Origin of the sequence: Bradyrhizobium sp. CCBAU 53340, from assembly GCF_015291645.1 — a bacterium.
In the GTDB taxonomy this organism is placed as follows: domain Bacteria; phylum Pseudomonadota; class Alphaproteobacteria; order Rhizobiales; family Xanthobacteraceae; genus Bradyrhizobium.
Map to the genome: position 1 here is coordinate 7,152,501 of NZ_CP030055.1, position 112,228 is coordinate 7,264,728.

Genomic DNA, 112,228 nt, shown 5'->3' on the forward strand with positions numbered 1-112,228 from the left:
CCCCCTAGCCCATCCAGTGCTCTACCCCCTGAGGTATTCATCCGAGGCGATACCTAAATATCTTTCGCGGAGAACCAGCTATTTCCCAGTTTGATTGGCCTTTCACCCCTAACCACAAGTCATCGGAGCCTTTTTCAACAGGCACCCGTTCGGTCCTCCAGTGAGTGTTACCTCACCTTCAACCTGCTCATGGCTAGATCACTAGGTTTCGGGTCTAATACAACGAACTTGGCGCCCTATTCAGACTCGCTTTCGCTACGCCTTCGCCTATCGGCTTAAGCTTGCTCGTTAAATTAAGTCGCTGGCCCATAATACAAAAGGTACGATGTCACCCAGAACGAATCTTGGGCTCCATCTGTTTGTAGGTGTCCGGTTTCAGGTCTATTTCACTCCCCTCGTCGGGGTGCTTTTCACCTTTCCCTCACGGTACTGGTTCGCTATCGGTCGCTGAGGAGTACTTAGGCTTGGAGGGTGGTCCCCCCGTGTTCAGACAGGATTGCACGTGTCCCGCCTTACTCGTGGATACATCATCGCATTACTCGTACGGGGCTATCACCCTCTGAGGCCCGGCTTTCCTGACCGGTTCCGATTGTCTTTGATGTATCACTGGCCTGGTCCGCGTTCGCTCGCCACTACTAACGGAGTCTCTGTTGATGTCCTTTCCTCCAGGTACTTAGATGTTTCAGTTCCCTGGGTTTGCTTGAAACCTCCTATGTATTCAGAAGTCTCATACCTTCTCTTGATAACCGGAAATCCAAAACCTTAGCGGTCATGGTCCCGATCATTTCTGGTCGAACACCAAGACACAAGGTCTTGGAGTTCCGGCTATCGAAGGTGGGTTTCCCCATTCGGAAATCCGCGGATCAAAGCTTCTTCGCAGCTCCCCACGGCTTATCGCAGCGTAGCACGTCCTTCATCGCCTCTCAGCGCCAAGGCATCCACCGAACACCCTTAAGGCACTTGATTGCTCTCATTATCAATGTCCACACACTCGGCAGAATGTTGTCTGCGCAACTGCCATTAAAGGCACGTACCCTCGAAGATACGATTGTCGCAGCCGGACATTGACTAGAAAGACCAGCTTGCTTCGTAAGATCGTTCCGATAGCGAGGCGGTCAAGCTTCGCTAAAAGGATCATTTTACAACTCGCAGCCAACCTTGCGGTCAGCGTCGAGCGCCGAAAATGATCCGGAGATAATGGAGGGCCCGCGCAGCAATCTGCTACACGACCCAACTCGGATCGATCTCCTCTTTACGATGTCAGAAAACACGCAACTTGCTGTCTATCCAGACTAGCAGGATGCGAAGTGATGTTTCGCGGACGACGGTGCACGATCAGTCGATGATCAAACCATCTGGTGGAGCCAGACGGGATCGAACCGACGACCTCATGCTTGCAAAGCACGCGCTCTCCCAGCTGAGCTATGGCCCCGTAACCAGAAGACGAATGCTCACTCGATGAAAGTGGTGGGCCTGGGAAGACTTGAACTTCCGACCTCACGCTTATCAAGCGCGCGCTCTAACCAACTGAGCTACAAGCCCCTAACGCATATCCCGTCAGGGACCGTGGGATCCTGCCGTTGCAGGCCCAGCGCGTGTTCGTCCGCGAAGAAAGAGAAACGTAGACGGCGAAATCCCGCCAATGCAGCTCAACGATCTGGCGATCTGTTGGCCGCTGATGTTTCTAAAACAGCTCGATAGAAGCAAGCTTCTGAAGAGCCATCCTTAGAAAGGAGGTGATCCAGCCGCAGGTTCCCCTACGGCTACCTTGTTACGACTTCACCCCAGTCGCTGACCCTACCGTGGCCGGCTGCCTCCTTGCGGTTAGCGCACCGTCTTCAGGTAAAACCAACTCCCATGGTGTGACGGGCGGTGTGTACAAGGCCCGGGAACGTATTCACCGTGGCGTGCTGATCCACGATTACTAGCGATTCCAACTTCATGGGCTCGAGTTGCAGAGCCCAATCCGAACTGAGACGGCTTTTTGAGATTTGCGAAGGGTCGCCCCTTAGCATCCCATTGTCACCGCCATTGTAGCACGTGTGTAGCCCAGCCCGTAAGGGCCATGAGGACTTGACGTCATCCCCACCTTCCTCGCGGCTTATCACCGGCAGTCTCCTTAGAGTGCTCAACTAAATGGTAGCAACTAAGGACGGGGGTTGCGCTCGTTGCGGGACTTAACCCAACATCTCACGACACGAGCTGACGACAGCCATGCAGCACCTGTGTTCCAGGCTCCGAAGAGAGGGTCACATCTCTGCGACCGGTCCTGGACATGTCAAGGGCTGGTAAGGTTCTGCGCGTTGCGTCGAATTAAACCACATGCTCCACCGCTTGTGCGGGCCCCCGTCAATTCCTTTGAGTTTTAATCTTGCGACCGTACTCCCCAGGCGGAATGCTTAAAGCGTTAGCTGCGCCACTAGTGAGTAAACCCACTAACGGCTGGCATTCATCGTTTACGGCGTGGACTACCAGGGTATCTAATCCTGTTTGCTCCCCACGCTTTCGTGCCTCAGCGTCAGTACCGGGCCAGTGAGCCGCCTTCGCCACTGGTGTTCTTGCGAATATCTACGAATTTCACCTCTACACTCGCAGTTCCACTCACCTCTCCCGGACTCAAGATCTTCAGTATCAAAGGCAGTTCTGGAGTTGAGCTCCAGGATTTCACCCCTGACTTAAAAACCCGCCTACGCACCCTTTACGCCCAGTGATTCCGAGCAACGCTAGCCCCCTTCGTATTACCGCGGCTGCTGGCACGAAGTTAGCCGGGGCTTATTCTTGCGGTACCGTCATTATCTTCCCGCACAAAAGAGCTTTACAACCCTAGGGCCTTCATCACTCACGCGGCATGGCTGGATCAGGGTTGCCCCCATTGTCCAATATTCCCCACTGCTGCCTCCCGTAGGAGTTTGGGCCGTGTCTCAGTCCCAATGTGGCTGATCATCCTCTCAGACCAGCTACTGATCGTCGCCTTGGTAGGCCATTACCCTACCAACTAGCTAATCAGACGCGGGCCGATCTTTCGGCGATAAATCTTTCCCCGTAAGGGCTTATCCGGTATTAGCACAAGTTTCCCTGTGTTGTTCCGAACCAAAAGGTACGTTCCCACGCGTTACTCACCCGTCTGCCGCTGACGTATTGCTACGCCCGCTCGACTTGCATGTGTTAAGCCTGCCGCCAGCGTTCGCTCTGAGCCAGGATCAAACTCTCAAGTTGGACTTGAACTTTGAACCGGCTGATCACAACGTTTGACGAGGTCCCACCATTGTCGACCGAAATCGACTTGCTGTCTGCGATTCACATCGCGGACAACGATGGTGTTTCCTTTGAAACGTGTACCGCCGAAGTCTTTCGTCCTCTCTCAGTACTCAAAAGCCGAAGCTCTCAAGTGATCCGAGAGGCGCAAGGACTCCGCCGTCCACGTTTCTCTTTCTTCATCTTCACTTGTCAAACAGCCCGGGACCGTGGAGGCCCCAACCTTCCGGAGTGGAAGGGTTCCGACACCCTTACCGACGTCGAATGACTCCAACCGATTGTGTCGGCTGTTGTGTCACTCAACAAGGTGAGGAGCATCAGTGGCGCGTTCGCTCGCCTTGGTCAGTGACCCGGCGGCGCCGCGCTCAGTGGTTGGGGTTATAGGCCCCACCTTCCGGGCTGTCAACGCCAATCGTCAACAAATCGTCGCACAGCGGATTGTCGTAAAAAATATAGTGATTACAGACGATTAGAGAGCCGTGGAGTCGGCCGGGCCGGGTCGCCCGGCAAAAAATCTGAAAAAAAGTTTGGGCCCAAGGGGGCTCCGGAGGGGCTCTCGATGGGCTCCTGGGAGGTGCCCCGGGGTGGCCCTGGACGCCCCCGGCTTAAGGCCCCGGCGCCGGGCCGTTCAGGAAACTTTTTCCCTATTAGGCGCCGTACTAGAGCCACAATCCCGCGGCGTTCTGGTATGAGACAAGCTTGAATCGCGGGGGTGCCAGTGGGGGCTACCGGCGATTTTCATGGGGTTCAGAGAAGGCGATCTGACGATGACGCGGCCTTCTTCGGACATTCGAAAGACATCGAGAGACCTTCACCTGCCTAGCTGTTCGTAATTTCGGCCGGGCCTCATCCGGGGCCTACTGAGTGCGAGCATCTATGCGACAAGGCTTTTTCCGAGATGCCCCTGCAAGAGGGCGACCGGGATGAGGCTTGAAGCGAAGGTTTCGGGTCGTTGATTGGGGGACTTGGGTTGAACCAGAGGACGTCACGCGGCGCTTACGGGCGTGAGACCGGGATCATCGATCTCGGCCACGAGCCGCCGCTGTCCGTCGATGGTTCGGAAGCCGCCGTCATCGATCGCCGTCGCGTCTCGGTGCAATGGTTCAGCGGCACAATTCTGACCGGACTCTGCGGCGCAGCCCTGATCGGCGGCGCCGTTTTCGCATCTCTCGACGGCGAAATGACCTTTGCCAAAGTGCCGGAGCGGGTTGAAGGCGCGCTGCGCGGCGCCTTCGGCACCGCCGATCGCACCGCCACGCTGCACAAGAGCGACCGCCTGCCGCCGCCGAACGACTCGACCGCCTCGCGCAACATCGTGCGCGTCTCGACGGTTGCCCGCGTCGGCAACCGCGACGTGATGCGGGTGCGTCCCTTCATCCGGATCGCCGGCAATCTGTCGATGACGACGAGCGATTTGTCGGCGAAGATTCCGCCGTTCAACGCGCAGCGCATGCTCACCGACGTCGGCTCCGATTCGAAGACCGCGACCGACGACCCGAACAACCCCGAGGCTGTCGAACCCGACGCCGAGGTCTCCTTCGTCACCAAGGACCTCTCGCCGGTGTTGCCGAAGGCCAAGATTTCCGCGGTGGTGGCGCTCGACGACATCCTGATGCGGGTCCGCGATGCCGCCAATTGGCGCGGCAATGGCGGAGTGCGCTACGCTTCGCTCGCCAATGCCACCGCCGACGTTTCCGGCGTGGGCGGCCCGTCGGACATGAAGATGGCCTACGCCACCGAGGCCTCATCGTCCGATCCCTATGCTGGTTTCGAGACCCGGGTGGTGCCGGAAAACGTGACGCTGCTGCCGAAGACCAAGGAGCAGATCACCGGCGGCAATCCCACCGGCGAACGCGTGCACCTGGTCAAGAAAGGCGACAGCGTCGCCTCCGTGCTGCGCGATCTCGGCGCCACGCCTGACGAGATCAAGGCGATCGCCGCGACGCTTGGCCCGCGCGGCCGCGACGGCGGCCTGAAGGAAGGCGAAAAGCTCCGCATCCTGATGGCGCCCGCAAGCCCCGGCGCCCGGCTGCAGCCCTATCGCGTCGTCGTCGCCAACGACACGGTTGTCGAGGCGATCGCGGCGCTGTCCGATCTCGGCAAATACGTCGCGGTCGACGTCTCCAGCATGAACACCGTTGCCGATGCCACGACCAGCACCAGCAGCGAAGACGATGACGATGATGACGGCAGCGGCGTGCGGCTCTACCAGAGCATCTACGAGACCGCGATGCGCAACAAAGTGCCGATGCCCGTCATCGACGACATGATCAAGATCTACTCCTACGACGTCGATTTCCAGCGCAAGGTGCAGCCGGGCGATTCGTTCGACGTGTTCTACGCCGGCGAAGACGAGGGCTCGGCAGCGGTCGACAAGAGCGAAGTGCTGTTCGCCTCGCTCACCGTCGGCGGCGAAACCAAGAAATATTATCGCTACCAGAGCCCCGACGACGGCGTCGTCGACTACTATGACGAGACCGGAAAGAGCGCGAAGAAGTTCCTGGTCCGCAAGCCCGTCAACAGCGCCATCATGCGCTCGGGCTTCGGCGGCCGCCGCCATCCGATCCTCGGCTATGTGAAGATGCACACCGGAGTCGACTGGGCCACGGCCTACGGCACGCCGATCTTCGCTGCCGGCAACGGCGTGATCGAGAAGGCGCAGCTCGAAGGCGGCTACGGCAAATACGTCCGCATCAAGCACAACAACGGCTACGAGACCGCCTACGGCCATATGTCGGCTTTCGCCAAGGGCATGGAGCCCGGCAAGAAGGTGCGGCAGGGCCAGGTCATCGGCTTCGTCGGCTCGACTGGCCAGTCGACCGGCCCGCACGTCCACTACGAAATCCTCGTCAACGGCCGCTTCGTCGACCCGATGCGCGTGAAACTGCCGCGCGGCCGTTCGCTGGAAGGTCCGATGCTGGCAAGCTTCGAGAAGGAACGCGACCGGCTCGACGGCATGATGAGTGGCCGCGGCGGCGCCATCGCCCGCATGTCGGACGCCACCGGCGGCCCGCTCCAGGTCACCAACCGGTAGTTGCAGCCGGCCGAGATCGGCCAGACATGTCTGCAATACGTGGTCGCGGTCCAGCGTTCATATCACCCCCACCACAATTCCAAGTTTCGTTTGCCAAAGCGGCGTGAGCGGCGAATACTTTCCGAAAAATCGGGAGGTCTCGCCATGACGAACAGGCTCGCCTGCGCAGCGTTCGCTGTTGCGATTTTCTCAACCACAGGCGTATTTGCCGAGAGCTGGGAGGTCACCAGGCTAGTCCCGGGCTCGGCCTTCCATGGCGTGCACGGGCTTGGAATCGACAAGGACGGCCATCTGTTTGCAGGCAGCGTCGCAGGGGCGGCACTCTACGAAGTCGACATCGCAGGCGGCACCGCCAAGGTTGTGATCCCCGCTCCTGTCGGCATGGCGGACGACATCGCGTTCGCGGCCGACGGCACCATGACCTGGACCGGTTTCCTCACCGGCGATCTGTATTCGCGCAAGGGCGACGGCCCGATCAAGAAGCTGGCCAGCGGCCTTCCGGGCATCAATTCGCTCGCCTACCGAAAGGACGGCCGGCTCTATGCCACGACTGTCTTCCTCGGTGACACGCTCTATGAAATCGACGTCGAGGGCGTCAAAGCGCCGCGTCAGATCATGGAGAAAATGGGCGGTCTCAACGGCTTCGAGTTCGGTCCCGACGACAAGCTCTACGGTCCGCTCTGGTTCAAGGGACAGGTCGCCAAGGTCGACGTCGACAAGGCCGAGCTGACCGTCGTCGCCGACGGCTTCAAGGTCCCGGCTGCGGTGAACTTCGATTCCAAGGGCAATCTCTGGGTGGTCGACTCCGCGCTCGGCCAGCTCGTCCGGGTCGATCCAAAGTCCGGCACCAAGACCATGGTCGCGCAACTGAAGCCGTCGCTGGACAATCTCGCGATCGACGACAAGGACCGCATCTACGTCTCCAACATGGCCGATAACGGCATCCAGGAGGTCGATCCGGCGACCGGCCAGGCGAAGCAGATCATCATCGGCAAGCTCGCGCTGCCCGGCGGCATCGGCGTCACCTCCGAGAACGGCAAGGATACGATCCATATCGCCGACGTGTTCGCCTATCGCACCGTGGACGGGACGACCGGCGAGGTCACCGAGAAGGCGCGCATGCATGCCGACGGCGTCACGCTCGAATATCCGATGAGCGCAACGGCCAAGGGCAACGACGTGATTCTGTCGAGCTGGTTCACCGGGACCGTGCAGGTGATCGACGGCAAGACCGGCGCCACGCGTGACATGCTGCACGACTTCAAGGCCCCGCATGATGCGATCCTGCTCGGAGACGGCAGTATCCTGGTGGCCGAGCTCGGCACCAAATCGCTGGTCCGCGTCAGCGGCGAGCATGGCAAGGACCGCACCACGATGATCGGTGGTCTCGAGGGCCCGATCGGGCTCGTCGCCGGATCGGGCGACGAGGTCTACGTCACCGAAGCCTTCGCCGGTCTCGTATCCAGGATCGAGAAGAACGGCGAGAAGACCGTGATCGCCAAGGACCTGAAAATGCCCGAAGGCCTGGCGCGCGGCAGCGACGGCAAGCTGGTCGTGGCGGAAGTCGGCGCCAAACGGCTGATCGAGATCGCGCCGGAGAACGGAGAGATCACCGAGATCGCGGCCAATCTTCCGATCGGCCTCGTCGGCGCGCCGAACGGGCTGCCGACCCACATCCCGACCGGCGTCGCGGTCGGCAGCTCCGGCGCCATCTATTTCAGCTCGGACATCGAGAATGCGCTCTACAAGGTGGTGAAGAAATAGGGTCCTGCTTGCACGGGACCGGGGACGGAACCGCCAGGCCCGTTCCCGGTTAGACGCAGACGGAAAGCCGACCAGCAGGAGGATCGCCTCATGACGCGCCTCTCACGCGACGATGTCGTCAAGACCGTGGACGGGGCCGACGACGTCACCATCGCCCAGATCATCGGAACCGGGGCGACTGTCGAGGAACTCGCCGAGGCCCAGGCGTGGCTCGCCAATGACGAGCCCATGATCAATGATCTGCGGCCGCTCGCGCAGGGCCGCGTGCGCGAGCTGGTGGATATTCTCTCGGAGCTCGAAGAGGACAGTGACGAGGAAGGTCCGGGCGAGACGGGCTCCGCGTCCACGATCAGCTAGAGTTGCATTTTCGCAAAGCAAGACGCCCCGGAGAGGCGAACCTCTCCGGGGCGTCTCCTTTTCATTCTGATCGCGACGCTCAGTTCAGCTTGCGCTTCGTGACCGGCGCCTCGAACTGGGTGATCTCGGCGGTCTGCGGCGCCTTGCCGTTGAAGGTCAGCACATTGCCTTCGGACGAGATCGCGACGCTGTCGCCATCCCTGACGTCGCCGGCCAGGATCATCTCGGCAAGCGGATCCTGCAGGTAGCGCTGGATCACCCGCTTGAGCGGCCGGGCGCCGTAGGCGGGATCCCAACCCTTGGCAGCGAGCCAATCTCGGCCGGCAGCATCGAGCGTCAGCACGATCTTGCGATCAGTCAGGAGCTTCTGCAGCCGCGCGAACTGGATCTCGACGATCCGGCCCATCTCGCTCCGCTGCAGGCGGTGGAACAGAATGATCTCGTCGACGCGGTTCAGGAACTCGGGGCGGAAATGTCCCCGCACCATGCCCATCACCTGATCACGCACGGCCGAGGTGTCTTCGCCCTCGGGTTGATTGACCAGATACTCCGAACCGAGATTCGAGGTCATGATGATCAGCGTGTTGCGGAAATCGACGGTGCGGCCCTGACCATCGGTCAGGCGGCCGTCGTCGAGCACCTGCAACAGGACGTTGAAGACATCAGGATGCGCTTTCTCGATCTCGTCGAACAGCACCACCTGATAGGGCCGGCGCCGCACCGCTTCGGTGAGCGCACCGCCCTCGTCATAGCCGACATAGCCCGGAGGCGCGCCGATCAGCCGCGAGACCGAGTGCTTCTCCATGTACTCGGACATGTCGAGGCGGACCATCGCCGTCTCGTCGTTGAAGAGGTACTCGGCGAGCGCTTTCGTCAGCTCGGTCTTGCCGACGCCGGTCGGCCCTAAGAACATGAACGAGCCGGTGGGGCGGTTCGGATCCTGCAGGCCCGCGCGCGAGCGGCGCACGGCGGTCGCGACCGCACGGACGGCTTCGCTCTGGCCGACCACGCGCTGTCCGAGCTGCTCCTCCATCTTCAGGAGCTTCTCCTTCTCGCCTTCCAGCATCTTGTCGACCGGCACGCCGGTCCAGCGCGAGACCACCTGGGCGATGTGGTTGGCGGTGACAGCCTCCTCCATCATCTCGCCGGAGTTCTCCTTGGCCTCGATCTCGGCAAGCTGCTTCTCGAGCTGCGGGATGCGGCCATAGGCCAGCTCGCCGGCTTTCTGGAATTCGCCGCGCCGCTGCGCGTTGGCGAGCTCGACACGCAAGCCGTCGAGCTCGGCCTTCAGCTTCTGGGCGTCGGAGAGCTTGTTCTTCTCCGCGCTCCAGCGCGCCGTCAGCGCAGCCGACTTCTCCTCGAGCTCGGCCAAGTCCTTCTCCAGCGTCTGGAGCCGGGACTTGGAGCCGACATCGCTCTCCTTCTTCAGGGCCTCCTGCTCGATCTTGAGCCGGATGATCTCGCGGTCGAGCGAATCCAGCTCTTCCGGCTTGGAATCGACCTGCATCTTCAGCCGCGCTGCGGCCTCATCCATGAGGTCGATCGCCTTGTCGGGCAGGAAGCGGTCGGTGATGTAGCGGTTGGACAGGGTCGTCGCCGCAACGAGCGCGGAATCGGTGATCCGCACGCCGTGATGCTGCTCGTACTTGTCCTTCAGGCCGCGCAGGATCGAGATGGTGTCCTCGACCGAGGGCTCGCTGACGAAGATCGGCTGGAAGCGCCGCGCCAGCGCGGCGTCCTTCTCGACATGCTTCTGATACTCGTCGAGCGTGGTCGCGCCGATGCAATGCAGTTCGCCGCGGGCGAGCGCGGGCTTGAGCAGGTTGGAGGCGTCCATCGCGCCGTCGCCCTTGCCGGCGCCGATCAGCGTGTGCATCTCGTCGATGAACAGGATGAAGGTGCCCTCGCTCCCGGTCACCTCCTGGAGCACGGCCTTCAGCCGCTCCTCGAACTCGCCGCGGTATTTTGCGCCCGCAATCAATGCGCCGAGATCGAGCGACAGCAGCTTCTTGTCCTTCAGGCTCTCCGGCACGTCGCCGTTGACGATGCGCAGCGCAAGGCCCTCGGCGATGGCGGTCTTGCCGACGCCGGGCTCGCCGATCAGGACAGGATTGTTCTTGGTCCGGCGCGAGAGCACCTGGATGGTGCGGCGGATCTCCTCGTCGCGGCCGATGACCGGATCGAGCTTGCCGTCGCGGGCTGCCTGGGTCAGGTCACGGGCATATTTCTTCAGCGCGTCATAAGCGTTCTCGGCGGTCGCGCTGTCAGCCGTGCGACCCTTGCGCAGCGCTTCGATTGCCGCGTTGAGGTTTTGCGGGGTGACCCCGCCCTTGTTCAGGATGGTGCCGGCCTCGCTGGTCTTCTCCAGCGTGAGCCCGAGCAGAAGCCGCTCGACGGTGACGAAGCTGTCGCCGGCCTTCTCGCCGGCCTTTTCGGCGGCGTCGAAGGTGCGGGCGAGTTCGGGCGCCAGATAGATCTGTCCGGCACCGCCGCCACTGACCTTCGGCACCTTGTTGAGGGCGTCCTCGGTCGCCTTCAGAATTGCACGGGAATTACCGCCGGCGCGGTCGATCAGACCGGACGCCAGCCCCTCATTGTCGTCCAGCAGCACCTTCAGGACGTGCAGGGTGGAAAACTGCTGATGCCCCTCGCGCATCGCGAGCGACTGCGCGGACTGGATGAAGCCCCTGGAGCGTTCGGTATACTTCTCGATATTCATAGCTTTTCTATCCCTCGGCCTGCCCCTGGAGCCCTCTCAGGCACTCCAAACGGCATCTTCATTGGGTTTCCGCTTGCCGCGTTGACATTCCTCAACCGGCAACGGTCGTTATCAGCCGACGCTGGCGCCGGCCTGACCCAGATGTGGGAAGCGCGCCGCCCGACTTGAAGAGGCGACTTCACAATTTCGTGCGCTGATCGGCCGACTTGGCGGGCGCGGGTCGAATCCCCTAAGTAGCGGCATGACAGCCAGCCAGACCGCCGAAATCACCGCCCTTTACCGCTACCCGATCAAAGGCCTCACCCCGGAAGCACTGCCCCGGGTCCCGTTACGGACCGGCCAGACTCTCCCGGCCGACCGCCGCTACGCCATCGAGAACGGCCCGAGCGGGTTTGACCCCGAGGCGCCGGAGTGGAAGCCAAAGATCCAGTTTCTGATGCTGGCCCGCAACGAGCGGCTGGCGTCGCTCGACAGCCGTTTCGAGGATGCGACCAACCGCCTGACCATCCGCAAGGACGGCCAGATCGTCGCCAGCGGCGATCTCGAGACCGCCGCCGGACGCGCTGCGATCGAGGACTATTTCACGAAGAATTTTCAGCCGGAGCTGAAGGGCCCGCCGAAGGTGCTGTCCGGCCGCGACCACAGCTTTTCCGACGTCGCGCGCAAGGTCGTGTCCATCATCAATCTCGACAGCGTCCGCGCCATCGAGACCATGCTCGGCGGCGTTGCCGTCAATCCGCTGCGCTTCCGCGCCAATCTCTACGTGAAGGGCTGGCCGGCCTGGTCCGAGCTCGATCTCGTCGACCAGACGCTCGCGATCGGGCAGGCGCGCCTGAAAGTGGTCAAGCGCATCAAGCGATGCCCGGCCACCAATGTCGATCCTGACACCGCCGTGCGCGATCTCGACATTCCGCCAACGCTCTCGCGCCATCTCGGCCACATGGATTGCGGCATCTATGCCGAGGTGACCGCCGACGGCGAGATCGGCGTGGGGGATGCGGTCGCGGTGGAGCAGCCGAAGCTGGTGTGATGGCACGCAGCTTCAACACACACCGTCATTGCGAGCGCAGCGAAGCAATCCAGACTATTTCCGCGGAGGGGTGAGCCTCCCCTAAATCGGTGGACACCTATAGCTTAGGCAGCGAGAGGTGTCAGATGGCGAAACGGCGGCGTCGGTCCTATTCGGACGAGTACAAGCGGCAGGCAGTTGATCTGGTTTTGTCGAGCGGCCGCTCGGCGAAGTCGGTATCGAAGGAGCTCGGGCTTGACGGCTCCGTGCTCAGCCGATGGGTGAAGGAGCGGAGCACGGTGGTAGCCGGCGGCAGCGCTGCGGCGCCCACGTCGCAAGCGGCGGTGCCGTCGGCGGACCAGGCTGACGTGATCGCACGGTTGCAGCGGGAAAACGAACAGTTGCGCATGGAGCGCGACATTTTAAAAAAGTCGATCGCGATCTTTGCTGGACCCCGGACATGAGGTTCCGCTTCATCGAAGATCGCCGTGCGGACTATCCGGTCCAGATCATGTGCCGTGTGCTCGGCGTCTCGCCCGCGGGCTACTATGCCTGGCGGTCGCGGCCGGAAAGCCCCCGGGCCGCTGCCAATCGAGAGTTGTTGGAGGACATCAAGCGGGTTCATCGCGACAGCCATGGCCGCTATGGCAGCCCGCGCATCCATGCCGAACTCAAAGCCCAGGGCCATCGTGCAAGCCGTGGCCGGATCGAGCGGCAGATGCGCCACCACGCTGTTCGGGCCGTCTCGGCCGGGCCGCGACGATGCCGCACCACCGACAGTGGGCATGGCTTCCCGATCGCGCCGAACCTGCTCGGCCGGAACTTCTCGGCCGCCATGCGCAATCAGATTTGGCTCGCCGACATCACTTATGTCTGGACCGGCCAGGGATGGTTGTACCTGGCCGCCATCATGGATTTGCACAGCCGCCGTATCGTGGGGTGGGCGATGGACGAACATCTGCGCGCCGAACTACCGCTTGCCGCATTGCGGATGGCGATCAAGGGACAAAAGCCCAGCGCCGGTTTGATCCATCACTCCGATCGCGGCACTCAATATGCTTCAACCGAGTACCGCCAGGCGCTGCAAGCCGCCGGCTTCCGGCCGTCGATGAGTCGCAGAGCCGATTGCTACGACAATGCCCCGATGGAAAGCTTCTTCCACACGCTGAAGACCGAGCTGATCCATCACTGCCAATATGCAACCCGCAATGACGCAGAGCGCGACATCTTCACTTACATCGAGGGCTTCTACAACAATCACCGCAGACACTCGGCCATCGGCTATATCAGCCCAGCCGAGATGGAGCTAAAATCGGCTTGATCCCTGTCCACTTTTTTGGGGGAAGATCAGGGTTCTGGATTGCTTCGTCGCTTCGCTCCTCGCAATGACGAGAGTGGTGAAGCCTCAATTCGGCATCACATAGGCATAGATCCGGCCGCGCGAGATCGGTGCCTCGCGGACACGGTTGCCGTTGTTGCCGGAGATCATGATCGGATTGCCCCGCGCGTCGATGCCGGTGATGATACCGACGTGACCGCCCCGGCCGCCGCGCGACATCACCGCGATGGCGCCGACCTGCGGACCGGAGACGCGCGTGCCGTAACGTGCGAACGAGCTCGCCATGTCGGAGCCGGTGCCGCGATGGCCGGTCTTCTCCAGCACCATATTCATGAAGCGCGCGCACCACAGGCTGACGCGCCCCGTGGGATTGCCGCCGAGATAACGGCGCGCCTCGGACACGAGGCCGGAGCCACCACCGAAGCCACTGCTCATGCTCGCGCCGGCATTGGCGTTCGGCTCATAGCTGGCCTGCGTGTTGGCGAACCCTCCCGCCTGCAACGCAGCCGCGCTGCGCTCGAAGCGCGAGCTGCGGGCCGAGTGCCGGTAGTGATGATGTCTGCTGGCGTGGTGCACGTAAGCGTGCCGCTCTGCGCTATGACGATGATGCGGCCGCGCTGAGGCCGGAGAAACGAACACGGCGAACGCCGCGAAGAAGAACGCCAGCGCGACAAAACAACGCGACAGGCGCGATGCAAACAACTCGAACATTCTTCATCCTTCGTTGACACCCCCATTCCCGTCGGCCCGTGCGGTGGCCGACATCCGTGGGGCCGTTAAGCCGCCCGATGTGGCGAGAAAAAGACGAGGTGCCCGCGAATAGCTGCGATGATTTTGCGTCAATGCTGGTGTGAAGCCGCCTCATTGCGAACATCAACATTAACTGCAATCCTGAAGGTGCGGCTTGAAGAGAGGGAAACAGTTAATGCCCCACGCCACGACCACGGACGACGTCCGCATTTATTTCGAAGAGGCGGGCCAGGGAACGCCGATCATTTTTCTTCACGAATTCGCGGCCGACTACACCAATTGGGAGCCGCAGATGCGCTACTTCTCGCGCGGCCATCGCTGCATCACCTATTCCGCACGCGGCTACACGCCGTCCGACGTGCCTGCTGGCGAGGTCTACACCTACAAGCATTTCTACACCGACGCACTCGCCGTGCTCGATCACCTCGGAATCGCGCGCGCGCATCTCGTCGGCCTGTCGATGGGCGCATACTCGTCGCTTCAGATCGGATTGAACGCGCCACAGCGTGCGCTGTCGATGACGCTCGCCGGCGTCGGCTCCGGCTCGGAGCTCGAGAATTTGGAGGCGTGGCGCAAGCAGTGCCGCGCCAATGCCGAGCAGTTCGAGACGCTGGGTTCTGCCGAAGTCGCAAAGGCCACGCGCGAGGCGCCGAGCCGGATTCCCTTCCTGGTGAAAGACCCGCGCGGTCATGCCGATTTCTACGCCGCGCTGGCGCGGCACAACGCCAAGGGATCGGCCAACACGATGCGGGGCTTCCAGGGCGGCCGCCCCTCGATCTACACGCTGACGGATGCGATCCAGAAGGTGGCAACGCCCGCGCTGATCATCTGCGGTGACGAGGACGATCCGTGCATCGGCGCCAGCCTGTTCCTGAAGAAGCATTTGCCGGCGGCAGGCCTCGCGATGTTTCCGAAGTCCGGCCATGTGCTCAACCTCGAAGAGCCAGCGTTGTTCAATGAGACAGTGGAGCGGTTCATCAGGCTGGCCGAAGCCGGGCGATGGCCGGTGCGGGATCCGCGGTTGGTGGCGGCGGGCTAGGCTGAGCTCTCGCACCAGACTCCGCTGTCATTCCCCGCGAAGGCGGGGAATCCAGTACGCCGTGGCCTCTCGATTCAATCACGACCGTCTCGGAGTACTGGATCGCCCGGTCAAGCCGGGCGATGACAGTTGAATGTGTGGCGCACATCTGCCTCATACTCCGTCATTGCGAGCGTAGCGAAGCAATCCAGACTGTCTCCGCGGAAAGATCCTGATTGCTTCGTCGCAAGGGCTCCTCGCAATGACGGCCTTGATACAGTCGCGTAGCCCGGATGGAGCGAAAGCAAAATCCCGGATTCTTGAATGCTGCACGATTGCACCGGATTGCGCTGCGCACTATCCGGGCTGTGGGCTAAATCTCTTCGACTCGTAGCGGCACAACTGTCTCGGCTTCATGATTTCTTCCGGACCAGTTGCCCCATACGACTTTGGCGTCGAAACGCCTGCCGCGACAGAGAACACTTATCACGTCGCCCACAACCGGCGCAGCATCTTGAGAATAATTTTCATCGCGACTAAGTTCTTTCTCAGTCACGAGCTCTCCTGACTTGAGAAGAATGCGTTTGACCCAATACGCCACACTCAATCCTCTTGCTCATCCACCAGTCGCTTAGCCCTTATGGAGCGAAAGCGAATCCGGGCTACAACTGCTTTCTCCGTCATTGCGAGCAGCGAAGCAATCCAGACTGTCTCCGCCGAGGGATCCTGGATTGTTTCGCTGCGCTCGCAATGACGGCGGCCTCATCTCCCCCCGCCCCGGCTCAGCAGAAACACCCCCTGCTCACCGAACAGATTCCACACCCACCAGGGCAGCCGCAGCCGCAGCGGACGGCCATAGAGGTCGAGCGCCTCGGCGCGCTCCATCTTGACGTGGATTTCGTCGCAGAGCTCGACGAAATCCTTGATGGTGCAGAAATGGATGTTGGCGGTGTCGTACCAGCTCGCCGGCAGGTTCTCCGTGCGCGGCATGTGGCCGCCGATCAGGAGCTGGAGGCGCATCCGCCAGAAGCCGAAATTGGGAAATGTGACGATGGCGCGGCGGCCGATGCGCAGCAGATTTTCCAGCACGACCTTGGGCTGGCGCGTCGCCTGCAGCGTCTGCGACAGGATCACGTAATCGAAGGCGTCGTCGGGATAGTTGACGAGGTCGGTGTCCGCATCGCCCTGCACCACCGCGAGCCCCTTTGCCACGCAGCGATTGACGCCCTCGCGCGACAATTCGATGCCGCGGCCGTCGATGCCGCGGGTCTCCAAGAGCTGAAGCAGATCGCCCTCGCCGCAGCCGACGTCGAGCACCTTTGAGCCCGGCTTGACCATCTCGGCCACCAGCAGATGGTCGGCGCGATAGTTTCCCGATTGCGTGGTCACGATGCCGTTGAACGGCAGCACTTCTTGCGCGGACATGTCAGCCGTCCTTGTTCGTGAGCCCGCGCGCCTTGCCGGCCGATTGCAGGAAGGCGCGCGAGATGTCGAAGAATTCGGGCACGTCGAGCAGGAAGGCATCATGGCCGCGATCGGTCTCGATCTCGGCGAACGACACCCGCGCGCTCGACGCATTCAGCGCATGCACCAGCGCGCGCGATTCCGAGGTCGGGAACAGCCAGTCGCTGGTGAAGGAGACCACGCAGAAGCGCGTCTCGATCCCCGCGAACGCCTTCGCCAGCACGCCGCCATGGTCGGCGGCGATGTCGAAATAGTCCATCGCGCGGGTCAGATAGAGATAGGAGTTGGCATCGAACCGCTCGACGAAGGACGAGCCCTGATAACGCAGATAGGACTCGACCTGGAAATCGGCGTCGAACGAGAAGGTCGGGAGCTCGCGATCCTGCATGCGCCGGCCGAACTTGCGATGCAGCGCCGCGTCCGAGAGATAGGTGATGTGCGCGGCCATGCGCGCGACCGCGAGGCCACGGTGCGGATGGATGCCCTGGTCGGCATAGGCGCCATTGTGCCAGTCGGGATCGGCCATCACGGCCTGGCGGCCGAGCTCGTGGAAGGCGATGTTCTGCGCCGAGTGCCGCGTCGAACAGGCGATCGCCAGCGCGGAGTAGACGCGCGCAGGGTACGCCGCGGTCCATTGCAGCACTTGCATGCCGCCCATCGAGCCGCCGACGACGGCGAACAGCGTGTCGATGCCGAGGCGGTCGATCAGCATCGCCTGCGCGCGCACCATGTCGGGGATGGTGATGACAGGAAAATCCAGGCCCCACACCTTGCCGGTGGCGGGATTGATCGAGGCCGGACCGGTCGAGCCCATGCAGCCGCCGATCACGTTGGAGCAGATGATGAAGTACCTGGCGGGATCGAGCGGCCGGCCCGGGCCAACCAGCGTCTCCCACCAGCCGGACTTGCCGGTGACCGGATGCACATTGGCGACGTGCTGATCGCCGGTCAGCGCATGGCAGATCAGCACCGCGTTGGAGCGATCGGCATTGAGCTCGCCATAGGTCTTGTAGGCGATCTGGAACGGGGTGAGGTCGATGCCGCAATCGAGCCGCAGCGGCTGGTCGGCGCCGAACCGCGCGACTTCCGAACTCGGATGATCGACCTCATGCGACCGATCGTCGGCACTGATCGCAGGACTGGGTACGGACTTGACGCCAACCATCTCTGACCATCGACCTCGTTTGCGATCGGACTTTCCGATCGCGACTGACATCAGGCCATGAAAAACCCGGCCTGAACAATAGGTTCGGCCGGGATCGGAAGCGTCCCCGGCCTGTTTAGCGAGTTTTTTAACGTGGCTGCAAGCCGGCCGGCTCAAATGACCACGGAACGGGCAAAAACCTACTGGTTTGGGCTGATTTCGTCAAGTCACGGTCCGGATTAACCAAATTGGCCCTTCAGTTGGCAACCCTGAGGGACGTCATTTCTCTTTGCTTTCGCCGCCATGACTGCCTAATCAGGACATTCCCCGCAGCTCTCAGCAGCCTGTCAGATATGTCCCAACGTCCGCCCGCGCCACCATCGCTCCAGGAATTGCGCAAGGAGATCGACGCGATCGACGAGGCCATGCATCGCCTGTTGATGCAGCGCGGCGACATCATCGACCGCCTGATCCAGGTGAAGCAGACCCAGGAGGTCGGCTCGGCGTTCCGGCCCGCGCGCGAGGCCTCGATGATGCGCGAGATCGTGCAGCGTCATCGCGGCATCCTGCCGCTCGACACGGTCGAGAGCATCTGGCGCGTCATCATCTCGACCTTCACCTATGTCCAGGCGCCGTTCTCCGTGCATGCCGACATCTCGGCGAGCGAGCCGGCGATGCGCGATTCCGTACGTTTCCATTTCGGCTTCACGGTGCCTTACGTCGCGCATTTCAGTGCGCAGGCGGCCGTCGAGGCCGTGGCGAAATCCAAGGGTGACCTCGCGCTGGTCTCGGCGACCTCGAGCCGCACACCATGGTGGCTCGAGCTGGAAGCGGTAGGAGCGCCGAAGATCATCGCGCGCATGCCCTTCGTCGAGCGCGCCGACCATCCGGCGTCGCTGCCGGTGTTCGCGATCTCGCGCGTCGCCGACAGCGCCGTGGTGACGGAGGTCGAGACCTTCAGCGTGCGCGTGTCGGGATGGAATGCCGAGGTCGCGCGGGCGCTGTCGCCGCTCGCCGACATCGTGGCTGTGCCCGATACCGCCTTCGACGGGGCCGCGCTGCTGGTCTCGGTTACATCAGACACCAGCATCGACAAGATCAAGGCTGCCCTGATCGAAGCGGGGGCCTCGGTACGCTCCACGGCCCTCGTCGGCAGCCACGCAACGCGCTATACGGTGCCCCCGACAGGGCCGAAATCGTAAATCGCGTTCCGCCTAAAGCTACTTCCGGAGTTGAAGATGTCCCGCCCCGTGCCGAATCCCGGCATTCTCGATATTGCGCCCTACACGCCCGGCAAGAGTCCGGTCGCGGAGCCCGGCCGCAAGGTGTTCAAGCTCTCGGCCAACGAGACGCCGTTCGGACCCTCGCCCAAGGCGATCGAGGCCTTCAAGCACGTCGCGGATCATCTGGAGGACTATCCTGAGGGAACCTCGCGCGTGCTGCGCGAGGCGATCGGCCGCTCCTTCGGCCTCGATCCCAATCGCATCATCTGCGGCGCCGGCTCGGACGAGATCCTCAATCTGCTCGCCCACACCTATCTCAGCCACGGCGACGAGGCGATCTCGACCACGCACGGCTTCCTGGTCTACCCGATCGCCACCATGGCCGTCGGCGCCAAGAACGTGGTCGCGGCGGAGAAGAACCTGACCTGCGACGTCGACGCCATTCTCAAGGCGGTGACGCCGAAGACGAAGCTGGTCTGGCTCGCCAACCCCAACAACCCGACCGGCACCTATATCCCGTTCGATGAGGTCAAGCGCCTGCGCGCCGGCCTGCCCTCGCACGTGCTGCTGGTGCTGGATGCCGCCTATTGCGACTACGTCTCGCGCAACGATTACGAGATGGGGATCGAGCTCGTCGCCACCACCGAAAATACGGTGGTGACGCACACCTTCTCCAAGATCCACGGTCTGGCAGCGCTGCGCGTCGGCTGGATGTTCGGCCCCGAGCACATCATCGACGCCGTCAATCGCATCCGCGGTCCTTTCAACGTGTCGACGCCGGCGATGTACGCCGCGGTTGCGGCGATCGAGGACACCGCGCACCAGGCGATGTCGAAGCAGTTCACCGAGACCTGGCGCAACTGGCTCACCGAGGAGATCACCAAGCTCGGGCTGAAGGTGACGCCCGGCGTCGCCAATTTCGTGCTGATCCATTTCCCGGAAAGCGGCAAGACCTCGGATGCGGCCGACGCCTATCTCACCAAGCGCGGCCTCGTGCTGCGCGCGCTGAAGAACTACGGCCTGCACCATCACCTGCGCATGACCATCGGCACCGAGGAGGCCAACCGCCTCGTCGTCGAGGCCCTGCGCGACTTCATGGCCGGCAAATGAGCGTGGACCCGCACTTCCAGCGCGTCGCCCTGATCGGCTTCGGCCTGATCGGCGGCTCGATCGCGCGTGCTGCGAAGCTTCAAGGCTTGGCGGGCGAGATCGTCACCACCGCGCGCTCGGAGAAGACGCGCGCGCGCGTGCTCGAGCTCGGCATTGTCGACAAGGTCGTGGCGACCAATGCGGAAGCGGTGAAGGATGCCGATCTCGTCATCCTCTGCATTCCCGTCGGCGCCTGCGGGCCTGTGGCGCAGGAGATTGCCGCTCATCTGAAGCCCGGCGCGATCATCTCTGACGTCGGCTCGGTCAAGGGCGCTGTGGTCAGGGACATGGCGCCGCATCTGCCGAATACCGTTCATTTCGTGCCGGCGCACCCCGTCGCGGGCACCGAGCATTCGGGACCGGATTCCGGTTTCGCCGAGCTCTTCATCAACCGCTGGTGCATCCTGACCCCGCCCGAAGGCACCGACACTAATGCCACCGCGCATCTGCGCGCCTTCTGGGCGGCGATGGGCGCCAAGGTCGAGGTGATGACGCCGGATCATCATGATCTCGTGCTCGCCATCACCAGCCATCTGCCGCATCTGATCGCCTACACCATCGTCGGCACCGCCGACGAGCTGGCGCAGGTGACGGAGTCCGAGGTCATCAAGTTCTCCGCCGGCGGTTTCCGCGATTTCACCCGCATCGCGGCCTCCGACCCGACGATGTGGCGCGACGTCTTCCTTGCCAACAAGGAAGCGGTGCTGGAAATGCTCGGCACCTTCACCGAGGATCTGGCAAAACTCACCCGCGCGATCCGCCGCGGTGATGGCGAAGCACTGTTCGACCATTTCACCCGCACCCGCGCCATCCGCCGCGGCATCGTCGAGATCGGGCAGGATTCGGCTGCAGCGGATTTCGGCCGTCAGCACGGACAGCTCGACAAGAAACCCGGCTAAGTGCGGTCCTTGAGTTGCACGATGCGGCGGCGACCGGCAAGGCCGGCGCCGATCTGCATGCACACGCCGAGCATCCAGGTGGCGCCGAACAGGAGATTGCCGGCAGGATCGGACGTCTCGTCGAACACGAAAGCATAGAGCGCGAGCAGGCCCGCTCCGGCCGCGAGAAACGTGCCGGTCGCGCTGGCGAGACCGATAAGGGGCGATCGATGCACCGGCCCGCCCTGAAGCAGCGGCCAGCGCGGGATGTCGATCCCAAGATAGGCGCCGATCATTCCGAGCACGATCAATAGAGCGGTGACTTCGACGGTATCGAACCAGGGCAGCTCGGCCCGCATCAGCAAGGCGGCGACGAAGGTCGCGCCGACCGCGCCCGTCATCGCCAGGCCAAGCCGGGCGACGACGTGCGCGAGCCGAAGGATCAGAAGACCGTCGGACAATTGCCACTCACAATAGATCAGAACGGATAGTACCGGATCTGCGTCATGACGATGTTGTCGTCGGTCTTGGGCGCACCGCCGACACCGGCGAAGGCAAAGCGTTGCGTGTAGGAATACTGCACGCCGGCTTTGAGCGTGCCGTAATTGCCCTGGTAAACGGTGTCGTAGACGCCGGCGGTGACCTGCCGGACTTCCTTGGTGTTGCCGTTACACGTCGCCGCCGGCGTGTTCTCGGTGAAGCAACCGGTGTTGTTGTAGAGCGGATTGCCGTAACCGAACGGTACGGTGCCCACATTGGCGAAATTCGCCTTGGCTTTTTCGAGGCCGGCATAGCTGTAGACATCGAGTTCAGGCGTTGCGTGCCAGATCAGGCCGGCCGCGGCCGCCGTGATGGTCAGCGGCAGCACCGTGCCGTCCTGCGCCAGTGCGGCATCGGGGAACGGCGTCGCCGTGAAGCGTCCGAGCACGCCATGCGCGCCGTAGAGCTGAAGATCGAGGGTCTTCGGAATCAGCTCGGCAAAGACATGGCCGCCGAAGCTGCCGGTGTCGTAGGTGTGGTTGGCGCCGTTGAAGCGGTCGAACAGCTGGCGGTAGAGCGCCCACGCCTCGACATGCAGCTTGTAGGGCCCGAGGCGCGGGTCCCACGCCGCCTTGACCGTGAAGTCAGGCACCTGGTTCAAGCTGACATTGTTGAGGTTGTTGAAGAAGCTGCCGCCCGGCCCGGTCAGATTGACCTGAAGGTTGGGATTGAGCACGCCTTGCGGACCGACCGCGGGCGTACCGACCGCCGGCGTATTGCCGCCGAAGAACGCGGTCTGCGGATTCTCGACGGAGGCCGCGAGCTTGAACTCAGGCCCGATGTCCTTCCAGACGCGCAGACCAGGTTGGCGTGCCGCCAGAAGTCCCGGAACGGATTCGAAGTCGATCACACCCGGCGCGTCGATGCCGCGAGGATCGATGCCCGCCCTGGTCGGCGCATTCAGCGACCAGGATTGGCCGGCCAGGAAGTGCAGACCGAGATCGGTTCGATCGACCTCGAGGCTGAGCTGGCGCATGCGCGGGTTGAAGGAGTTGGTGGCCACCGAGCTCGCCGTCTGCGCCGCGCCCTCGAAGTCGATTTCGCCATAGCCCGCGAGATGCGTGTCGGCGTCGGCGTTGCCTTCGGCCAGGACCGAGAATCTGCTCTGGCGCGCGGAGAACCGCGTCTCCGGGACAAAGAAATTGTGGGCCTGCGGATAAGGGATGAAATTGTAGACCGAGCCGGTGTCGGAGGCGATGTTGCGCGAGCGGTAGATGCCGGTGAGGTCGACCCAGCCGCCGAATGTCAGCGTGATGCCCTTGTAGCAGACCTTTCCGCCCGCACACGCCTCGACGGGAAGCGCCTTGTAGGTCCCCGGCATCGGCAAGGCTCTGGCCTGCACCGCCTCGACCTGACGCGTCTTACGCGCCTCCGAATCCACCTTCTGCTGCAGCTCCTTCAGCTTGGCCTTCAGCGCCTGAATTTCGGTTGCGACATTGTCGTCGGCACGCGCCTGCCCCGAACAGGCAGCGAGTAGTCCCAGCATCAGTCCGCGAGTAATGATCCGCACGTAAGCCTCCCTCCACTTGGGAAGCAGGTCCTGATGGTTGCGCCCCCGGCGCGTGCTTGCTTCCCTGGTGTGGAGTGATTTGAATGAGGCTGCGGTTATTCGCTGGCCCGCGCATCTTCTGCATCACGTTTTTCTGACGATCCTGTTCGGAATATTTTCATCGCCCGGCCGATCCGCACGCGCGCGATATCAGCACATCTGATGCCGTGCGCATTGGACCCGACCGGGACATGGCCGGGCCCAACTCCGCGACGCTACGTCTCAAGGGGGATGGCGGTTACTTGCCCTTGGTCGCGCGGATCACCGTGGGGCGCGGTGATTTCGCAGAATTCACGTAAGCCATCGAACCGCGCGTGACGGGGCTCGACAGGTTACGGTCGCCGTTCGGATATTGGGCTGCGAAGGAGGCTGGCTCCTGCGACTGCCACTGTGCGAATGCGGGCGTGGCCAGTGCGGTCGAGATGGCGATGGCGGCAACGAACAGCTTGGACGTGGTCATGAGTCTCTCCTGCCTGAGCGGTCCGCCTCATCGTGCGGCCGACATGGAGAGAGAGCGGCGATCGGGGCTCCGCATTCCCGATGCGAAGCCGTCTCGTCATCACATTGGCGCGAAAGCGCCGTGACCGCAGATCAATACAGCGGCGGAATCTCGCCGACCTTGACCGGGCCAAGCAGCACGGCGCCGTCGACGAACTTCAGCGGGAAGCTGCGCGCCTTCTTGCCCTCGAGCGTGCTCTCGGTGCCGATCGAGTTGATACCGGCGGCGACGCCGGCATTGGCGTTCTGCTTGATGACTTTGCCGAGGCCGGGAACGGCCCGGTCAAGCGCCCCGAACAGATTGTTGAGGTCCTGGGATTTCACGCCAGGCGCGACCCGATCGAGCGTTGCCTGCGGCACGCCCTCTTCCAGCATCTTCTCGATGCCGAGCGCCGGGATGACGCGCTCGAGACCGGTCACGGTCATCTGCAATTCGCCGTCCAGTCTGCCATTGGCCGAAAGGCCCAGCGTGCCGGCCGCGACCGCAATCATCTCGCCCTGCTGGATCCGTGATTGCACGATCTCGATGTGACCGCCGGCGGCCTGGATTTCGCGGAAACGTTGCGGCCAGGGCTTTGGCGCGAGGTCGGAAAGCCCGGTGATCTTCGCGCGCGTGTCTGCTTCGAACGGCTCGGCGAGCAGGGGATGAACGCCCTGGATGCTGCCTTGCGCGACGTGGAGCACGGTCTCGATCACGGGATGATCGGACGACGATCCATCGGCGAGGCGCCCGTGCAGCTCAATCTGCTTGGCCCGCGCGAGCGGCACCTGCACACTGCCGTCCATCCTGGTGATGCTCGGATCGTCGAACACGATCGAGGCGCGCTCCGGCACGGCCGGCAGGCCGACCACGCTGCTGCGGCCCTTGCTCCAGTTCACCACGAAGGTGTTCTGTGTGACCCCGTCGACGAGCGTTGCAGGCGCGGAGAATTCGGCGATGACAAGCTTGGGATCATAGACCTGGGCCACGACCAGGATGTTGTCGAGCTTGGCCGTGAACGGCGTCTTGCTCGCATTCTGCGAGACCAGGGCGACGCTGGCGCCGGAGCACTGCACCTCGAAGCGGAAGGGGAAACCCGCGATCGAACGCTTGGCGCAGTCATAGATGCGGCCGGCTTTGGCCTCCTGCGCGCGCCATGCATCGGCCGCAACTTCGGCCTGTGACGCCGCATAGAACCAGAAGCCGCTCCAGGCAGCAGCAAGGATCAGGAGAAGGACAGGAGCAATGAAAAGCCCCCAACGGGAGCGCCGACCTGCGGCAATGGTCATATCGGACATGCGGCGACCCTTTGGCCCCAGATTTTGTCAAATGTAAGCGAGGCAGACCCCGGACGAAAGGTGGAGAATTCGCTTCGCTTGGGGGGCCGGTTCTGGTAGCCGTGCCCGAAATGTCGGAAATCATCCTCCCCTCCGTCACGTCTGCCAAGGGCGACCTCTGGGTGTTCGGTTACGGTTCGCTGATGTGGCGGCCGGGCTTCGCATTCGAGGAACGCGTCCCGGCGCGGCTGGTCGGCGAACATCGCGCACTCTGCGTCTATTCCTTCGTGCATCGCGGCACGCCGGAACAGCCGGGCCTGGTGCTGGGGCTCGACCGCGGCGGCGCCTGCCGCGGCATCGCCTTCCGCGTCGCTGAGAAGAACCGCGCCGACGTCGTCGCCTATTTGCGGGCGCGCGAGCAGGTGACGTCGGTCTATCGCGAGGTGATGCGTTCGGTGTGGCTCGAGAACGAAGCGCGTGAGCGCGTCTCCGCACTCGCCTATGTCGTCGACCGCGGCCATGTGCAATATGCCGGTCGCCTCTCGCTCGCCGAGCAGCATCGCCACGTGCTCCAGGGCCATGGCCAATCCGGCGCCAACCGCGACTATGTCACGGCGACCGTGAAAGCGATCGAGGCCGAAGGCTTTCGCGATACGCAATTGCATCAGCTCGCCATGATGCTGCACGGTGAGGCGCATTCGCCGCATGCACAGGCTCCGGACGACAACAGGGACAGCCGCTAGCTTTCCGAAGGCGCATAGCTCGGCGCGCTGCCGATCAGCTGCTCCTGCTCTCTCCGTCCCGCCTCGACGATACGGCTGGTCGCGTCTTCGATCGCCGTCTGCACGCGCGTGAGAAACTCATCTTTGGGCAGGCCCGGCGGCAGCGGATCGAGGAACTCCACCACCAGCGTGCCGGGGTAGCGCATGAAGGTCCGCCGCGGCCAGAACAGGCCGGAATTGAGCGCGATCGGCAGGCACTGCACGCCGCAGGACGAATAGATCTGCGCAAAGCCGGTCTTGTAGTCCGGCGGCGCTCCCGGCGCGCGACGCGTGCCTTCGGGGAAGATGACGAGCTGGCCGCCGGCGCGCACCGCCTCGCGCGCGCGGCGGGTCATGTCGAGCAGCGCCTTGACGCCGGCATTGCGGTCGATCGCGATCATCCCGGTCTTGACCAGGAACTGGCCGAACACCGGGATCTGCATGAGCTGGCGCTTGAGGATGAAGATCGGCCTGACGAAGAAGCCCGGCAGCACGAAGGTCTCCCAGAACGACTGGTGCTTTGCCACGATCACCAGCGGTCCCGCCGGGATCTTCTCGACACCGCGAAATTCCACCTTGATGTTGCAGACCACGCGCATCAGGACCAGCGTCGCCTTCGCCCACCACGCGGCGACCGTCAGCATCGCGCGCGGCGGCAATGCGAAGGTCGGCAGCGCCACGATCGCGAGGCAGACCAGCACCGCGTAGAACAGCACGTTGAACACGAGCGAGCGCAGGAAAATCAGGAACATCAAAAATCCGATCAATTGGCCTGCGCGGTGGCAGGCCGCCTGGATTGCAGGCCCGCAGGCTGCTCCGACATCTCGGGGGAAAGGTCAATCCCGAAATCTTCCAGCCGCACCCTCACTTCAGCCGCGATGTACTTGACATATTCGGACATGAGCAGCCGCAGTGTCGAGGCCGAGGTCCACCACGGCTCCTCGCGCCATTTGTCGCCGACCACGGCGAACGGGATCAACGCCGTCTCGGGCATCGCGTGCGAGAATTCCACCAGCGCGCGGGGCATGTGGTAGTTCGACGTGACCACGATCAGCGATTTGAAGCCGCGCCCGTCGGCCCAGCGCCGCGCTTCCGCCGCGTTGCCGCGGGTCGTGAGCGCGGTGCGGTCGAGATCGACACAGCAGGTCATGAAGGACTGGTTCTCCGGCAGTGTCCGGGAGATGTCGCTCGCCGTCGAGGTCGGGTGCACGCCCGAGATCAGCAGCCGCTTGCCATAACCGGCGGCCAGCAGCTCCATCGCATCGGACACCCGCGAGGAGCCGCCGGTCAGCACCACGATGCCGTCGGCCTTGCGGTCCGGCGCGATCTCGGCGCCGCGCAATTGCGACAGGAACGCGACGAAGCCCGCCGCCGCGCCGACAAAGGCGAACGCGATCGTCGACACGACGGTCGCGCGGAGCCAGCCGCGCGGCAGTTTCGGCGATCGATCGTCGGTCGGCGAGGTCATATGATGTCAGTGATCCCTTCCCCGGATGATTTTAAGACGTTTTGAGGCGAAGTGGAGTCCGGTTTATCGCACTCAATCCACGTCATTCAGCGTCGCGAACAGGGTCTGGCGCGAGGCGACGGCGGTGATGGCGCCGATCAGCACGGCCTGCACCGCGAGCACCACATAGCCTGAAGGCCGCAACGAGAAAGTGCCGAGCAGCGCCGCGAACTGGTCGCCGACAGGGGTGCCGGAAAACCAGCCGGCGATGGACTCGGAGAAGCCGAACAGCAGCATGGCGATGCCGCCGCCGATGAGGCCGCCTTCGAGGCCGAGCCTGAGAAAATGGCGCAGAAAGTGATTGGCGATGTAGCGGTCGCCGGCGCCGACGAAATGCAGGACCTCGACGATCGGGCGGTTCGCCGCCATCGCGCCGCGCGTTGCGAACGAGACCGAGATGATGGTTGCGACGATGACAAGCGCGAGGATGCCGATGCCGGCAAGCACGGTAGCGTTGGTCATCGAGCGCATCCGTTCGATCCAGGCGCGGTGATCGTCGACGCTGGCGCTCGGCGCCACCTGCATCACCCGGGCGCGCAAGGCGCCGAGATCGAGCGTCGTGCCCGGCTGCACGCGCGCGATGATCATGCGCGGCACCGGCAGATCATCCATCGACAGACCGGTGCCGAGCCAGGGCTCGAGCAGCTTGCCGCTCTCCTCCTTGGTGAACGGCTTGACCTCGACGATGCCGGCCTGCGCGCGCATCGCCTCGGTGACGGCAGCGGTGTCGCGCTCGATGTCGCGTCCGGATTGCGGACGCACCTGGATGGTGATCTCGCTGGCGACATCCGACTGCCACTCCGCGGCGGAGGCGCTCACCAGCAGCACCGCGCCCGTCGTCATCGAGGCGAGGAAGGTCATGATGGCGACGACGGCGACCAGCGCGCGGCCGTGGATCGAGGCGCGCGGCACGATCGGCGACAAATTGCGCGCCTTGGCCGGCAGCGGCGGACGCTCCTGTCCGAGATCGACCAACACGCCGCGCTCGTCGGTCCTACTCATAGACGTGCAGCCGTCCCTGATGCAGCACGAAGCGGCGCGCTTCGTACTGGTCCATCAGCGCGATGTCGTGGGTTGCGATGATCACGGCGGTGCCAGACTTGTTGAGCTCGATGAAGAGCCGAAGCAAGCGCCGTCCGAGCGTCGGGTCGACGCTGCCGGTCGGCTCGTCCGCGAGCAAGAGCTGCGGCCGCGAGATCACCGCGCGCGCGATCGCCGCGCGCTGCTTCTCGCCGCCGGACAGGATCGGCGGCAGCGCATCCATGCGGTCACCGAGGCCGACCCAGCGCAGGAGGTCGATGACCTCCTTGCGATAGCTCGATTCGCTACGGCCCATGACGCGGAACGGCAGCGCCACGTTCTCGTAGGTCGTCATGTGGTCGAGCAGCCGGAAATCCTGCAGCACGATGCCGATGCGCTTGCGCAGATCGGCGATCTCATCCTTGCCGAGCTGAGAAACATCGTGGCCGAACAGATTGACGAGGCCGCGCGTCGGCCGGTGCGATAGGAACAACAGGCGCAGCAGTGACGTCTTGCCGGCGCCCGACGGGCCGGTGAGGAACTGGAAGGAATGCGCCGGAATCTGGAAACTGAGGTCGCGCAGGATCTCCGGCCCCAGGCCGTATCGCAATCCGACATTTTCGAACCGAACCAAGCTCAGCTCCGTTCGAGAGGGGACGTAGACCGCACCGCCAGCGAGGCTCCGCCGCATGCGATCAGGGGGTTGTGCGACCGTTATGGTTTCCGGTTCGTTAACGGTCGCCCTGTAGCATCCCCGGCAGCATCCTTAGAAGTACCCTTCTCGGAGTACCTTTCTCAGGAATATCCTTTGGCGCCCGGTTCCGCGCGACAAGGTCATCGTCGAGGCCGTCCATGCATATCGTCTGCCCGCATTGTACGACATCCTACGCCATCAAGCTTGCGAGCCTTGGGGCCAACGGGCGAACAGTCCGCTGCTCCCGCTGCAAGGAAACCTGGATCGCGCATCCCGAGGATGCCATCGAGGAGGCGGCCGTGCCGGCCATGGCCGCAGCCCGCCAGGCCGAGGACCAATCGGACCTCGCCGCGCAGTGGAACTCCTACGCCAAGGACGATGGCGCCGCCGACACACCGGTGGTCGACAGCCCCTCAATCGCCAGCGACTGGCCGACCGAGGATGCCACGGAGACCGAGGATGAGTGGTCAGCGGCGGCCCAGGCCGCCGAAGAGGAAGTCGTCGGTGCACAGCACCAATCCTGGTTCCGCAACCTGTTCAGCCGCCGCGGGGCCAAGGTCAGCCGGCCGGCCCCGGCCGTGGCCCGGCGGAAATCTCATTTCGGCCTGCCGACCGCCTGCGCCGCCATGGGCGCGCTGGTGCTGGCGCTGGTGATCTGGCGCGGCGACATGGTCCGCCTGCTGCCGCAGACGGCGGCCTTCTACAAGCTGGTCGGCCTGGAGGTGAACCTGCGCGGCCTGTCCTTCAAGGACGTCAAGCTCTCGACCGAGACCGTGGACGGTAAGCAGGTGCTGGTGATCGAGGGTGTGATCGTCGGCCAGGGCAAGAAGCCGCTCGATATTCCGCGCCTGCGCTTTGCCGTGCGCGACGCGCAAGGCGCGGAAATCTATGCCTGGAATTCGGTGCTGGAGCAGACCGTGCTGCAGCCGGGCGAGCGCGCCTTCTTCCGCTCGCGCCTGGCCTCGCCGCCGCCGGAAGGCCGCAATATCGACGTTCGCTTCTTCAACCGGCGCGACATTGCCGGCGGCAGCGTATAATCACGTTCTGTGGCGTCCGCCCGGGAGGTGGTCTCAAGGTTAGTGTCATGCCCAAAGTGTTGATCGCCGATGACGAGGATTCGATGCGCCAGCTGGTGGCGCGCGCCATTGCCATGGATGGCCACGAGACCGTTACCGCGCAGGACGGCGCCGAGGCGCTGGAGATTCTGACCCGTGAGGACGGCGCGTTCGATCTGTTGCTCACCGACATCCAGATGCCCGTCATGGACGGCATCGCGCTGGCGCTCTCCGCCGCGCGCGACTTTCCACAATTGACCATTTTGCTGATGACGGGTTTTGCCGACCAGCGCGAACGCGCGTCGAATTTGAACGCGCTGGTCCATGACGTCGTGACCAAGCCGTTCTCGGTGGCGGATATCCGCACGGCGGTGGCCGACGCGCTCGCGGCGAAGAAAACCTGAAGCCTGAGCTTAACCGCACCAGACCCGTCATCCTGAGGTGCGAAGCGTGCGATGCAACGCATCGCACGCTGAGCCTCGAAGGATGTGCGGCCGAGATGCAGGCGGGCCGTCGCCCTTCGAGGCTCGCCGAAGAGGCGAGCACCTCAGGGTGACGGTGATGGATTGGTGCACAATGGAGGAGGATCTAGCGAGAGCGTAGCCCTCAAAAATCCTTCAGCAGCCGCTCGATATAGTCGAGCTCGATCTGCGGACGCGAGGGGTCGCCGAGGCGGCGGCGGAGTTCTTCAAGGATGCGGCGAACGCGCTGCACGTCGATTTCGCCGGGAATCTTGACTGTATAATCGTCGCCGAATTCGCGGCCATGCAGCGGGCGGCCGAGCGGGTCGGTCTGATTGCCGCCGCTCTGCTGGCGCCCTGCGCGATTGCCAGGACCATCGCCCTGGCCGTCGCCGTCACCCTGCTGCATCGCCTCGGCCATTTTCTGCGCACCCTTGCGCATGGCATCCAGTGCCTTGCCCTGGGAGTCCACGGCACCGTCGGCATTGCCCTCGCCGAGCTTGGAGCCTGCATCGCCCATGGCGCTGTCGGCCGAATCAAGCCCGCCGTCGTCATCACCCTGGTCCGCGTCCTGATCGCCGTCCTGGCCGGACTGCCCCTGATCGCCCTTCTGTCCCTCTTGGCCCTTCTGTCCCGGTTGGCCTTTCTGGCCCTTCTGCGAGAGGCCGCGCTTGGCCATTTCGTCCTGAAGCTTCTTCAAGCGGTCGCGCAGCGCCTGCTGGTCCTGCTGCAGATCCGACATCGACTGGTCGCCCGGCTGCTGCTTGCCGCGCATGCGGTCGCGCCGGGAATCCTGACCCTGCTTATAGGTCTTGTCGCGCAATTGCTGCTGCTTGCGGATCATGTCGCCGAGCTCGTTGAGCGCCTGCTCCATGTCGCTCTCGCCGGATTGTCCCGGCTGCGCCATCTGCAGGCCCTCCAGCATCTGCTGGAGCTGATCGAGCAGTTGCTTGGCCGCGTCCTTGTCGCCGGAGCGCGACAGGCGCTCCATGCGGTCGATCATGTTCTGGAGATCCTGCTGGCGCAGGATCTTGGTGTTCGGATCGAGCGGCCGCGCGAGATTTTGCGCATCCTTGTTGTTGCGGAACTGCTCGGCGAGCTGGCGCATGAAATTGTCCAGCGCCGCGCGCAAATCCTGCGTGAGCTTCTTGATCTCCTCGTCGCTGGCACCGCGCTCCAGCGCCTGCTTCAGCGCATCCTGCGCTGCGCGGAGCGCCTTCTCGACGTCGGAGATGTTGCCGTCCTCGATCGTCACCGCGAGCGCCCACAGGCTCGCCACGACCTCGCGCAGCGCATCGTCGGTGCGCGCCGCCTCGAGCTGGCGCGCAACGCTGTAGAGGCCGAGATACTGCCCCATCTCCTGCGTGAACAGTTCGGGCGCGATCATCAGCGCGGCGAGCGCGGTGTAGACGTCGGAATTCTTGTTGGCGTCGAGCGCGAGGATGCGGCGCTGCTCGATCAGCGCGCGCGCGAGCGGCTTGGTGAAGAGACGCTCGGGCAGGCGCATGTTGAACGGTTCGCTTCTGGCCTCGTTGCCGGCCTCGTCCTTGGCGGTCAGCGTCAGCGTGACATCGGCGCCGGCATAGGGATCCTCGCTGAGGTCCTTGACCGTCTGGCCGACACCGTTGCGGGTGCGCGCATTCGGAAGCACCAGCGGAAACTGCGGCGGCTGGAACAGCGGCCGCGCCGCGGTCTTGTTGTCGCCTTCCTTGCCGGTATCGGCGGTCCGTGGAGCGACCTGCGCCTCGGCGCCCGTGACGCCGTAATCATCCTCGATCTTGTAGACGAGCTGAAGCGCGCCGCGCGCCTGGCGCTCCGGATCCTTGGCGAGCGCAATCGTCGGCGGGCGATCCGGCGTCGCAGCAAAGGCCCATTGCGGCTGCCCCGAGGGCGCGCGGACATGCGCGGTGCCGTCGCCGGTGATGGTGAAGTGCTTTTCGTTGGTGCCCTTGGGCGCAGCTTCCTTCGGCTCGGCTTCCTTGAGGCCGCCGGAGACCACGACATCCAGACTGCCGCCGGACGAGCGCACGATCAGGGTCGAGCCGGCGGGAACGGCGAGCGGGCCTGAGGCCGGCAGTGCTGCGGCCTCCTTGTTGGCGGCCGACAGGATCACCGGCGGCTTGCCGGTGTAGAGCGGCGGCGTGACCCAGGCATCGACGCGGATATTGGTCGGCGCCAGCACCCCATTCCAGTCGAAGGCAGCGCCAAGACGCATCGCGCGCTCGTCGCCGGCGGCAAAGAAGGTCGCGACCAGCATCACCATGACCAGCGCGCGCAGCGCCCAGGGATCATGGATGGCGAGGCGCGGGCGCGGCAAACCGGCGCGGATACGCTTGAGCGAGGCCAGCGTGCGCTCGCGCTGCGCCTGCCAGAGCGCCAGCGCAACAGGATCCTGCGAGGTCAGCGTGTCCGTGAGCGTGGTGGCGGGGCGATGGCGGACACCCGAACCGCGGTCAAGCCGGGCCAGGGCCTCTTCGCGGCGTGGCCAGCGAAACCGAATCAGCGGGAACAGGGCGCCGGCCGCAAGGCCAGCGAAGATGACAAGGCCGATGGCGCGGGCGACGGAGGGCAGCGCCAGCCAGAGACCGGCCCAGGACACCGCCAGAAACAGGCCGACAACAGTGAGAAGACGAGCCAAGCCGGGCCAAGCACGCTCCCACGCGATGGCATAAGTGGACCGCTCGAGGGCCTGCGCCAGCTTCAACCGCGACAGAGCGTCGCCATCGCGGATCGGGTCTGACGGGTCGGGGGTGACGCCGTTCAATCAACTCTCCAGGTTGCCCGGTAGAGAAGCGTAGCACAACGGCAGCACTGAGGCATCCGTTCCTGTACGGGAGACACCCCTTTTCCCGCATAACACGAGGACGTGACTGGCCCGGCGCAACCCCGTAATTTCCGCGCGGCCATCCCAAAGGAAACGCGAGAGAATTAGAGGAAACGTCATGGACAAGAAGATGCACGACAAGGGCCTTGAGGTCCGCAAAGCGGTACTGGGTGAAGCCTATGTCAATAACGCGTTGAAGAATGTCGACGACTTCAACCGCCCGTTCCAGGAGATGCTCAACGAATATTGCTGGGGCACGGTGTGGGGCCGCGAGGAGCTGCCGCGCAAGACCCGCAGCATGCTCAACATCGCCATGATCGCGATCCTCAACCGCCAGCACGAATTCCGCGCCCATCTGAAAGGCGCGCTGACCAACGGCGTCACCCGCGACGAGATCCGCGAGATCCTGATGCAGGTCGCGATCTATGGCGGCATGCCGGCGGCCGTCGACAGCTTCCGCATCGCGCGCGAGGTGTTCGCGGAGATCGATGGGAAGGCGTGAGGCCTCTTTCTCCGACGTCGTCCCGGGGCGCGCGAAGCGCGAACGCGGGACCCATAACCACAGGCCGATGTGGTTGCGGGGACTCGGAGTGACCGCTTTCGCGCAAACAACTTCTCCCTGTGGTGATGGGTCCCGGGCTCATCGCTTCGCGATGCCCCGGGACGACGAGCGAAAAATGTGACTTTGCTCTCGCGCACAACAACAAACACAAGGAAACACCATGGACATCGGATTCATCGGCCTCGGAAACATGGGTTTCCCGATGGCGCGGCGGCTGATCGAGGCCGGCCACAAGCTCGTCGTGTTCGACACCCGCCAGGAGGCCGTCGAGAAGCTGGTTGCGCGCGGCGCGGCCGCTGCGACGTCGCCAAAGGATGTCGCCGACCAGGTCGAGACTGTGATGGCGAGCCTGCCGTCGCTGCAGGCTTCGCTTGACGTCGCCACCGGCGCGAATGGCGTGATCGAGGGCAAGCGCGCGAAACGCTTCATCGATCTCTCCACCGTCGGCTCGGCGATGGCTGCCAAGATTCACGGCCTGCTTGCAAAACGCAACATCGTGCAGATCGACTGCCCGGTCTCGGGCGGCGTCGGCGGCGCCGAGAAGGGCACGCTGGCGGTGATGGTGTCGGGGCCGAAGGCGGAGTTCGAACTGCTCAAGGGCGCGCTCGACGTGATCGGAAAGGTGTTCTTCATCGGCGAGAAGCCGGGCGCGGCGCAGACCATGAAGCTCGCCAACAACTTCCTCTCGGCCACCGCCATGGTGGCGACGTCGGAAGCCGTGGTGATGGGCGTGAAAGCCGGGCTCGATCCCGCCGTGATGATCGACGTGATCAATGCCGGCTCGGGCATGAACACCGCGAGCCGCGACAAGTTTCCGCGCTCGGTGCTGCCGCGCAGCTTCGACTTCGGCTTTGCCACCGGGCTGATGGTGAAGGATGTGCGGCTTGCGCTGGAGGAGATGAAGCAGCTCGGCCTGTCGATGGATGTCGCGGACGCGGTCGGACGTCTCTGGGAGACCGTGATCGCTGCGGAAGGCGCCAATTCCGACTTCACCGCGGCGATCAAGCCGATCGAGAAGAAGGCCGGCGTCGTGGTGGGCGGCAAGGCGGGCGGACTTGCGGGGAAGTAGTGCCTGTCCTCCGCCGTCGTCCCGGCGCAGGCCCGGCCCCATAACCACCGAATTGAATTTGGCGAAGGCTGGTCATAACCACTTCGCACTACGACTTCTGCTGCGGAGTATGGGTCCCGGCCTGCGCCGGGACGACGCTGTAGTTGTTGAGCGAGCGCCGCCTCACAGCCACGGCGCTGGCGTGTCCATCGCAATGAGCTGCTCGACCTCGATGCGCGGGCGCACGACCGCGTATTGATCGCCCTTGACCAACACCTCCGGCACCAGCGGCCGCGTGTTGTAGGTACCGGCCTGAACGGCGCCATAGGCACCCGATGTCATGACCGCGATGAGATCGCCCGGCTTCGGCGTCGGCAGCGTGCGATCCAATGCGAGATAGTCCCCGGTCTCGCAGACCGGACCGACGACATCGGCCACGATCGTGGCCGCGCCCTTGGCCGGCTGCATCACCGGCAGAATATCGTGGTGCGCCTCATACAGCGTCGGTCGAATGAGGTCGTTCATGGCGGCATCGATGATGACGAAGTTCTTGCCGTCGCCGTGCTTCACATAGATCACCTTGGCGACGAGGATGCCGGCATTGCCGACGATCATGCGGCCCGGCTCGAACATCAGCGTGCAGCCGAGATTGTGGCTGACGCGCTTGACCATCGCGGCATAGGCATCCGGCGCGGGCGGCGCCTCGCGATCCATGTAATAGGGAATGCCGAGCCCGCCGCCGAAATCGACGTGGCTGATGGTGTGGCCGTCGCCGCGCAGCGTCTGCACGAATTCGGAGAGGATGCGGAACGCCGTCTCCATCTTGGAGAGATCGGTGATCTGGCTGCCGATATGCACGTCGGTCCCGGTGACCTCGATGCCCGGCAGCTTTGCGGCGCGCGCATAGACCTCGCGGGCATGCACGATCGGGATGCCGAACTTGTTCTCGGACTTGCCGGTCGAGATCTTGGCATGCGTGCCGGCATCGACATCAGGATTGACGCGGATGGAGATGCGCGCGGTCTTGCCCATCTCGGTTGCAAGCCGTGACAGCAGCTCGAGCTCGGGCTCGGATTCGACGTTGAGGCAGAGGATGTCGGCGGCCAGCGCGGCGCGCAGTTCGGCCTCGGTCTTGCCGACGCCGGAGAATACGATCTTGCTGGCGGGAATGCCGGCCGCGAGCGCGCGCTTCAGCTCGCCGCCCGAGACCACGTCAGCGCCGGCGCCAAGTTTCGCCAGCGTACGCAGCACCGACTGGTTGGAGTTCGCCTTCATGGCGTAGCAGACCAGCACCTTCTCGCCGGCAAAGGCATCGGCGAAGACGCGGTAATGCCGCTCCAATGTCGCGGTCGAATAGCAATAGAACGGCGTGCCGACGGTCGCGGCCAGCTCGGACAGGTTCACCGCCTCGGCGTGCAGCACGCCGTTGCGGTAGTCGAAATGGTTCATGGCGTTGGCTCAGTTATCCCGGCTCATTTCTTGCCGGGAGGTTCGTCCAGGAGCGGGTCGAGGATAAACGGTTTTTTCCTGCCCTTGGTCGCCGCCGGCGCGGCGTCCGCGCCGTAGGTCGGATTGAACACGCTCGGCGTCTTCTGGGCTTCGGTCTCGGTGTCGCCAGGCGCGGCAACATTGGCCGTGGAGGCGCTGGAGGCGGTCGGCGGGAGGTCGAGCGGGCCCTTGCGGCCGCAACCGGCAAGCGCGAGCGCGCTCATGCTCAAGACAATGATGGCCCACCCCGAACCGGCCGGGCGAAACTTTGACGTCACGACGAAATCCCCACTACGCGGCGCGCACCATACAGAGATTGGCACGCTCTGGCGAGAGCCGGATGACCATGAAACATCAGCGAAATTTTGCCTTCAGCCCAATTTTCGCTCTTTTTCCAGCCGCTTCGCCCAGGCCTTGGCCTGTGACGTCACGTTCTTCGGCGCGGTGCCGCCGAAGCTGGTACGGCTTTTCACCGACGATTCGACCGAGAGCACGCCGAGCACGTCCTTGGTAATCTTGGGCTCGATCGTCTGCATCTCCTTCAGCGGCAGTTCGTGCAGCGCCACGCCGCCCTCGGCGGCCTTGGCGACGATGCGGCCGGTGACGTGATGGGCCTCGCGGAACGGCATCTTCAGCGTCCGCACCAGCCAGTCGGCGAGATCGGTCGCGGTGGCATAACCCTCGCCTGCCGCAAGCTTCATCTTGGCTTCATCGGGCACGAGGTCGCGGACCATGCCGGTCATGGCGCGGATCGCCAGCGACAGCGCCGCGAAACCTTCCATGGCGCCCTGCTTGTCCTCCTGCATGTCCTTTTGATAGGCGAGCGGCAGGCCCTTCATCACGATCAAGAGACCGTTGAGCGCGCCGATGACGCGGCCGGTCTTGGCGCGCACGAGCTCAGCGGCATCAGGGTTGCGCTTCTGCGGCATGATCGACGAGCCGGTGGTGAACTTGTCGCTGAGCCGGATGAGACCCACCAGCGGCGAGGTCCAGATCACGATCTCCTCGGCAAAGCGCGACATGTGCACGGCGCAGATCGATGCGGCCGACAAGGTCTCCAGCACGAAGTCGCGATCGGACACCGCGTCCAGCGAATTGGCCATCGGACGGTCGAAGGCCAGCGCCTTCGCGGTGGCGTGCCGGTCGATCGGGAACGAAGTGCCGGCGAGCGCCGCAGCGCCGAGCGGGGATTCATTGAGCCGCTTGCGCGCATCCTGGAAACGGCCGCGGTCGCGCGCGGCCATTTCGACATAGGCGAGCAGATGATGGCCGAAGGTGACCGGCTGGGCTGTCTGCAGATGCGTGAAGCCGGGCATGACGGTACCGGCATGCTCCAGCGCACGCTCCACCAGCGCCCGCTGGAACGCGGCGAGCGCTGCATCGGTCTCGTCGACGATGTCGCGGACATAGAGACGGAAGTCGGTCGCGACCTGGTCGTTGCGCGAGCGCGCGGTGTGCAGGCGGCCGGCGGCGGGCCCGATCAGCTCCGACAGGCGGCTCTCGACATTCATGTGAATGTCCTCGAGCGCGCGCTTGAACTCGAAGCCGCCCTTGCCGATCTCTGACAAAATCGTGTCTAGACCCTTGCCGATATTTTTCGCATCAGAGCCCGTAATGATGCCGTTCGCGGCAAGCATCGCAGCGTGGGCCTTGGATGCGGCAATGTCCTGGGCAAAGAGGTGACGATCGACGTCGATGGAGACGTTGATCTCTTCCATGATCTCGTCGGGACGTTCCGAGAACCGGCCGCCCCACATCTTGTTGCTCATGATCCCCTGCTCACGCCTTGCTTTGCCGCATGTTTGCTGGCCAAGACCAGCCGTATTATGAGGCCCCTGATAGCCATATCTGCGACCGGATGACAAACGATATGCTCGACCAAAAGCCCTCCGCCACGCGCCGGATCCCCATCGTCATCGCCACCGTGGTGGTCGGCGGCCTGGCCGGCTTCGCCGCGCTGTACGGGCTCGGCCTGAACCGGGCGCCCTCGGGCGATCCGACCTGCAAGCCGGCGGTGGCCACGGCCCAGAAGATCGCCCCGCTCGCCCATGGCGAGGTGGCCGCGCTGACCATGGCCAGCGCCCCCCTGAAACTGCCCGACCTCGCCTTCGAGGACGCGGACGGCAAGCCGAGAAGACTGTCGGATTTCCGCGGCAAGACGCTGCTGGTGAACCTCTGGGCCACCTGGTGCGTGCCGTGCCGCAAGGAAATGCCGGCGCTGGACCAGCTCCAAGCCAAGCTGGCAGGCCCGAATTTCGAGGTGGTGGCGATCAATATCGATACTCGCGACCCGGAGAAGCCGAAAAACTTCCTGAAAGAGGCCAATCTGACCCGGCTCGCCTACTTCAATGACCAGAAAGCCAAGGTTTTCCAGGATCTTAAGGCAATAGGCCGGGCCCTGGGCATGCCGACCTCGGTGCTGGTGGACCCGCAGGGCTGCGAGATTGCGACGATCGCGGGACCGGCTGAATGGGCGAGCGACGACGCGCTCAAGCTGCTTCGGGCGGCTTTAGGCCCGGCTGCCGCATCGCTCTAGCGATCTTCAGGCGGTAACGTTCAGATTGCCGCCGACGCCGGGGCCGACATTGGCAAGGGAAGGCTGACCGGCGCCCAGCAGCGTCAGGACGGTGGACTTCTCCATGTCCATGTTCTGCTTCGTCAGCGTCGCCGCGATATTCGACTGTAGCGCGCCTTGCTGAGCGGCCAGCATGGTGCTGACCATCGCCATCATGTCCATTACGCGAACCCTCGTACTGGGCGCACCCTAGGCGCGAGGGGTTAACGCGACATGAATCGTCAAACGGCGGGATGGGTGTGGTCCGTGTCCCGGACGCGGCGCGGCATGTAATGACGCATCGCAGAGCCGGGACCCATGCTTCAGTATGCGCGTGGCCCCTTGGGCCCCGGCTCTGCAGCGCATCGCTGACGCGCTCCGCGGCGTCCAGGGCACGGGACCGCCTCAGCGCGTCGGAACCGGCTTGGCGCCGCGGTAGTCGTAGAAGCCGCGCTGGGTTTTGCGACCGAGCCAGCCGGCCTCAACGTATTTCACCAGCAGCGGGCACGGGCGGTACTTGGAGTCAGCGAGCCCCTCGTGCAGCACCTGCATGATCGACAGGCAGGTATCGAGGCCGATGAAATCGGCAAGCTCGAGCGGGCCCATCGGATGGTGGGCGCCGAGCTTCATCGCCGCGTCGATCGCCTCGACGTTGCCGACGCCTTCGTACAGCGTGTAAATCGCCTCGTTGATCATCGGCAGCAGGATGCGGTTGACGATGAAGGCCGGGAAATCCTCGGAGACGGCGACCTGCTTGCCGAGCCTGGCGACGAATTCCTTGGACGCCTCGAAGGTGGAATCGTCGGTGGCGATGCCGCGGATCAGCTCGACCAGCTCCATCAGCGGCACCGGATTCATGAAGTGAATGCCGATGAAGCGCTCGGGCCGGTCGGTCGCTGCCGCAAGGCGGGTGATCGAGATCGAGGACGTGTCGGAGGCAACGATCGCTTCGGGCTTCAGCACCGCGCAGAGCTCGTGGAAGATCTTGCGCTTGACCTCTTCCTTCTCGACCGCGGTCTCGATCACGAGATCGCAATCGGCGAGGTCGTCGAGCTTCTCGGCCAGCGAGATGCGGGCCATCGCCTTGGCCTTGTCGTCCTCGGTGACGGCCTTCTTGGAGACCTGGCGCGCCAGATTGCCGTTGATGGTGGCCATGCCTGACTTGAGGCGGTCAGCCGAGACATCGTTGAGCACCACGTCGAAGCCGGCCAGGGCCGCGACATGCGCGATGCCATTGCCCATCTGACCCGCGCCGATCACGCCGACCTTCTTGATCACTGCCGCCATAATGTCATCCACCGGAACGGCGCGCATATCGCGCCCTGCCACATCCCCTGAGCCGGGAGGACCAATCTAACCAGAAACTCGATTAGATCAGAATCCTGGCTCGAAACCTAGATTGGATCGCTTCGAAGGCGCGCCCCGCGCCAAAGAAAACGCCTCAGAAATGAAACACCGGCCGGAGTTTATACCTCCGGCCGGTGTTTTTAAGCGTTTTACTTGCCGAGCTTGCCGAGTTCGGTCGTCAGCTCCGGAACCGCCTGGTAGAGGTCGGCGACCAGGCCGTAATCGGCCACCTGGAAGATCGGCGCGTCCTCGTCCTTGTTGATCGCGACGATCACCTTGGAGTCCTTCATGCCGGCCAGATGCTGGATCGCGCCGGAAATGCCCACCGCGACGTAAAGCTCAGGGGCCACGACCTTGCCGGTCTGGCCGACCTGCCAGTCGTTCGGCGCATAGCCGGCGTCGACCGCCGCGCGCGAGGCACCGACACCGGCGCCCAGCTTGTCGGCGAGCGGCTCGATGTACTTGGCAAAGTTCTCGCGGCTCTGCATGGCGCGGCCACCGGAGACGATGATCTTGGCCGAGGTCAGCTCGGGACGGTCGCTCTTGGCGACTTCCTCGCCGAGGAAGCTCGACAGGCCAGGATCGGCCACTGCTGCGACGCTCTCGACAGGTGCGCTGCCACCGGCACCGGCAGCGGCGAACGTCGAGGTCCGGACCGTAATGACCTTCTTGGCGTCCTTCGACTTCACGGTCTGGATGGCGTTGCCGGCATAGATCGGACGCTCATAGGTGTCGGGGGCGACGACCTTGATGATTTCCGAGACCTGCATGACGTCGAGCAGGGCGGCCGCGCGCGGCATCACGTTCTTGAAGCGCGAGGTCGCGGGCGCGACGATCGCGTCATAGGACGGCGCCAGAGAAACGATCAGCGCAGCCAGCGGCTCGGCCAGATCATGCGCGTAGGCCTCGCCTTCGGCGACCAGCACCTTGGCGACACCAGCGAGCTTCGAGGCCGCCTCGGCCGCAGCCTTGGTGCCCTGCCCGCCACCGGCGACCAGCACATGGACGTCGCCGCCGAGCTGGGATGCCGCGGTCAGCGCCTTGTTGGTGGAGTCCTTGAGGACCTCGTGTTCGTGTTCAGCAATCAGCAACGTGGTCATCAGAGCACCCCGGCTTCGTTCTTGAGCTTCGACACCAGCTCGGCGACGTCCTTCACCTTGACGCCGGCCTTGCGGCCCGCGGGCTCAGTCGTCTTCAGAACTTCGAGGCGCGCGGTGACGTCGACGCCGTAATCGGCGACGGCCTTGTCCGCGATCGGCTTCTTCTTGGCCTTCATGATGTTGGGCAGCGAAGCATAGCGCGGCTCGTTGAGACGGAGGTCGGTGGTGACGATCGCCGGTCCCTTGAGCTTGACGGTCTGCAGGCCGCCATCGACTTCGCGGGTCACCTTGAAGTCAGAACCTTCGACCTCGAGCTTCGAAGCGAAGGTCGCCTGCGACCAGCCGAGCAGCGCGGCCAGCATCTGGCCGGTCTGATTGCTATCGTCGTCGATTGCCTGCTTGCCGAGGATGATGAGGCCGGGCTGCTCTTCTTCAGCAACCTTCTTCAGGATCTTGGCGACGGCGAGCGGCTCGACGGTGCCTTCGGCCTTGACCAGGATGCCGCGGTCGGCGCCCATCGCAAGACCGGTGCGGATCGTCTCCGACGCCTGCGCAGGCCCGATGGAGACCACCACGACTTCGGTCGCCTTGCCGGCTTCCTTCAGACGCAGCGCTTCCTCGACGGCGATTTCGTCGAACGGATTCATCGACATCTTGACGTTGGCGAGTTCAACGCCCGATCCATCGCCCTTGACGCGGACCTTGACGTTGTAATCGACCACCCGCTTTACCGGCACTAAGACCTTCATCGATCCTCTTTCACTCAATTTGGGAGGGGGGTTATTCAACTGGCGCGGAACCTAAAGGCCTGATCCGGCCCGGTCAACGCGCGAAGGGCCTAATTTTAGCCCCCTGAAATGCTGATCTCAATGGTCAGCGATCTTGGGGTCAGCGATTCTGGCCCGGAACCCAGAGCACGTCGCCGGCGCCGTCATGGTTGGCGGCCCGGCTTGCCACGAACAGGAAGTCCGATAGGCGATTCATATATTGGATGCCAGCGGCACTGACGGGTTCGCCGGGCTGGGCCGCCAGTTCCACCATCACGCGTTCCGCCCTGCGGCAAATCGTGCGGACGACATGGAGGTAGGCGGCGGCCGGCGTGCCGCCCGGGAGCACGAAGGAGGTCAGCGGCGCGAGCTTGTCGTTGAGCGCGTCGATGTCGTGCTCGAGCCGCTCGACCTGGCTCGCCACCACCCGCAGCCGTTCCGCCTTGCCTTCGCGTTCGGGTACCGCAAGATCAGCGCCGAGATCGAACAGATCGTTCTGGATGCGGCCGAGCATCGCATCCAGCTCCGGGGCATCCTTGGTGTGAAGGCGCACCACGCCGATCGCGGCATTGGTCTCGTCGACCGTGCCGTAAGCCTCGATGCGCAGATCGTATTTCGGACGGCGCTCACCGGTTCCAAGCGCTGTCGTGCCGTCGTCACCGGTCTTCGTATAAATGCGATTGAGCACGACCATGTTCAGCGTCCCATTATCCAGACCGCCACCATGGCGATGACAATCGCGACGAACTGAAGCAGCACGCGCCAGCGCATCAATTTCTGCGAGGTGTTGGGGGAGCCACCACGCATCATGTTGACGAGACCGAGCAGCAGCACCACCGCCACGGCGGCCACAGCGATCGGCAGGATGAAAGTACTCAGGAGAGATGCCATTTGGGGGTGATAACACCGTGTGCGGCGCTCCGCCATCTCCCCCGCCCGTCATTCCGGGGCGATGCGAAGCATCGAGCCCGGAATCCATTCGTCCAGCGACGTTGCAGCCCGATGGATTCCGGGCTCGCTACGCGCCCCGGAATGACGGCGGGACGCTCCGCGATCTGGATTTTGGGCCAGGAATATCAGAAGCTAGCGACATGATTTCCGATTTGCCTCGATCGCCGGCCCTCACCTCACCCTGCCTTCGGGGAGAGCGAGCAGTACTGGGCAAATCGTGAAGGCCATCCGCACCATCTACGTCATCGTGGAAGACGCCTTCTACACGTTCCTGGCCGACGACGGCTGGGCGATCGCGAGCCACATCGCGCTGTCGACGCTGATGGCGCTATTTCCGTTCCTGATCGTGCTGACCTCGCTCGCCGGCTTCTTCGGCTCCAAGGAGCTCGCCGACCAGGCGGCCGGGCTGATGCTCCAGGTCTGGCCGAAGCAAGTGGCCGATTCCCTCTCCGGCGAGATCCACGACGTGCTGACCACCACCCGCACCGGCGTGCTGACGATCGGCGCGGTGCTGTCGGTCTATTTCGCCTCGAACGGCGTCGAGGCGCTCAGGGTGGCGCTCAACCGCGCCTATGCGGTGGTGGAGATGCGGCGCTGGTACTGGCTGCGGCTGGAATCGATCGGCTACACGCTGGTGGCGGCCGTCACCGCACTTGCCATGGCATTCCTGATCGTGCTCGGCCCGCTCTTCATCGAGGCCGCGCGCGCCCACATTCCGCTGTTCGTCGAATCCAACGAGAGCATCCTTACCTGGCTGCGCTACGGCATCACCATCGCCGCGCTGGTGGTGGCGCTGTTCATCCTGCATGCCTGGCTGCCGGCGGGACGTCGGGGCTTCCTCCAGATCCTGCCCGGCATCGTCTTCACCATGGTGGCCTCGCTGATCTCGGGCATCGTGTTCGGACAATATCTGGCGCGCTTCGCCAACAATTACGTCACGATGTATGCGGGGCTCGCCTCGGTGATCATCGCGCTGGTGTTTCTGTATTTCATCGCCGCGATCTTCGTCTACGGCGGCGAGCTCAACGCCGCGATCATCAAGTCGCGACTTCCTCACGGCGTGTCGCTTCAAGCAGCGCAGTCGCTAAAGCCCGCGGGGACACAGGCTTGACCAGAAAGGCATCGGCGCCGGCCTCGCGCGAGGCTGCCTCGTCCTCGCCGCGTCCGGACACACCGATGATCGGGATCTGAGCCAGCGGCGCCTGCATCGTGCGGATCCGCCTGATCGCCTCGACGCCGTCGATGCCGGGCAGCACCATGTCCATCAGCACTGCGTCGAAGCCGCCTTGCGCGAGCCTGTTCACCGCATCCTCGCCGCGCCCGATGAACTCGGCATGATGGCCGAGCTCAGTCAGGATCGTGTTGAGCACGACGCGGCCGAATGGATTGTCCTCAACGCTGAGCACGCGGAGCGCCGCCAGCGGCTCCGCCTCGCCGCCCTCAGTCTTGCGCGCCTTGGCCGGCCCGGCCGCATCGAATGTGACCGTCAGGGTGAAGGTGGCGCCGCCGCCGCGGCGCGGCGCGACCGTGATGTCGCCGCCCATCGCGCGCGCCAGTTGCTTCACCGAGGACAGACCGAGCCCGGCGCCGCCGAAGCGCGAGGCGATGGTGACATTGGCCTGCGTGAATGGACGGAACAGCCGCTTGATCTCGGACATGGTCAGGCCGATGCCGCTGTCGGAAATCGAGAAGGCGACACCGACCCGGCGCTTGTCCTTGTCCCTGGTCTTGCCGCTTGCTTTGCCTTTGGCGGGACGCCAGGCCGCGGCCGAGAACGCCACAGTGCCATGCTCGGTGAACTTGACCGCGTTGTCGATCAGGTTCTCGAGTGCGGCGCGGAGGCGAACGGGATCGCCGACCACGAGGCCCGGCAGCTTGTCGGAGATCTCGACTTCGGCCTGGAGACCCTTGGCCGCGGCGCGGCCGGCGAGCGAATCGCCGGTGCTGCGGGCGAGCACCCGCAAATCGAACAAATCCTGCCGCAGCGTGCCGCCGCCCTTCTCAGCTCCCTTGCCAGTCTTGGCGGCATCGACGAACAGGGTGGCGAGGTTCGCCAGATGCTCGGCACCGGCCTTGATGGTGTCGGCCCAGCGCCGTTCCCGCTCCCCCAGGTCGGAGGTCGAAAGCAGGTCGCTGATCGCAAGAATGCCGGTCAGGGGCGTGCGGACCTCGTGAGCAAAGGCCGCGAGCGCCGCCTGGATCACGTCAGGCGCGACCGCCTTGACGTTGCGCTTGCGCACCCTTGCGGCCGCCTCGGACCGCTTCCGGGGTCGTCGCCTGGACGTCCGCGTGGTGCGCGCTACGCGCGTTTTCGCCGCCATAGATCCCCTTCGAAGTATCCTCTTCGAACCCCGGGTTTGGAGGCAAGCATGGCACGGCGGAACCCCTGGAGTCACGGCGGTGTTGGGCTAACCCCCAGAGAAACTTAATCTAATCCCACCAACCGGCGGACGCTGGCGGCTGTAGCCCCATTGTCGCGCAACTCCCGCAGGCCGGTCGAGCGGTCCGATTTTGACAGCTTCCGGCCGTCGCCACCGCGAATCAGGGCGTGGTGTCGGTAAACGGGCCTGGTCACGCCGAGCAGGGCCTGGAGCAGGCGGTGGACCGAGGTGGCGTGAAACAGGTCCTGACCGCGCACAACCTCGCTCACGCCCTGGAGCGCGTCATCGACCACCACGGACAGATGGTAGCTGGTCGGGGTCTCCTTGCGGGCCAGGATCACGTCGCCCCAGGCCTCGGGCCGCGCGGCGACCACGCCGCGCTCGTCATCGGGGCCCTCGCCCAGCTCATTCCAGGTCAGACCGGGGATTTGCCGGCAGGCTTCCGCCATGTCGAGGCGCAGCGCGTAAGGCGCGCCGGTATCGATCAGACGCGACCGCACGCTGGCGGCCAGCGATTTCGCATCGCCAGGATAGAGCGGCGCACCGTCTGGATCGCGCGGCCACGGCCCAGCGGCTTCGCGCCTAGCCACCAGCCTCGATATCTCGGCGCGGCTCTCAAAAGCGGGATAGACCAGCCCGAGCGCGGAGAGCTTCTCCAGCGCAGCGCGATAGTCATCGAGATGCTCGGATTGCCGCCGTACCGGCCTCTCCCAGGCAATTCCGAGCCAGGCGAGGTCTTCGTAGATCGCGGACTCATATTCCGGCCGGCAGCGCGTCGCGTCGATGTCCTCGATGCGCAGCAACAGTCGCCCACCGGTTTCCTGCGCGCGGTCGAAATTGAGCAGCGCGGAATAGGCGTGGCCGAGATGCAGGTGGCCATTCGGGCTGGGGGCAAATCGGAAAACGGGTGGCGCCATCAGATGAATCTCGTCATGGCCGGGTCCGTCCCGGCCATTCACGTTCTTCGGTATCACAGACCGATCGTGTCAACGTCATGGATGAACACGATGACCACGGCTCATGCTAGATAACGTAGGGGTTGGAAGGACGTGGGATGGCCGGGTCAAGCCCGGCCATGACGCGGAGAGAATTTTGCCGAGCCATCAATGACAATCCATCTCGAAACCCAGTCCGATCTCGAAGAGGCCGTCCATGCGCTGGTCAAGCGCGATCCGCGCCTCAGGCCCGTGCTCGAGATCGCGGGCATGCCGGCCTTGCGGCGACGCGAGCCGGGCTTTGCGGGGCTTGCGCATATCGTTTGCGGGCAGCAGCTTTCGACCGCGAGCGCCGCGGCGATCTGGGGCCGGCTATCGGCCGCTTTCGATCCATTCGACCATGAGGCGGTGCGCCGCGCTCGCACCGATCGGCTGGGGCGGCTCGGCCTGTCAGCGGCCAAGATCAAGACGCTAAAGCATCTGGCGCGCGAAATCATCGCGGACCGGCTGAGCCTCGACGTGCTCGCCGAAGAAGATGCCGATGCCGCGCATCACACGCTGGTCTCGCTGCCCGGCATCGGGCCGTGGACCGCCGACGTCTATCTGCTGTTCTGCCTCGGCCATGGCGATGCCTGGCCCGCCGGCGACCTCGCGGTGCAGGAGGGCATGCGTGTCGGGCTCGGCCTGAAGGCGCGGCCGACGGAAAAGCAGATGGCGCCGCTCGCCGAGCCCTGGCGTCCGTTGCGCGGTGCCGCCGCGCATCTGTGGTGGAGCTATTATCGCGCCGTGAAGAACCGCGAGGGCGTCATCGCCGGCGAAGCGAACGCCGTTTCAAACAATGTTGCTGTTGCAAAGCGCACAGCCGTCAAGGAGAAGATGCCGGCACGAAGAAAGCCGGGACCTTCACCATGACATCGATCGACTTCGTCGTCGCACGCAACGATCTCGAGCAATGCAAGTTGATCGAGACCATCCTGCCGGATGCCGCCGGGCTGCCCGCGGATGCGCTGCTGGTGAAGGTCGAGCGCTTTGCGTTCACAGCCAACAACATCACCTATGCCGTGATGGGTGACGAGCTGAAATATTGGCAGATCTTTCCGGCGCCGCAGGGCTTTGGCAACATTCCGGTCTGGGGTTTCGGCGAGGTGATCGCCTCGAAACATCCTGATATCGCCGTGGGCGAACGGCTGTTCGGCTATTTTCCGATGGCGACGCATCTCGTCATCGAAGCCGCTGATGTCAGCAAGCGCGCACTTCGCGACGGCGCCAAGCATCGCAAGCCGGTCGCGCCGGTCTACAATCTTTATTCCCGCGTCACCGGCGATCCCGCCTTTGCCGGACATCAGGGCGACCTTCAGGCGCTGCTGCGGCCGCTGTTCATGCTGTCGTTCCTGGTCGACGATTTTCTGGCCGAGAATGACGATTTCGGCGCGCGTAGCGTGCTGCTGTCGAGTGCGTCGAGCAAGACAGCCTTCGGACTTGCCCATCTCCTGCACAGCCGCGGCCGCAAGGTGATCGGGCTGACCTCGGCGGGCAATGCCGGCTTCGTCGGCTCGTTGCCCTGCTACGACGAGGTCGTCACCTATGACCGCGTCGGTTCGCTTCCGACGGACAAGCCGGTCGCCCTCGTCGACATGGCCGGCAGCAGCGCGTTGCGGGCCGCGCTGCATCACCATTTCGGCGAGCAGATGAAGTGCTCGGTGCGCGTCGGCTTGACCCATCGCGCCACCGATGCCGACGAAGGCGCCTTGCCCGGCGCCAAGCCGCGCTGGTTCTTCGCGCCCGACCACATTCGCAAGCGCGCGAAGGAGTGGGGACCCGGCGGCATCGAGCAGCGTTTTGCCGCAGCATGGTCCAGCTTCGCACCGCTGCTGGAGAAATGCCTGGAGGTCGTCGAGAGCCGCGGGCCGGAGGCCGTGCAGCGCATTTATCTCGACACGCTGCAAGGGCGCATTCCGCCTGAGCAGGGCCATATGCTTTCCCTGCTCGGGTAAAGCGCTTTTGACACCCGACGAACCGGTATAGCGTCAACCTCAGGGAAACGCCGCGAAGACGGCCACGAGGTCGCGCATGCTGGATCGCACGAAGGATATGGCGGCGTCCGCGCAAGCCTGGCTCGATGAATTCGAGCGCGTGCTGAGCGAGCCCGATCGCGCTGCGCTGGAGCGTCTCTTCGTCGCCGACTGCTTTTGGCGCGACGTGCTGGCGCTGAGCTGGAACCTGCAGACGCTTGCGGGCCGCGATGTCGTTGCACCGGCGCTGGCAGCGCTTGCGCCGAAGGCGGCACCGACAAATTTCAAGATCGCGCCAAACCGCGCAGCGCCGCGCTGGGTGACGCGCGCCGGCATCAACACGATCGAAGCCATCTTCGGTTTCGAGACCGCGCGCGGGCGCGGCAGCGGCATCGTGCGTCTCGTGCCAGACCCGGCCGACGGCGACCGGCTAAAGGCGTGGACGCTGCTCACCGCGCTCGAAGAGCTCAAAGGCTTCGAGGAACAGCTCGGCACCTCACGGCCGCGGGGACAGGCCTATTCGCGCGACTTCCGGGGACCGAACTGGCTCGATTTGCGCTGTGCCTCGCGCGACTATGCCGATCGCGATCCCATCGTGCTGGTGGTCGGCGGCGGCCAGGCCGGGCTCGCGATCACGGCCCGCCTGAAGCAGTTGCAGATCGACACGCTGATCGTCGATCGGGGGAAACGGATCGGCGACGTCTGGAGGAAGCGCTATCACGCGCTGACCCTGCACAACCAGGTGCAGGTCAATCACATGCCCTACATGCCGTTCCCGCCGAGCTGGCCGACCTACATCCCCAAGGACAAGCTCGCCAACTGGTTCGAAGCTTACGTCGACGCGATGGAGCTCAATTTCTGGACCGGCACCGAGTTCGAGGGCGGGGTCTATGACGACGCCGGCGGCCGCTGGACGGTAACGCTACGCCGCGCCGACGGCAGCCAGCGCACCATGCATCCCCGCCATGTGATCATGGCCACCGGTGTCAGCGGCATCGCCAACGTCCCTGATATTCCGACGCTCGACCGTTTCAAGGGCACGCTGCTGCATTCCAGCCGCTACGAGGACGGCGAAGTCTGGACCGGCAAGCGCGCCGTCGTCATCGGCACCGGCAACAGCGGCCACGATATCGCGCAGGATCTTTATTCCAGCGGCGCCGAGGTGACGCTGATACAGCGGTCGCCCACACTCGTCACCAATATCGAACCGTCGGCGCAGCTCGCTTATGCGATCTATAACGAGGGCACGCTCGAGGATAACGATCTGATCGCGGCCTCGATGCCGACGCCGCTGGCGAAGAAGACCCATGTGATGCTGACCGAGCAGTCGAAGGGGCTCGACAGGGAGTTGCTCGACGGCCTTCGCCGCGTCGGCTTCAAGCTCGACTTCGGCGAGGCCGGCACCGGCTGGCAGTTCAAATACCTCACCCGCGGCGGCGGCTATTATTTCAACGTCGGCTGCTCCAACCTGATCGTCGAGGGCGCTATCAAGCTAAAGCAGTTCGAGGACATCGAGAGTTTTACGCCCGACGGCGCGCGGATGAGGGACGGCACGACGATTGCAGCCGATCTCATCGTGCTTGCCACCGGCTACAAGCCGCAGGAATACCTTGTGCGAAAGCTGTTCGGCGAGGCCATCGCCGCCCGCGTCGGCCCGATCTGGGGCTTCGGCGACGGCTTCGAGCTGCGCAACATGTACGTTCGGACGAAGCAGCCCGGCCTGTGGTTCATCGCAGGCAGCCTGGCGCAATGCCGGATTAACTCGAAATTCCTCGCGCTGCAGATCAAGGCGATCGAGGAAGGGATTTTGTCACGTGAGGTGGGCACCGCTTAGGCTCACGTCATTGCGAGCGCAGCGAAGCAATCCAGCATCTTTCCGCGGAAACAGTCTGGATTGCTTCGCTGCGCTCGCAATGACGATGTGGATGCAGACAAGCGCAACAGAGACAACTGAAGGAAGGGCCACCCATGTCCGCCATCCTCGGCACCGGCGAGCATCGCTACCGCGTCGTCGAAAATTTCGCGAAACTTCCCGACGGCTGGCAGCTGACCGACGTCGCCTCGGTCGCGGTCGACAGCAAGGACCAGGTCTATGTCTTCAACCGCGGCGAACATCCGATGGTGGTGCTGGACCGCGAGGGAAATTTCCTCCGGAGTTGGGGCGAAGGCCTGTTCTCCCGGGCGCACGGCCTGCATATCGACGCCGATGACAATCTCTACTGCACCGACGACGGCGACCACACCGTGCGCAAATGCAGCACCGACGGCAAGGTGCTGCTGACGATCGGCATCCCCAAGAAGCCCGCGCCATTCATGAGCGGCGAGCCGTTCCATCGCTGCACCCACACCGCGCTATCGCCGAAGGGCGATATCTACGTCTCCGACGGCTATGGCAATGCGCGCGTGCACAAATACACGCCGGACGGCAGGTTGATCAAAAGCTGGGGCGAGCCCGGGACCGATCCCGGCCAGTTCAACATCGTGCACAATATCGCCACCGACGCCGATGGCTGGGTCTATGTCGCCGACCGCGAGAACCATCGCGTGCAGGTGTTCGACGGCGAGGGCAAATACGAGACACAGTGGAACAATCTGCACCGCCCCTGTGCGCTGTGCTGCTGTGGCGGAGCCAGGAGCCCGACCTTCGTGATCGGCGAGCTCGGACCCGGCATGGCGGTCAACCGCAAGGTCCCCAATCTCGGCCCCCGCCTGTCGATCGTGGACGCTGCGGGAAAACGCATCGCGCGACTCGGCGGCGAGGAAGGTCCGGGTGTCGCCAGCAGAAAATTTCTGGCGCCCCACGGCATTGCGCTGGATTCGAAGGGCGACATCTATGTCGGCGAAGTCGGCGTCACCGACTGGAAGACCAGCTTTCCCGACGACGAGATGCCGGCCGTCGTGCGCGCGACGCGGTGCCTTCAGAAGCTTGAGCGGGTACGGGAGTAGCTGTCACGGCATAGCCACGACACGCTGGCGAAGACAGTTCCGCACCAGCCCCCTTCCAAATCGCGGCGTTTTTGCGCGCCTTTGCCACCCCGCCGCCGCATTGCTTCTGCCTGAATAAGTCGCTCAACGGGCTTCACAATCCCGTCACGCTGCATGTAGTATGTCAGTACATGCTGCTTCGCAGCGTATATTGGAGGCCGGGAGCGTTACTTGAACGCACATGTCTCGCAAGGCAGTTGGCCGGTGCTGGTCCTCAACGCGGACTTCCGGCCACTGAGTTACTACCCACTGTCTCTGTGGTCGTGGCAGGACGCGATCAAGGCGGTGTTCCTCGACCGCGTCAATATCGTAGCGCATTACGATCAGGCGGTTCACAGCCCCACGCTGCAAATGCAGCTCCCGAGCGTGGTCTCGCTCAAATCCTTCGTCAAGCCGACCACCCATCCCGCCTTCACCCGGTTCAACGTCTTCCTGCGCGATCGCTTCGCCTGCCAATATTGCGGCTCGCCCGAAGACCTCACCTTCGATCACATCATCCCGCGCAGCAAGGGTGGCCAGACCACCTGGGAGAACGTGGTCGCGGCGTGCTCGCCCTGTAACCTGCGCAAGGGCAATCTCACGCCCGCGCAAGCCAAGATGTTTCCGCGCCAGACGGCCTTCGCGCCGACCGTGCACCAGCTCCACCGCAACGGCCGCCTGTTTCCGCCGAACTATCTGCACGACAGCTGGCTGGACTATCTCTACTGGGATACGGAGCTGGATCCGTAAGACGGCGGCAATGGCTGCGATCGTCGTTGCCCTCGATTGTTCGTCAAGGCTGCCGTCAGCGGCGGCAAATCATTATCGTTTCGTTACCGGACCTTAAGATTCGGTCCGCAATCTCGCCGCGGGGAATTGGCCAGCCGTGCCGCCCTCTAGAGATTGGCGAACCAATGCTCACCGCTACATTGGAGCAGGTCCAGGCCTCGCCGCGGAAGCGGACGATCTATGTCTGCGTCATCCTTACGCTGCTGGCCGCGATCCTGGGCTTCAAGACATTCCGTTTCTTCGAAGGCGGGCTCTGGTACGGCGGCCAGACCGCCGACTTCGCCGCCTTCCACATCGTGGCGCAGCGGATCTGGCTCGGTGATGTCGATCTGACCTACCAATTCGCCTCGTTCACGAAAATGCAGATGGCCGCGGCCGGAGGCACGACCGGCGTCATGCCCTGGACCTACCCGCCTCAATTCGATCTGCTGCTTGCACCTCTTGCATTCCTGCCGGGCTGGGCCGCCTATTTGCTTTTCACGACGCTCACGCTGGCGGCCTATCTGATGACGCTGCGCGCCATCGCGGGAAGCAACTTCGCACCCGCGCTCGTCGTCTTCTTTCCGGCCATCGCAATCACGATCGGTGTCGGCCAGAATGGCCTCCTGACCGGCGCGCTGATCGGGCTGGTCTGCATCAACGCGGAACGACGGCCGGTGCTGTCAGGCATCGCGCTCGGCGTCATGGTCATCAAGCCGCATCTGGCCGTTGCAGCCGGCATCTACATGCTGTTGACGCGCAACTGGCGGGCGGTGCTGACCGGCGCCATCGTGGTGGTCGCAAGCTCGCTCGCCTGCACGCTCGCCTTCGGTCCGCAAATCTGGCTCGCGTGGCTCGGCAGCATCCGCGAAGCTGCCGGTTATCTGGAGGACGGCCGCTATCAGCTGTTCCGGATGATCTCGTCCTATGCGGCCTTGTATAATGCCGGCCTTCCCCCGGCCGGAGCGTTCTGGGGGCAGATGGCGATGGCAGCCTTGGCACTTGTCACCGTCGCACTCGCGATTGCGCGTGGACCGTCGTCCCGCTTCGCGCTCGGCGTCGTCGCGGTCGCTTCCGTGATGATCAGCCCCTACGCCTACGACTATGATCTGCCGATCGTGGGAATCGGCCTTGCCCTGCTTCTTCCCGAGCTTGCCGGCCTGGCGAGCCCACGCGAACGCGGCGCGATCTACGCCCTCCTCCTGCTGGCCAACGTCTACGGGCTGCTGCAATCGGCACGACTGTCCGCCGAGAACGCCCATGCGAGCGGGCTCGAGCGATACATGACGCCAGCCATCGGAGGCTTTGCCCTCATGGCGGTGCTCGCGCTGCTGCTGTGGGTCCTGCTGCGGGAAGCAAGGCCCGCCGCGGTCCGCCTGCACAGCGAGCCCGCCTAGCCTCACCTCCGGCACCCGCGCCAAGGAACGACTGCGCAGCCGGACCATGGCGACCGACGGAACCGGAACGGCCGGCGCCCGTTCAGATCGGAGGCCAGCGGCAAACGCCGCAGCGCAACCGAAGGAGGCTCGCCATGCCCGCAGCCGAGAAGGATCACGTCTACAAGATCCTGGAACTGGTCGGATCGTCCGAGGCGTCGATCGAGGACGCGATCAAGAACGCGATCAGCCGTGCCTCCAAGACCATTCGTGAGATGAAATGGTTCGAGGTGGTGCAGACGCGCGGCCACATCGAGAACGGCGCCGTGCGCCACTATCAGGTGACGCTGCGCGTCGGGTTTACGCTCGAAGGGTGACGCCCCAGAGCCTGGCTAGCATCTGCCGACGAGCGTCGATCAAAATCCAGACAATGCCACCGGTTGAGTACGGTCCCGTGCAATCATCACAGTTGTTGCAATAGGCCGTTAAGGCCAAAGTGAGAGGTTTGCACCGAATTGGAGCAAACCCGATGGTCACGAGCCGCGAACTGGGCAAGACCCATCTTCCGCTCTGGGCGGCGGGATTCGTTGCGCTGATCTGCGTGGCTATTCTGGGTTTGAGCGCCTGGCGCGAATGGGGAACGCGCAATGCCGAGCTCCGGAACGCCGAGATCGACGTCGCCAATCTCGCGCATTCGCTGGTCCAGCACGCAGATGACACGTTCGAGCTCGCCGACACGATCCTGGTCGGACTGGTCCATCGGCTCGAGCTTGATGGAACCGGCCCCGATACGATCAGCAAGCTCCAGACCTATCTGCCGACCCGCAAATCGTCAGATCGCATCCGGGGCATCTTCGTCTATGACGAGACCGGCCGCTGGCTTGCCACCACCGAGCATGTCGACTTTTCCGCCCTGAACAACAGCGACCGCGAATATTTCCGGCAGCACCGCGCCTCTCCCGACAAGGGCACGCTGATCGGCCGCCCCGTCAAGAGCCGCTCCGGCGGCCAGTGGATCATCACGGCATCGCGCCGGATCAACCATCCCGACGGCAGCTTCGCCGGCGTCGTCCTGCTCACGATCGACGTCGCCTATTTCGCAAAATTCTACGAGCGATTCGACTTCGGACCGAATGGATCGGCATCGCTGCTCAACAATGCCGGCATCTTGCTGGCGCGGAGCCATGACGAAAACGGGGCTTTCGTCGGACGGGATCTGTCCAATGCGCCCTTGTTCAGGGAGTGGAAACGCCGTCCCGACGCGGCGGTCTATTATTTCACGTCGCCGCTCGATGGCGTGCGGCGGCTGAGCTACTACCAACGCAGCAACCACTATCCACTGATGGTGCTGGCGAGCAAGTCACAGGACGACGTGCTCGCGCCCTGGCGACAGGCCGCGGCCATGCGCGCGATCTTCGTGCTCGGACTTGTGCTGCTGATCGCGGTGATCGGGTTCTATCTGGTCCGTCAGTTGTTGCAGCGGCAGCGCATTGCGCAGGTCCTCGTCGCCAAGGAAGCCAATTTCCGACTGCTGGCGGAGCAATCCAGCGACATGGTGACCCGGATCGGGCTCGATAACCGGCTGCTCTACGTCTCTCCCTCATGCGTGCGCATTACGGGATGGTCGGCCGAGGAACTGCTTGGCACGTCGGCCCTGGCCGGCATCCACCCCGATGACATGGAACGGGTCGAGCAGGCCATCGTCGCGCTGAAGAACGGCGAAGCCGAGGAGGCGCGGTTCGTCTATCGCCAGCGTCATCGCGACAAGGGTGAGATCTGGGCCGAGGCGGCACTGCACGTGACTCTGGCGGCCGACAGTGGTGAGATCGACGGTGTCGTCGCGGTCATGCGCGACATGACGGAGCAGAAGGATCTTCAGGACAAGCTCGCCTCGCTTGCGACGACCGACGGCCTCACCGGCCTTGCCAACCGCCGCGCATTCGACGATCGCCTCGTCGATGAATGGGCTCGCGCCCGGCGCGACGGCAGCCAGCTCTCGCTGCTGCTGATCGACGTCGATCACTTCAAGAAGTTCAACGACCATTACGGACATCTGGCAGGCGACGGATGCCTGCGCGCGCTGGGCCGAATCCTATCCGCCCATGCCAGGCGTCCAGCCGACCTCGCGGCGCGCTTCGGCGGCGAGGAATTCGCCGTGCTGTTGCCGAACACCGGTCCGGACGGCTGCGCCGAGGTCGGCGAAGCGATTCGCCAGGCGCTGCACGATCTCGCCATGCTGCATGCACAAAATCCGCCTTCACGACTTGTCACTGCAAGCATCGGCGCTGCGACCAGTCTGCCGTCCCAGGCCACGATGGACTGGAGCACGCTGATAGCTGCCGCCGACCGCGCCCTCTACGCAGCCAAGGACAGCGGCCGTGACCGACTGGTGATTTCAGGACAGGTCGTGTCCTGGCCCGCCAAAAGCGCGTGACGGAAGCGATGCTTTACCAGGCAAGCGCACGCTGCCCTTGCCGGTAACCACGGGTTTGTCGCCTGCGCTCTGACCGGATATGACTGCGGGCCCGGTCCGATGTTCGGCCATCCGAGAGTGCTGCCGTGACTGACGACATCAAGCTCGTCCTCTTCGATATGGATAACGTCCTCTGCGACTATGACAGGGGAAAGCGCGTCGCACACCTGGCGGAGCTCGCCGGATCGACCGGCGAATTCGTTCACCAGGCCATCTGGGACAGCGGCTTCGAACTGCTCGGAGACTCCGGCACACTCGATGCCATTGACTATCTGCGGGGCTTCGGCGAACGCATCGGCTATCCGCTGTCGCTCGACGAATGGGTGGAGGCGCGACGCCGTTCGATGCAGGCCGATCTCGCGATGCTGGAGATCGTCGGGCAATTGCGCCGAACCGTCGATGTTGCGATCCTGACCAACAATACCACGCTGGTCGCGGATCACATCGATACGCTGCTGCCCGAACTGCGGCCGCTGTTCGGCCAAAGGATCTACACCTCGGCCCAGTTCAGGACGGCCAAGCCCGACCCGCTCTGCTACCGCCTCTGTGTTTCAGAGCTCCAGGCCAAACCGGAGAACGTGCTCTTTGTCGACGACCTCGCGGCCAATGTCGCGGGGGCACGGCAAGCGGGTCTCCTCGCACATCACTACACGTCCGTGGAGACGTTCAAGCAAACTCTTTCAGATCACGGCCTGCTTCGCGAGCCGTGAACGGGGTCAGACCAGATCGACGCCGCGCCGCTCCGGGATCAGCACGAGCAACGCCACGATGTCGATGAGGTAGAGCAGCGCAAGACCTGCGATCGCGGTTGGAAAGCCGTAGGCGGCGCTGACGATGCCGACGACCAGCGGGCCGAAGCCGGCTACCGCCCGCCCGATATTGAAGAACACGTTCTGCGCGGTGGCGCGCGCAGCGGTGGGATAGAGCTCGCTCATCAGCGCGCCGTAGCCGCCGAGCATGCCGTTGACGAAGAAGCCCATCACGGCTCCGCCGATCAGCAGCGCACCGGCGGTCGTGAGCTGCGAATAGACCACCACCATGATGGCCGCGCCGAGCATGTAGGTCAGGAACGCAGCACGGCGGCCGACACGGTCGGCCGCATGGCCGAACAGGAAGATGCCGAGCGCCATGCCGGCGATGGTGACTGACGTCCACAGCGCCGATTGCGTCAGGCCGTAGCCGAACCGCGTCGAGAGATAGTTCGGCAGCCAGATCATGATGCCGTAATAGCCGAAATTCTGTACCGAGCAGAGAATGATCATGCCGATGCCGGTCCGGGTCGTCTCCGCATCGGCCACGAGCGCACGAAGCGACGAGCCGGCATCCGCCGCCTTCGCCTTGTGCGCGACGAAGACATCAGGCTCGTGCAGCTTGCGCCGGATCACATAGGCGATCACAGCCGGAAATACGCCGAGCGCAAACATCCCGCGCCAGCCGATGATCGGCAGCAGGATCGGCGTCACCAGCGCCGCCGTGAGCACGCCGAACTGCCAGCCCAGCCCGACATAGGACGTTGCCCGCGCACGCTTAGCAGCAGGCCAGGCCTCCGCCACCAGCGCCATGCCGATGCCGAATTCGCCACCGAGACCGATGCCGGCGATGGCCCGGTAGGCCAGCAGGTCCCAATAGCCCTGGGCCAGCGCGCACAGGCCGGTGAATATCGCGAACAGGACGATGCTCCAGGTCAGAACTCGCACGCGGCCAAGCCGGTCCGACAGCATGCCGAAGACAAGACCGCCGACCACCGCGCCGACCAGGGTCCCCGTGACCAGCGAGGCCGCTTGCGGCTGGGTGAGATGAAGGTCCTTCGAAATCGCCGCCAGCATGAAGCCGAGGATGAGAAGGTCGAACCCATCCATGGCGTAGCCGAGCGCCGATCCCCACAACGCCCGTCGTGCTGCCGCGTCGCGATCTGTCGCACCGGCCGCATCGATCGCGCCGAGAGTTACGTCCTGTACCTGGCTCACACGTTCCCCCTACGCCACCCGGCCCTTTGCGATCAGGGCCAGCATGAACCTATGCACCGCGCAACTTCAGGCCAGATGGCACGCCACGAAATGCCCGCCCGCGCCTTCCTTCAGCTCCGGCGCTGCTTCGGCGCAGCGGGGCTGCGCGATCGGGCAACGTGTGTGGAAGTGGCAGCCTGATGGCGGCTTCATCGGGCTCGGCACGTCGCCCTTGAGGCGGATGCGGTTGCGCTTGAGCTTGGGATCAGGAACCGGCACGGCGGACAGCAACGCCTTGGTGTAGGGGTGCTGCGGATTGCGATAGAGGTCGCTCGCCTTCGCCAGCTCGACGATGCGGCCGAGATACATCACCGCAACGCGATCCGAGATGTGCTCGACCACCGAGAGGTCGTGCGCCACGAAGAGATAAGTGAGGTTCAGCTCGGCCTGGAGGTCTTCCAGGAGGTTGATGACCTGCGCCTGGATCGAGACGTCGAGCGCCGATACCGGCTCGTCGCAAACGATCAGCTTCGGCTCGACCGCAAGCGCCCGCGCGATCACGATGCGCTGACGCTGGCCGCCGGAGAATTCGTGCGGGTAGCGGCGCATGTGCTCGGCCTTGAGGCCGACCTTGACCAAGAGGCCCGCGACGCGATCCTCGCGCTCCCTGGCATTGGATGCGAGATTGTGGATGGTGAAGGCTTCGCCGAGGATGGAGCCGACCGTCATGCGCGGATTGAGCGAGGCGAACGGGTCCTGGAATACGAGCTGCATGTTCCGCCGCATCGCGCGCAGATCGTTGCCGCCGAGCTGCCGCACATCCTGGCCGTCAAAGGTGACTTCGCCGTCGGTCGGCTCGATCAGGCGCAGCACGCAGCGCCCCGTCGTCGACTTGCCGCAGCCGGATTCGCCGACGAGACCGAGCGTCTCGCCGCGATCGACCGAGAACGACACGCCGTCGACCGCATAGACGGTGGCGACCTGACGCGACAACAGGCCGCCCAGCACGGGGAAATATTTCTTCAGGCCGCTGACGCGGAGCAAGGGCTCGCTCATGATGCGGCTCCCAGACTGGTATCGCCAAGGTGGCAAGCCATGCGATGACCGGGCGCGATCTCGCGCAGCAGCGGCTCCTTCGCGATGCAGATATCCATGGCGAACTTGCAGCGCGGCGCGAAGCGGCAGCCAACCGGCGGATTGATCAGGATCGGCACCGAGCCGCCGATCGCCTCGAGCCGCGTCTTGTGCTCACTGTCGAGATCGATGCGCGGAATCGAACGGATCAAACCTTGCGTATAGGGATGGCGCGGATCGGAGAAAAGAGCGTCGACGCCAGCCTCCTCCACTACCTTGCCGGCATACATCACGACGACACGCTGTGCCGTTTCGGCGACGACGCCCATGGCATGGGTGATCAGCATCACCGCCATGCCGAAGCGCTCCTTCATGTCCTGGAGCAGGTCGAGGATCTGCGCCTGGATGGTGACGTCGAGCGCGGTGGTCGGCTCGTCGGCGATGATCAGCTTGGGCTTGCAGGCGAGCGCCATCGCGATCATCACGCGCTGGCGCATGCCGCCGGAGAACTGGTGCGGATAGTTATGGACACGGCCTTCGGCGTTCGGGATCTGGACCAGTCTCAGCATCTCGATGGTGCGATCGAGCGCCTGCTTCTTGGTTACGGCCTCGTGCCGGCGCAGGCTCTCGGCGATCTGCTCGCCGACCGTGAGCACAGGGTTGAGCGAAGTCATCGGCTCCTGGAAGATGAAGCCGATCTCCTTGGCGCGGATATCATCGAGCTGGTTGCTCGTCAGCGGCACCAGATCGCGGCCCTCGAAGATGATCTCGCCCGCCGCGATGCGGCCCGGCGGCATCGCGATCAGCTTCAGGATCGACATCGCGGTGACGGTCTTGCCGCAGCCGGACTCGCCGACGACGCAGAGCGTCTCGCCCCGATTGATCGAAATATCGACGCCGTCCACGGCCTGCAAAATGCCGTCGTCGGTGGAGAAGTGGGTTTTCAGCCCCTTGATCTCGAGCAGCGGCGCCATCAGATCACCCGTCGCGCATCGAGCGCGTCACGCAGACCGTCGCCGATGAAGTTGATGGCGACCACCGCGATGAAGATCGCGCCGCCCGGAAACAGGGCCCAGTGCGGGCCGATGTCGAGAAAGTCCTTGGCGTCGAACAGCAACCGACCCCATGTCGGGGTATCAGGGGGGAAACCGAGGCCGAGGAAGGACAGCGTCGATTCCGCGATGATCGCGGCCGCAACGTCGATGGTGCCGGCGATGATCACCGGACCGAGCGCATTTGGCAGGATGTGCTTCACCACCTGCCGCACCGGACTGGCACCGAGCGCACGGGCGGCCTCGACGAACTCCTTCTCGCGGATCGACAGGAACTGCGCGCGGACGAGGCGCGCCACCGGCATCCAGCGCAGGCCGCCGATCACGAGCACGATCAGGATGAAAATGCCGCCTTCGGGGCCGAACACCTGCTTCAGCCCGTCCCGGAACAGATAAATCAGCAGCAGCAGCAGCGGCAATTGCGGCAGCGACAGAAAAAGGTCGGTGAGCCACATCAATCCATGCCCGAGCGCGCCGCGCGACATGCCGGCGAGCGCGCCGATCAGCGTGCCGATGAATACCGACACCAGCATCGCGGCGAGCCCGACCGCGAGCGAGATACGCCCGCCATAGATCATGCGTGCCAGGATGTCCTGGCCGAGATCGTCGGTGCCGAAGGGATGGGTCAGCGACGGCCCCTGAAGGCCCGCGACGATGTCGATGTCGTTGATCTTGACGCGCCAGATGAAGGGGCCGACCACGACCGCCAGGATCAGAACGAGCAGCAGCACGGCGCTGACGACAGCGAGCCGGTGACGGCTGTAGCGCCGCCACGTCTCGCGCCAGGGCGAGTAGACGCCCCGCTCAACGGAGGGAGATGCGAGGGTCAAGCCAGCCATAAAGCACGTCCGCGATAAGATTGAACAGCACCACGAGGCACGCGAAGACGAAGGTGACGGCCATCACCACCGGCGTGTCGTTGGAGAGGATGGAGGAGATCAGGAGCGAGCCGATGCCGGGAATGCGGAAGATCTGCTCGGTGACGATGGCACCGCCGAACACGACCGGCATCTGCAACGCGATCAGCGTGACGACGGGGATCATGGCATTGCGCATCACGTGCTTGACGATGACCTTGGCCTGGCCGAGGCCCTTGGCGCGCGCCGTGGTGACGTAGTCGAGCCTGATGACGTCGAGCATCGCCGAGCGCACGAAGCGCGTCATCGACGCCGCCTGGAACAGGCCGAGCACGGCCACCGGCATGATCGCCTGCCGGATCATTTCGAGCACCCAGTGGATGCCGGTCGCCTTGATGTCGGTGGAGTAGACGAAAGGCAGCCAGTCCAGCGTGACCGAGAAGATCAGGATGAACAGGATGCCGGTGAAGAAGGTCGGCAGCGAGAAGCCGACGAAGGCGAGCGTGTTCGCGATCTGGTCGAACAGCGAATAGGGCTTTGTGGCCGCATAGACGCCGACGGGAATCGCGATCAGCAACGCCAGGATCTGCGCCGAACCGATCACGTAGAGCGTGGCCGGCAGGCGCTGCAGGATCAGGGTGTCCACGTTCATCCGGCTGACGAAGGAGAAGCCCCAGTCACCGTGCAGCATGGCGTTGAGCCAGTGCAGGTAGCGAAGGTAGATCGGATCGTCGAGGCCGAACTTGGCCCGAAGTGCGGCTTGCACTTCGGGCGGCACGTTCGGATTGGTCGCGAGTTCGCTGAAGGGATCGCCTGGCGCAAGCGCCAGGACGACGAAAAGGACCAGCGAAATCGCCAGCAGGCTCGGAACGGCAATCAGAAGGCGGCGCAGGACATACTGGCTCATGTCGGAGGATCCCGGCCTGCGATCACCCCTCCCGGTACCAGTCCTGGATGTTGTCGGTCCGGTTGGCCCAGCCGGAGATGACCGGCTGCAGCGTATTGGTGCAGGCATCCACCGTCAGGCGGTGCATCACCGGGATGAACACGGTGTCCTGCCACAGCATGTCGTTGCACTTGATGTAGAGCGCGGCGCGCTTGACCGGGTCGATCTCGGTCTCGGCCGCTGTAATCGCGTCGTCATAGTCCTTATTGACGTAACGCGGGAAATTCGGGCCCTGCCACTTGTTCTCCTTGGTGGCCACGTTGGCGGAGACATACCGCCTCATGTGCAGGGCCGGATCCGGCTGCGTCATCGGAATCTGGAACTCCTCGATGTCGGTGTAGAACTTCGAATAGGTGTCGGGATTGGCGACATCGGAGGAGAAGAACACCGAGGCGACGACCGATTTGAGCTCGACGTCAATGCCCGCCTTCTGGCAGGCCTGCTTGACGATGGCCTGAGTCTTCTGGCGCGGACCGTTGGTCGAGGTCTGGTAGACGAACTTCAGCTTCTTGCCGTCCTTCTCGCGAATGCCGTCGGCGCCGGCCTTCCATCCGGCCTTCTCGAGCAGCGCGATCGCCTTCTCGACGCTGAACTCCCATTTGGTGTTCTTGGACACGAAGTCGTCGGGACCATTGAGGTAGTTCGCCGTGGTGCGACCGGCGCGGCCGTAAATCGCCTTCTTCACGGAGTCGCGGTCGACGAGCAACGCGAGCGCCTGACGCACCGTCGGGTCCGACAGGATCGGGTGCTTGGTCTTCATCGAGGACCGTTCACCATCGACCTCGGTGTTCGGATCGGTGAAGTTGATCGCAATGAACTCGATATCGCCGCCCACGGCATAGGTGGTCTTGCCCTTGCCACCCTTCTCGAGACGCAGCAGCACTTCGTCCTCGACCTGCATGTTCCAGGCGAAATCGAACTCTCCAGTCTGGATCACGGCTCGCGCCGCGGAGACGGCATCGCCGCCGCCCTTCATGTCGATCGTGTCGAAATAGGGCCTGTTGGGCATGTGATAGTCGGGATTGAGCTGGCCGCGGACCAGGTCGCCCGGCTTGAACTCGACGAATTTGTAGGGGCCCGAACCGACAGGAGCCAGGTTGGTCGGCGCCTCGCGGGATTTCGATCCCTTGTATTCGGCAAACAGATGTTTCGGGATGACGCAGCCGTAAGCGCCGACGAAGGCATTGGCCCAGAACGGCGTTGGATTCTTGAACAGGATACGGATGGTCAGGTCATCCACCTTTTCGACCGTCATGTCGGCATAGGTGCTGATGGAGACGGCGGCCGTGGCAGGATCGCTGACATATTCCCAGGTGAACACGAAATCGTCGGCCGTCAGGGGCTTGCCGTCGTGCCATTTGACACCGGGCTTGATCTTCCAGGTCACCGACTTGCCGTCTGCGGTAAGGCCGCCATTCTTGATCGACGGGATCTCGGCGGCGAGGATTGGATTGAGGTGGCCATCGACATCCCAGCTGGCGAGCGGCTCATAGAACAGGCGCGAGCCGTCCTGATCCTTGGTGCCGGTCGCAAAATGCGGATTGAGCAGGGTGGGCCCCTGCCACCACAACAGCTTGAGCGGGCCGCCGCCGCCGCGCTTGGTCGGCGGATAGGGGGCCGGGCTCTGGGCCATGGCGACGCCGCCGATGGCGAGAATCTGGTTGGCCAAGGGAGCGGTGAGGCCGATGGCGGCGAGGCGCTGGATGAAGGCGCGGCGATCCATCCGCCCGTCCTTCACCTTACCGATCATCGAACGCAGTTCTTTGTCCAGCATGGTTGTCCCCCGTCTGGTTCCCATATGCATGCGGACGGCCGCGGAACGGCCGCCGAGTTTTGACTGGCCGTAGATGGCACACCGAATAGGCCGCGCGTCAACTGCGACCGTGTGTGTGCAAACGGTCTTCTGGCTGTCTGTTGAGCAAAACTTCGTTCCGCAGCCCAACGGTTCGGCAATCCAGCGCCAAAATCCGCTGGAAACCACATTGCACTGCGGAAAATTTGTTCTTCAGATCAGACGAAGTATCGAGATGGATTTCTAGGCCACGGACATGTTGAGCGGCGGCGCAACGTGGTCCGGCAGCGGGCAGACATAAGGTGTCTTGGTCGTCCGCTTCGTCAGATCGGCCTTCGCCGCCTTGATCAGCCCCGGATCTGTCAGCGCCTTGATGCCAAGGCCGGCCATGGCCTTGGCTGCCTGCACCATCGCCTTGTGGGCATGCGGGCTCTTGCCCTGCGCTACAACCTGCCAGGTGTGGAATGGCGTGCCGATTGCAACCGTTGGTGCGTGAACCTGCACGGTCGGCACCACCCAGCTCACATCGCCCACGTCGGTCGAGCCGACCAGCGGGTTGCGCTTGGCGTCCAGAGGCACCAGAAAGTCGGCCAACGGCCGATCGGTCGGCTCCATGCCGATCGCGTAGTAGACCGACGCGATGTCCTTGTCGGTCAGCGTCGCGCGGATCTGGCTGGCAAAGCCCTTGTCTGCGTCGTCGAAATGCGGCGGTCCGAGATCTTCCATCACCCGGTGCAGCGCCTGCTCCAGCGGCGTGTTCGGCAGGATGTTGGAGACCGCGGAGATGATCTTCATCTCGACCTTGGTCTCGGTCATCAACGCCGCGCCCTCCGCGATCTTGCTGACACGCCCGACCAGCTCGTTCATGCCAGGGAGATCACGGGCGCGGATGGAATAGCGCACACGGGCATGGGCCTGCACCACGTTGGGCGCTATGCCACCGGTGTCGAGCAGCGCGTAATGCACGCGCGCATCGCTCGGCATGTGCTCGCGCATGTAGTTCACGCCGACATTCATCAGCTCGACCGCGTCGAGCGCCGAACGGCCGAGATGGGGCGAAGCCGCCGCATGCGACGTGCGGCCGGTGAAGATGAAGTCGGCACGGGTGTTGGCGAGCGACGGCGTCACTGCGACTTCCCAGAAACTGTGCGGATGCCAGGTGATGGCGATATCGGCGTCCTCGAACGCGCCGGAGCGCACCATGAAGGCCTTGGCGGCGCCGCCCTCTTCCGCCGGGCAGCCGTAATAGCGCACGCGACCGGGCACCTTGTTCTCGGCGAGCCAGTCCTTGACGGCAGTGGCGGCCAGCAGCGCCGCGGAACCCAGCAGATTGTGACCGCAGCCATGGCCGTGTCCGCCGCTCTCGATCGGACGGTGCTCGGCAACGCCTGCTTCCTGACTGAGGCCCGGCAGCGCGTCATATTCGCCCATGAAGGCGATCACCGGACCGCCCTCGCCCCATTCGCCCATCACAGCGGTCGGAATGCCCGCCACCTTCTCGGTGATGCGGAAACCCTGGTGGCGCAATTCGGCGAGATGCTCGGCTGAGGAGCGCGCCTCGGTGTAGCAGACTTCAGGCATGCCCCAGACCTTGTCGCTCAGGTCGATGAAACGTCCCTTGATCGTGTCGATGCCACGCCAGATGTCGCTGCGGTTATCCATTGCTTCGGTCCGTGATCTCTTGGTCAAACGAAGCGGCAATCGTTAGCAGCTTCACCGGCGAACGACCAGCGGCTCGCCGGACATCAGCCATGCGACCGGCGCGACCGGGCTCCGGTTCAGCGCTCTGCCACGGCAATAAGCACCGGCAGTTCCTGGCGCGATCGGTGAATTGGCCCAACTGCGTGCGGAATCATTAAGGTCAAGTCTTTCAAGACGACCGCCCTCGGCTTAAATTACCGGTGCTTCGCACGCTTTTTCGCGGCGAAGACGCCGCGTTCGCAGATCAGGAGACCTCCATGCCCGCGTTGACCGAATGGAGAGTGCCGCCGGCCAATCAGCCGCGTGCGAGCGACTACGGCTTCGACCTCGACCGTGCGCTCGCCTGCGTCGTCGGCCTGCATGCCATCATCCCGCCGGACGCCTTCAGCGCGGAAACGCTCGGCACCGAGCGCGCCGGCAACGGCGTCGTGATTGACGACGGGCTGGTACTTACCATCGGCTATCTGATCACCGAGGCGGAATCCGTCTGGCTTCACCTTGGCGACGGACGCGTCGTCGAAGGACATGCGCTCGGTTTCGACGCCGTCACCGGCTTCGGCCTGGTGCAGGCGCTCGGCCAGCTCGATATCGAGCCGCTGCCGCTTGGCTCGTCGGCGGATGTCAGGATCGGCGACCGCGTCGTGGTCGGCGGCGCCGGCGGCCGCACACGGTCGGTCGCAAGCCAGATCGTCGCCAAGCAGGAGTTCGCCGGCTATTGGGAGTATCTGCTTGACGAGGCCCTGTTCACCTACCCGGCCCATCCGAACTGGGGCGGCACGGGGCTGATCAACGAGCGCGGCGAATTGATCGGCATCGGTTCGCTCCAGCTCGAGCGTGAACGCGACGGCAATGCCGAGCATGTCAACATGATCGTGCCGATCGACTTGCTGAAGCCGATCCTCGACGATCTCCGCAAGTTCGGCCGCGTCAACAAGCCGGCGCGGCCGTGGCTCGGTCTCTATTCGACCGAGATCGACAACCGGGTGGTGGTGATCGGGATTTCTGCCAACGGTCCTGCTGCTCGCGCTGAACTCAAGACCGGTGACGTCATCCTCGCCGTGGACGGCGAGAAGGTCACGAGCCAGACGGCCTTCTACAAGAAGATGTGGGCGCTCGGCGCTGCCGGCGTCGACGTGCCTCTCACCGTGCATCATCAGGGCACCGGGCATCATGAAGGCGTTACCTTCGACGTCACGGTGACGTCGACCGACCGCTTCAAGCTTTTGAAGGCGCCGAAGCTGCACTGACGCGAGAAGCTGCACTGCCGCCAATCTCAAGGAAGCTGCAATGACCGAGGCCGTCGTCGACGACATCGTGGCCGTGCTGCCGCCGCTGCTCAATGCGCTGGAAGCGCTCGGCTACTTCGCCCGGCACTTGCATCCGCCGGCCTTCGGTTCGGTGATGAACGCGATCGGCACGCCGGATGAAGTGCTGCAAGCGGCGCACGCGGCGATTGGAGGATGGCCGGAGCAATTTGCCGGACTTCGCGAGCGGCTCGACCTCGCCTGCAACGAGACGCTTTCAGCCTTTGCCGGCATTCGCGACGTCGAGCGTGGCAACGGCGATCTCGTCGCAGTCTTCCGCGCGCTGCGCCATCTCCCGCGCGCGCTGGAGGCGCTTTATCCGCTGTCGGCGCAGTTTCCGCCGGTGAGCAACTTCTTCCTCAACGCCGCCAATCGCGAGAATGAGGAATTGCTGTCGCGACTTGAGGTCGGCGCGGGCGAGCACACCGGCATCTTCCACGATCATAACGAGCCCGGCAGCCGCGGCGGCTTCTCGGTCTATGTGCCCGAATATTATACGCCCGGCCGCAGCTGGCCCCTGGTGATGGCGCTGCATGGTGGCAGCGGCAATGGCCGCGGTTTTCTGTGGAGCTGGCTGCGCGATGCGCGCAGTCTTGGCGCGATCCTGGTTGCGCCGACCGCTACCGGGCAAACCTGGGCGCTGATGGGCGACGACACCGATACGCCGAACCTGATGAAAATCCTGGAAACAGTGCGCGGCCGCTGGTCGGTCGATTCTTCACGCATGCTGCTATCAGGCATGAGCGATGGCGGCACCTTCTGCTATGTCAGCGGGCTCGACGGTGCCTCGCCCTTCACACACCTCGCGCCGGTCTCGGCGACCTTTCATCCGCTGATGGCGGAGATGGCCGACGCCACGCGGCTTCAGAGCCTGCCTGTTTTCATCACCCACGGCAAGCTCGACTGGATGTTTCCGGTGCAGACGGCGCGACAGACGCAAGCTGCGCTTTCGGCTGCCGGCGCCGAGGTCACCTATCGCGAAATCGACGATCTCAGTCACACCTATCCGCGGGAGATCAACGCGGAGCTGCTGCAATGGCTGAACGCGGGATGAACGATATGTCCTTAACCGCGCCGCACTGTCGCGGAACCATCATTCCGGGCCGACGTTATCCGCCCGTCACCGGAGATTCGCCATGCAGACTTTTTTCGGAATGATTTTGGGCGCGCTGCTGCTCGCTTGCGGCGTCTATGTCTATGATTCCATGCAGACGTCGTCAGTCGCCAATGGCGAGGTCGCGATCACCAATCGCACCATCGTGAACTGGGATGTCGCGAAGGCCGATTGGGACGCGTTGCGCGACCGCGCGCACAAGGATTGGGTCCGGATCTCATCGAAGTAGATCCATTCGACCCGACATGAACAAGGCGCCGTCGCGGGTCCGCGGCGGCGCCTTTGTCTTGGCTACGATCAACGCGCCGACGCTTCAGTTCATCTTGGCCTTGCGCGCGTCGGCGATGACCTGCTCGAACTCGTTCATGCTGAGCACGCCGGGGACGCGGTATTTTCCGACGATGAAAGACGGCGTGCCGTTGAAGCCAAATGCTTCGGCCTGTTCGTTGTTGCGCTTGAGGATCGCGTCGATGTCCTTGCCGCGCGCGGCGAGGTCTTTCTTGAGACGGTCCATGTCGACGCCGACGGATGCGAGCAGCTCATTGATGCGGGACTCGGTCAGGCGCGAGCTGACGCCCATCATGGCGTCATGGGCTTGATGGTACTTGTCCTGGAACTTTGCGGCGAGCGCAATCCGGGCCGCCGTCACGGAGACCGGCCCGAGGATCGGCCAGTCCTTCAGAACCAGCCTGACCTTGCCGTCGTCCTGGACGACCTGGCGCAGCTCCGGCTCGAGCTTGCGGCAATAGGGACAATTGTAGTCAGACCATTCGATGATGCTGATGTTGCCATCTGGATTGCCGGCGACGGGAACATCAGGATCGCGCAGCACCTTGGCCTCGGTCAGCACCTCGTCGTCATCGGCGGCTGCGCGCGCCAACCTCATACCGCCAGCCGCGAAGGCGCCCGCCCCGATCAACGTCAGCGCCGCACGGCGCGTCGGCCCAAGGCCACGACCTAGGCCACGACCTCTACCAAAGCCCTTATTCTTGAATCCCGTCATATCTCGTCCCGTTTCGGTCCCATCGCGGTCATTACGGCTCAGGACCGGGAAATGTTACGACCCATATAGAGTGTCGCGGGGGCGATGTCATCGCACCAGCAGGGTCACGACCAGGGGGACCAGGAACGAGGTCACCAAAGCGTTCAGGCTCATGGCAATGCCGGAGAAGACGCCCGCGATCTCGTCGACCTGGAACGCGCGGGCCGTGCCGATGCCATGTGCGGCAAGGCCGGCGGCGAAACCACGGGCGCGGAAATCGGTGATACCGGTGCGGTTCATCAGCGGCGTCACAATGATCGCGCCCATGATGCCGGTGAGGATAACCGCGACCGCGGCCAGCGAAGGATCCGCATGCAGCGATTCGGCGATGCCCATGGCAACACCGGCCGTGACCGATTTCGGCGCCAGCGACAGCACCACCTCGCGCGGCAGGCCGGCGAGCTCTGCGAGCAAGACGATCGACACCACGGCCGTCACCGAGCCCGCAACCAGCGCCACCAGCATCGGCACGATGGATGAGACCACGCGCTTGCGGTTCTCGTAGAGCGGCACGGCGAGTGCCACCGTGGCAGGCCCGAGCAGGAAGTGCACGAACTGCGCGCCGGCGAAATAGGTGGTGTAGGAGGTGCCGGTTACGAGCAGGAACGCCCCGATGATCCACATCGCATGCAGCACGGGATTGGCAAAGGGATGGCGGCGCGTCGCCAGCGACACCGCATCCGTGGTCGCGTAGACCAGCAGCGTCACCGTCAGCCAAAGCAGCGGCGATTGCGAGAGGTAGACCCAGAGCGAGAACGGATTGTCCTTCATCGGGCATCCGATTGTTTCAGCAGGCGGCTGACCAGGCGGAAGGTCAGCACGGTCGCAAGCAGCGTGACAACCACCGAGAGCGCCAGGACCAGGACGATGGCGATGCCGTGGGTGGCCAGCAGATCGAGCTTTTGCACGACGCCGACGCCGGCGGGGACGAACAAGAGCGAGAGATGAGCCAGCAGGCCCTTGCTTGCGGTCTCCACGCCATCGTTGCGCAGCGGCCCACGCGCGAGCAGCGCAAAACGGTCGCGGGCAAGCAGCAGGATCAGAAGCAGAAGCAGGCCGAGCACGGGTCCCGGCAGCGGCAGGCCGAGGCCGCGGACCACGGCCTCGCCGACCAATTGGCAGAGCAGGATAAGGCTGAGACTCGCAAGCATGACGCATCAAGAGATGCGCCGCAGGGCTTGTCAATTGCCGCTAGGCGCGGGCCGCGCGCGGTTCGTGTGAAGCTGCAACGCGAGGCAGCATGGCCATCAGCGTTCCGGTCATCGTGGCGATCAGCGTGGTCTTGCCACCGTGCTCGGCAAACGCCCTGGCCTCGCAGAAGGTGAGCGTACGGCCGGGCTTGACCACTTCGGCCTTGAAGACGAAACGCTCGCCGCGGGCGGGCGCGAGCAGCGTGGTCTTGAATTCGACCGTGAGGATGTCGGCCTCGGACGGCATCAGCGTAAAGGCGGCGACGCCGCAGGCGTTGTCGAGCCCCGCGGTGATGATGCCGGCGTGAATAAAGCCGTTCTGCTGCGTGAGTTCAGGCGAATGCAGCATGGCCAGCTCGACCTCGCCCGGCGCCAGGCGGACGATCACGACGCCGAGCGTACGCATCGCCGGCTGGCCCTCGAACATGGCAATGGCCGCCGCACGATAGCCCGGATTTTTCGGCTCGAACGCAGCCATGGCTCAGGCCTCGACCGGTTCGACAAGATATCTGAGCGCGATCTCGCGGATGGCATCGGTGAAGGGCGCGGACTTGCGCAGGCTTCGGTCCATGTGCACGGCCGTGATCTCGCAGAACGCGGCGACCTCGTTGGTTTCGGCATTCGTCATGTCGTGCCTGAAACGGATGGACTTGTCGCGCAGCTCGAGCAGATGACTTCGGACCTGAATGATATCGCCGGCGAGCAGCTCGCGCCTGTAGGTGATGTTCTGCTGGACCGCGGCCATGCCGCGGCCGGAGGACCGCAGATAGCTCGGCGTCAATCCGAGCCGGGCGAACAGATTCCAGTTGGCCTCATCGAATTTGCCCACATACCACATGATGTTCATGTGACCGACGTGATCGCATTGCCATGGGTAGATCGTGCCGCGATAGGTCGCCTCCTGCTCCGCCATCCCTTCCCTCACGCGTGTTTTGATCTTGATACGGTAGCGTATCAAGCCGGAGGCGCGTTAGCAATACGGCAACGTATCAAGAACCGGTGAGGCTTCCTTCATGAATGACGGCAGAGGCGACGTCTGGGTCGAGGCGGGGTTCAAGGAGCTCGCCCGCGCCGGCGTCGAGGGCGTACGGGTCGAAGTGCTCGCCAAGAATCTGGGGGTCACGAAGGGCGGCTTCTACCGCCGGTTCGCCGATCGCGCTGCGCTGCTCGAGGCCATGCTGGTGCACTGGCGTGAGGGCCGTTCGGCGTCGATCGCGCAGCAGACCAGCCTCGACGGCGAGTCGCCCCGCGAACGGCTGAGAGCGGTGATCCAGCTCTATTCCGAGCGGCTCAATCCGGAAGGCATGGCGATCGAGCTTGCGATCCGGCAATGGGCGCGTTCCGACGAAAGCGCGGCGGCAGCTGTGGCGAGCGTCGATGCAGCGCGGCTCAAGCATGTGGCCGAGCTTTATCGCGCGACCGGCCTCGAGGCCGAGGAGGCGGAGGCGCAAGCCTTCCTGTTCTACTGCTTCATCTTCGGCCAGAGCCTGTTGTTCGTCGAGCGCGGCCCGCGCAAGCGCTCGCAGCTCGTGGCGAAATCGGCGGAGAAACTGTTGGACTAAAAGAAGAAGGCCGGAGCTTGGCTCCGGCCTCGGCGTCATCTTGAAGCCTCAGGCGGCGCCCTTCAGCTTCTTGTTGCATTCGCTGTAATAGCCGCCCCCCTTCTCGATCCACTTCAGGCCGCCATTGCCGTTGGTGGTCTTGTTGGCATTGTACTGGTCGACGCAGGTGTGGAGGCGAGCCTTGCCGGCACTCTCCTTGGCATATTTCGGATCGACCGCGTTCGGGAAGATCGCGGGGCCTGCCGGCAGGCTCGGCGCCGGAGCAGCGGCGGGGGCCGCCTCCTTCTTTGCCGTCGTGGTCGGCGCAGGGGCCGGTGGGGGCGCAGCCGGGGCAGCCGCAGTCGGCGCAGCAGCGGGCGTCGCGTCGGCGCCGCACTGAGCCTTGCGGAAGTCATTCCATTTCATCGTGCCGAGCGAGCCGTCCTTCTTGGCGGCCTGGTATTTCGCGCTGCACTCCTGCGAGGTCAGCGCCTGCGCCGGCGCGCTCGCCACCAGCGCGGCAACGCCCGACAGCGCAATCGCACACAACAATTTGGCTTGAATGGTCATCCTTGGTCTCCCTCAGGGAAGCAAAACGAGGATTGCTATCCTAGCGTGTCGCGGACTTCCGACAAGGAAGCGATGGCGCCCGGCGCCAAAATATAGTGATCCCGCCGTTCAGGTTTATTCATGTCGCGTTCAGCAACGCGGGCCGACGTTCGGCTCCCTTCGCAAAATCTCGCAAGAAGAGTGCAACACCATGACCCTCGCCTCCCGCCTCGCCGTCGTCGCCATTGCCTCCCTGTTCGCCACCGGCACCGCCTTCGCGCAGACCGCGGCGCCGGCCGCCAAGACCGATGCCACCACGGCCACCGACAAGAAGGCGCCGAAGGAGCGCTCGGCCGAATCGCTCGATTGCTCCAAGCAGGCGGACGCCAAGGGCCTGCACGGCAAGGAGCGCAAGAAATTCCGTTCCGAATGCATCAAGTCGGCGAAGGCCGGCGGCACTGCCGCACCCGCCGCGGACAAAAAGTAAATCCGTCACAATTCGCTCCCTCGCTTTTGGCGAGAGGCGCACGCATTGCGGTATGACGAGCCTGCAATTGTGCGCCTCTCGCCGATTTGCGATAAGGTGGCGTGAAGCAAATCACCGCCTCCCTTCCGTTTGAATGGCCTAGCCGTGCCAAGATTTTGAGCACCGCGGAGACGCTCCTGATCGGTGCGGCCGGCGGCCTGGTATTTCTGCTGGCAGGCCTTCCGGGCGGTCTGATCTCGGGCTCGATGATCGCGGTCGGGATCGCCGCGATCGCCGGACGCCAGCTTGCGGTGCCGCCGCTCCTGACCCAGACCGTGCTGGTGCTGCTCGGCATTTCGCTGGGCTCGGTTGTCTCTCGCCATCTGATCCAGCAGGTCAGCGCCTATCCGCTGACCATCGGGCTATTGGCGCTCGCTACCTTCTGCTCGACCTTCGGCTCCAGCTATTACCTCCAGCGCATCCATGGCTGGGACCGCACCTCGGCCTTTCTCGCCGGCAGCCCCGGCGCGCTGTCGCAGATCACGATTTTGGCGGTCGAACGCGGTGCCGACCTGCCGGGCATCGCAGTCGTGCAGACCATGCGCGTGATCATACTGACCGCCGCGCTGCCGATGGTCCTGGCGATCGCGGGGGTCGCCCCTTCCGTTTCACCGTCGCTGACGACGGCGATTGCCTCGCCACTCGATCTCCTGGAGCTGGTCGCCGCTTCGCTGGCGGCATCGCTTGTGCTGCGGCTGATCAGGTTTCCGGCGAGCTGGATGTTCGGCGCGATGGTCGCCTCCAGCGTGCTGCATGGCGCAGGCTGGGTCGAGGGCGGTTTGCCGAACTGGGTGCGCGGCGTCGCGCTGGTCGGCATCGGCGCGCTGATCGGCAGCCGCTTTGCCCGGATGCGGATCAAGACGCTGACCGGCCATATCAATGCGGCGCTTGGCTCGTTCGCGGTAGCCATCGCCGTCTCCGCCATTTTCGTCGGCATCGTGGCGCTGACCACGCAGGTGAAGTTCTCCGACGTCGTCGTTGCGTTTGCGCCCGGCGCGATGGATGCGATGCTGGCGCTGGCACTGACGCTGCACATCGACCCGATCTTCGTCGGCGCTCACCACCTCTCGCGCTTCGTGTTCGTGACGATCGCGACCCCCGGCATCGTGCACCTGTTCGGCCGGCCGCAGGATGACGTGGACGATTAGCTCTCGTCCGCTGTCGCCTGCCCTTGCAGCGCCGCAACCTGGGCCTCGAGCTCCGCAATCCGCTGGTCTCTTGCCGCCAATGCCGCAGCGACGTCGGGCGCGTCGAACTTCTGCGGAATGTGCTGCGGACAATTGCTGTCCCAGGCGGCGATCTTGAACACGATCACCTGCTCGGGCCGCGCCCGGTATCCCTTCGGCATCAGCGCCTCCGTCAGCGCATCGTCGTCCTCGACCACGCGTGCCTCGCCCCAGATCTTCACCCGGCGGCGATGGGCGTAGTCCATCAAGAAGATGTAGGCCTTGGCGTTCTCCGAGAGATTGCCCTGGGTGAGGTACTGCTGGTTGCCGGCATAGTCGGCGAAGGCCAGCGTCTGCTTGTCCAGCACTTTCAAAAAGCCCTTCGGCCCGCCACGATGCTGGATGTAGGGCTGCCTGTCGGACGAGGCCGTTGCGAGGTAGAAGCTGTTGGCATCGGCAAGGAAAGCCTCGAGATTCTCGTCGACCTCGGTGCGCCAGCCGCGCTGCTCGACGCGGCCATAGTGCTCGCGGGAGCCCTTGCGCGCCTGAATCGCCTTCACGACGGGGGTGAAGGCCACATCGCTGGCATAGGCATGAACTGCGGTCATCGGAATGTCTCCAGAAAATTCCGGCGCATTGCTGCGTCTTTCGCTGGCTAAAATGGACTCTTCGGGCATCAAAACAATCTGGCCGCTTGACACTTCATCGTTGCAATATATGCAATAATGGCATGGATCGCCTCGAAGCCATGCACGTCTTCGTCACTGTCGCCGATCTGCGCGGCTTTGCGCCGGCCGCGCGGAAGCTGCGGCTGTCACCCTCGGCCGTGACACGGCTGATCGCAGCGTTGGAGGAGCATCTCGGCGCACGACTGCTGCAGCGAACCACGCGGCAGGTGAGACTGACCGACGTCGGCACGCGTTACCTGGAACGCGCCCGGCGGATCCTCGCCGATATCGAGGAGGCCGACGGCTCGGCGCGGGAGGAGCGCAACCGGCCGAGCGGGCGTCTCGTGGTGTCGGCGCCGGTCGGCTTCGGCCGGCTGCATGTCGGGCCGGTCATGACCGCCTACCTCAAGCATTATCCCGAGGTGGCCTGCGAACTGAGGCTCTCGGACAACCTTGTCAACCTCGTCGAAGACGCCGTCGATGCCGCGGTGCGGATCGGCCATCTCGCCGACTCCTCGCTCGTCGCCCGCCAGGTCGGCGACATGCGACGGATCACGGTGGCAACGCCGGGCTATTTGAGGCGCCATGGCGAACCGAAGACGCCCGAAGCGCTGCGCGAGCATCAGACGATCCAGTTTGGTCCATCTGCGAGCTGGCACTTCATGCAGGACGGCCGCGACATCGAGGTGACGCCATCTCCACGCTTCACCAGCAACAGCGCCGATGCCGCCCTGCAATATGCCGAGGCCGGCGGCGGCATCACGCGCGTACTGGCCTATCAGGCCGCAGAAGGGCTGAAGCGTGGACGGCTCAGAATCGTGCTGGCGAAATACGAGCAGCCGGCCCTGCCGATCCATATCGTCTATCCGACCTCGCGCCTGCTCTCCGCCAAGGTGCGCGCGTTCATCGATCTCGTGGTGGAGACGACGGATTGGAAGTTTGGGTAGATTCAGCCCTTCTTCGGCACCACGCGGAACGTCCCGCTCGCCCGCGCGACCGGGACGCCATCGGCCTTGATCAGGCTCTGCGCGAAGCAGATCGTCTTGCCGGTCTTGATCACGTCGCTCTCGATCGAGCACCATTGGCCGATCTCAGCCGAGCCGACGAAATCGATCGACAGCGAGACGGTCACGAATGAGATGGTCCAGTTCGTCACCTGGGCGCAACTATAGCCCATGGCATTGTCGGCGAGCGCGGCGATCAGCCCGCCATGGATCAGGCCCCGGCCGTTGGTGTGCGGTCTTGCCAGCCGCAGGCCGATGATGACGGCGCGGTCGGTCTTCCTCGCGTAGAGCGGCTCCCACGGTTCGGTCATCGGGCTCTTGCGGGAGAGCGGCTCGAAGCCCTCGGGGATGTCGGTCATGGTCATGCGCGTCTCGCGTTGCTGATTGCCAGCATTGAACGCGATGGACGAGACCGACGCATCAATTACAAAGTTTTAAACGGGATTTGCGCGGGCGTTTGAAACGGGCGGGGCCGCATCGACAGTGCCATAGGGTGGGCAAAGCGAAGCGTGCCACCAACTTTCTCAATCGTGAAGAGGTGGTGGGCACGGCGCTTCGCGCCTTTGCCCACCCTACGGCACCGTCCTAGAACGGCAGCCCCACATAATTCTCCGACAATGACGTCATCGCGGCCTGCGATTGCGTGACGTAGTCGAGCTCGGCGAGCTGGATGCGGGCGCCGATGCTGCCATTGTCGGGGAATTTGTGCAGCATCGAGGTCATCCACCAGGAGAATCGCACGGCTTTCCAGACGCGCGCCAGTGCCTTGGCGGAATAGGCATCGATGCCGGCGCTGGATTTCTCGTCATAGAATTCGCGGAGCGCACCTGACAGATAATGCGCATCACTCGCGGCGAGGTTCAGCCCCTTGGCCCCGGTCGGCGGCACGATGTGAGCGGCGTCGCCGCACAGGAACAGCTTGCCAAAACGCATCGGCTCGGCGACGAAGCTGCGCAGCGGTGCGATGCTCTTCTCGATCGAGGGACCGGTGATGAGATTGTCGGCCGCCTCCTGGTCGAGGCGGCGCTTCAATTCGTCCCAGAAGCGATCGTCCGGCCACTGGTCGACATGGTCATCGAGCGAGCACTGCACGTAGTGCCGGCTGCGCTTCATCGAGCGCATGGTGCACAGCGCAAAACCGCGGGCATGGTTGGAATAGATCAGCTCATGGCTGACCGGCGGCGTCTCGGACAAGATGCCGAGCCAGCCGAACGGATAGACCCGCTCGAATTCCTCGATCGCCGAAGCGGGCACGCTGGCACGGCTGACGCCGTGAAAGCCGTCGCAGCCGGCGATGAAGTCGCAATCGAGCGTGTGGGTAACGCCGTCCTTGACCCAGGTTACGTGGGGGTGACTGCCATCGAAATCATGCGGCTGCACATCCTTGGCTTCGTACACGGTGGTAAGGCCCGCGGCGTTCCGCGCGTTCATCAGGTCGAGCGTGACCTCGGTCTGGCCGTAGATCATGACCGTCTTGCCGGTTGCGCCCTTCATATCGATGCGGTGGCGGTGGCCGGCAAAGGCGAGCTCGATGCCTTCATGCACCAGGCCCTCCGCATGCGCCCGTACGCCGGCGCCGACCTGATCAAGCAGCGCAACAGTCCCTTCCTCGAGAAGGCCGGCGCGGATGCGTCCGAGCACGTAATCCGGGCTCTGCCGCTCCAGAATGACATTGTCGATGCCGTATTGGTCCAGAAGTTGCCCAAGCAACAATCCTGCCGGCCCGGCCCCGATGATTGCGACTTTTGTCCGCAATACTTGCTCCTCCCGATCCTGTAGGCTTTCGTCGCGGCTTGCTTGTCGCGTTGGATCCGCGCAAGATAATTATATCATATAACGGTTGGGAAAAAGGGGAGGTTGGTCGCCCGGGCCGCGACAAATCCATGCAACATCGCTGACGTAGATGACGCACCAGTTCCGGCTTGAACGCGCCGGCCAATTAGATAACATGTTAACTAACGAGACCGGGCCATCGAAGCCCGTCGTCGAAAAAAGAGAAAGAGGGAGAGACACGTGATGAGGAAAGCCTGTCTGGCTTTGCTGCTGGCAGCAAGCGTGAGCCCTGCGTTCGCGCAGGACAAGACCGTCGACCTGAAGGTCTCGCACTGGGTGCCGGCCTCGCATCCGCTGCAGAAGTCGCTGGAAGACTGGGTCGCCGCGGTGAACAAGGATTCCGGCGGCACGATCAGCGGCAAGGTGTTTCCGGCCCAGCAGCTCGGCAAGGCCTTCGACCATTACGACATGGCGCGCGACGGCATCGCTGACGTCACCTATGTCAATCCCGGCTACCAGCCCGGCCGCTTCCCGATCATCGGCGCCGGCGAATTGCCATTCCTGATCTCCGACGCCAAGGGCGGTTCGGAAGGTCTGGATGCCTGGTACCGCAAATATGCCGAGAAGGAGATGAAGGACGTCAAATACTGCCTCGCCTTCGTCCACTCGCCCTCCTCGTTCCATTCCAAGACCAAGAAGATCGTGATGCCAGAGGACGTGAAGGGCATGAAGATCCGCCCCGCACACGCCACGATGGCAAACTTCGTCACCTCGCTCGGCGGCACCAACGTACAGTCGTCCGCGCCTGAAGTGCGCGACATCATCGAGCGCGGCGTCGCCGACGCGGTGACATTCCCCTGGGGCTCGCTGGTGCTGTTCGGCATCGACAAGGTGACCAAGTACGACATGGATGCGCCGCTCTACACCACGACCTTCGTGTTCGTGATGAACAAGGACAAGTACAATGCGATGTCCGACAAGCAGAAGGCCGCGATCGACAAGAACTGCTCGACCGAGATGGCCGGCGTGGTCGGCGAGCACTGGGGCAAGTTCGAGGATTCCGGTATCGACAAGGTGAAGGCGGAAGAAGGTCACGAGGTCTACAAGCTGACGCCGGACCAGACCGCCGCCTGGAAGAAGGCCGCCGAGCCGCTGGTCAAGACCTGGGCCGACGGTGCCAAGAAGGCCGGCGCCGATCCGGATGCCGCGCTGGCGGAGCTGAAGGCCTCGCTGAAGAAATACAACGCGCTGGCGGAGTAGCCGTGCATCGATGAGGAGCGCACGGTCTATCGTCTCCCTCTCCCCGCTTGCGGGGAGAGGCGAAAGGCCGCGCCGGGCTGAAAGCAAGAATGACGTCAAACAGGACAGTCTCATGAAGCGCGCCTGGATGGATCGCTTTATCGACACCATCGAATGGATCGCGGCCGCCTTCGTCGGCATCGTCGCGCTCGACATCTTTCTGTCGGTGCTGCTGCGCAACACGCTGAACTATTCGATCCCCGACAGCTTCGACATCGGCCGCATGCTGCTCGGCATCCTCATTTTCTGGGGAATCGCCGCAACCTCCTATCGCGGCACGCACATTACGGTCGACCTGGTCTGGGGCAATGTCGGACCGCGCTACCAGCGCTGGATCGACGTGTTCGCGACGCTGGTGCTGCTGTTCGTCGTCACCGTGCAGACCTGGACGCTGTTCGACAAGGTGCGCGGCACCTATAACGACAACGTCCAGACCTTCGACATGCACATGCCGACCTGGCCATTCTTCGCGGTCGCCTGGATCGGCGACGTCTCGGCCGTGCTGCTGATCGCGATCCGCACTTACCGGCTGATTTTCCATCCCGAAGACATGCACGACCCCAAGCTGAAGGCGACGGAGTAAACATGAGCACCGATGCCGTCGCCATTATCGGCTTCGTTTCCCTGTTCGCATTGATGCTGCTGCGCGTGCCCGTCGGCATGGCCATGGGCCTCGTCGGCGTCTCCGGCTTCTCCTATCTGGTCGGTGCAACACCGGCGCTGAAGCTGGTCGGCCAGACCTCGATGCGCACGGTGACCGACTACACCTTCGGCGTCATCCCGATGTTCCTGCTGATGGGCTCCTTCGTCAGCAATTCCGGCATGAGCCGCGAGCTATTCCGCGCCGCCAACGGCTTTGTCGGGCACTTGCGCGGCGGGCTCGGCATCGCCACCGTCGGCGCCTGCGGCGGCTTTGCCGCGATCTGCGGCTCATCGGTTGCGACCGCCGCAACCTTCTCCGCCGTCGCGTACCCAGAGATGCGCCGGTTCGGCTATCCGCAGTCGTTTGCGACTGGCGTGATCGCCGCCGGCGGCACGCTGGGCGCAATGCTGCCCCCCTCTACCGTGCTCGCGGTCTATGGCATCATCACCGAGCAGGACATCGGAAAACTCTTCATCGCCGGCATCATCCCGGGCCTGCTGGCGATGACCATGTACATGATCACGATCTTTCTGATCGGCTATTTCCGGCCCGACTTCCTGCCCAAGGGCAAGGTGCTGCCATGGCGCGAGCGCTTCGCGGGCCTGAAGGACATCTGGGCGCCGGTGCTGCTGTTCGTGTTCGTGATCGGCGGCCTCTACGGCCTGCCCTTCCTGCCGCGTTTCACCCCGACCGAGGCCGGCGGTGTCGGCGCCACCGGTGCGTTTATCATCGGCATGGTCACGGGACGGCTCGACCGCGAGAAGGTACTGGCCTCGCTGCTCCAGGCGACGCGCACCGCGGCCGCCGTGTTCACCGTGCTGATCGGCGCGCTTATTTTCGGCTACTTCCTGACGGTGACGCAGACGCCGCAGAAGGTGACGGAATTCCTGACCGGCCTTGGCCTCGGCCCCTACGGCGTGCTGGCGCTGATCATGGTGATGTATCTCGTGCTGGGTTGCCTGATGGACGCGATGGCGATGATCATCCTGACGGTGCCGATCATCTTCCCCGTGATCACGCATCTCGGCTTCGATCCGATCTGGTTCGGCGTCATCATCGTGATGACGGTCGAGCTCGGCCTGATCCATCCGCCTGTTGGCATGAATGTCTTTGTCATCAAGAGCGTGGTGAAGGATGTCTCCTTCTCCACCATCTTCAAGGGTGTGATCCCGTTCGTGGCGACGGACCTCGTGCGCCTCGTGATCCTGATCGCGTTCCCGCTGCTGGCGACGTGGCTGCCGACGCGGATGATGGCGCATTGAGGGGGCGAGACAATGACCACACCGACGCTCGCGACAAAATACGTCTTTACCATCACCGCTGAAATCGGTGACGTCATCACCGCCGGCGAGACCGGCATCGGCGTCCGCCGCATCATCCCGATCGTCGGCGGCGAGGTGAAGGGTGCGATATCGGGCAAGGTGCTGCCGTTCGGCGCCGACTTCCAGACCATTCGCCCCAACGAGCTGATCGATCTGGAGGCCAAATACGCCTTCGAGACCGACGACGGCGCCGTCGTCTATGTCGAGAACAAGGGCATGCGCTTTGGCCCGGTCGAGCTCTTGCAAAAGCTCAAGCGCGGCGAGCCTGTTGATCCGAAGCTGATCTATTTCCGCACCGTACCGAGGTTCGAGACGGGACACGAAAAATATCGCTGGCTGATGGAGCACATCTTTGTCGGCTCAGCCGCGCGGCACACCGATCGCGTAGTGATCGACGTGCATCAGGTGGTGTAACCACACACTCCGCTGTCGTCCCGGCGGAGGCCGGGACCTATACCGCGTGATTTATCGATTGCGGGCGGTCGGAGTACCCGCACGACGAATCTTCGCCAAATTCCCCCCGTGGTTATGGGCCCGGCCTCCGCCGGGACGACACAGGGTGTGGAACAGCATCCTATGGCCGCCCGACCCAGCTGCCGCATATTGACTCCTCCCAAAATCGTTATACAACATAACTATTCTGACAAGGACGCAAATGACACAGGGAAACGCCGAGACCGCTGGCGCGGGCGCCTCCGGGCTGCTGCAAATCGAGAGGGTGGACCGGGTTCTGACCGTGGGTCTGAACCGGCCGGCCAAGCGCAATGCGCTCAACGACGGCATCATCCTCGAAATCGGCGAATACTTTGCGTCCCTGCCCGAGGATATCGGCGCGGTCGTCATCCACGGCATCGGCGACCATTTCTCCAGTGGTCTCGACCTGTCCGAGCTTCAGGACCACGACGCGACCGGCGGGCTTCTGCATTCGCAGATGTGGCACCGGGTGTTCGACCGCATCCAGTATAGCCGCGTCCCCGTCATCGCCGCGCTGAAGGGCGCCGTGATCGGCGGCGGGCTGGAGCTTGCCTGCGCGGCGCATATCCGCGTTGCGGAACCCTCGACTTACTTCGCGCTACCGGAAGGTCAGCGTGGCATCTTCGTCGGCGGCGGCGGCTCGGTGCGACTGCCGCGGCTGATCGGCGTCGCGCGCATGATGGACATGATGCTGACGGGTCGCGTTTATAGCGCGACCGAGGGCGCATCCTACGGCTTTGCGCAATATGTCACGGAGGCCGGCAACGGCCTCACCAAGGCGCTGGAGCTTGCAGCCAAGATCGCCTCCAACGCGCCGCTGACGAATTTCGCGGTGCTGCAGGCGCTGCCGATGATTGCGGAAGCCAATCCGCAGACCGGCCTCTTGATGGAATCGCTGATGGCCACCGTTGCGCAGAGCGACAAAGAGGCAAAACGCAGGATCCGCGAATTCCTCGAGCACAAGACCGCCAAGGTGAAGCCAAAGTCATGAGCGCGCAGACGTCCTCTTCCAACACGGAGCGCGGCGTGAGCGATTCTCCGCTGCGGCCCATTTCGTTCGGCGACCCCGCCGTCGACATCGAGCGTCGCGCCGACGGCACGATCTATCTGCGGCCCAAGCAGCCGCTCGGCGACTATCCCATCCGCATTACCGACCGCCTGCATCACTGGGCGGCGACGACGCCGGACCGCATCTTCATGGCAGAGCGCGAAGGCGGCCGCGGCTGGCGCAAGATCACCTATGCCGAACTGCTCACCGCGAGCCGCCATATCGCCTCAGGGCTGATCCAACGCGGCCTGTCCGCGGAACGGCCGGTCGTCATCCTCTCCGGCAATTCGATCGACCACGCCCTGCTGGCCTTCGGCGCGTTTTATGCCGGCATTCCGTTCTGCCCGGTGTCGCCGGCCTATTCGCTGGTGTCAAAGGATTACGGCAAGCTGTCCTATCTGATGAAGCTGCTGACGCCCGGCCTCGTCTTCGCCGAGGACGCCGACAAGTTCGCGGACGCGCTCGCCACCAATGTCTCGCTCGGCACCGAGATCGCCGCCTCCTTTGGCCACGTGCCGGGCCGCGACGTCACCCTGCTCGCCGACCTCATGGCAACGCCTGTTCGCAGCGACCTCGACGCGGTGCACGGCAAGATCGGCCCTGACACGATCGCAAAATTCCTGCTGACGTCGGGCTCGACCGGCAATCCCAAGGCCGTCATCAACACCCAGCGCATGATCTGCGCCAACCAGGTGATGCTGCGCGAGACTCTCGCCTTCCTCAAGGACGAGCCGCCTGTGATCATCGACTGGCTGCCGTGGAACCATACCTTTGGCGGCAACCACAATATCGGGCTGACGCTGTACAATGGCGGCTCGATGTATCTGGACGCCGGCAAGCCGATGCCTGGAGGCATCGAGGAGACCGTGCGCAATCTCCAGGAGATTTCGCCGACGGTCTATTTCAACGTGCCCAAGGGCTATGAATCGCTGCTGCCCTATTTGCGCGATGACCAGGGCCTGCGCGCAAAGTTCTTCGACCGGCTGCATGCAATGTTCTTCTCGGGTGCGGCGCTGTCGCCGTTCGTCTGGAACAGCCTGGACGAGCTCGCCGTGAAGGAGAAGGGCTATCGCGTGCCGATGCTCACGGGCCTCGGCGCGACCGAGACCGCGCCGTTCTTCATGTCGGTCAATCCGCGCACCAGCCGCTCCGGCCACGTCGGGCTTCCGGTATCCGGCAATGACGCCAAGCTCGTTCCGAATAACGGCAAGCTCGAAGTGCGCGCCAAGGGGCCGAACGTGATGCCCGGCTACTGGCGCCAGCCCGACATCAGCGCGAAGTCCTTCGACGAGGAAGGCTTCTACAAGATGGGTGATGCGCTCAAGCCGGCCGATCCTGACGATCTCAACGCCGGCTTCGATTTCGACGGCCGCGTCAGTGAGGATTTCAAGCTTGCGAGCGGTACCTGGGTCAGCGTCGGTCCGCTGCGCGCACGCCTCACCGCCGCCTGCGCGCCGCTGGTGCGCGACGTCGTCATAGCCGGCATCAACCGCGACGAAGTCTCCGCGCTCGTCGTCCTCGACCTCGACGGCTGCCGGCTGATCAACCCGACGCTGCCGGCAGACGATCTCACCGTCACCGCGCGCGACCGCCTGGTGCGCGAGGCTTTCCGCGAGCGCTTGACGCGCTTCCTCAGCCAGGCCACCGGCTCCTCGACGCGGGTCACGCGCGCGATTCTCATGGACACGCCGCTCTCGATCGACAAGGGCGAGGTCACCGACAAGGGCTCGATCAACCAGCGCGCGGTGCTCGAACATCGCACCTCGTTGATCGAGGAGCTCTACGCTGCCAATCCATCGAGCCGTGTGATAACGGTCGGCTAGCACATCATAAGGAGAACGCCATGTTGTTGAAGGATCAGGCAGCCATCGTCACCGGCGGCGCATCGGGGCTTGGCGCAGCCACTGCGCGAAAGCTGGCGGCGCAGGGCGCCAAGGTCGCGGTCTGCGATCTCAATACCAAGCTTGCCGAAACCGTTGCCGCCGAGATCAAGGGCGTCGCCGTGACCTGCGACGTCTCCGACGCCGCCTCGGCGGAAGCTGCGATCGCGCAGGCGACCAAGGCCCACGGCCCTGCCCGCGTGCTGGTCAACTGCGCTGGCATCGGCGTTGCAAAACGCGTGGTCGGTCGCGACGGCCCGATGGCGCTCGCCGATTTCGACAAGGTGATCAAGGTCAACCTGATCGGAACCTTCAACATGCTGCGCCTGGCCGCGACCGAAATGTCCAAGCTCGAGCCGCAGGCATCAGGCGAACGCGGCGTCATCATCAACACCGCCTCGGTCGCCGCCTATGACGGGCAGATCGGACAGTCGGCATACTCGGCCTCGAAGGGCGGTATCGTCGGCATGACGCTGCCGATCGCGCGCGAACTCGCGCAATTCGGCGTTCGCGTGCTGACCATCGCGCCGGGCCTCTTCCTCACCCCGTTGCTCGCCAACCTGCCGCAGGAAGCCCAGGATTCGCTCGCCGCCGCGATCCCCTTCCCGCGCCGGCTCGGCAACGCCGACGAATTCGCGGCACTCGCGCTGCACATGGTCGAGAACTCCTATCTGAACGGCGAAGTGGTGCGCCTCGACGGCTCACTGCGCATGGCGCCGAAGTAAGAAGGCAAGCAAGGCCAACGCATGTTCGTGAACCGGCGCGACGTCCAGATCCAGTGGGGCGACTGCGACCCCGCCAACATCGTCTATTACCCGCGTTATTTCGCGATGTTCGACGATTCGACGTCGGCCCTGTTCGAGGTCGCCGGTTTTTCCAAGCAGGACCTGGTCCGCAAATACGGCCTTGTGGGTATCCCCATGGTCGACACGCGGTCCAAGTTCTACATCCCCTCGACCTATGGCGACTGGATCACCATCGAGACCAGAATCGAGAGCATCAAGCGCCCGAGCTTCGAGGTGAAGCACAACGTCTACAAGGGCGAGGCGCTCGCCATCGAAGGTTTTGAGACCCGCGTCCTGGTCGGCCGCGACCCCGTTAACCCCGACAGACTGAAATCGGCACCATTCCCTCCGGAAATGGTAGCCAAATTCACAGGAAGCCAGGTCCGGAGCTAATCGCCACATCGCCAAAAGACGGGGCTGAATTCATCCCCGATTTCTGCTTTCAAAGAATAACGTCAAGGGAGGAATTGATGAAACGCTTTTACCTAACCGCCGCCATTGCGGCGGCGACACTGGCGCTGCCGGCCCTGCCCGCGCTGGCCCAGACCAACGAAATCACCATCGGCATCAGCGTGACCACCACGGGTCCCGCCGCCGCTCTCGGCATACCCGAGCGCAACGCGCTGGAATTCGTGCCGAAGGAAATCGGTGGCGTGCCGCTGAAGGTGATCGTGCTCGACGACGGCGGCGACCCGACCACGGCAACCACCAACGCGCGCCGCTTCGTCACGGAGTCCAAGGCCGACATCATCATGGGCTCGTCGACGACGCCGCCCTCGATTGCGGTCTCCAACGTGGCGAACGAGGCCGGCATTCCGCATTTCGGTCTCGCGCCGTTCCCGATCACGCCGGAGCGTGCCAAGTGGTCGGTGTCGATGCCACAGCCGATTCCGATCATGGGCAAGGTGCTCTATGAGCACATGAAGGCCCACAACGTGAAGACGGTCGGCTATATCGGCTACTCCGACTCCTACGGCGACCTCTGGTTCAACGACTTCAAGGCCCAGGGCGTGCCGATGGGCATGACCATGGTCGACGAGGAACGCTTTGCGCGGCCGGACACGTCCGTCACCGGACAGGTCCTGAAGCTCGTCGCGGCCAATCCCGATGCAATCCTGGTTGGTGCCTCCGGCACTGCGGCGGCCTTGCCGCAGACCGAACTGCGCGAGCGAGGCTATCAGGGCCTGATCTATCAGACCCACGGCGCCGCCAGCATGGACTTCATCCGCATCGCCGGCAAAGCCGCCGAAGGCGTGCTGATGGCGTCCGGTCCGGTGATGGATCCGGAAGACCAGCCCGACAGCGCCCTCACCAAGAAGCCGGGTCTGGCGCTCAACGCCGCCTATGAAGCCAAATACGGCCCGCACAGCCGCAGCCAGTTCGCCGGCCATTCCTACGACGCCTTCGAGGTCCTGAAGCGCATCATCCCGACCGCACTGAAGACGGCCAAGCCCGGTACGCCGGAATTCCGCGAGGCCATCCGGCAGGCATGGCTGACTGAACGGGACATCGCGGCGAGCCAGGGCGTCTACAACTTCACCGAAAAGGATCGCTACGGCCTCGACGATCGCTCGCGCATCCTGCTCACGGTCAAGGGTGGCAAGTACACGCTCGCGAAGTAAGAGACGACGGTTTCCGAAACGACGAGAGCCGGCCCATTGGGCCGGCTCTTTTCTTTTGCGTGTCCCGCCCCGTTTGCGTCAGGCCGCCTGCCGCAGCGGCGTCCAGGCGAACTCGGGATAGTAGGTGTCCATCATCCGGTCGACATAAGCGGTGAGGTTTGGAAATCCTTCCGTGCGCTGCCGCAGATTGGATTCAAAGAACGGCGTCAAAATGCCCGCGAGCGCGCCGAACGCGGTGGCGTCGACACCGCAGGGCCTGTCGCCCATCAGATAGGATTTGTCGCCGAGCTGCACAGACAGCGCAAACAGCGAGCGAACAGCGAGATCGACGTCGTCATCGGGCGCATGGCGGCCGAGACCGGAAAGCAGATAATTCTCGGCGACGCGGAACTGGGCATCCTCGCGCAGCTTCTCACGGTTATGCTCGGGCGCGCCATCGAAGAAGTGCGCCGGCCCCTTGGCGAAATTGGCAGCATCGACCCAGCGCGCGCCGACCAGCGCCCAGTAGACGTGATGCTCGATCATGCGCTCGAAGGCCCAGGCTTGTGCGCGCTCAACCAAGGAGAGACCGGCGTCGAAGTCGAAGCCGTAGCGGCGCTCGATATGGGCGCGGATGAAGGTGGAATCGGCGACCGCCTCGCCGCCATCATCGATGAACGGCAGCTGCCCCTTGGGCGATGCAGGCGGCATCGCTCGCTCCTTCCGGTAGGGCAGTCCCGCCATCTTGAGCTGCACCTCCGTCTTGGTGACGAAGGGACTGATTTCCGGCAGGCCGAAGCCGGTGCCAAAGCCATAAAGCGTGATCATGGGAAGCTCTCCTGAACCTGCCGAAAGAGTTGACGGAACCTAGTGCCGGGCTGCTGCCACCATGGTGGCAGCAGCCGTGATATCCTCTGCAAAACGGGCCCCCCGCCAGGCGCGGCCCATCACATGGCGGACCAGAGCGTCCGCAGCCTGGACCAGCGAACGTGTCAGCACGGTCGCAAGCGCAACGCGGAGATCGACGATCGTGAGATCGAAAAACGTGAGGCGGCTGAAGGCCCAGGCATACAGCGAGGCAAGCAACGGGACCTGGCTCCGCCACAACGGACCGGCCGGACCGAAATGGGTTGGAATGATCATGGACAAATCCTCTTCAGTCGATGTGTTGTCTCGGTATAGAACTCCCCTGCTGCCAACATCCTGTCAGCAGCCACGCGTCGTTGTCTGATCCGTCCCCGATGAGAGCATTGTCATGAGACGCGCCGACCGGCTGTTTCAGATCATCCAGGTGCTGAGGCGCACACGTAAGCCGCTGACGGCGGACGCGATTGCGGCCGAGCTCGAGACCTCAAAGCGAACGATCTATCGCGACATCGCAACCCTGATCGGTCAGCGCGTGCCGATCCGCGGTGAAGCCGGCATGGGATACATTCTCGAGAAGGGTTTCGACCTGCCGCCCTTGATGCTGACACCGGACGAAATCGAGGCGGCGGTGCTCGGAGCGCAATGGGTCGCGGGTCACGCCGATTCCACCCTGGCTCGCGCGGCCGAAGATTTGATGGCCAAGATCGCCGACACGGTGCCCGAGCGGCTGCGCCCCTTCGTGCTCGAGCCGGCGAGCCGCGCGCGGCCGAGCTGGAACAGGGAGCCGGACCGCCTGGACATGGCGCGCACCCGCACCCAGATCCACGAAGGCAAGAAGATCATGCTGCGCTATCGCGACGAGCAGGGCCGTCCCAGCGAGCGCATGATCTGGCCGATCTCGGTCGGCTATCTCGAAGCCGTGCGCCTGCTCGCGGCCTGGTGCGAGCTGCGCGGCGACTTCCGCAGCTTCCGCACCGACCGGGTCGTGGATGCGACTTATCTCGACGAAAGATATCCTGAAAGGCGCGATGTGCTGCGCGCGAAATGGCGGCAGAGCCTGGTCTGGGGCCCACCGAAGGACACATGACGCTGATGGAGGAGATTGATCTATCGAGCTGTTGCCAGAGCTGCGGCGCCTGCTGCGGCTATTCGCAGAACTGGCCGCGGTTCTCGATCGAGAGCGACGAGGAGCTCGCGTTGATTCCGGCGGCGCTCGTCAACGAGCGTCAATCCGGCATGCGCTGCGAGGGTGACCGTTGTTCGGCGTTGCAGGGAGAGATCGGCAAGGCGACCAATTGCGGCATCTATGCCGTGCGGCCGGAAGTGTGCCGCACCTGCATGCCGGGAGACGCCGAATGCGCGATGGCGCGGCGGAAGTTCGGGCTGCCGATTATTGAGACCGCTTAGGCCAGAACGGCTTCGGCGATCTCGTCGTCGATTTCGTCCTCAAGCGGTGCGAGCACCGAGAGCGGCTTGGTCGACAGCGTGATCGGCTTGCGGCCCCCCGACAGCGACGGCGACGATTTGGCCGAACCTTCGCGCGACAGCGCGTAGAGCGTCGAGCCGACACGGCCGCCATTCTCGATCAGGTCGCGCTCGCTGCAGCTGGCTGCGATCGCTACCGCAAGGGAATGAAGGTGGCTACGGCGATAGCAGAACAGCGCGAGCCTGGCGCGCGCGTCAGGGGAAACACTCTCAACCAGCCTCGGCAGGCCACTCTCGCTGGCGCGGTACATCTCGCCAAGGAGCTCGTCGCGAACCGGGCAGAAATCGCTTTCATAAGCGTCGCGGCTTGAAAACATTGCAGTTCTCCCTCGTGTCCGGAAGATGCCGCGTAATTCTCTAATGAAAGGTTAACTACCCTGGGCGGTAGTCACCCGGTGTCCTTGCCTTATGCCGCGAATCGGAAGGGCTACCTACTCGGGTTGAATACGGGGGCGGCTGAGTCGCAGCCGTGCTTCGGTGGCGACTCAGCCTCCTTGGGGCTGAGGCCCGACCGCTAGTTCGCCGCCATGAAGATGGAGAGGCCGAAGCCGGTCAGGTGGTGCAGCGCCTGGTCGACGCCGATCAGGGTCCAGAACCAGGGGTGCTCCTGGTTGACGCCGAAATTGGCCGAGACCAGTCCCTTGGCGCGATCGATCGTGATGTGGATGACGAAATCGATCAGCGCCACGAACCAGAATTTCGGCGCGACGATCAGGATCAGCGGCAGCGCAACCGCAAGATGAATCAGGCAATGCACCAGAAGCGGCAAGGCCCAGCCGTGCTTCTGATCCTTGCCATGCGCCATCCATGCCGTTTGCAGGACGAAATCAGCGATGATGTGCTTGAAGGTCAGCAACAACATCCAGCCAATAAGCGCTTCGACCGGAACCGCCGATGACAGGGGTGGAAACGACAAAGCCGACGCCCTCGTTGAACTCGAAAAGGAAAAATGGAGCGTTCAGCGCAACTTCTTCTTGGACCCGACAGATCGTCGGGACTGATGATTTATGACATTTCCCGCGCCGGAAAGCAGCCGGGGGAACTGGAAAATCGCCAACTGTGGCTAAACGGTGATAGCATTCCCCATCGGCGGAAATCGGCCGGGAAGGACATCTGCGGCGCGAAATTTGCCTCCCGTTGCCGGCGCGCTATCATCCTCAGGTAGAGGATTATCGTTCTTTTTTCAGACGCTTACGAAATTTTCGCGTGCCGTCGGCGATGGCCGTGCCCGCCCGCAAATCCAGCAATAAGGCCAGAGTGCTGCCATGAGTGCTGAAGGCCCGACCTCATCGACCGAACTCCCGCCGCCCCGGCGTCCCAAGGTGATCAAGACCAATCAGCAGCAGGTTCTGATCTATGTCGTGCTGACCCTGCTGTTGTCGCTGGCCACCGTCTGGGCCGGCCGAACCCTGCTGCACAATTCGGAGACGCTGATCTTCGCCGTCGGCGCTCCCAACAGCGACGAAGCGCTGTTCGCGACCAAGCTTGCCAACGTGCTGAAGACCAATGCTTCGCGCTTCCGGGTCAAGATCGTCAATAATTCCGACAACGCCAAGGCGATCGCGCAGTTCGAGCGCAGGCAGGCCGATCTCGCCGTCCTGCGCACCGATGCCAAGGTGCCCGCGCGGGCGCGTACCCTGGCGATCCTGGAGCACGATCTCGTGCTGCTGCTCGGTCCCGGCAACAAGAAGATCAAGTCGCTCGCCGAACTGAAAAAGAAAAAAGTCGCAGTCCTCGCGGAGAACGACGCCTCGCTCGCCTTCGTCCGCAACCTCCTCGACGTCCCTGACGGCCCCGACGCCGCGAAAATCCAGATGGCGCCGCAAGGATCCACGCTGGAGAAGCTGTTCGCGCCGGCCAACGGCTTCAGTGCGGTGATCGCCATCGTCCACGCCTCCAAGGCCGTGCGCGACAAGGCCTATGAGCAGGTCGCCAAGCGTGGCGGCTTCACGCTGAATGCGATCGACGATGCCAAGGCGCTGGCACACAGATTCCCCGGCATTTCCGACGAGACATTGACGGCCGGCACGGTGTCCGCATCGCCCGAGATCCCCGACGACGATCTCGACACGATCGGACTCGAATGGCTGCTGGTCGTCCAATCCAGGATGTCGGCGACCACCGCCGGCGACATCGCGCGCATCGTCTACGAGAACAAATCCGCGCTCGGGCTCGACAACGGCTTTGCGACCCATATCGAGCCGGCGTCCGTCGAGAAGGACGCCTTCGTGATGGCGCATCAAGGCGCGGCCGACTACATCAACGACGACACCAAGTCGTTCATGGATAAGTACAGCGACATGATGTATCTGGGCGCCGCCGCGCTCAGCGTCATCGGCTCGATCTTCGCGGCGATCTACGCCAAGGTCACCCGCATCGCGCCGGAAAAGGCCAGCGAGCTCTCCACCGCCATCCTCGACGTCGGTGAGCGCATCGAGCACGCCCATTCGCTGGATCAGCTCGAATGCCTCCAGGACGAGCTCGAGAGTATCCTGCGCGGCGCCGTGATCGGTCTGCGCGACGGCACGATCAGTACCGACGGGCTCGATACCTTCAAGCTTGGCTACGAGTTCGTCCGCGATGAAATCGGCATGCGCCGCGACTATCTGAAGCGCCACGCCAGCGAGATCGAGAAGGCCGCGGTTGGGGCCCTTTCTCCCCAGCATGACGACGCCAACGTCGTGGTGGTGAAAACAGCTCAGAGTGCCTGACCTATCGATCTGCGTCGCGCGCGAGGGGGGGCCTCGCCTTCGCCGGAGTCCTTCTGGAACTGATTCCCTCGTGCAACCGTTGGTCATCGGCAGAACCGGAGAACGCGCCATGCGTATGCTCCTTCTCATCATCTTGCTGGGAATGCTGGTTGCCGTCGGTTACTTCGGCTATTCGGCCATGTCGGTCGAAGGTGACCCGATCCCGACAGAAGGTTATGTGGCACTGGCGCTCGGGGCGGGGTTCTCCGTGGTCGTCGGCATCGGCCTGATGATGCTGCTGTTCTTCAGCAGCCGCCGAGGCTACGACGAGCCTCCCCATTTCAAGTAGCGACCAGGCCGGGCGCCCACCCCAGCCACCTGCAAGACGCATCCAAGCCCTGATCCGGGCGGAGGATGCACCTGTCCGCCCCGTCGTTGACGGCCCCGGTGCGGGCGGGCACTTTGGCGCCGAAGTCCCAGCCCGGGACCATAAGCCTCAAGATCGAGCCGCCATCCCGCATGTCCAAGCCGATGTTTCCCGCTCTGGCCCAGTTCGTGGCCGCGACCGCCGGCCGCAACATGACCAAGGCGGCCTATATGGCCGTGTCTGTCGGCGTGCTCAGCATGGTGCTGCTGACGGTCGATCCGGCCTACGAGACGGCGCACCGCTGGGTCGATTTTCTGCTGTGGGCGTGCCTGGTCTATTTCGTGTTCGAATGGCTGGTCCGGCTGCGCCACATGCGGCGACAGGGCCGGCTGGCCCTCTATATGTCCTCCTCCGCCGGGCTGGTCGATGCATTGGGGGCACTGGCCGTACCGCTGGCGCTGATCTCCGGCGCCGATCCCAAGACAGCCTGGCTGCTGAGCGTGCTCTGGGTCTTGAAGGTGGTGCCGGGCATTCCGGGCCTGCGCCAGCTCCGGCGCGTGCTGGTGCTGGAATCGGGGCCGCTGGTCAGCGTGCTCGTGATCTTCCTGATGGTGGTCTTCCTCGCCTCCGTCGCCGAATATTTCCTCGAGCGGGACGTGCAGCCGCAAACGTTCGGGAGCGTCCCCGCCGCGTTGTGGTGGGCGGTCGTCACTCTGACCACGACGGGGTATGGCGACGTCGTGCCGGTCACGCCACTCGGCCGCTTGGTCGCCGCACTGGTGATGATCTCCGGTCTCGGCGTGTTCGGCCTCTGGACCGGTATCCTGGCGACCGGTTTCGCGGCGGAGACGCGGCGCGACAATTTCCTCAAGACCTGGGAATCCGTCAGCAAGGTACCGTTCTTCGCGGCGCTGGGCCCGGCGGCGATCGCCGACGTCACCCATATGCTGCGCACCATGGAGCTGCCGGCGCGCACCATGATCATCCGCAAGGGTGCACAGGGTGACTGCATGTATTTCATCGCCGCAGGCGCGGTCGAGGTCGACCTGCCCGGCAAGAAGGTTCAGCTCGGCGAAGGCGCCTTCTTCGGCGAGATGGCGCTGCTGGGCAACAATGTGCGCGGCGCCAATGTCTCGACCACGAAAGTGTCGCGCCTGCTGGTGCTCGACCTCGTCGACTTCCGCGTGCTGATGGCACGGCATCCTGATCTCGCCGAGACCATCGATGCCGAAGCGAAACGCCGCGCACTCGAAAACAAGTGAATGGAGACAAGAATGTCGGACACAGCCGACGCAGCGAGCAGCCCCGTGCTCGAGATCACTGGCGCACGCGCCACCATTCGCCTCAATAGGCCCAAACATCTCAATCGGCTCCAGGCAGAGGATCTCGGCGAGCTGCTGAGATTGTTCGATCGGGTGGAAGCCGATCCTGATATCCGCGTCCTGGTGCTGACCGGCACAGGACGCGCGTTCTCCGCCGGCTACGACTTGAATTCGGTCGCCGAGCGCGCCGTGAGCGCCAACGAGCAGCAGAGCGCGGGTTCGGCTTTCGAGATCGTCGTCAACCGCCTCGAAGACCTCGGCGTACCGACGATCTGCCGGCTCAATGGCGGCGTCTATGGCGGATCGACCGACCTCGCGCTTGCCTGCGATTTCCGCATCGGGGTCGACACCGCCGAGATGTTCATGCCCGCGGCGCGGCTCGGACTGCACTATTACAGGAGCGGCATCAAACGCTACGTGACGCGGCTCGGCGTCGACAATGCGAAAAAGCTATTCCTCACGGCGCAGAAGATCAGTGCACCGGAAATGCTGCGGATCGGCTACCTCACCGCCATGGTGGCGGTCGAGTTTCTGGACGAGGAAGTCGACAAGCTCGCCAACATCCTCGCCGGCAATGCGCCACAAGCGATGCGCGGAATGAAGCGCGCCATCAACGAATTCGCCCGCGGCGAGCTGGATGAGCAGGCTGCCGACCAGCGTCACCGCGACAGCATGCGCGGCGAGGAGATCAAGGAAGGCATCAAGGCGTTCGCGGAGAAGCGGGCACCGCGGTTTTGAGGATCACCGCCGCTTCGACCGCATCGCGCGTGTTTGCGTGAGCTTTGAATCGCGCGACAGCGCCTGATAGCGTTTGCTGTCGACGGCATAGATCGCGATTCGGCCCTCACTGTCGGCGTGCACACCCCAGCCATACCGCTTGCCGAGGCCCGAGGCACGCATACACGCCTGGCCGCGGGAGAAGAACGCAGCGCGGGCGGCGCTCTTCTCCGACTTGGTCGCCTTGGGTCCAAGTTCGCGTCCATGCTCCGAGGTCGCGAAGATCACATCGTCCGACGTGTACGTATAGGGTGCATTCGCGATCATTGCATATTGCAGGCCGGCCACCGTCGGCCGCCCTGCCCGCGGCGGCGGCTCCTGACCGGAGCGCGCCGGACAATCCTCGGCAACCTGGATGAACGTATCGAAACAGTTGGTCGTATGGATTGGCTTGGTCATATCAGTTTCGGTCTCTTCATCCTCCCGCGGCCACGGCATGCTGCGCAGCCATCTCGTCGTCCGCCGCACTGATGCGCTGGAATGCGGGACGCGACGTGATGCGCTCACTATAGCGGACGAACACGTCCTTCTTGGGCACGATGCCGAACATCATGGTCCAGCTGAACGCGACACCCCACAGGACATCGGCCGCCGTCATGCGCTCGCCGAGCAGATATGGCCCTTTCGACAGCTGCGCCTCGAGCGCACCCAGCATGGTGTCGTAGTCGGCGTAGGGCGACTGCGTGATCGGCGCAGGTTCACGCTGCATGAACTTGTCGATCAAAGCGGGCTCGAAGGAGGAGCCGTAATAGGCAATCCAGCGCAAATAAGGACCGCGCAGCGGGTCGTTCAGCGCGGGCGTGAGGCCGGCCTGCGGAAAAAGGTCGGCGAGATAAATGTAGATCGCGACCTGTTCGGTCACGAGCGCCTCGCCGCGCCTGACGGCCGGCACCTTGCCGAGCGGATTGATGCCGAGGTAGGCCGGCTGCCGCTGCTCGGCGGCCTTCATGTTGAGGACATGGAGATCATAGGGCGCGCCAAGTTCCTCGAGCAGCACCCGCGTGCCGGTGGCCCGGCTCTGCGGCGAATAATACAGCGTGATGCGGTTCGGATCGGTCATGGCGGGGTCTCCCTCGGGGTCGGCTTTCGATGGTGCCCCCTTGTAGCGAACCATACCTGACATCCTGTGTCAGGTATGGTTCAAGGGATCATGCGCGCGAGCCGAATGTTGTCGATCCTGACCACCCTGCAGGCCAAGGGGCAGGTCACTGCGCCCGAGCTGGCGGAGGCCTGCGAGGTCTCGGTGCGTACGATCTATCGCGACATCGACGCGCTCGCGGCGTCCGGCGTTCCTGTTTACGCCGACCGCGGCGCGGAGGGTGGTTACCGCCTGCTCGATGGCTATCGCGTCAGGCTGAACGGGCTATCTCAAAGCGAAGCGGGCGCGCTGTTCCTCGCAGGGCTCCCGGGCCCGGCGGCGGCGCTGGGGCTGGATGCCGCGATGATCGCCGCACAGAACAAGCTGATGGCAGCGCTGCCGGCGAATTTGCGCGAAGACGCCGGCCGGATGCAGGAGCGTTTTCATCTGGACGCGCCGGGCTGGTTTGGCGAAACGGAAGAGCCAAAGCATCTGCGCGCCATTGCTGGTGCTGCTTTGCGCGGAACATTGATCAGGATTCGCTACCAGAGCTGGCGCGCCGAGAAGCAGCGCCGCGTCGCTCCGCTCGGCCTCGTGCTCAAGGGCGGCAGCTGGTATCTCGCGGGGCAGGTCGATGGCAGCGTCCGCACTTATCGCGTCGCGCGCGTGCTTGACTGCACCGCGCTCGACGACCGCTTCGATCGCCCCGCCGATTTCGACCTCGCAGCCTACTGGCGAGATGCGACACTGCGGTTAGAGGCCGAGATGCACCCGAACGTCGCAATCGTGCGGCTCTCGCCGTTTGGCGTGAAAATGCTCGACGCACTGAGCCAGCCCTACGTCAGGGCGCGTACGCAGATTGAGGAAACTGCGGACGCGGACGGCTGGCGAATCGCCAGAGTGCCGACGGGAAAGACCTCTTGGCACGCCGCGGCGGAATTGTTGCGGCTCGGGCCAGAAGCAGAAGTGCTGGAGCCCGCGGACCTCCGCGAGAAGTTGGCCGAGCTGACACGGGCGACGGCGGCGCGTTATCACGCGGCGCCAAAAGCCTGACGGTGGCGCATTCCACCGCAGCCACGAAACAATCCTGAAACACGATTCTCGCCTTGCTGCATGAACGCGTTGGCGCGTCATCTCGACCGAGAAGCAGGGACACAACAACGGCCTTTGCGCCACACTGGAGAATGAAGATGTTTCGTAAGCTTGCTCTTGGCCTGATCGCCGCAGGTTCGCTCGGCGCTGCCGCTCTCGCACCCACCGCCGCTTCGGCTCATGGCTTCCATCACTACTGGGGTCCCGGCTGGGGCTTTGGTTATGGCGGCCTCTACGTCAACACCGGCGTCAGCAACTGCTACCAGGAGCGCGTCGTCCAGACCCGCCACGGCCTGCGCGTCCGCGTCGTAAACGTCTGCGGCTACGGGATCTACTGATCTCTAGACCTTCACGACAAAGCTCCGGTCGCGCTGCGACCGGAGCTTTGCGTTTGACTCAGGCATTTTGCCGATTCCGGCGAAACCAGGCCCAGGTCTCGCGCGTCGTTTGTATATAACCGCGGCCGCGATAGACGATCTCGCCGTCGACGATCTCGTTCAGCTTCGGCAGCGCGTGGAACGGGATCGACGGATAAGCGTGGTGCTCGACATGGTAGGGCATGTTCCACGCAATCCATTTGACGATCGCTCCGGTGTAGGTGGTGCGGGTGTTCTGAAAGGCGCTGCGGGTGCGCTCGCAGCCGGTGTGCTCGGCGAGGAGATAGGGCCTCAGGAAGAATTGCCCGATGACCAGCGGGACGATCCAGACCTTGAGCAGCAGGGTCGAGGAGAACCACAATGAGAGCGCGAACAGCAAGGCATAGAGGGCGGCATAGACGCGCGCTTCGGTCACGATAACGGCGCGCTTGTTCTCGGGAATCCAGGGCACCGTGACCTTGCCGGTGACGGCATGGCCGAGCATCAGCCGGAGGCGGCCCGCAACCTGGAGCAGACCGCTATAGGCAAGCGCGATCTGGGTCTCGGTTTTCGGCTTCACGCCGACGATCAGCTCGGGGTCCTTCTCGGGATCCTGGGTGTAGCGATGATGGTCCCAATGGAACAGGCAGTAATATTCGTAAGGCTGCCCGATAATGAAGGCCGAGAGATAGCCGACGGCGAGATTGAGACCACGGCTCCTGAACGCGGTCTTGTGCGCGGTCTCGTGCAGCGCCATGAACAGGAAGGCGAGGAAATAGCCCTCGATTACCATCAGCGGCAACGCCCAAAGCACGCCATGGCGCGAGCTCACCTTCCAGACCAACGACCCGACCAGCACGACCACTGCGTAGTGGCAGAGGCTGCGCACCGCGCCCTTGAGATCAGAGCGAACCGATAATTCGCGCAGCATCGCCGGTGTCAACGGCTTCAGGCGATGGCCGGGTTCTGAAACGGTCGTGTCAGTCATGGGCGGGGACCTGCACTACTTGTTGAGAAGTTCTGCGATCTCGGCCTTGAGGAAAGCCTGGTCACGCGGATTGTTGACGGGGTTGCCGGCGCGATGGCCGTGCAGCGACGGGATCGGGTGGAGCACCGCCGATTTCGCGTTGACCAGCCGGCCGAGTTCGTCCTCGTTGTCGCGGAGATCGAAGTAGCGATCGGTCGCACCTGGCATCAGCAGCATGTGAGCCTTGATCGCGGCCAACGCCCGATCCAGATCACCGCCGAAGGCTGTGCAGCGGCTGATGTCGCCGCGCTGCCAGATGCCCGCCTGCGCCAGCAGATCGTTGGCGTCGCGCCGGGCAAACACTGCGTCCCATGCGCGGACGAGATAGTCCTCGAGCGAAGTGAAGCCGGCCTCACGCCAGAGCTCGTCGCGATAGAAGCCATGGGACATCGCCCAGCCGGCATAGACACGCCCCATGGCGCGATAACCGGCAACGGGCCTTTCGACAAAGCGGCCATCACGGAAGGCGGGATCGCCTGATAACGCAGCCTTCACGGCTTCCAGAAACACATAATTGTAGGGCGCGCATCGCGCGCTGCCGCAGACGACCGCTGCTCGCTCAACCATATCGGGGTGAAGCGCGGCCCAGTGATAGGCCTGCATGCCGCCCATCGACCAGCCGTAGACCAGCGCGAGTTTTGTGATGCCGAAGCGTTCCGTCAGCAACCGGTGCTGAACCGCAATCGCATCATGATAGGTCAGCTGCGGGAATGGCGCGTCGCCCGAGTTCGACGGTGAGGACGACAGGCCGTTGCCGAACAGGTTCGGTATGATGATGAAATAGCTGTTGGGATCGAGCACGCCATCGGGCCCGATCAGCCAATCGGTGTCGAAATGCTGCGCGCTGAACGAGGTCGGATAGAGAATGACGTTGTCTTTGGCCGAATTCAGCGCGCCATAGGTCTTGTAGGCGAGCTTCATCGCGGGGAAGACAACGCCGGACTGAAGCACGACGTTGCCGGCCTCAAAGATCTCGTAGTCGCGCTGCCCGCTCATGGGTCCGGCTCCCGCTCACGCGGCCACAAAACGCGCCCGCCAAAGCCACGATGCATTGATCGTGCCGGACCGGCAAACGCATCGTTGCGTCGCGTCTAATATCTGTACTTATAGTACAGATATTAGCGAAAGGCAAATTGCATTCCGGCCGCCGGCCAGTTCAGGCAATGGCGGCAATGTATCGCTCGACGGATGCCGCGAAGGCGGGCTTGGCCCCGCCAGCGATGTTGCGCCCCCACCAGGCGCCGTAGATGCGGTCGAATGCGAGAGGCGCGACCGCAGCCGCAATCCGCCGTACCGCGGCGGCGTTCAGCGGCATGTAGTTGGGATAAGAGTACATGAAGCTGACGAAGCGGCGATCCATCGTCACTTGCGCGATATCGCCGGTCAGAAGTGCGCCCTTGCCATCGGCGCCGCGCGCATCGTGCAATATGGTGGCGCCGGCAAAATGCCCGCCGGTCCGCAACAGCAGCACATTGTCCGAGATGCGATGCTGATCGCCGGTCCAGTGCACGATCGATGGATGGGGCCGTGTCACCCATTGGCGGTCGTCGGCATGAAGATAGACCGGCACACCGCCGAACGCCTCGCTCCAGTCCGCGAGCGCGCCATAGTAATGCGGATGCGAGATCGCGATCGCTGTCAGGCCGCCGAGCGATTTGACATGGGCGATCGCCTCCGGCGTTGCCAGCGGAATGCAGTCCCACATCACGCAGCCCCCGCCATCGGGGACCAGCAGCGCGCGCTGGCCGATCGCAAAGCTCGGCTCGAGCGCGATGCCGGTGAGGCCGAGATCGTCGCGCCAGACGAGGCGGTGACGCTGGGCGAGCGTCTCCCACGCCAGGAAGGCCTGGCCTTTCCAGTTCACATATTGCCGCTCATCCTCACAGATCGAACAGGATGAGGGGGGCTTTCCATTGTCCGGAAATTGCGCGCCGCAGGTTTCGCACGTCCAGAGAGGCATGGCCATAATCCAGAATTGAGAGCGGGACACCCGTGAGGTGACATCGTAGCCCTCAGATCGCAAGTCCGGAGGAACCAACGCTGACAGCACATGTTAGTTTTCAGTCCGCTCCGGCACAATGACCGGCCATTTCCACCTGCACGAGACAATTTTCGATCGGCAGCATCACGTTCAGCGTCTCGATGACATCGCGTCCTTCCTCACCCCGCCTCTGGCCCCTCTTCGCCGTCAATTTCTTCATGGCCGACATGCAGTCAGGCATCGGGCCGTTCGTCGGCGTTTTCCTCCAGGAACGCGGATGGGCCACCGGCTTGATCGGCACGGCACTGACAATCGGCAATGTCGCGGGCATGTTGGTCACGACGCCGATCGGCGGCCTCATCGATTCCAGCCGCAACAAGCGGCTGTGGGTGGTAATTCCCGGAATCTTTGTAGTCCTTGCCTCCGCCATCATCCTGATCTCGCAAAACTTCTGGGCGGTGACCTTTTCGCAAGTCGCGCAATCGCTGGCGAGCGCTGCGATCGTGCCGGCGGTGACCGGCATCACGCTCGGCATCGCCAAGCAGAGGGGCTTCAATGCGCTGAATGGCCGCAACCAGGCCTTCAACCATGCCGGCAACATGGTCGGCGCTGCGCTATCGGGCTATCTCGGTTACAAATTCGGCTATGTCGCGGTGTTCGTGCTCGCGGCCGTGTTCGGCGCCATCGCGATCGCCTGCGTGCTGAGGATCCCCGCCAAGGCCATCGACGACCGCCAGGCGCGCGGCAGCAAGGAGGATGAGAGCAAGAATCCACCGGACGCCGTGTCCGTCCTCCTCAGGCACAAGCCTCTCCTCGTATTGGCGCTTGCGCTTGCCATCTTCCATCTCGGCAATGCAGCGATCGTCCCGCTCTATGGCCTTGCAGCAGTGGCCGAAGGACAGGCCAACGGCCCGAGCTTCGTTGCAACCACCGTCGTCATCGCGCAGGGCGTCATGGTGGTGACGTCGCTGGTTGCCATGCAAGTCGCGGGAAAGCGCAATTACTGGCCGGTGATCCTGGTCTCCTTCATGTTTTTGCCCGTACGCGGCGTGCTCGCATTCTTCGTGACGGGATGGTGGGGCGTGGTCCCAATGCAGGTATTGGACGGGATGGGCACCGGACTACAGACGGTCGCCGTCCCCGGCATGGTCGCGCGCTCGCTGGACGGCACCGGCCGCATCAATCTCGGCCAGGGTGCCGTCATCACCGTGCAAGGCGTCGGCGCGAGCCTGAGCCCGGCGCTCGGCGGCTGGATCGCGCAATGGATCGGCTACGGCCCGACGTTTTTGCTGCTCGGGAGCTTTGGCCTTGCATCGATGGCACTGTGGCTGGCGTTCGGCGCGCACGTGAAGAAGTATTGAGCTGGATTCCTTCTCCCTCTCGCCGCGAAGGAAACGCCTCACGTCCCAAAGTTCTTCTGGATCGCCTTGTCGAGCGTCTCCGTGCCGACGAAGCGTTGGCGCAGCTCGCGCTTGAGCAGCTTGCCGCTCGGGTTCTTCGGCAGGCTGTCGACGAAAATGACGCGCTTGGGCACCTTGAAATGCGCCATCTGGCCGGCGCAATGCCGGATGACGGTTTCCTCGTCGAGCTTCTCGCCGCTCTTGACCACAACGACCGCCGTCACCGCCTCGATCCAGCACGGATCCGGCAGACCGACGACGGCGACCTCGGAGACCGCCGGGATGCGATAGACCATCTCCTCGACCTCGCGGCTCGCGACGTTCTCGCCGCCGGTCTTGATCATGTCCTTGACCCGATCGACCACGGTGATGTGGCCCTCGTCATCAACGGTGGCGAGATCGCCGGAGTGAAACCAGCCGCCCGCGAAGGCCGCCGCTGTCTTGACGGGATCGTTGTAATAGCCGGAGAGCAGATGCGGCGAGCGGTGCACGATCTCGCCGACCTCGCCGACCTTCACATCATCCATCGCCGTGTTGACCACGCGCGTCTCGACATTGAGCACGGGCTTGCCGGCTGAACCGGCCTTACGTAGCTGGTCTTCCGGCCGCAGCACGGTGGCGAGCGGGGCGATCTCGGTCTGGCCGTAGAAATTCCAGAATCTGACGTCTGGCAGACGGCGCTGCAGTTCGAGCAAGACTTCCACCGGCATGATCGAGGCGCCGTAATAGCCCTTCTGCAATGTCGACAGATCGGTCTTGTCGAAATTGGGCGAGCGCAGCATCGCGATCCAGATCGTCGGCGGCGCGAAGAACGACGTGATCTTGTGTGCCTGGATCAGCGCCAGGATGTTGTCGGCGGTCGGTTTGCCCGTGATGACACCGGAGGCGCCGAGATAGATCTGTGGGCCCAGAAACACGTCGAGCTGGGCGCAATGATAGAGCGGCAGCGCGTGCAGGAATTTGTCCTCCACGCTCATGCCTCCGTCGATGACGCAGCTGACATACTGCCACATCACGGCCTCATGGGTCAGCATCGCCCCCTTCGGGAGCGATTCCGTGCCACTAGTGTAGACGATCTGGGCAAGGTCGCGGCTGTCCACGGACGCCTGCAGGAGCGAGCCGTCGGCATCGAGGAGATCGTCGAAGGTGGTGAGTCCCGCAGGCGCTGTGGCCGGATCCTCGCCGGGCAGCCAGATCATCTTCTCGACCGCGCAATCTTTTGAGCTCGCGGCCTTCGCCGCCTCGACGAAGTCAGGCCCGGTCGCCAGCAGTTTGGCGCCGGAGCTTTTCAGGATGAAATTGATCTCGTCGGGATTGAGCATGAAGTTGATCGGGACCAGCACCGCGCCGATCCGCGCCACGGCAAAGCGCAGCGCTGCGAAGGCGTGCGAATTGCGCGAGAGCACCGCGACACGGTCGCCCTTCGCCACACCAAGGCCGAGCAGGCCGCGGCCGAGCCGGTTGCAGAATGCGTCCATCTCGGCGAAGGTCCAGCTCACGCTGCCGCAGCTCACCGCAAGCTTGTCCGGCGTGCGGCCCGCCGAGCGGCGCAGAAGATCGCCGATCGAATGCTCGCGCGCTTTCGCTATGGCGGCCGTGATATCGCTCGACATTTCCATTCCCCCCAAAGTCCGAGAAACCGCGCGACGTTCGACCTCGACGTTCGTCGGAGTCCAGCGGCTGCGCACTCTTCAAGTTTGCGCGAAGCGTAGTCGGCGTCGTCGGTCGCGTCAAACGACCCGCCCGCTAGCGTCGTGACGCAAGAATGGCCGGTTCGGCCGGAGCAATTCTGGGCTGGAGAACGAGCCCGCGCTCTCTCAGAAAATTCTGATGCCCCCCTTTTCGGACTGCCAGTCTCTGCGCTACGAATGATGACAAGGGCGCAAAGCCCACGCCTGGATCAATAACAACGGCAAAAGGTCCGGGACGAAAGATGGGGAGGCAGCGTGAACTTCGCGCGCCGGCGACCTTGGACGAATACGTTCTCGACAGAAGCGCTGTGCACGCGCATTCTGGCACGTCATCGCGCCTCCACCCGCGTGCCGAAGCCGCGCCGCGCCGTCGCGGATTCCCGCCCCATCATCGGCACCCCCCTTACGCTCTCAAACAAGCAGGCCTTTTTTGGCACTGACCGCTTCGAGAGCGCCGCATCGTCGCGCAACAACCGCATCAACGGATACGCGACCGTCGTGGCGCGCTCCCGGCCAGGGCAGCCGGCGCACCCATAGAGCGCAGGAGGGACCAGACCATGAAGCGCTTTCGGTTCAATCAGCAGGAGATCGTCTTCGCCGTCTTTGCGTTGCTATTCCTCGTCTTCTCGATCTTCCTGAACGGCTTCCTGACCGCGGAGAACATGCTGACACTGCTCCAGAACGTGGCAGTGCTCGGCATCCTCGGCCTTGCCATGGCGATCGTCGTGATCGGGCGAGGCATCGACATCTCGCTGATCGCGGCCCTTGCCGTGCCGCCGGGCCTCGTGCTGCAGATGGTGCAGAACGGCCATTCGCTGCCGTTCTCGCTGCTGATCGCGGTGGTCCTTACGATCGCCTTCGGCCTCGTCAATGGCTGGCTGATCGCCTATGCCGAGGTGCCCTCGCTGTTTGCGACGCTCGCCACGGGTCTCTTGCTCGCCGGGCTCGGACAGGCCGCGCTTTTCCAGCTCGACGTCGTGCAATGGAGCGCGGGCATGAACGGCTTCGAGCGGCTTGGACAGGGCACCATTCTCGGTATTCCCACCTCGATCGTGATGTTCGCGATCGCCTGCTTCGCGGTCGCCTTCCTGCTGCGCCAGACCCGATGGGGCGCCTATATCTACGCGATCGGCGACAATCCTTACGCCGCGCGCGTCACCGGCATTCCGTCGCGACCGATCATCGTCCTGCAATACGTGATCGCCGCCCTGATCGGCTGCTTCGCCGGGCTCGTCATGGCCGCCTCGGTCAATTCGATGCCGACCCGCGTTTTCAACTCCACGCTGATCTATGACGTCATTCTGGTGGTCGTACTGGGCGGCATCGGGCTGTCAGGCGGCCGCGGCGGCGTGCTGAACGTCATTATCGGCACGCTGCTGATCGGCACCATGCTCAACGGCATGACCATCATGGACATCTCCTATGCCGGGCAAAACCTCATCAAGGGCGTCGTCCTGCTGCTCGCCGTCATCACCGACTCCTTCCTGAATCCGCGCAACGAAGAAACGGCACAGCAGGGCGACATCTGAACGATCAACAGGAACGACAACGACAACCAAGGAGGAAGCAATGAAGTGTTTTGGCAGCCCAACCTGGGCAACCCTCGCCGCACTGGCGCTCGCAGCATTGACCGCACCGGCCCTCGCCCAGCAGGGCCTGGACGAGCCGTTCCAGAAGCCGTTCAAGGAAGCGCTCGCCGGCAAGACCGTAGCCTATGTCCCGGTCGCCATGAACTTCGATCTTACCGAGGGTTGGTATGCCGGGTTGAAGAAGGAGCTCGAGCCCTATGGCGTCAAGTTCGTGATCCGCGACGCCAACTGGAACACCAATGCCGGCGCGCAGGCAGTGACCTCGCTGATCACCGAGAAGCCGGCGGTGATGGTGGTCCATAATCCTGACGTACAGACCTACGCGAAACTGCTGCAACGCGCCGAGAACGAAGGCATCTATGTCATCCAGATCAACATGGGCTCGGCCTATCGCAGCTCCGCCTTCGTCGGCGCCAACTGGGTCGAGATCGGCGAACGTCAGACTGAAGCCGTGGTCAAGGCCTGCGAGGGCAAGTCGAACAAGATCGCGATCATCCAGGGGGCGCTGTCAGCTGCCGCCAGCGCCTACACGCTGAAAGGCGTCGAGAACGTTCTCGCCAAGCATCCCGAGATCAAGGTGGTATCGAGCCAGGCCGCCGACTGGGATGCTGCGAAAGCGAAGGCGATCACGCAAACGGTGCTGAAGCAAAATCCCGATCTCTGCGGCATCGTCGGCTTCTGGGACGGCATGGACATCGGCACGGCTGCGGCGGTGAAGGAAGCCGGACTGACGGGCAAGGTATTCCTGGCGACATCGGGCGGCGGCGAGCGCAAGGGTGCCTGCGAGCTGGTGAAATCAGGCGCCTTCGACCTCAACATGAGCTACGACGTGCCGACCCAGGCGGCACAGATGGCCGGCACGATCAAATGGCTGCTGTCGTCGGGCGCCAAGCCCGGATCGGTCAAGGGTTCGGAATACACCACGCTGATCCCGATCACCAAGGAGAACGCCGACAGCCAGACGGCCTGCTGGAATCTCAGCGACCTGAAGAAGTGACCCGACGCTGGCGCTCGCGATCCCCGGGATGTCAACGTTCCGGGGATCGTGCTCCCGATAGTTTCCATGCCCCGCTGGAATGCCGATGCGCGACACAATCACAAGGCTGCGTTACCGCTACTGGCCTGATCATCTGCTCGGCGAAATCCTGTCCAAGCGGTGGACCGAAACGGCCATCCCGGTCATCCTTCTCCTGATCGTCGGTTTCGCGTTCAGCCGCTCCATCGACAACTTCCTGTCGCCGGCGAGCCTTGCCGACACCGCGCGCCAGGCCGGAGAGATCGGTTTCATCGCGCTCGGGCTTGCGCTGGTCGTCATCGTCGGCGGCATCGATCTGTCGGTCGGCTCGATCTTTGCGCTGACGAATTTCTGCGCGCTCTATCTGCTTGACGTCGCAGGCTGGCCAGTCCCGGCCGTTGTGGTTGCTACGCTGCTGTGTGGCGCCCTGCTCGGTGCCGTCAACGGCATCCTGGTCGGATATCTGCGGCTGCGCGCCTTCATCACCACGCTGATCACGCTGATCATCTACCGCTCGGCCTACGATCTTCTGATCCAGCGCTATTCCAACGCGATCGCTTCGGCCTTCCCCGACATCCCTTCCTGGGACTTCATCGGCGCCGGCTCTGTCCTCGGCATACCCACCGTGGCGCTGGCCTATATCGTCATCGCGATCTTCGGCCACATCTTCATGACCCGGCTGCGCCCGGGCTGGCACATCACCGCGATCGGCGGCTCGCGACGCTCGGCCTACAATTCGGGCATTCCCGTTCGCCGCACCATTGCGCTCTGCTACGTCGCGAGCGGCGCGCTGACCAGCATCGGCGCGCTGTTCTTCGCCTCCCGCCTCGGCACCGTCGGTGGCGACATCGGCGTCGGGCTCGAAGTGATCGTGCTGACCGCGACCGTGCTCGGCGGCATCACGCTCGGCGGCGGCAAGGGCTCGGTCGCCAAATCTGCGGTGGGCGTGCTGATCGTGCTTCTGATCACCAATGGCCTGACGACCATGAACGCGCGCGGCGGTGTCAACCGCATGGCGCTGGCCGGCATCCTGCTCGTCGCCGCCATGATCGACATCCGCTGGCAGAAGAACCGGACCCGCATCATCAGCAAGGTCTATGTCGCCCCGACCTATCACGAATTGCCGCCACCGCCGCCGACCGAGATCGGGCAAGGCGGGCCATTCGAGCAGAACGACAAGCTGCGCGATGTCGAGGCGATCGGCCTTGGCCGCATCGAGGCGCCGGAGGACGTCATCCTCGACCGCCACGACAATCTCTATGCCGGCTCGCGCCATGGCGACATCATGCGTTTTCTCGCGCCCGACTATCAGAAGATGGAAGTGTTCGCTCATATCGGCGGCCAACCGCTCGGCATGGCCTTCGACCGCGAGGACAATCTTTACGTCTGCATCGGCGGCATGGGGCTCTACCGGATCAAGCCTGACGGCACCGTGGAAAAGGCCACCGACGAGACCAACCGCAGCCTGCGCTCGGTCAACGACGACAGCCGCCTGCGGCTCGCGGACGACCTCGACATCACCGACGACGGCCTGATCTTCTTCTCCGAAGCGACGGTCCGTTACGAGATGGACGAATGGCCGGTCGATGGACTGGAGGCGCGCGGCAATGGCCGCATCATCTCTTATGATACCAAGACCGGCACGACGCGGACCGAGCTGCGCGGCCTCAAATTCCCCAACGGCATCTGCGTCGCCAGCGACGGCCAGTCGATCCTGTTCGCCGAAACCTTTGGCTGCTCGATCAAGCGCTACTGGTTCGCTGGGCCGAAGAAAGGCGCGGTCGAGGTCGTCATGGACAATCTGCCTGGATACCCCGACAACATCAATCTCGCATCCGACGGCAATTACTGGCTGGCGCTGGTCGGCATGCGCAGCCCCTCGCTCGATCTCGCCTGGAAGATGCCGGGCTTCCGCCGCCGCATGGCCAAGCGCGTGCCGGTCGACGAATGGCTGTTCCCCAACATCAACACTGGCTGCGTGGTCAAGTTCAACGAGCAGGGCAAGATCGTCGAATCGTTCTGGGACCTGCACGGCGAGAATCATCCGATGATCACCTCGATGCGCGAGCATCGCGGTTACCTCTATCTGGGCGGCATCCTCAACAACAGGATCGGCCGCTACAAGCTCGATAATGCCGATCCGAACTTCGTCCAATATGACAAGCGATGGGGGAAGCTGTCGTGATCGCAGCCGTCAGGGACTTCGCCAACCGTCTTCTCGGGCGCGGCGACGCCACCATCACCGTGCCGTCCTTCGACGGCGCGCTGAAGCCGAACCAGAAGCTGGAAGCCGCTGAGACATTGCTGACGTGCGACTCGCCAGCGGATCTGGCGACTGACGGCAGCAAGCTCTTTATTGCAGACGGGCGAAGACTGTTGTCGCTGAACGGCGGCTCGCCCTTGGAATTGCGTAGCTTCGAGCAGCCGATCTCGGCGCTATGTGCCCTGCCCGGAGGCGGCCTCGCTGTCGCGCTCGGTGGGCGCGAGGTGCGCGTTTACGAAGGCCTCTTGGCCGAACAGCCAAGCGTACGCTTTGCCGATCCGGCGTTCAACGCGATCAATGCGCTCGCACTGGCGGATGACAACTCGCTGATTGCAACGGACGGCTCTGCGACCTGTGGCGTCGATGACTGGGCGCGTGACCTGCTGGAGCATAACCGGAGCGGCAGCGTGTACCGGCTCGATCCCGGCAACAAGAGCGTCACGCGATTGGCGCAAGGGCTCGGCTACGCCTTCGGCGCCTGCCCGCATGGCAACGGCGTGCTGGTGAGCGAGAGCTGGCGCCATCGCCTTGTTCTTGTCTCGCCCGGTGCATCGCCGAAGATCGTGCTCGCTCACCTGCCCGTCTATCCGTCGCGGCTGTCGAAGGCCTCGGGCGGGGGCTACTGGCTCACCGCATTCACCGCGCGGACCCAGCTGGTCGAGTTCGTGCTACGCGAGCCCGGCTATCGACGCCGCATGATGGCTGAGATCGCGCCTGAACACTGGGTTGCGCCGCGGCTGCGTTCCGGGCGTTCATTCAAGGAGCCGATGCAGGGCGCGCACATCAAGACCATGGGCGTCATCAAGCCGTGGGCGCCACCGCGCTCCTACGGCCTCGTCATCCGTCTTGACGCCGACGGCCAGCCGCTGTTTTCGCTGCACAGCCGGGTCGACGGCGTCAATCACGGCGTCGTCGCGGCCGTCGAGATGGGCAACGATCTCGTCCTGATCGCCAAAGGACCGGGCCGTGTCCTGAAGCTGCCGCTTGCCGGCCTTGCCGAGGAATTTCGGACATGAGCGACATCGCACTCTCGCTGCGCAAGGCCACAAAGCTCTATGCCGGCGTGCCCGCCATCGATGGGGTCGATTTCGACCTCCGCCGCGGCGAGATCCACGCACTGGTCGGCGAGAACGGTGCCGGCAAGTCGACCCTCACCAAGGTGATGGCGGGCGTGGTGACGCTGACCTCGGGGACCATGACGGTGGACGGCACCGATGTCGCGCCGAAGACGCCGCTGGAGGCGCGCAACCTCGGCATCGCCATGGTGTTCCAGGAAAACAGCCTGGTGCCGACCATGACGGTCGCGCAAAACCTGTTTCTCGGGCAGGAACAGTTCTACAACCGTCTGCGTGGCATCTACATCGCCGCGCAGCAATTCCTGCAATCGCTCAATTTCGACGTCACGCCGACCGCGACCGTCAGCGGCCTTGGCGCAGCCAAGAAGCAGATGGTCGAGATCGCGCGCGCGGTCCTGCACCGTGCCAAGGTCATCATCTTCGACGAGCCGACCGCATCGCTGACCCCGGAGGAGAAGAAATATTTTTTCGATCTCGTCCGCGATCTCAAGAAGCGCGGCGTCTCGATCGTCTTCATCTCGCATGCGCTGGAAGAAGCGTTGCTGCTCGCCGACCGCATCACGGTGCTGCGCGACGGCAAGCATGTCGTCACCGACGATGTCGCCAGGTTCGACCGCGCCGCGATCGTGCAGGCCATGGTCGGGCGCGATCTCTCCAACACGCTCTATGGCGCGCGGAAGAACACCGTGCGACCAGCCGGCGCGCGCGTGCTCACGGTGCAGAATTTGAAGATGGCGCCGATGGTGAAGAACAATTCGCTGTCGGTGTTTTCAGGCCAGATCACCGGCGTGTTTGGCCTTGTCGGCGCGGGCCGTACCGAGACGTTCAAGATCGTCGCCGGCGTGCTCAAGCGCGACTTCTTCCATGGCGGCGAGATCCTGCTGCACGACCAGCCGGTGCGCTACCGGGTGCCCGCGCCGGCGGTGAAGGCGGGCATCGCCTATGTCACCGAGGACCGCAAGGTCGAGGGTTTCTTTGAGACGGCTTCGATCGCGCGCAATATCTATCTCGGCCTGCTCTCGAAGTTTCCGCGGGGACGCATGATGCTGTCGCGGCGGGAGACTGATGCGGTCGGCAGAACCTGGATCGAGAGGCTGAAGGTTCGCGCCATCGGCGACCACGGCAAGGTCGTCGAACTCTCCGGCGGCAATCAGCAGAAGGTCGTGATCGCCAAGTCGCTGGTGCAGGAGCCCGACTTGATCATCTTCGACGAGCCGACCCGCGGCGTCGACGTCGGCGCCATCGTCGAGATCCACGAACTGATCAACCGGCTCGCCGACGAGGGCAAGGCGGTCGTCGTCGTCTCATCCTACCTGCCCGAGATCATGGCGCTGTCAGACCGCATCCTGGTCTCGCGCCAGGGCAAGGTCGTGGAAGAGTTCTCCGCGCTGGAGGCGACGGAGGAGAAGATCATGTACGCGGCTATTCACTAGGTCTTGAACGCATACGGCGTACCAGCGCGCTTCAGGCCGATGAACTGCCCGAACCTTGGGCAGAGGCAAAAGCCGCTATCTGATCTGCATCAAGTTGCGCCGCAAAAACCCGCTGCATGTTGAACTGGCCCCTTCCGCGCGACTAGCGGCCGGGTGCTCGTGTCGCAACATGTGGGCGCCGCCGCGCGGCGTTATGATGAAATGAACTTGACACCGGGTCGCATCATCGCCGCGATCGCGATCGTCCTCGCAGGCGGCGGCTATTACTACTGGCTACATCGCGATTCCAATCCACTGCCGGCGGGCTTCGCCCGTGGCAACGGCCGCATTGAGGCGGTCGAGATCGATATCGCCACCAAGACGCCCGGCCGGATCCGCGAGATCCAGGTCAACGAAGGGGATTTCGTCACCGCGGGCCAGGTGCTGGCACGCATGGACACCGAGCAGCTGCAGGCCCAGCGCCGACAGGCTGAAGCGCAGCTCCAGCGTGCCGCCATCAATGTCGAAACTGCGAAAAGCCTGGTGAACCAGCGTGAGGCCGAACGCAAGGCCGCCGAAGCCGTGGTCGACCAGCGTATCGCGCAACTCGACACCACCAGTCGCAAGCTCGATCGCTCCGAGCAATTGATCAAGACCAACGCGGTGTCGCAGCAGGTGCTGGACGACGACCGCTCCGCCAACGCCACGGCAAAGGCCGCGCTTGCCGCCGCCCAGGCCCAGGTCGCGGCCTCCGAGGCTGCGATCAGTTCGGCGCGCGCGATGGTGATCGATGCCGGCGCCGCCGTTGACGCCGCGAAGGCAGCGATCGAAAGCATCAATGCCGACCTCAATGACAGCGTGCTGAAGGCACCGCGCGATGGTCGCGTGCAATATCGCGTGTCGCAGCCGGGCGAAGTGCTCGCAGCCGGCGGCCGCGTGCTCAACATGGTTGATCTCGGCGACGTCTATATGACGTTCTTTCTGCCGACCGCAGATGCCGGCCGCGTCGCGATGGGCTCCGACGTCCGCCTCGTGCTCGACGCCATCCCACAATATGTGATCCCGGCCAAGGCCACCTTCGTCGCCGATGTCGCGCAATTCACGCCCAAGACTGTCGAGACCGAGGAGGAGCGGCAGAAGCTGATGTTCCGGATCAAGGCGCATATCGCGCCCGAGCTGCTGCGTCAGCACGTCGAGCATGTGAAGACCGGTCTACCGGGCATGGCTTACGTGCAGCTCGATCCGGCGGCCCCGTGGCCCGACAATCTCAAGATCAAGCTGACCCGATGAGCACAGCGATCGCAGCAGAAGCACCGGACGAGCCAGGAAGCGTGGTGCGTCTCGATGGCGTGGGCCTCAGCTACGGCAAGACCCGTGCACTGGACGCCATCACGCTCGACCTTCCGTCCGGCTGCATGATCGGGTTGATCGGCCCTGACGGCGTCGGCAAGTCCAGCCTGCTCGCGTTGATCGCCGGCGCGCGCGAGATCCAGCAGGGACGGGTCCACGTGCTCGGCGGCGACATGGCGAGTTCGCGCCATCGCCGCACCGTGTGTCCCGATATCGCCTATATGCCGCAGGGCCTCGGCAAGAACCTGTATCCGACGCTGTCGGTGTTCGAGAATGTCGACTTCTTCGGCCGCCTGTTCGGACACGACAAGGCTGAACGAGGCAGACGCATCGCAGGCCTTCTGCGCGACACCGGCCTCGCGCCCTTTGCCGACCGGCCCGCGGACAAGCTTTCCGGAGGCATGAAGCAGAAGGTCGGCCTTTGCTGCGCCTTGATCCACGACCCCGAACTGCTGATCCTGGACGAGCCGACGACCGGCGTCGATCCCTTGTCGCGGCGCCAGTTCTGGGAGCTGATCGCCTCGATCCGCAGCGGCCGGTCCGGCATGAGCGTGATCGTCTCGACCGCCTATATGGAGGAGGCGGCGCAGTTCGACTTTCTGATTGCAATGAACGCCGGCCGCGTGCTGGCGACCGGCACGCCCGCCGAGCTCAAGCGGCAGACCGGCGCCGATACGCTCGATGATGCTTTTATCCGTCTTCTGCCGGAGGCGGACCGCGGCAATCATACCGGCGTCGTCATCCCGCCGCGTAGCGCAGACCATGATGAGATCGCGATCGAAGCCGATCACCTGACTCGGCGGTTCAATGACTTCGTGGCCGTGGATGACGTCAGCTTCCGCATCAGGAAGGGCGAGATCTTCGGCTTCCTCGGCTCGAACGGATGCGGCAAGACCACGACCATGAAGATGCTGACCGGCCTCTTGCCGGTGAGCCAGGGCACCGCGCGGCTGTTCGGCAAGGCGATCGATGCCGGCGACATGTCGGTGCGACGGCGCATCGGCTACATGTCGCAGGGCTTCTCGCTCTATTCGGAGCTCACGGTCACCCAGAATCTCGATCTGCATGCGCGGTTGTTCGAGTTGCCGGCGGAGACCA

Annotated in this window: 109 protein-coding genes, 2 tRNA genes, 2 rRNA genes and 1 riboswitch (2 of these 114 only partly in view); of the genes, 58 read left to right on the forward strand and 55 right to left on the reverse strand. The window is 63.8% G+C overall.

The features are described from left to right. From XH89_RS33900 to XH89_RS33915, 4 genes are all read right to left on the reverse strand, one after another. Positions 1 to 966: ribosomal RNA gene (locus XH89_RS33900) — 23S ribosomal RNA — on the reverse strand (it extends 1,881 nt beyond the left edge of the window). 390 nt (positions 967 to 1,356) lie between these two features. Beyond that, positions 1,357 to 1,432, reverse strand: a tRNA-Ala gene (locus XH89_RS33905). 33 nt (positions 1,433 to 1,465) lie between these two features. Then, a tRNA-Ile gene (locus XH89_RS33910) sits at positions 1,466 to 1,542 on the reverse strand. 187 nt (positions 1,543 to 1,729) lie between these two features. Beyond that, a 16S ribosomal RNA gene (locus XH89_RS33915) occupies positions 1,730 to 3,216 on the reverse strand. The 16S and 23S rRNA genes sit together here with 2 tRNA genes alongside, the layout of an rRNA operon. A 1,009-nt stretch (positions 3,217 to 4,225) precedes the next feature. On the opposite strand from XH89_RS33915, the gene XH89_RS33920 reads away from it, so the two are divergent. The 3 genes from XH89_RS33920 to XH89_RS33930 all read left to right on the forward strand — a co-directional run bounded on the left by XH89_RS33920 (position 4,226) and on the right by XH89_RS33930 (position 8,410). Continuing rightward, positions 4,226 to 6,289, forward strand: a complete 2,064-nt coding sequence (locus tag XH89_RS33920; protein WP_194464628.1) for a M23 family metallopeptidase — start codon at positions 4,226 to 4,228, stop codon at positions 6,287 to 6,289. Between the two features lie 144 nt (positions 6,290 to 6,433). Then, positions 6,434 to 8,053: a hypothetical protein gene (locus XH89_RS33925; RefSeq protein ID WP_194464629.1), complete on the forward strand. Its 1,620-nt coding sequence runs from the start codon at positions 6,434 to 6,436 to the stop codon at positions 8,051 to 8,053. Positions 8,054 to 8,143: 90 nt separating this feature from the next. Further along, the gene (locus tag XH89_RS33930) at positions 8,144 to 8,410 is read left to right on the forward strand and encodes a hypothetical protein (protein WP_194464630.1); all 267 of its coding nucleotides are present in this window, start codon (positions 8,144 to 8,146) and stop codon (positions 8,408 to 8,410) included. A gap of 79 nt (positions 8,411 to 8,489) precedes the next feature. Here XH89_RS33930 and clpB read toward each other — a convergent pair whose 3' ends face one another. Further along, entirely contained in the window at positions 8,490 to 11,129 is a 2,640-nt protein-coding gene (gene clpB, locus XH89_RS33935) for an ATP-dependent chaperone ClpB (protein ID WP_194464631.1), read from the reverse strand. A gap of 241 nt (positions 11,130 to 11,370) precedes the next feature. Here clpB and XH89_RS33940 point away from each other — a divergent pair, with 241 nt between their 5' ends. Next, on the forward strand, positions 11,371 to 12,159 hold the full coding sequence (locus XH89_RS33940) for an MOSC domain-containing protein (protein ID WP_194464632.1): 789 nt from the start codon (positions 11,371 to 11,373) through the stop codon (positions 12,157 to 12,159). 125 nt (positions 12,160 to 12,284) lie between these two features. Continuing rightward, positions 12,285 to 13,459 (forward strand): IS3 family transposase gene (locus tag XH89_RS33945; RefSeq protein WP_194462646.1). Its coding sequence is split into 2 segments (ribosomal slippage): positions 12,285 to 12,594 and positions 12,594 to 13,459, totalling 1,176 coding nucleotides; the frame shifts between segments, so codons are not numbered across the junction. Positions 13,460 to 13,543: 84 nt separating this feature from the next. Here XH89_RS33945 and XH89_RS33950 read toward each other — a convergent pair. After that, on the reverse strand, positions 13,544 to 14,188 hold the full coding sequence (locus tag XH89_RS33950) for a TIGR02594 family protein (protein ID WP_194464633.1): 645 nt from the start codon (positions 14,186 to 14,188) through the stop codon (positions 13,544 to 13,546). Positions 14,189 to 14,402: 214 nt separating this feature from the next. Between XH89_RS33950 and XH89_RS33955 the strand changes: the two genes are divergently transcribed. Next, positions 14,403 to 15,266 (forward strand): alpha/beta fold hydrolase, encoded by an 864-nt coding sequence (locus tag XH89_RS33955; protein WP_194464634.1) that lies wholly within the window; start codon positions 14,403 to 14,405, stop codon positions 15,264 to 15,266. Between the two features lie 352 nt (positions 15,267 to 15,618). On the opposite strand, the gene XH89_RS33960 is transcribed toward XH89_RS33955, so the two are convergent. From XH89_RS33960 to XH89_RS33970, 3 genes are all read right to left on the reverse strand, one after another. Further along, a complete protein-coding gene (locus XH89_RS33960) occupies positions 15,619 to 15,801 on the reverse strand; it encodes a hypothetical protein (RefSeq protein WP_194464635.1) in 183 nt (60 codons plus the stop codon). 206 nt (positions 15,802 to 16,007) lie between these two features. Next, entirely contained in the window at positions 16,008 to 16,670 is a 663-nt protein-coding gene (gene metW, locus XH89_RS33965) for a methionine biosynthesis protein MetW (protein WP_194464636.1), read from the reverse strand. Position 16,671: 1 nt separating this feature from the next. Beyond that, a complete protein-coding gene (locus tag XH89_RS33970; RefSeq protein WP_194464637.1) occupies positions 16,672 to 17,874 on the reverse strand; it encodes a homoserine O-acetyltransferase in 1,203 nt (400 codons plus the stop codon). A gap of 94 nt (positions 17,875 to 17,968) precedes the next feature. After that, positions 17,969 to 18,048, reverse strand: a riboswitch (SAM riboswitch). Positions 18,049 to 18,206: 158 nt separating this feature from the next. Between XH89_RS33970 and XH89_RS33975 the strand changes: the two genes are divergently transcribed. Genes XH89_RS33975 through XH89_RS33985 form a run of 3 tightly spaced genes read left to right on the forward strand, consistent with a single transcriptional unit; the run spans position 18,207 to position 21,124 of the window. Next, complete coding sequence (locus tag XH89_RS33975; protein WP_194464638.1) at positions 18,207 to 19,055, forward strand: chorismate mutase; 849 nt, start codon at positions 18,207 to 18,209, stop codon at positions 19,053 to 19,055. A gap of 36 nt (positions 19,056 to 19,091) precedes the next feature. Beyond that, a complete protein-coding gene (hisC, locus tag XH89_RS33980; protein WP_194464639.1) occupies positions 19,092 to 20,186 on the forward strand; it encodes a histidinol-phosphate transaminase in 1,095 nt (364 codons plus the stop codon). Then, the gene (locus XH89_RS33985) at positions 20,183 to 21,124 is read left to right on the forward strand and encodes a prephenate/arogenate dehydrogenase family protein (protein WP_194464640.1); all 942 of its coding nucleotides are present in this window, start codon (positions 20,183 to 20,185) and stop codon (positions 21,122 to 21,124) included. The genes hisC and XH89_RS33985 overlap by 4 nt, the downstream gene beginning before the upstream one ends. Here XH89_RS33985 and XH89_RS33990 read toward each other — a convergent pair. The 4 genes from XH89_RS33990 to XH89_RS34005 form a co-directional block, all read right to left on the reverse strand. After that, entirely contained in the window at positions 21,121 to 21,564 is a 444-nt protein-coding gene (locus XH89_RS33990) for a hypothetical protein (protein ID WP_194464641.1), read from the reverse strand. The two genes, XH89_RS33985 and XH89_RS33990, sit on opposite strands and share 4 nt — an antisense overlap. A gap of 17 nt (positions 21,565 to 21,581) precedes the next feature. Then, on the reverse strand, positions 21,582 to 23,153 hold the full coding sequence (locus XH89_RS33995) for a hypothetical protein (RefSeq protein WP_194464642.1): 1,572 nt from the start codon (positions 23,151 to 23,153) through the stop codon (positions 21,582 to 21,584). 277 nt (positions 23,154 to 23,430) lie between these two features. After that, a complete protein-coding gene (locus XH89_RS34000; protein ID WP_194464643.1) occupies positions 23,431 to 23,652 on the reverse strand; it encodes a hypothetical protein in 222 nt (73 codons plus the stop codon). A 131-nt stretch (positions 23,653 to 23,783) separates the two neighbouring features. Beyond that, entirely contained in the window at positions 23,784 to 24,968 is a 1,185-nt protein-coding gene (locus XH89_RS34005; protein WP_194464644.1) for a DUF2125 domain-containing protein, read from the reverse strand. Between the two features lie 110 nt (positions 24,969 to 25,078). On the opposite strand from XH89_RS34005, the gene XH89_RS34010 reads away from it, so the two are divergent. After that, positions 25,079 to 25,690 (forward strand): gamma-glutamylcyclotransferase, encoded by a 612-nt coding sequence (locus tag XH89_RS34010; protein WP_194464645.1) that lies wholly within the window; start codon positions 25,079 to 25,081, stop codon positions 25,688 to 25,690. On the opposite strand, the gene XH89_RS34015 is transcribed toward XH89_RS34010, so the two are convergent. The 4 genes from XH89_RS34015 to ftsE form a co-directional block, all read right to left on the reverse strand. Then, entirely contained in the window at positions 25,687 to 26,460 is a 774-nt protein-coding gene (locus XH89_RS34015; protein ID WP_194464646.1) for a 1-acyl-sn-glycerol-3-phosphate acyltransferase, read from the reverse strand. The genes XH89_RS34010 and XH89_RS34015 overlap by 4 nt on opposite strands. A gap of 11 nt (positions 26,461 to 26,471) precedes the next feature. Beyond that, positions 26,472 to 27,176, reverse strand: a complete 705-nt coding sequence (locus XH89_RS34020; RefSeq protein ID WP_194464647.1) for a YdcF family protein — start codon at positions 27,174 to 27,176, stop codon at positions 26,472 to 26,474. Positions 27,177 to 27,248: 72 nt separating this feature from the next. Next, complete coding sequence (locus tag XH89_RS34025; protein WP_194464648.1) at positions 27,249 to 28,217, reverse strand: ABC transporter permease; 969 nt, start codon at positions 28,215 to 28,217, stop codon at positions 27,249 to 27,251. Beyond that, positions 28,210 to 28,869 carry a cell division ATP-binding protein FtsE gene (gene ftsE, locus XH89_RS34030; protein WP_092288863.1) on the reverse strand — a complete coding sequence of 220 codons (660 nt, stop codon included), beginning with the start codon at positions 28,867 to 28,869 and terminating at the stop codon, positions 28,210 to 28,212. Before ftsE ends, XH89_RS34025 begins: the two co-directional genes overlap by 8 nt. A 218-nt stretch (positions 28,870 to 29,087) precedes the next feature. Here ftsE and XH89_RS34035 point away from each other — a divergent pair, with 218 nt between their 5' ends. Both XH89_RS34035 and XH89_RS34040 read left to right on the forward strand, forming a co-directional pair. Next, on the forward strand, positions 29,088 to 29,966 hold the full coding sequence (locus XH89_RS34035) for an MJ0042-type zinc finger domain-containing protein (protein WP_194464649.1): 879 nt from the start codon (positions 29,088 to 29,090) through the stop codon (positions 29,964 to 29,966). 47 nt (positions 29,967 to 30,013) lie between these two features. After that, a complete protein-coding gene (locus XH89_RS34040) occupies positions 30,014 to 30,388 on the forward strand; it encodes a response regulator (RefSeq protein WP_148775024.1) in 375 nt (124 codons plus the stop codon). 202 nt (positions 30,389 to 30,590) lie between these two features. Here XH89_RS34040 and XH89_RS34045 read toward each other — a convergent pair whose 3' ends face one another. Next, positions 30,591 to 33,209 (reverse strand): TIGR02302 family protein, encoded by a 2,619-nt coding sequence (locus XH89_RS34045; protein WP_194464650.1) that lies wholly within the window; start codon positions 33,207 to 33,209, stop codon positions 30,591 to 30,593. Between the two features lie 178 nt (positions 33,210 to 33,387). Here XH89_RS34045 and XH89_RS34050 point away from each other — a divergent pair, with 178 nt between their 5' ends. Together XH89_RS34050 and XH89_RS34055 are read left to right on the forward strand one after the other, a co-directional pair. After that, positions 33,388 to 33,771: a carboxymuconolactone decarboxylase family protein gene (locus tag XH89_RS34050; RefSeq protein WP_008567285.1), complete on the forward strand. Its 384-nt coding sequence runs from the start codon at positions 33,388 to 33,390 to the stop codon at positions 33,769 to 33,771. 220 nt (positions 33,772 to 33,991) lie between these two features. Beyond that, entirely contained in the window at positions 33,992 to 34,900 is a 909-nt protein-coding gene (locus tag XH89_RS34055) for an NAD(P)-dependent oxidoreductase (protein WP_194464651.1), read from the forward strand. Between the two features lie 162 nt (positions 34,901 to 35,062). Here XH89_RS34055 and lysA read toward each other — a convergent pair whose 3' ends face one another. From lysA to argH, 3 genes are all read right to left on the reverse strand, one after another. Further along, positions 35,063 to 36,328 (reverse strand): diaminopimelate decarboxylase, encoded by a 1,266-nt coding sequence (gene lysA, locus XH89_RS34060; RefSeq protein WP_194464652.1) that lies wholly within the window; start codon positions 36,326 to 36,328, stop codon positions 35,063 to 35,065. Positions 36,329 to 36,351: 23 nt separating this feature from the next. Then, on the reverse strand, positions 36,352 to 36,645 hold the full coding sequence (locus XH89_RS34065) for a lipoprotein (protein WP_194464653.1): 294 nt from the start codon (positions 36,643 to 36,645) through the stop codon (positions 36,352 to 36,354). A gap of 93 nt (positions 36,646 to 36,738) precedes the next feature. Beyond that, positions 36,739 to 38,136 (reverse strand): argininosuccinate lyase, encoded by a 1,398-nt coding sequence (argH, locus tag XH89_RS34070; RefSeq protein WP_194464654.1) that lies wholly within the window; start codon positions 38,134 to 38,136, stop codon positions 36,739 to 36,741. A gap of 101 nt (positions 38,137 to 38,237) precedes the next feature. Here argH and XH89_RS34075 point away from each other — a divergent pair, with 101 nt between their 5' ends. Next, complete coding sequence (locus XH89_RS34075) at positions 38,238 to 38,903, forward strand: TlpA disulfide reductase family protein (protein ID WP_194464655.1); 666 nt, start codon at positions 38,238 to 38,240, stop codon at positions 38,901 to 38,903. Between the two features lie 6 nt (positions 38,904 to 38,909). Here XH89_RS34075 and XH89_RS34080 read toward each other — a convergent pair whose 3' ends face one another. The 6 genes from XH89_RS34080 to XH89_RS34105 form a co-directional block, all read right to left on the reverse strand. Further along, a complete protein-coding gene (locus tag XH89_RS34080; RefSeq protein ID WP_027562813.1) occupies positions 38,910 to 39,104 on the reverse strand; it encodes a putative motility protein in 195 nt (64 codons plus the stop codon). Positions 39,105 to 39,326: 222 nt separating this feature from the next. Continuing rightward, positions 39,327 to 40,208 carry a 3-hydroxybutyryl-CoA dehydrogenase gene (locus XH89_RS34085; RefSeq protein ID WP_194464656.1) on the reverse strand — a complete coding sequence of 294 codons (882 nt, stop codon included), beginning with the start codon at positions 40,206 to 40,208 and terminating at the stop codon, positions 39,327 to 39,329. 209 nt (positions 40,209 to 40,417) lie between these two features. Then, a complete protein-coding gene (locus XH89_RS34090; protein ID WP_194464657.1) occupies positions 40,418 to 41,368 on the reverse strand; it encodes an electron transfer flavoprotein subunit alpha/FixB family protein in 951 nt (316 codons plus the stop codon). After that, positions 41,368 to 42,117, reverse strand: a complete 750-nt coding sequence (locus XH89_RS34095) for an electron transfer flavoprotein subunit beta/FixA family protein (RefSeq protein WP_188099936.1) — start codon at positions 42,115 to 42,117, stop codon at positions 41,368 to 41,370. Before XH89_RS34095 ends, XH89_RS34090 begins: the two co-directional genes overlap by 1 nt. 139 nt (positions 42,118 to 42,256) lie before the next feature. Further along, on the reverse strand, positions 42,257 to 42,829 hold the full coding sequence (locus tag XH89_RS34100) for a cob(I)yrinic acid a,c-diamide adenosyltransferase (protein WP_194464658.1): 573 nt from the start codon (positions 42,827 to 42,829) through the stop codon (positions 42,257 to 42,259). A gap of 2 nt (positions 42,830 to 42,831) precedes the next feature. After that, positions 42,832 to 43,026, reverse strand: a complete 195-nt coding sequence (locus XH89_RS34105) for a twin transmembrane helix small protein (RefSeq protein ID WP_194464659.1) — start codon at positions 43,024 to 43,026, stop codon at positions 42,832 to 42,834. A gap of 277 nt (positions 43,027 to 43,303) precedes the next feature. Here XH89_RS34105 and XH89_RS34110 point away from each other — a divergent pair, with 277 nt between their 5' ends. Further along, on the forward strand, positions 43,304 to 44,197 hold the full coding sequence (locus XH89_RS34110) for a YihY/virulence factor BrkB family protein (protein ID WP_194464660.1): 894 nt from the start codon (positions 43,304 to 43,306) through the stop codon (positions 44,195 to 44,197). Here XH89_RS34110 and XH89_RS34115 read toward each other — a convergent pair. Beyond that, the gene (locus XH89_RS34115) at positions 44,124 to 45,407 is read right to left on the reverse strand and encodes an ATP-binding protein (RefSeq protein WP_194464661.1); all 1,284 of its coding nucleotides are present in this window, start codon (positions 45,405 to 45,407) and stop codon (positions 44,124 to 44,126) included. The two genes, XH89_RS34110 and XH89_RS34115, sit on opposite strands and share 74 nt — an antisense overlap. 104 nt (positions 45,408 to 45,511) lie before the next feature. Continuing rightward, positions 45,512 to 46,384 (reverse strand): tRNA glutamyl-Q(34) synthetase GluQRS, encoded by an 873-nt coding sequence (gluQRS, locus tag XH89_RS34120; RefSeq protein WP_194464662.1) that lies wholly within the window; start codon positions 46,382 to 46,384, stop codon positions 45,512 to 45,514. Between the two features lie 189 nt (positions 46,385 to 46,573). On the opposite strand from gluQRS, the gene XH89_RS34125 reads away from it, so the two are divergent. From XH89_RS34125 to XH89_RS34165, 9 genes are all read left to right on the forward strand, one after another. Next, entirely contained in the window at positions 46,574 to 47,314 is a 741-nt protein-coding gene (locus XH89_RS34125) for a DNA-3-methyladenine glycosylase (RefSeq protein WP_194464663.1), read from the forward strand. Beyond that, on the forward strand, positions 47,311 to 48,396 hold the full coding sequence (locus XH89_RS34130) for a DUF2855 family protein (RefSeq protein ID WP_194464664.1): 1,086 nt from the start codon (positions 47,311 to 47,313) through the stop codon (positions 48,394 to 48,396). The genes XH89_RS34125 and XH89_RS34130 overlap by 4 nt, the downstream gene beginning before the upstream one ends. 76 nt (positions 48,397 to 48,472) lie before the next feature. Continuing rightward, positions 48,473 to 50,248: an NAD(P)/FAD-dependent oxidoreductase gene (locus XH89_RS34135; RefSeq protein WP_194464665.1), complete on the forward strand. Its 1,776-nt coding sequence runs from the start codon at positions 48,473 to 48,475 to the stop codon at positions 50,246 to 50,248. 134 nt (positions 50,249 to 50,382) lie between these two features. Continuing rightward, complete coding sequence (locus XH89_RS34140) at positions 50,383 to 51,360, forward strand: peptidyl-alpha-hydroxyglycine alpha-amidating lyase family protein (RefSeq protein ID WP_194464666.1); 978 nt, start codon at positions 50,383 to 50,385, stop codon at positions 51,358 to 51,360. Between the two features lie 210 nt (positions 51,361 to 51,570). After that, positions 51,571 to 52,128 (forward strand): HNH endonuclease, encoded by a 558-nt coding sequence (locus tag XH89_RS34145; protein WP_063694680.1) that lies wholly within the window; start codon positions 51,571 to 51,573, stop codon positions 52,126 to 52,128. A 164-nt stretch (positions 52,129 to 52,292) separates the two neighbouring features. Beyond that, the gene (locus XH89_RS34150; protein ID WP_194464667.1) at positions 52,293 to 53,543 is read left to right on the forward strand and encodes a glycosyltransferase family 87 protein; all 1,251 of its coding nucleotides are present in this window, start codon (positions 52,293 to 52,295) and stop codon (positions 53,541 to 53,543) included. Between the two features lie 134 nt (positions 53,544 to 53,677). After that, complete coding sequence (locus tag XH89_RS34155) at positions 53,678 to 53,899, forward strand: dodecin (protein ID WP_194464668.1); 222 nt, start codon at positions 53,678 to 53,680, stop codon at positions 53,897 to 53,899. A gap of 152 nt (positions 53,900 to 54,051) precedes the next feature. Continuing rightward, positions 54,052 to 55,956, forward strand: coding sequence for a sensor domain-containing diguanylate cyclase (locus tag XH89_RS34160; protein ID WP_194464669.1), 1,905 nt, complete (start codon positions 54,052 to 54,054; stop codon positions 55,954 to 55,956). 125 nt (positions 55,957 to 56,081) lie between these two features. Then, positions 56,082 to 56,705, forward strand: coding sequence for an HAD family phosphatase (locus XH89_RS34165; RefSeq protein WP_246767692.1), 624 nt, complete (start codon positions 56,082 to 56,084; stop codon positions 56,703 to 56,705). Between the two features lie 6 nt (positions 56,706 to 56,711). On the opposite strand, the gene XH89_RS34170 is transcribed toward XH89_RS34165, so the two are convergent. The 7 genes from XH89_RS34170 to XH89_RS34200 all read right to left on the reverse strand — a co-directional run bounded on the left by XH89_RS34170 (position 56,712) and on the right by XH89_RS34200 (position 65,324). Further along, entirely contained in the window at positions 56,712 to 57,962 is a 1,251-nt protein-coding gene (locus XH89_RS34170; protein ID WP_246767693.1) for an MFS transporter, read from the reverse strand. Positions 57,963 to 58,028: 66 nt separating this feature from the next. Further along, complete coding sequence (locus XH89_RS34175; protein WP_194464670.1) at positions 58,029 to 58,997, reverse strand: ABC transporter ATP-binding protein; 969 nt, start codon at positions 58,995 to 58,997, stop codon at positions 58,029 to 58,031. After that, entirely contained in the window at positions 58,994 to 59,989 is a 996-nt protein-coding gene (locus XH89_RS34180; protein WP_194464671.1) for an ABC transporter ATP-binding protein, read from the reverse strand. The genes XH89_RS34175 and XH89_RS34180 overlap by 4 nt, the downstream gene beginning before the upstream one ends. Continuing rightward, a complete protein-coding gene (locus XH89_RS34185; RefSeq protein ID WP_194464672.1) occupies positions 59,989 to 60,906 on the reverse strand; it encodes an ABC transporter permease in 918 nt (305 codons plus the stop codon). Before XH89_RS34185 ends, XH89_RS34180 begins: the two co-directional genes overlap by 1 nt. Next, positions 60,872 to 61,831 (reverse strand): ABC transporter permease, encoded by a 960-nt coding sequence (locus tag XH89_RS34190; protein ID WP_194464673.1) that lies wholly within the window; start codon positions 61,829 to 61,831, stop codon positions 60,872 to 60,874. Before XH89_RS34190 ends, XH89_RS34185 begins: the two co-directional genes overlap by 35 nt. A 22-nt stretch (positions 61,832 to 61,853) precedes the next feature. Continuing rightward, positions 61,854 to 63,644, reverse strand: a complete 1,791-nt coding sequence (locus tag XH89_RS34195) for a peptide ABC transporter substrate-binding protein (RefSeq protein ID WP_194464674.1) — start codon at positions 63,642 to 63,644, stop codon at positions 61,854 to 61,856. Positions 63,645 to 63,905: 261 nt separating this feature from the next. Next, the gene (locus tag XH89_RS34200) at positions 63,906 to 65,324 is read right to left on the reverse strand and encodes a M20 family metallopeptidase (RefSeq protein ID WP_194464675.1); all 1,419 of its coding nucleotides are present in this window, start codon (positions 65,322 to 65,324) and stop codon (positions 63,906 to 63,908) included. A 296-nt stretch (positions 65,325 to 65,620) separates the two neighbouring features. Here XH89_RS34200 and XH89_RS34205 point away from each other — a divergent pair, with 296 nt between their 5' ends. The 3 genes from XH89_RS34205 to XH89_RS34215 all read left to right on the forward strand — a co-directional run bounded on the left by XH89_RS34205 (position 65,621) and on the right by XH89_RS34215 (position 68,010). Further along, entirely contained in the window at positions 65,621 to 66,610 is a 990-nt protein-coding gene (locus XH89_RS34205; RefSeq protein ID WP_194464676.1) for a S1C family serine protease, read from the forward strand. A 40-nt stretch (positions 66,611 to 66,650) separates the two neighbouring features. Next, complete coding sequence (locus tag XH89_RS34210) at positions 66,651 to 67,721, forward strand: phospholipase (RefSeq protein WP_194464677.1); 1,071 nt, start codon at positions 66,651 to 66,653, stop codon at positions 67,719 to 67,721. An 82-nt stretch (positions 67,722 to 67,803) separates the two neighbouring features. After that, positions 67,804 to 68,010: a hypothetical protein gene (locus XH89_RS34215; RefSeq protein WP_128968623.1), complete on the forward strand. Its 207-nt coding sequence runs from the start codon at positions 67,804 to 67,806 to the stop codon at positions 68,008 to 68,010. An 84-nt stretch (positions 68,011 to 68,094) separates the two neighbouring features. Here XH89_RS34215 and XH89_RS34220 read toward each other — a convergent pair whose 3' ends face one another. The 5 genes from XH89_RS34220 to XH89_RS34240 form a co-directional block, all read right to left on the reverse strand. Continuing rightward, positions 68,095 to 68,784, reverse strand: a complete 690-nt coding sequence (locus tag XH89_RS34220) for a DsbA family protein (protein WP_194464678.1) — start codon at positions 68,782 to 68,784, stop codon at positions 68,095 to 68,097. Between the two features lie 87 nt (positions 68,785 to 68,871). Then, positions 68,872 to 69,594, reverse strand: a complete 723-nt coding sequence (locus XH89_RS34225; protein ID WP_194464679.1) for an LrgB family protein — start codon at positions 69,592 to 69,594, stop codon at positions 68,872 to 68,874. After that, positions 69,591 to 69,974 (reverse strand): CidA/LrgA family protein, encoded by a 384-nt coding sequence (locus XH89_RS34230; protein ID WP_194464680.1) that lies wholly within the window; start codon positions 69,972 to 69,974, stop codon positions 69,591 to 69,593. Before XH89_RS34230 ends, XH89_RS34225 begins: the two co-directional genes overlap by 4 nt. Before the next feature lie 40 nt (positions 69,975 to 70,014). Beyond that, entirely contained in the window at positions 70,015 to 70,491 is a 477-nt protein-coding gene (locus XH89_RS34235; protein WP_194464681.1) for a PaaI family thioesterase, read from the reverse strand. A 3-nt stretch (positions 70,492 to 70,494) separates the two neighbouring features. Then, positions 70,495 to 70,926, reverse strand: a complete 432-nt coding sequence (locus XH89_RS34240) for a thioesterase family protein (RefSeq protein WP_194464682.1) — start codon at positions 70,924 to 70,926, stop codon at positions 70,495 to 70,497. 100 nt (positions 70,927 to 71,026) lie between these two features. Between XH89_RS34240 and XH89_RS34245 the strand changes: the two genes are divergently transcribed. After that, a complete protein-coding gene (locus XH89_RS34245; protein ID WP_194464683.1) occupies positions 71,027 to 71,575 on the forward strand; it encodes a TetR/AcrR family transcriptional regulator in 549 nt (182 codons plus the stop codon). A gap of 48 nt (positions 71,576 to 71,623) precedes the next feature. Here XH89_RS34245 and XH89_RS34250 read toward each other — a convergent pair whose 3' ends face one another. Next, positions 71,624 to 72,124 carry a hypothetical protein gene (locus XH89_RS34250; protein WP_194464684.1) on the reverse strand — a complete coding sequence of 167 codons (501 nt, stop codon included), beginning with the start codon at positions 72,122 to 72,124 and terminating at the stop codon, positions 71,624 to 71,626. Between the two features lie 190 nt (positions 72,125 to 72,314). Between XH89_RS34250 and XH89_RS34255 the strand changes: the two genes are divergently transcribed. Continuing rightward, entirely contained in the window at positions 72,315 to 72,590 is a 276-nt protein-coding gene (locus XH89_RS34255; RefSeq protein ID WP_194464685.1) for a PsiF family protein, read from the forward strand. Between the two features lie 101 nt (positions 72,591 to 72,691). After that, on the forward strand, positions 72,692 to 73,777 hold the full coding sequence (locus tag XH89_RS34260) for an AbrB family transcriptional regulator (protein WP_194464686.1): 1,086 nt from the start codon (positions 72,692 to 72,694) through the stop codon (positions 73,775 to 73,777). Here the strand turns inward: XH89_RS34260 and XH89_RS34265 are convergent. After that, positions 73,774 to 74,403 carry a pyridoxamine 5'-phosphate oxidase family protein gene (locus XH89_RS34265; RefSeq protein ID WP_194464687.1) on the reverse strand — a complete coding sequence of 210 codons (630 nt, stop codon included), beginning with the start codon at positions 74,401 to 74,403 and terminating at the stop codon, positions 73,774 to 73,776. The genes XH89_RS34260 and XH89_RS34265 overlap by 4 nt on opposite strands. A gap of 122 nt (positions 74,404 to 74,525) precedes the next feature. Here XH89_RS34265 and XH89_RS34270 point away from each other — a divergent pair, with 122 nt between their 5' ends. Beyond that, entirely contained in the window at positions 74,526 to 75,410 is an 885-nt protein-coding gene (locus XH89_RS34270) for a LysR family transcriptional regulator (protein ID WP_194464688.1), read from the forward strand. 2 nt (positions 75,411 to 75,412) lie between these two features. Here XH89_RS34270 and XH89_RS34275 read toward each other — a convergent pair whose 3' ends face one another. Next, a complete protein-coding gene (locus XH89_RS34275; protein ID WP_194464689.1) occupies positions 75,413 to 75,832 on the reverse strand; it encodes a PaaI family thioesterase in 420 nt (139 codons plus the stop codon). Positions 75,833 to 76,052: 220 nt separating this feature from the next. Further along, positions 76,053 to 77,222, reverse strand: coding sequence for a 4-hydroxybenzoate 3-monooxygenase (gene pobA, locus XH89_RS34280; protein ID WP_194464690.1), 1,170 nt, complete (start codon positions 77,220 to 77,222; stop codon positions 76,053 to 76,055). A gap of 261 nt (positions 77,223 to 77,483) precedes the next feature. Here pobA and XH89_RS34285 point away from each other — a divergent pair, with 261 nt between their 5' ends. The 9 genes from XH89_RS34285 (at position 77,484) to XH89_RS34325 (ending at position 86,313) form a co-directional block, all read left to right on the forward strand. Continuing rightward, entirely contained in the window at positions 77,484 to 78,500 is a 1,017-nt protein-coding gene (locus XH89_RS34285) for a TRAP transporter substrate-binding protein (RefSeq protein WP_194464691.1), read from the forward strand. Positions 78,501 to 78,612: 112 nt separating this feature from the next. Beyond that, the gene (locus tag XH89_RS34290; protein ID WP_194464692.1) at positions 78,613 to 79,122 is read left to right on the forward strand and encodes a TRAP transporter small permease; all 510 of its coding nucleotides are present in this window, start codon (positions 78,613 to 78,615) and stop codon (positions 79,120 to 79,122) included. 2 nt (positions 79,123 to 79,124) lie between these two features. Continuing rightward, positions 79,125 to 80,444, forward strand: coding sequence for a TRAP transporter large permease (locus tag XH89_RS34295; protein WP_194464693.1), 1,320 nt, complete (start codon positions 79,125 to 79,127; stop codon positions 80,442 to 80,444). Between the two features lie 12 nt (positions 80,445 to 80,456). After that, the gene (locus XH89_RS34300) at positions 80,457 to 80,918 is read left to right on the forward strand and encodes a DUF3237 domain-containing protein (RefSeq protein WP_194464694.1); all 462 of its coding nucleotides are present in this window, start codon (positions 80,457 to 80,459) and stop codon (positions 80,916 to 80,918) included. A gap of 241 nt (positions 80,919 to 81,159) precedes the next feature. Continuing rightward, positions 81,160 to 81,969 (forward strand): crotonase/enoyl-CoA hydratase family protein, encoded by an 810-nt coding sequence (locus XH89_RS34305; protein ID WP_194464695.1) that lies wholly within the window; start codon positions 81,160 to 81,162, stop codon positions 81,967 to 81,969. After that, positions 81,966 to 83,849, forward strand: coding sequence for a feruloyl-CoA synthase (locus tag XH89_RS34310; RefSeq protein ID WP_194464696.1), 1,884 nt, complete (start codon positions 81,966 to 81,968; stop codon positions 83,847 to 83,849). Before XH89_RS34305 ends, XH89_RS34310 begins: the two co-directional genes overlap by 4 nt. 20 nt (positions 83,850 to 83,869) lie before the next feature. Continuing rightward, complete coding sequence (locus XH89_RS34315; RefSeq protein WP_194464697.1) at positions 83,870 to 84,631, forward strand: SDR family NAD(P)-dependent oxidoreductase; 762 nt, start codon at positions 83,870 to 83,872, stop codon at positions 84,629 to 84,631. 21 nt (positions 84,632 to 84,652) lie between these two features. Next, positions 84,653 to 85,084, forward strand: coding sequence for a thioesterase family protein (locus XH89_RS34320; RefSeq protein ID WP_194464698.1), 432 nt, complete (start codon positions 84,653 to 84,655; stop codon positions 85,082 to 85,084). A 77-nt stretch (positions 85,085 to 85,161) separates the two neighbouring features. After that, positions 85,162 to 86,313 carry an ABC transporter substrate-binding protein gene (locus tag XH89_RS34325; RefSeq protein WP_194464699.1) on the forward strand — a complete coding sequence of 384 codons (1,152 nt, stop codon included), beginning with the start codon at positions 85,162 to 85,164 and terminating at the stop codon, positions 86,311 to 86,313. A 78-nt stretch (positions 86,314 to 86,391) separates the two neighbouring features. On the opposite strand, the gene XH89_RS34330 is transcribed toward XH89_RS34325, so the two are convergent. Continuing rightward, complete coding sequence (locus tag XH89_RS34330) at positions 86,392 to 87,120, reverse strand: glutathione S-transferase family protein (RefSeq protein ID WP_194464700.1); 729 nt, start codon at positions 87,118 to 87,120, stop codon at positions 86,392 to 86,394. A gap of 39 nt (positions 87,121 to 87,159) precedes the next feature. After that, on the reverse strand, positions 87,160 to 87,435 hold the full coding sequence (locus XH89_RS34335) for a hypothetical protein (protein ID WP_194464701.1): 276 nt from the start codon (positions 87,433 to 87,435) through the stop codon (positions 87,160 to 87,162). Between the two features lie 112 nt (positions 87,436 to 87,547). On the opposite strand from XH89_RS34335, the gene XH89_RS34340 reads away from it, so the two are divergent. Next, a complete protein-coding gene (locus tag XH89_RS34340; RefSeq protein ID WP_194464702.1) occupies positions 87,548 to 88,246 on the forward strand; it encodes a YafY family protein in 699 nt (232 codons plus the stop codon). Positions 88,247 to 88,251: 5 nt separating this feature from the next. Further along, entirely contained in the window at positions 88,252 to 88,566 is a 315-nt protein-coding gene (locus tag XH89_RS34345; protein ID WP_194468715.1) for a YkgJ family cysteine cluster protein, read from the forward strand. On the opposite strand, the gene XH89_RS34350 is transcribed toward XH89_RS34345, so the two are convergent. Further along, positions 88,563 to 88,961, reverse strand: a complete 399-nt coding sequence (locus tag XH89_RS34350; RefSeq protein ID WP_194464703.1) for a hypothetical protein — start codon at positions 88,959 to 88,961, stop codon at positions 88,563 to 88,565. The two genes, XH89_RS34345 and XH89_RS34350, sit on opposite strands and share 4 nt — an antisense overlap. A 197-nt stretch (positions 88,962 to 89,158) precedes the next feature. Further along, positions 89,159 to 89,506 carry a DUF3307 domain-containing protein gene (locus tag XH89_RS34355; RefSeq protein WP_177248139.1) on the reverse strand — a complete coding sequence of 116 codons (348 nt, stop codon included), beginning with the start codon at positions 89,504 to 89,506 and terminating at the stop codon, positions 89,159 to 89,161. A 403-nt stretch (positions 89,507 to 89,909) separates the two neighbouring features. Here XH89_RS34355 and XH89_RS34360 point away from each other — a divergent pair, with 403 nt between their 5' ends. The 4 genes from XH89_RS34360 (at position 89,910) to XH89_RS34375 (ending at position 93,761) form a co-directional block, all read left to right on the forward strand. Next, positions 89,910 to 91,355 (forward strand): TAXI family TRAP transporter solute-binding subunit, encoded by a 1,446-nt coding sequence (locus tag XH89_RS34360; protein WP_194464704.1) that lies wholly within the window; start codon positions 89,910 to 89,912, stop codon positions 91,353 to 91,355. 109 nt (positions 91,356 to 91,464) lie between these two features. Then, a complete protein-coding gene (locus tag XH89_RS34365; protein ID WP_194464705.1) occupies positions 91,465 to 91,683 on the forward strand; it encodes a hypothetical protein in 219 nt (72 codons plus the stop codon). Between the two features lie 170 nt (positions 91,684 to 91,853). After that, on the forward strand, positions 91,854 to 92,963 hold the full coding sequence (locus tag XH89_RS34370; RefSeq protein WP_194464706.1) for a cyclic nucleotide-gated ion channel: 1,110 nt from the start codon (positions 91,854 to 91,856) through the stop codon (positions 92,961 to 92,963). A gap of 12 nt (positions 92,964 to 92,975) precedes the next feature. Further along, complete coding sequence (locus tag XH89_RS34375; protein ID WP_194464707.1) at positions 92,976 to 93,761, forward strand: enoyl-CoA hydratase/isomerase family protein; 786 nt, start codon at positions 92,976 to 92,978, stop codon at positions 93,759 to 93,761. Between the two features lie 3 nt (positions 93,762 to 93,764). Here XH89_RS34375 and XH89_RS34380 read toward each other — a convergent pair whose 3' ends face one another. Then, complete coding sequence (locus tag XH89_RS34380; RefSeq protein WP_194464708.1) at positions 93,765 to 94,199, reverse strand: DUF6157 family protein; 435 nt, start codon at positions 94,197 to 94,199, stop codon at positions 93,765 to 93,767. Positions 94,200 to 94,215: 16 nt separating this feature from the next. Continuing rightward, entirely contained in the window at positions 94,216 to 94,860 is a 645-nt protein-coding gene (locus tag XH89_RS34385) for a glutathione S-transferase family protein (RefSeq protein ID WP_194464709.1), read from the reverse strand. Positions 94,861 to 94,950: 90 nt separating this feature from the next. Here XH89_RS34385 and XH89_RS34390 point away from each other — a divergent pair, with 90 nt between their 5' ends. Then, positions 94,951 to 95,931 (forward strand): YafY family protein, encoded by a 981-nt coding sequence (locus tag XH89_RS34390; RefSeq protein WP_194464710.1) that lies wholly within the window; start codon positions 94,951 to 94,953, stop codon positions 95,929 to 95,931. Between the two features lie 137 nt (positions 95,932 to 96,068). Continuing rightward, positions 96,069 to 96,308 carry a hypothetical protein gene (locus XH89_RS34395; protein ID WP_194464711.1) on the forward strand — a complete coding sequence of 80 codons (240 nt, stop codon included), beginning with the start codon at positions 96,069 to 96,071 and terminating at the stop codon, positions 96,306 to 96,308. Between the two features lie 58 nt (positions 96,309 to 96,366). On the opposite strand, the gene XH89_RS34400 is transcribed toward XH89_RS34395, so the two are convergent. The 3 genes from XH89_RS34400 to XH89_RS34410 form a co-directional block, all read right to left on the reverse strand. Then, positions 96,367 to 97,314, reverse strand: a complete 948-nt coding sequence (locus XH89_RS34400; RefSeq protein ID WP_194464712.1) for a fatty acid desaturase — start codon at positions 97,312 to 97,314, stop codon at positions 96,367 to 96,369. Positions 97,315 to 97,329: 15 nt separating this feature from the next. After that, the gene (locus XH89_RS34405; RefSeq protein WP_194464713.1) at positions 97,330 to 98,349 is read right to left on the reverse strand and encodes an alpha/beta fold hydrolase; all 1,020 of its coding nucleotides are present in this window, start codon (positions 98,347 to 98,349) and stop codon (positions 97,330 to 97,332) included. Positions 98,350 to 98,509: 160 nt separating this feature from the next. Continuing rightward, positions 98,510 to 99,313 carry an MBL fold metallo-hydrolase gene (locus XH89_RS34410; protein ID WP_194464714.1) on the reverse strand — a complete coding sequence of 268 codons (804 nt, stop codon included), beginning with the start codon at positions 99,311 to 99,313 and terminating at the stop codon, positions 98,510 to 98,512. Positions 99,314 to 99,495: 182 nt separating this feature from the next. Between XH89_RS34410 and XH89_RS34420 the strand changes: the two genes are divergently transcribed. Next, entirely contained in the window at positions 99,496 to 100,695 is a 1,200-nt protein-coding gene (locus XH89_RS34420; protein ID WP_194464715.1) for an MFS transporter, read from the forward strand. A gap of 38 nt (positions 100,696 to 100,733) precedes the next feature. On the opposite strand, the gene XH89_RS34425 is transcribed toward XH89_RS34420, so the two are convergent. Continuing rightward, a complete protein-coding gene (locus tag XH89_RS34425) occupies positions 100,734 to 102,347 on the reverse strand; it encodes an acyl-CoA synthetase (protein ID WP_194464716.1) in 1,614 nt (537 codons plus the stop codon). Positions 102,348 to 102,680: 333 nt separating this feature from the next. On the opposite strand from XH89_RS34425, the gene XH89_RS34430 reads away from it, so the two are divergent. The 8 genes from XH89_RS34430 to rbbA all read left to right on the forward strand — a co-directional run. Beyond that, positions 102,681 to 102,962: a hypothetical protein gene (locus XH89_RS34430; RefSeq protein WP_194464717.1), complete on the forward strand. Its 282-nt coding sequence runs from the start codon at positions 102,681 to 102,683 to the stop codon at positions 102,960 to 102,962. Between the two features lie 20 nt (positions 102,963 to 102,982). Beyond that, positions 102,983 to 103,954, forward strand: a complete 972-nt coding sequence (locus XH89_RS34435; RefSeq protein WP_194464718.1) for an ABC transporter permease — start codon at positions 102,983 to 102,985, stop codon at positions 103,952 to 103,954. A gap of 40 nt (positions 103,955 to 103,994) precedes the next feature. Further along, positions 103,995 to 105,011, forward strand: a complete 1,017-nt coding sequence (locus tag XH89_RS34440) for a sugar ABC transporter substrate-binding protein (RefSeq protein WP_194464719.1) — start codon at positions 103,995 to 103,997, stop codon at positions 105,009 to 105,011. Between the two features lie 79 nt (positions 105,012 to 105,090). After that, positions 105,091 to 107,214 (forward strand): SMP-30/gluconolactonase/LRE family protein, encoded by a 2,124-nt coding sequence (locus XH89_RS34445; RefSeq protein WP_194464720.1) that lies wholly within the window; start codon positions 105,091 to 105,093, stop codon positions 107,212 to 107,214. After that, positions 107,211 to 108,308: a hypothetical protein gene (locus tag XH89_RS34450; RefSeq protein WP_194464721.1), complete on the forward strand. Its 1,098-nt coding sequence runs from the start codon at positions 107,211 to 107,213 to the stop codon at positions 108,306 to 108,308. The genes XH89_RS34445 and XH89_RS34450 overlap by 4 nt, the downstream gene beginning before the upstream one ends. Beyond that, on the forward strand, positions 108,305 to 109,801 hold the full coding sequence (locus XH89_RS34455) for a sugar ABC transporter ATP-binding protein (RefSeq protein ID WP_194464722.1): 1,497 nt from the start codon (positions 108,305 to 108,307) through the stop codon (positions 109,799 to 109,801). Before XH89_RS34450 ends, XH89_RS34455 begins: the two co-directional genes overlap by 4 nt. 201 nt (positions 109,802 to 110,002) lie before the next feature. After that, complete coding sequence (locus tag XH89_RS34460) at positions 110,003 to 111,070, forward strand: HlyD family secretion protein (RefSeq protein ID WP_194464723.1); 1,068 nt, start codon at positions 110,003 to 110,005, stop codon at positions 111,068 to 111,070. After that, a protein-coding gene (gene rbbA, locus XH89_RS34465; protein ID WP_194464724.1) for a ribosome-associated ATPase/putative transporter RbbA crosses the window boundary here: on the forward strand, positions 111,067 to 112,228 show its start. 1,598 nt of this gene lie beyond the right edge of the window; the window shows 1,162 of its 2,760 coding nt (coding positions 1–1,162); it begins with the start codon at positions 111,067 to 111,069; its stop codon lies off the right edge, out of view. Before XH89_RS34460 ends, rbbA begins: the two co-directional genes overlap by 4 nt.

What these genes read in the sequence shown, in the direction of transcription:
- XH89_RS33925 (WP_194464629.1), top strand. Translation starts at nt 6,434, where the DNA reads ATGACGAACAGGCTCGCCTGCGCAGCGTTCGCTGTTGCGATTTTCTCA.
- XH89_RS33930 (WP_194464630.1), top strand. Translation starts at nt 8,144, where the DNA reads ATGACGCGCCTCTCACGCGACGATGTCGTCAAGACCGTGGACGGGGCC.
- clpB (WP_194464631.1), bottom strand. Translation starts at nt 11,129, where the DNA reads ATGAATATCGAGAAGTATACCGAACGCTCCAGGGGCTTCATCCAGTCC.
- XH89_RS33940 (WP_194464632.1), top strand. Translation starts at nt 11,371, where the DNA reads ATGACAGCCAGCCAGACCGCCGAAATCACCGCCCTTTACCGCTACCCG.
- XH89_RS33950 (WP_194464633.1), bottom strand. Translation starts at nt 14,188, where the DNA reads ATGTTCGAGTTGTTTGCATCGCGCCTGTCGCGTTGTTTTGTCGCGCTG.
- XH89_RS33955 (WP_194464634.1), top strand. Translation starts at nt 14,403, where the DNA reads ATGCCCCACGCCACGACCACGGACGACGTCCGCATTTATTTCGAAGAG.
- metW (WP_194464636.1), bottom strand. Translation starts at nt 16,670, where the DNA reads ATGTCCGCGCAAGAAGTGCTGCCGTTCAACGGCATCGTGACCACGCAA.
- XH89_RS33970 (WP_194464637.1), bottom strand. Translation starts at nt 17,874, where the DNA reads ATGGTTGGCGTCAAGTCCGTACCCAGTCCTGCGATCAGTGCCGACGAT.
- XH89_RS33975 (WP_194464638.1), top strand. Translation starts at nt 18,207, where the DNA reads ATGTCCCAACGTCCGCCCGCGCCACCATCGCTCCAGGAATTGCGCAAG.
- hisC (WP_194464639.1), top strand. Translation starts at nt 19,092, where the DNA reads ATGTCCCGCCCCGTGCCGAATCCCGGCATTCTCGATATTGCGCCCTAC.
- XH89_RS33985 (WP_194464640.1), top strand. Translation starts at nt 20,183, where the DNA reads ATGAGCGTGGACCCGCACTTCCAGCGCGTCGCCCTGATCGGCTTCGGC.
- XH89_RS34000 (WP_194464643.1), bottom strand. Translation starts at nt 23,652, where the DNA reads ATGACCACGTCCAAGCTGTTCGTTGCCGCCATCGCCATCTCGACCGCA.
- XH89_RS34005 (WP_194464644.1), bottom strand. Translation starts at nt 24,968, where the DNA reads ATGTCCGATATGACCATTGCCGCAGGTCGGCGCTCCCGTTGGGGGCTT.
- XH89_RS34010 (WP_194464645.1), top strand. Translation starts at nt 25,079, where the DNA reads ATGTCGGAAATCATCCTCCCCTCCGTCACGTCTGCCAAGGGCGACCTC.
- XH89_RS34015 (WP_194464646.1), bottom strand. Translation starts at nt 26,460, where the DNA reads ATGTTCCTGATTTTCCTGCGCTCGCTCGTGTTCAACGTGCTGTTCTAC.
- XH89_RS34020 (WP_194464647.1), bottom strand. Translation starts at nt 27,176, where the DNA reads ATGACCTCGCCGACCGACGATCGATCGCCGAAACTGCCGCGCGGCTGG.
- XH89_RS34025 (WP_194464648.1), bottom strand. Translation starts at nt 28,217, where the DNA reads ATGAGTAGGACCGACGAGCGCGGCGTGTTGGTCGATCTCGGACAGGAG.
- XH89_RS34035 (WP_194464649.1), top strand. Translation starts at nt 29,088, where the DNA reads ATGCATATCGTCTGCCCGCATTGTACGACATCCTACGCCATCAAGCTT.
- XH89_RS34040 (WP_148775024.1), top strand. Translation starts at nt 30,014, where the DNA reads ATGCCCAAAGTGTTGATCGCCGATGACGAGGATTCGATGCGCCAGCTG.
- XH89_RS34050 (WP_008567285.1), top strand. Translation starts at nt 33,388, where the DNA reads ATGGACAAGAAGATGCACGACAAGGGCCTTGAGGTCCGCAAAGCGGTA.
- XH89_RS34055 (WP_194464651.1), top strand. Translation starts at nt 33,992, where the DNA reads ATGGACATCGGATTCATCGGCCTCGGAAACATGGGTTTCCCGATGGCG.
- lysA (WP_194464652.1), bottom strand. Translation starts at nt 36,328, where the DNA reads ATGAACCATTTCGACTACCGCAACGGCGTGCTGCACGCCGAGGCGGTG.
- argH (WP_194464654.1), bottom strand. Translation starts at nt 38,136, where the DNA reads ATGAGCAACAAGATGTGGGGCGGCCGGTTCTCGGAACGTCCCGACGAG.
- XH89_RS34075 (WP_194464655.1), top strand. Translation starts at nt 38,238, where the DNA reads ATGCTCGACCAAAAGCCCTCCGCCACGCGCCGGATCCCCATCGTCATC.
- XH89_RS34080 (WP_027562813.1), bottom strand. Translation starts at nt 39,104, where the DNA reads ATGGACATGATGGCGATGGTCAGCACCATGCTGGCCGCTCAGCAAGGC.
- XH89_RS34085 (WP_194464656.1), bottom strand. Translation starts at nt 40,208, where the DNA reads ATGGCGGCAGTGATCAAGAAGGTCGGCGTGATCGGCGCGGGTCAGATG.
- XH89_RS34090 (WP_194464657.1), bottom strand. Translation starts at nt 41,368, where the DNA reads ATGACCACGTTGCTGATTGCTGAACACGAACACGAGGTCCTCAAGGAC.
- XH89_RS34095 (WP_188099936.1), bottom strand. Translation starts at nt 42,117, where the DNA reads ATGAAGGTCTTAGTGCCGGTAAAGCGGGTGGTCGATTACAACGTCAAG.
- XH89_RS34100 (WP_194464658.1), bottom strand. Translation starts at nt 42,829, where the DNA reads ATGGTCGTGCTCAATCGCATTTATACGAAGACCGGTGACGACGGCACG.
- XH89_RS34105 (WP_194464659.1), bottom strand. Translation starts at nt 43,026, where the DNA reads ATGGCATCTCTCCTGAGTACTTTCATCCTGCCGATCGCTGTGGCCGCC.
- XH89_RS34115 (WP_194464661.1), bottom strand. Translation starts at nt 45,407, where the DNA reads ATGGCGGCGAAAACGCGCGTAGCGCGCACCACGCGGACGTCCAGGCGA.
- gluQRS (WP_194464662.1), bottom strand. Translation starts at nt 46,384, where the DNA reads ATGGCGCCACCCGTTTTCCGATTTGCCCCCAGCCCGAATGGCCACCTG.
- XH89_RS34125 (WP_194464663.1), top strand. Translation starts at nt 46,574, where the DNA reads ATGACAATCCATCTCGAAACCCAGTCCGATCTCGAAGAGGCCGTCCAT.
- XH89_RS34130 (WP_194464664.1), top strand. Translation starts at nt 47,311, where the DNA reads ATGACATCGATCGACTTCGTCGTCGCACGCAACGATCTCGAGCAATGC.
- XH89_RS34135 (WP_194464665.1), top strand. Translation starts at nt 48,473, where the DNA reads ATGCTGGATCGCACGAAGGATATGGCGGCGTCCGCGCAAGCCTGGCTC.
- XH89_RS34140 (WP_194464666.1), top strand. Translation starts at nt 50,383, where the DNA reads ATGTCCGCCATCCTCGGCACCGGCGAGCATCGCTACCGCGTCGTCGAA.
- XH89_RS34150 (WP_194464667.1), top strand. Translation starts at nt 52,293, where the DNA reads ATGCTCACCGCTACATTGGAGCAGGTCCAGGCCTCGCCGCGGAAGCGG.
- XH89_RS34155 (WP_194464668.1), top strand. Translation starts at nt 53,678, where the DNA reads ATGCCCGCAGCCGAGAAGGATCACGTCTACAAGATCCTGGAACTGGTC.
- XH89_RS34160 (WP_194464669.1), top strand. Translation starts at nt 54,052, where the DNA reads ATGGTCACGAGCCGCGAACTGGGCAAGACCCATCTTCCGCTCTGGGCG.
- XH89_RS34175 (WP_194464670.1), bottom strand. Translation starts at nt 58,997, where the DNA reads ATGAGCGAGCCCTTGCTCCGCGTCAGCGGCCTGAAGAAATATTTCCCC.
- XH89_RS34180 (WP_194464671.1), bottom strand. Translation starts at nt 59,989, where the DNA reads ATGGCGCCGCTGCTCGAGATCAAGGGGCTGAAAACCCACTTCTCCACC.
- XH89_RS34185 (WP_194464672.1), bottom strand. Translation starts at nt 60,906, where the DNA reads ATGGCTGGCTTGACCCTCGCATCTCCCTCCGTTGAGCGGGGCGTCTAC.
- XH89_RS34190 (WP_194464673.1), bottom strand. Translation starts at nt 61,831, where the DNA reads ATGAGCCAGTATGTCCTGCGCCGCCTTCTGATTGCCGTTCCGAGCCTG.
- XH89_RS34195 (WP_194464674.1), bottom strand. Translation starts at nt 63,644, where the DNA reads ATGCTGGACAAAGAACTGCGTTCGATGATCGGTAAGGTGAAGGACGGG.
- XH89_RS34200 (WP_194464675.1), bottom strand. Translation starts at nt 65,324, where the DNA reads ATGGATAACCGCAGCGACATCTGGCGTGGCATCGACACGATCAAGGGA.
- XH89_RS34205 (WP_194464676.1), top strand. Translation starts at nt 65,621, where the DNA reads ATGCCCGCGTTGACCGAATGGAGAGTGCCGCCGGCCAATCAGCCGCGT.
- XH89_RS34210 (WP_194464677.1), top strand. Translation starts at nt 66,651, where the DNA reads ATGACCGAGGCCGTCGTCGACGACATCGTGGCCGTGCTGCCGCCGCTG.
- XH89_RS34215 (WP_128968623.1), top strand. Translation starts at nt 67,804, where the DNA reads ATGCAGACTTTTTTCGGAATGATTTTGGGCGCGCTGCTGCTCGCTTGC.
- XH89_RS34220 (WP_194464678.1), bottom strand. Translation starts at nt 68,784, where the DNA reads ATGACGGGATTCAAGAATAAGGGCTTTGGTAGAGGTCGTGGCCTAGGT.
- XH89_RS34225 (WP_194464679.1), bottom strand. Translation starts at nt 69,594, where the DNA reads ATGAAGGACAATCCGTTCTCGCTCTGGGTCTACCTCTCGCAATCGCCG.
- XH89_RS34230 (WP_194464680.1), bottom strand. Translation starts at nt 69,974, where the DNA reads ATGCTTGCGAGTCTCAGCCTTATCCTGCTCTGCCAATTGGTCGGCGAG.
- XH89_RS34235 (WP_194464681.1), bottom strand. Translation starts at nt 70,491, where the DNA reads ATGGCTGCGTTCGAGCCGAAAAATCCGGGCTATCGTGCGGCGGCCATT.
- XH89_RS34240 (WP_194464682.1), bottom strand. Translation starts at nt 70,926, where the DNA reads ATGGCGGAGCAGGAGGCGACCTATCGCGGCACGATCTACCCATGGCAA.
- XH89_RS34245 (WP_194464683.1), top strand. Translation starts at nt 71,027, where the DNA reads ATGAATGACGGCAGAGGCGACGTCTGGGTCGAGGCGGGGTTCAAGGAG.
- XH89_RS34250 (WP_194464684.1), bottom strand. Translation starts at nt 72,124, where the DNA reads ATGACCATTCAAGCCAAATTGTTGTGTGCGATTGCGCTGTCGGGCGTT.
- XH89_RS34255 (WP_194464685.1), top strand. Translation starts at nt 72,315, where the DNA reads ATGACCCTCGCCTCCCGCCTCGCCGTCGTCGCCATTGCCTCCCTGTTC.
- XH89_RS34265 (WP_194464687.1), bottom strand. Translation starts at nt 74,403, where the DNA reads ATGACCGCAGTTCATGCCTATGCCAGCGATGTGGCCTTCACCCCCGTC.
- XH89_RS34270 (WP_194464688.1), top strand. Translation starts at nt 74,526, where the DNA reads ATGGATCGCCTCGAAGCCATGCACGTCTTCGTCACTGTCGCCGATCTG.
- XH89_RS34275 (WP_194464689.1), bottom strand. Translation starts at nt 75,832, where the DNA reads ATGACCATGACCGACATCCCCGAGGGCTTCGAGCCGCTCTCCCGCAAG.
- XH89_RS34285 (WP_194464691.1), top strand. Translation starts at nt 77,484, where the DNA reads ATGAGGAAAGCCTGTCTGGCTTTGCTGCTGGCAGCAAGCGTGAGCCCT.
- XH89_RS34290 (WP_194464692.1), top strand. Translation starts at nt 78,613, where the DNA reads ATGAAGCGCGCCTGGATGGATCGCTTTATCGACACCATCGAATGGATC.
- XH89_RS34295 (WP_194464693.1), top strand. Translation starts at nt 79,125, where the DNA reads ATGAGCACCGATGCCGTCGCCATTATCGGCTTCGTTTCCCTGTTCGCA.
- XH89_RS34300 (WP_194464694.1), top strand. Translation starts at nt 80,457, where the DNA reads ATGACCACACCGACGCTCGCGACAAAATACGTCTTTACCATCACCGCT.
- XH89_RS34305 (WP_194464695.1), top strand. Translation starts at nt 81,160, where the DNA reads ATGACACAGGGAAACGCCGAGACCGCTGGCGCGGGCGCCTCCGGGCTG.
- XH89_RS34310 (WP_194464696.1), top strand. Translation starts at nt 81,966, where the DNA reads ATGAGCGCGCAGACGTCCTCTTCCAACACGGAGCGCGGCGTGAGCGAT.
- XH89_RS34315 (WP_194464697.1), top strand. Translation starts at nt 83,870, where the DNA reads ATGTTGTTGAAGGATCAGGCAGCCATCGTCACCGGCGGCGCATCGGGG.
- XH89_RS34320 (WP_194464698.1), top strand. Translation starts at nt 84,653, where the DNA reads ATGTTCGTGAACCGGCGCGACGTCCAGATCCAGTGGGGCGACTGCGAC.
- XH89_RS34325 (WP_194464699.1), top strand. Translation starts at nt 85,162, where the DNA reads ATGAAACGCTTTTACCTAACCGCCGCCATTGCGGCGGCGACACTGGCG.
- XH89_RS34330 (WP_194464700.1), bottom strand. Translation starts at nt 87,120, where the DNA reads ATGATCACGCTTTATGGCTTTGGCACCGGCTTCGGCCTGCCGGAAATC.
- XH89_RS34335 (WP_194464701.1), bottom strand. Translation starts at nt 87,435, where the DNA reads ATGATCATTCCAACCCATTTCGGTCCGGCCGGTCCGTTGTGGCGGAGC.
- XH89_RS34340 (WP_194464702.1), top strand. Translation starts at nt 87,548, where the DNA reads ATGAGACGCGCCGACCGGCTGTTTCAGATCATCCAGGTGCTGAGGCGC.
- XH89_RS34345 (WP_194468715.1), top strand. Translation starts at nt 88,252, where the DNA reads ATGGAGGAGATTGATCTATCGAGCTGTTGCCAGAGCTGCGGCGCCTGC.
- XH89_RS34350 (WP_194464703.1), bottom strand. Translation starts at nt 88,961, where the DNA reads ATGTTTTCAAGCCGCGACGCTTATGAAAGCGATTTCTGCCCGGTTCGC.
- XH89_RS34355 (WP_177248139.1), bottom strand. Translation starts at nt 89,506, where the DNA reads ATGTTGTTGCTGACCTTCAAGCACATCATCGCTGATTTCGTCCTGCAA.
- XH89_RS34360 (WP_194464704.1), top strand. Translation starts at nt 89,910, where the DNA reads ATGAGTGCTGAAGGCCCGACCTCATCGACCGAACTCCCGCCGCCCCGG.
- XH89_RS34365 (WP_194464705.1), top strand. Translation starts at nt 91,465, where the DNA reads ATGCGTATGCTCCTTCTCATCATCTTGCTGGGAATGCTGGTTGCCGTC.
- XH89_RS34370 (WP_194464706.1), top strand. Translation starts at nt 91,854, where the DNA reads ATGTCCAAGCCGATGTTTCCCGCTCTGGCCCAGTTCGTGGCCGCGACC.
- XH89_RS34375 (WP_194464707.1), top strand. Translation starts at nt 92,976, where the DNA reads ATGTCGGACACAGCCGACGCAGCGAGCAGCCCCGTGCTCGAGATCACT.
- XH89_RS34380 (WP_194464708.1), bottom strand. Translation starts at nt 94,199, where the DNA reads ATGACCAAGCCAATCCATACGACCAACTGTTTCGATACGTTCATCCAG.
- XH89_RS34385 (WP_194464709.1), bottom strand. Translation starts at nt 94,860, where the DNA reads ATGACCGATCCGAACCGCATCACGCTGTATTATTCGCCGCAGAGCCGG.
- XH89_RS34390 (WP_194464710.1), top strand. Translation starts at nt 94,951, where the DNA reads ATGCGCGCGAGCCGAATGTTGTCGATCCTGACCACCCTGCAGGCCAAG.
- XH89_RS34395 (WP_194464711.1), top strand. Translation starts at nt 96,069, where the DNA reads ATGTTTCGTAAGCTTGCTCTTGGCCTGATCGCCGCAGGTTCGCTCGGC.
- XH89_RS34400 (WP_194464712.1), bottom strand. Translation starts at nt 97,314, where the DNA reads ATGACTGACACGACCGTTTCAGAACCCGGCCATCGCCTGAAGCCGTTG.
- XH89_RS34405 (WP_194464713.1), bottom strand. Translation starts at nt 98,349, where the DNA reads ATGAGCGGGCAGCGCGACTACGAGATCTTTGAGGCCGGCAACGTCGTG.
- XH89_RS34410 (WP_194464714.1), bottom strand. Translation starts at nt 99,313, where the DNA reads ATGCCTCTCTGGACGTGCGAAACCTGCGGCGCGCAATTTCCGGACAAT.
- XH89_RS34420 (WP_194464715.1), top strand. Translation starts at nt 99,496, where the DNA reads ATGACATCGCGTCCTTCCTCACCCCGCCTCTGGCCCCTCTTCGCCGTC.
- XH89_RS34425 (WP_194464716.1), bottom strand. Translation starts at nt 102,347, where the DNA reads ATGTCGAGCGATATCACGGCCGCCATAGCGAAAGCGCGCGAGCATTCG.
- XH89_RS34435 (WP_194464718.1), top strand. Translation starts at nt 102,983, where the DNA reads ATGAAGCGCTTTCGGTTCAATCAGCAGGAGATCGTCTTCGCCGTCTTT.
- XH89_RS34440 (WP_194464719.1), top strand. Translation starts at nt 103,995, where the DNA reads ATGAAGTGTTTTGGCAGCCCAACCTGGGCAACCCTCGCCGCACTGGCG.
- XH89_RS34445 (WP_194464720.1), top strand. Translation starts at nt 105,091, where the DNA reads ATGCCGATGCGCGACACAATCACAAGGCTGCGTTACCGCTACTGGCCT.
- XH89_RS34455 (WP_194464722.1), top strand. Translation starts at nt 108,305, where the DNA reads ATGAGCGACATCGCACTCTCGCTGCGCAAGGCCACAAAGCTCTATGCC.
- XH89_RS34460 (WP_194464723.1), top strand. Translation starts at nt 110,003, where the DNA reads ATGAACTTGACACCGGGTCGCATCATCGCCGCGATCGCGATCGTCCTC.